This is a genomic window from Streptomyces sp. NPDC001781 (assembly GCF_053596035.1).
On the sequence record NZ_JBSFFI010000009.1, the window covers coordinates 56,593 to 163,793 of the forward strand.

125 protein-coding genes and 2 pseudogenes (2 of these 127 only partly in view) are annotated in these 107,201 nt (G+C 72.4%); 41 read left to right on the forward strand and 86 right to left on the reverse strand.

The genetic code is table 11. The features are described 5' to 3' along the window. The 3 genes from ACWCV3_RS11015 to ACWCV3_RS11025 all read left to right on the forward strand — a co-directional run. Positions 1-1,061: the 3' portion of a bifunctional transcriptional activator/DNA repair enzyme AdaA gene (locus ACWCV3_RS11015; RefSeq protein WP_451221656.1), read on the forward strand. The gene continues 331 nt to the left of window position 1, outside the view; only the last 1,061 of its 1,392 coding nucleotides appear in the window; its start codon lies beyond the left edge, outside the window; the stop codon is at positions 1,059-1,061. Further along, on the forward strand, positions 1,061-1,588 hold the full coding sequence (locus ACWCV3_RS11020; RefSeq protein WP_451221659.1) for a methylated-DNA--[protein]-cysteine S-methyltransferase: 528 nt from the start codon (positions 1,061-1,063) through the stop codon (positions 1,586-1,588). Before ACWCV3_RS11015 ends, ACWCV3_RS11020 begins: the two co-directional genes overlap by 1 nt. A 111-nt stretch (positions 1,589-1,699) precedes the next feature. Then, on the forward strand, positions 1,700-2,863 hold the full coding sequence (locus tag ACWCV3_RS11025; protein ID WP_451221662.1) for an SGNH/GDSL hydrolase family protein: 1,164 nt from the start codon (positions 1,700-1,702) through the stop codon (positions 2,861-2,863). Positions 2,864-2,875: 12 nt separating this feature from the next. Here ACWCV3_RS11025 and ACWCV3_RS11030 read toward each other — a convergent pair whose 3' ends face one another. After that, positions 2,876-3,358, reverse strand: coding sequence for a DUF456 domain-containing protein (locus ACWCV3_RS11030; protein ID WP_451221665.1), 483 nt, complete (start codon positions 3,356-3,358; stop codon positions 2,876-2,878). A 139-nt stretch (positions 3,359-3,497) separates the two neighbouring features. Here ACWCV3_RS11030 and ACWCV3_RS11035 point away from each other — a divergent pair, with 139 nt between their 5' ends. The 3 genes from ACWCV3_RS11035 (at position 3,498) to ACWCV3_RS11045 (ending at position 7,589) form a co-directional block, all read left to right on the forward strand. After that, entirely contained in the window at positions 3,498-5,003 is a 1,506-nt protein-coding gene (locus ACWCV3_RS11035) for a protein phosphatase 2C domain-containing protein (RefSeq protein ID WP_451221668.1), read from the forward strand. A 69-nt stretch (positions 5,004-5,072) separates the two neighbouring features. After that, positions 5,073-6,815, forward strand: a complete 1,743-nt coding sequence (locus ACWCV3_RS11040) for a pyruvate dehydrogenase (protein ID WP_451221672.1) — start codon at positions 5,073-5,075, stop codon at positions 6,813-6,815. 330 nt (positions 6,816-7,145) lie between these two features. After that, positions 7,146-7,589 carry an ATP-binding protein gene (locus ACWCV3_RS11045; protein WP_451221675.1) on the forward strand — a complete coding sequence of 148 codons (444 nt, stop codon included), beginning with the start codon at positions 7,146-7,148 and terminating at the stop codon, positions 7,587-7,589. Between the two features lie 106 nt (positions 7,590-7,695). On the opposite strand, the gene ACWCV3_RS11050 is transcribed toward ACWCV3_RS11045, so the two are convergent. Together ACWCV3_RS11050 and ACWCV3_RS11055 are read right to left on the reverse strand one after the other, a co-directional pair. Continuing rightward, complete coding sequence (locus tag ACWCV3_RS11050; protein ID WP_451221678.1) at positions 7,696-8,733, reverse strand: DUF2637 domain-containing protein; 1,038 nt, start codon at positions 8,731-8,733, stop codon at positions 7,696-7,698. Positions 8,734-8,930: 197 nt separating this feature from the next. Then, complete coding sequence (locus ACWCV3_RS11055; protein WP_451221681.1) at positions 8,931-9,773, reverse strand: (2Fe-2S)-binding protein; 843 nt, start codon at positions 9,771-9,773, stop codon at positions 8,931-8,933. Between the two features lie 173 nt (positions 9,774-9,946). Here ACWCV3_RS11055 and ACWCV3_RS11060 point away from each other — a divergent pair, with 173 nt between their 5' ends. Then, positions 9,947-10,720: a GntR family transcriptional regulator gene (locus tag ACWCV3_RS11060; RefSeq protein ID WP_451221684.1), complete on the forward strand. Its 774-nt coding sequence runs from the start codon at positions 9,947-9,949 to the stop codon at positions 10,718-10,720. Between the two features lie 26 nt (positions 10,721-10,746). On the opposite strand, the gene ACWCV3_RS11065 is transcribed toward ACWCV3_RS11060, so the two are convergent. Both ACWCV3_RS11065 and ACWCV3_RS11070 read right to left on the reverse strand, forming a co-directional pair. Then, a complete protein-coding gene (locus tag ACWCV3_RS11065; RefSeq protein WP_451222045.1) occupies positions 10,747-11,514 on the reverse strand; it encodes a hypothetical protein in 768 nt (255 codons plus the stop codon). 208 nt (positions 11,515-11,722) lie between these two features. After that, positions 11,723-13,396: a PucR family transcriptional regulator gene (locus tag ACWCV3_RS11070; protein ID WP_451221687.1), complete on the reverse strand. Its 1,674-nt coding sequence runs from the start codon at positions 13,394-13,396 to the stop codon at positions 11,723-11,725. Between the two features lie 282 nt (positions 13,397-13,678). Between ACWCV3_RS11070 and ACWCV3_RS11075 the strand changes: the two genes are divergently transcribed. Genes ACWCV3_RS11075 through ACWCV3_RS11095 form a run of 5 tightly spaced genes read left to right on the forward strand, consistent with a single transcriptional unit; the run spans position 13,679 to position 19,367 of the window. Further along, positions 13,679-14,572, forward strand: a complete 894-nt coding sequence (locus tag ACWCV3_RS11075; RefSeq protein ID WP_451221690.1) for an FAD binding domain-containing protein — start codon at positions 13,679-13,681, stop codon at positions 14,570-14,572. Then, on the forward strand, positions 14,572-15,123 hold the full coding sequence (locus ACWCV3_RS11080) for a (2Fe-2S)-binding protein (protein ID WP_451221693.1): 552 nt from the start codon (positions 14,572-14,574) through the stop codon (positions 15,121-15,123). The genes ACWCV3_RS11075 and ACWCV3_RS11080 overlap by 1 nt, the downstream gene beginning before the upstream one ends. A 1-nt stretch (position 15,124) precedes the next feature. After that, a complete protein-coding gene (gene pucD / locus ACWCV3_RS11085; RefSeq protein WP_451221696.1) occupies positions 15,125-17,509 on the forward strand; it encodes a xanthine dehydrogenase subunit D in 2,385 nt (794 codons plus the stop codon). A 25-nt stretch (positions 17,510-17,534) separates the two neighbouring features. Beyond that, entirely contained in the window at positions 17,535-18,674 is a 1,140-nt protein-coding gene (locus ACWCV3_RS11090) for an XdhC family protein (protein ID WP_451221699.1), read from the forward strand. Positions 18,675-18,728: 54 nt separating this feature from the next. Beyond that, positions 18,729-19,367: a LysE family translocator gene (locus ACWCV3_RS11095; RefSeq protein WP_451221702.1), complete on the forward strand. Its 639-nt coding sequence runs from the start codon at positions 18,729-18,731 to the stop codon at positions 19,365-19,367. A 9-nt stretch (positions 19,368-19,376) separates the two neighbouring features. On the opposite strand, the gene ACWCV3_RS11100 is transcribed toward ACWCV3_RS11095, so the two are convergent. From ACWCV3_RS11100 to ACWCV3_RS11115, 4 genes are all read right to left on the reverse strand, one after another. Continuing rightward, a complete protein-coding gene (locus tag ACWCV3_RS11100; RefSeq protein WP_451221705.1) occupies positions 19,377-19,817 on the reverse strand; it encodes an SRPBCC family protein in 441 nt (146 codons plus the stop codon). A gap of 229 nt (positions 19,818-20,046) precedes the next feature. After that, entirely contained in the window at positions 20,047-20,838 is a 792-nt protein-coding gene (locus ACWCV3_RS11105; protein WP_451221708.1) for a S1 family peptidase, read from the reverse strand. 238 nt (positions 20,839-21,076) lie between these two features. After that, on the reverse strand, positions 21,077-23,914 hold the full coding sequence (locus ACWCV3_RS11110) for an ATP-binding protein (protein ID WP_451221711.1): 2,838 nt from the start codon (positions 23,912-23,914) through the stop codon (positions 21,077-21,079). A 185-nt stretch (positions 23,915-24,099) separates the two neighbouring features. Beyond that, positions 24,100-24,924, reverse strand: a complete 825-nt coding sequence (locus ACWCV3_RS11115; protein ID WP_451221714.1) for a LuxR C-terminal-related transcriptional regulator — start codon at positions 24,922-24,924, stop codon at positions 24,100-24,102. A gap of 146 nt (positions 24,925-25,070) precedes the next feature. Between ACWCV3_RS11115 and ACWCV3_RS11120 the strand changes: the two genes are divergently transcribed. Together ACWCV3_RS11120 and ACWCV3_RS11125 are read left to right on the forward strand one after the other, a co-directional pair. Continuing rightward, positions 25,071-26,744 (forward strand): AMP-binding protein, encoded by a 1,674-nt coding sequence (locus ACWCV3_RS11120; protein WP_451221717.1) that lies wholly within the window; start codon positions 25,071-25,073, stop codon positions 26,742-26,744. Beyond that, complete coding sequence (locus ACWCV3_RS11125) at positions 26,741-28,345, forward strand: AMP-binding protein (protein ID WP_451221720.1); 1,605 nt, start codon at positions 26,741-26,743, stop codon at positions 28,343-28,345. Before ACWCV3_RS11120 ends, ACWCV3_RS11125 begins: the two co-directional genes overlap by 4 nt. A 212-nt stretch (positions 28,346-28,557) precedes the next feature. Here ACWCV3_RS11125 and ACWCV3_RS11130 read toward each other — a convergent pair whose 3' ends face one another. Then, positions 28,558-28,791: a hypothetical protein gene (locus ACWCV3_RS11130; RefSeq protein ID WP_451221723.1), complete on the reverse strand. Its 234-nt coding sequence runs from the start codon at positions 28,789-28,791 to the stop codon at positions 28,558-28,560. A gap of 115 nt (positions 28,792-28,906) precedes the next feature. Here ACWCV3_RS11130 and ACWCV3_RS11135 point away from each other — a divergent pair, with 115 nt between their 5' ends. The 6 genes from ACWCV3_RS11135 (at position 28,907) to ACWCV3_RS11160 (ending at position 32,802) form a co-directional block, all read left to right on the forward strand. After that, entirely contained in the window at positions 28,907-29,155 is a 249-nt protein-coding gene (locus ACWCV3_RS11135; protein WP_451221725.1) for a hypothetical protein, read from the forward strand. A gap of 51 nt (positions 29,156-29,206) precedes the next feature. Next, on the forward strand, positions 29,207-29,518 hold the full coding sequence (locus tag ACWCV3_RS11140) for a helix-turn-helix domain-containing protein (RefSeq protein WP_451222047.1): 312 nt from the start codon (positions 29,207-29,209) through the stop codon (positions 29,516-29,518). 118 nt (positions 29,519-29,636) lie between these two features. Further along, positions 29,637-30,140: a 2-oxo-4-hydroxy-4-carboxy-5-ureidoimidazoline decarboxylase gene (gene uraD / locus ACWCV3_RS11145; protein ID WP_451221728.1), complete on the forward strand. Its 504-nt coding sequence runs from the start codon at positions 29,637-29,639 to the stop codon at positions 30,138-30,140. A 14-nt stretch (positions 30,141-30,154) separates the two neighbouring features. Beyond that, on the forward strand, positions 30,155-30,499 hold the full coding sequence (gene uraH / locus ACWCV3_RS11150; protein ID WP_451221731.1) for a hydroxyisourate hydrolase: 345 nt from the start codon (positions 30,155-30,157) through the stop codon (positions 30,497-30,499). Positions 30,500-30,503: 4 nt separating this feature from the next. Then, positions 30,504-31,418: a factor-independent urate hydroxylase gene (pucL, locus tag ACWCV3_RS11155; protein WP_451221734.1), complete on the forward strand. Its 915-nt coding sequence runs from the start codon at positions 30,504-30,506 to the stop codon at positions 31,416-31,418. Between the two features lie 16 nt (positions 31,419-31,434). After that, positions 31,435-32,802, forward strand: coding sequence for an 8-oxoguanine deaminase (locus tag ACWCV3_RS11160; RefSeq protein WP_451221737.1), 1,368 nt, complete (start codon positions 31,435-31,437; stop codon positions 32,800-32,802). A gap of 6 nt (positions 32,803-32,808) precedes the next feature. On the opposite strand, the gene ACWCV3_RS11165 is transcribed toward ACWCV3_RS11160, so the two are convergent. The 3 genes and pseudogenes from ACWCV3_RS11165 to ACWCV3_RS11175 form a co-directional block, all read right to left on the reverse strand. Beyond that, positions 32,809-33,420, reverse strand: a complete 612-nt coding sequence (locus tag ACWCV3_RS11165) for a hypothetical protein (RefSeq protein WP_451221740.1) — start codon at positions 33,418-33,420, stop codon at positions 32,809-32,811. A gap of 70 nt (positions 33,421-33,490) precedes the next feature. Then, positions 33,491-34,297: pseudogene (locus tag ACWCV3_RS11170) on the reverse strand (aminotransferase class I/II-fold pyridoxal phosphate-dependent enzyme); the annotation flags it as partial. 7 nt (positions 34,298-34,304) lie between these two features. Beyond that, positions 34,305-34,526, reverse strand: a complete 222-nt coding sequence (locus tag ACWCV3_RS11175) for a hypothetical protein (protein WP_451221743.1) — start codon at positions 34,524-34,526, stop codon at positions 34,305-34,307. Between the two features lie 204 nt (positions 34,527-34,730). Here ACWCV3_RS11175 and ACWCV3_RS11180 point away from each other — a divergent pair, with 204 nt between their 5' ends. Beyond that, a complete protein-coding gene (locus ACWCV3_RS11180) occupies positions 34,731-34,967 on the forward strand; it encodes a helix-turn-helix domain-containing protein (protein WP_451221746.1) in 237 nt (78 codons plus the stop codon). 236 nt (positions 34,968-35,203) lie between these two features. On the opposite strand, the gene ACWCV3_RS11185 is transcribed toward ACWCV3_RS11180, so the two are convergent. Then, a complete protein-coding gene (locus ACWCV3_RS11185; RefSeq protein ID WP_451221749.1) occupies positions 35,204-35,584 on the reverse strand; it encodes a hypothetical protein in 381 nt (126 codons plus the stop codon). A 189-nt stretch (positions 35,585-35,773) separates the two neighbouring features. Between ACWCV3_RS11185 and ACWCV3_RS11190 the strand changes: the two genes are divergently transcribed. Beyond that, positions 35,774-36,964 carry a helix-turn-helix domain-containing protein gene (locus tag ACWCV3_RS11190; RefSeq protein ID WP_451221752.1) on the forward strand — a complete coding sequence of 397 codons (1,191 nt, stop codon included), beginning with the start codon at positions 35,774-35,776 and terminating at the stop codon, positions 36,962-36,964. Further along, positions 36,942-37,385 carry an N-acetyltransferase family protein gene (locus ACWCV3_RS11195; RefSeq protein WP_451221755.1) on the forward strand — a complete coding sequence of 148 codons (444 nt, stop codon included), beginning with the start codon at positions 36,942-36,944 and terminating at the stop codon, positions 37,383-37,385. Before ACWCV3_RS11190 ends, ACWCV3_RS11195 begins: the two co-directional genes overlap by 23 nt. Before the next feature lie 74 nt (positions 37,386-37,459). Here the strand turns inward: ACWCV3_RS11195 and ACWCV3_RS11200 are convergent, their stop codons facing one another. The 35 genes from ACWCV3_RS11200 to ACWCV3_RS11370 all read right to left on the reverse strand — a co-directional run bounded on the left by ACWCV3_RS11200 (position 37,460) and on the right by ACWCV3_RS11370 (position 67,514). Continuing rightward, positions 37,460-37,834 (reverse strand): hypothetical protein, encoded by a 375-nt coding sequence (locus tag ACWCV3_RS11200; protein WP_451221758.1) that lies wholly within the window; start codon positions 37,832-37,834, stop codon positions 37,460-37,462. Beyond that, on the reverse strand, positions 37,831-38,364 hold the full coding sequence (locus ACWCV3_RS11205) for a hypothetical protein (protein ID WP_451221761.1): 534 nt from the start codon (positions 38,362-38,364) through the stop codon (positions 37,831-37,833). The genes ACWCV3_RS11200 and ACWCV3_RS11205 overlap by 4 nt, the downstream gene beginning before the upstream one ends. Then, positions 38,328-38,555, reverse strand: coding sequence for a holin (locus ACWCV3_RS11210; RefSeq protein ID WP_451221764.1), 228 nt, complete (start codon positions 38,553-38,555; stop codon positions 38,328-38,330). Before ACWCV3_RS11210 ends, ACWCV3_RS11205 begins: the two co-directional genes overlap by 37 nt. Before the next feature lie 8 nt (positions 38,556-38,563). Beyond that, a complete protein-coding gene (locus ACWCV3_RS11215; RefSeq protein WP_451221767.1) occupies positions 38,564-39,277 on the reverse strand; it encodes a peptidoglycan recognition protein family protein in 714 nt (237 codons plus the stop codon). Beyond that, positions 39,277-39,813 (reverse strand): hypothetical protein, encoded by a 537-nt coding sequence (locus ACWCV3_RS11220; RefSeq protein WP_451221770.1) that lies wholly within the window; start codon positions 39,811-39,813, stop codon positions 39,277-39,279. The genes ACWCV3_RS11215 and ACWCV3_RS11220 overlap by 1 nt, the downstream gene beginning before the upstream one ends. A gap of 67 nt (positions 39,814-39,880) precedes the next feature. Further along, entirely contained in the window at positions 39,881-40,291 is a 411-nt protein-coding gene (locus ACWCV3_RS11225) for a hypothetical protein (protein WP_451221773.1), read from the reverse strand. Between the two features lie 9 nt (positions 40,292-40,300). Continuing rightward, a complete protein-coding gene (locus ACWCV3_RS11230) occupies positions 40,301-43,648 on the reverse strand; it encodes a hypothetical protein (protein ID WP_451221776.1) in 3,348 nt (1,115 codons plus the stop codon). Next, positions 43,648-46,995: a phage tail tape measure protein gene (locus tag ACWCV3_RS11235; protein WP_451221779.1), complete on the reverse strand. Its 3,348-nt coding sequence runs from the start codon at positions 46,993-46,995 to the stop codon at positions 43,648-43,650. The genes ACWCV3_RS11230 and ACWCV3_RS11235 overlap by 1 nt, the downstream gene beginning before the upstream one ends. 209 nt (positions 46,996-47,204) lie before the next feature. After that, positions 47,205-47,723 (reverse strand): DUF7426 family protein, encoded by a 519-nt coding sequence (locus tag ACWCV3_RS11240; RefSeq protein WP_451221782.1) that lies wholly within the window; start codon positions 47,721-47,723, stop codon positions 47,205-47,207. Next, complete coding sequence (locus tag ACWCV3_RS11245) at positions 47,723-48,196, reverse strand: phage tail tube protein (RefSeq protein WP_451221785.1); 474 nt, start codon at positions 48,194-48,196, stop codon at positions 47,723-47,725. Before ACWCV3_RS11245 ends, ACWCV3_RS11240 begins: the two co-directional genes overlap by 1 nt. Before the next feature lie 9 nt (positions 48,197-48,205). Then, on the reverse strand, positions 48,206-48,643 hold the full coding sequence (locus ACWCV3_RS11250) for a minor capsid protein (protein WP_451221788.1): 438 nt from the start codon (positions 48,641-48,643) through the stop codon (positions 48,206-48,208). Continuing rightward, on the reverse strand, positions 48,640-48,990 hold the full coding sequence (locus tag ACWCV3_RS11255) for a hypothetical protein (protein WP_451221790.1): 351 nt from the start codon (positions 48,988-48,990) through the stop codon (positions 48,640-48,642). The genes ACWCV3_RS11250 and ACWCV3_RS11255 overlap by 4 nt, the downstream gene beginning before the upstream one ends. Positions 48,991-49,002: 12 nt before the next feature. Further along, positions 49,003-49,323 (reverse strand): hypothetical protein, encoded by a 321-nt coding sequence (locus tag ACWCV3_RS11260; RefSeq protein ID WP_451221793.1) that lies wholly within the window; start codon positions 49,321-49,323, stop codon positions 49,003-49,005. Then, positions 49,323-49,994, reverse strand: coding sequence for a hypothetical protein (locus ACWCV3_RS11265; protein WP_451221795.1), 672 nt, complete (start codon positions 49,992-49,994; stop codon positions 49,323-49,325). The genes ACWCV3_RS11260 and ACWCV3_RS11265 overlap by 1 nt, the downstream gene beginning before the upstream one ends. 2 nt (positions 49,995-49,996) lie before the next feature. After that, positions 49,997-52,921, reverse strand: a complete 2,925-nt coding sequence (locus ACWCV3_RS11270; protein ID WP_451221798.1) for a hypothetical protein — start codon at positions 52,919-52,921, stop codon at positions 49,997-49,999. Between the two features lie 24 nt (positions 52,922-52,945). Further along, entirely contained in the window at positions 52,946-53,380 is a 435-nt protein-coding gene (locus ACWCV3_RS11275) for a hypothetical protein (protein ID WP_451221801.1), read from the reverse strand. 63 nt (positions 53,381-53,443) lie between these two features. Beyond that, the gene (locus tag ACWCV3_RS11280) at positions 53,444-53,959 is read right to left on the reverse strand and encodes a hypothetical protein (protein WP_451221804.1); all 516 of its coding nucleotides are present in this window, start codon (positions 53,957-53,959) and stop codon (positions 53,444-53,446) included. A gap of 14 nt (positions 53,960-53,973) precedes the next feature. Continuing rightward, on the reverse strand, positions 53,974-54,540 hold the full coding sequence (locus ACWCV3_RS11285) for a hypothetical protein (protein WP_451221807.1): 567 nt from the start codon (positions 54,538-54,540) through the stop codon (positions 53,974-53,976). Further along, on the reverse strand, positions 54,537-55,001 hold the full coding sequence (locus ACWCV3_RS11290) for a hypothetical protein (protein ID WP_451221810.1): 465 nt from the start codon (positions 54,999-55,001) through the stop codon (positions 54,537-54,539). The genes ACWCV3_RS11285 and ACWCV3_RS11290 overlap by 4 nt, the downstream gene beginning before the upstream one ends. 2 nt (positions 55,002-55,003) lie before the next feature. After that, on the reverse strand, positions 55,004-56,068 hold the full coding sequence (locus ACWCV3_RS11295; protein WP_451221813.1) for a major capsid protein: 1,065 nt from the start codon (positions 56,066-56,068) through the stop codon (positions 55,004-55,006). Positions 56,069-56,082: 14 nt separating this feature from the next. Beyond that, on the reverse strand, positions 56,083-56,862 hold the full coding sequence (locus ACWCV3_RS11300) for a hypothetical protein (protein WP_451221816.1): 780 nt from the start codon (positions 56,860-56,862) through the stop codon (positions 56,083-56,085). Between the two features lie 212 nt (positions 56,863-57,074). Then, on the reverse strand, positions 57,075-57,230 hold the full coding sequence (locus tag ACWCV3_RS11305) for an Rmf/CrpP fold protein (RefSeq protein WP_451221819.1): 156 nt from the start codon (positions 57,228-57,230) through the stop codon (positions 57,075-57,077). Between the two features lie 14 nt (positions 57,231-57,244). Continuing rightward, positions 57,245-59,464, reverse strand: a complete 2,220-nt coding sequence (locus ACWCV3_RS11310) for a phage minor capsid protein (RefSeq protein ID WP_451221822.1) — start codon at positions 59,462-59,464, stop codon at positions 57,245-57,247. 20 nt (positions 59,465-59,484) lie between these two features. Beyond that, positions 59,485-61,071 carry a phage portal protein gene (locus tag ACWCV3_RS11315; protein WP_451221825.1) on the reverse strand — a complete coding sequence of 529 codons (1,587 nt, stop codon included), beginning with the start codon at positions 61,069-61,071 and terminating at the stop codon, positions 59,485-59,487. After that, positions 61,055-61,261: a hypothetical protein gene (locus ACWCV3_RS11320; protein WP_451221828.1), complete on the reverse strand. Its 207-nt coding sequence runs from the start codon at positions 61,259-61,261 to the stop codon at positions 61,055-61,057. Before ACWCV3_RS11320 ends, ACWCV3_RS11315 begins: the two co-directional genes overlap by 17 nt. Continuing rightward, positions 61,261-62,556 (reverse strand): PBSX family phage terminase large subunit, encoded by a 1,296-nt coding sequence (locus tag ACWCV3_RS11325; RefSeq protein WP_451221831.1) that lies wholly within the window; start codon positions 62,554-62,556, stop codon positions 61,261-61,263. The genes ACWCV3_RS11320 and ACWCV3_RS11325 overlap by 1 nt, the downstream gene beginning before the upstream one ends. 10 nt (positions 62,557-62,566) lie before the next feature. Further along, complete coding sequence (locus ACWCV3_RS11330; protein ID WP_451221834.1) at positions 62,567-63,079, reverse strand: helix-turn-helix domain-containing protein; 513 nt, start codon at positions 63,077-63,079, stop codon at positions 62,567-62,569. Positions 63,080-63,147: 68 nt separating this feature from the next. Then, positions 63,148-63,630: a hypothetical protein gene (locus tag ACWCV3_RS11335; RefSeq protein ID WP_451221837.1), complete on the reverse strand. Its 483-nt coding sequence runs from the start codon at positions 63,628-63,630 to the stop codon at positions 63,148-63,150. A gap of 404 nt (positions 63,631-64,034) precedes the next feature. Beyond that, a complete protein-coding gene (locus tag ACWCV3_RS11340) occupies positions 64,035-64,283 on the reverse strand; it encodes a hypothetical protein (RefSeq protein ID WP_451221840.1) in 249 nt (82 codons plus the stop codon). 21 nt (positions 64,284-64,304) lie between these two features. Beyond that, on the reverse strand, positions 64,305-64,940 hold the full coding sequence (locus ACWCV3_RS11345) for a hypothetical protein (protein WP_451221843.1): 636 nt from the start codon (positions 64,938-64,940) through the stop codon (positions 64,305-64,307). Beyond that, positions 64,940-65,344 (reverse strand): hypothetical protein, encoded by a 405-nt coding sequence (locus tag ACWCV3_RS11350; RefSeq protein ID WP_451221846.1) that lies wholly within the window; start codon positions 65,342-65,344, stop codon positions 64,940-64,942. Before ACWCV3_RS11350 ends, ACWCV3_RS11345 begins: the two co-directional genes overlap by 1 nt. Before the next feature lie 11 nt (positions 65,345-65,355). After that, positions 65,356-66,048 carry a hypothetical protein gene (locus ACWCV3_RS11355; protein ID WP_451221849.1) on the reverse strand — a complete coding sequence of 231 codons (693 nt, stop codon included), beginning with the start codon at positions 66,046-66,048 and terminating at the stop codon, positions 65,356-65,358. Further along, positions 66,048-66,872 carry a protein transporter Sec31 gene (locus ACWCV3_RS11360; protein WP_451221852.1) on the reverse strand — a complete coding sequence of 275 codons (825 nt, stop codon included), beginning with the start codon at positions 66,870-66,872 and terminating at the stop codon, positions 66,048-66,050. Before ACWCV3_RS11360 ends, ACWCV3_RS11355 begins: the two co-directional genes overlap by 1 nt. Positions 66,873-67,026: 154 nt before the next feature. Continuing rightward, the gene (locus ACWCV3_RS11365; protein WP_451221855.1) at positions 67,027-67,221 is read right to left on the reverse strand and encodes a hypothetical protein; all 195 of its coding nucleotides are present in this window, start codon (positions 67,219-67,221) and stop codon (positions 67,027-67,029) included. Then, positions 67,218-67,514 carry a hypothetical protein gene (locus tag ACWCV3_RS11370; RefSeq protein ID WP_451221858.1) on the reverse strand — a complete coding sequence of 99 codons (297 nt, stop codon included), beginning with the start codon at positions 67,512-67,514 and terminating at the stop codon, positions 67,218-67,220. The genes ACWCV3_RS11365 and ACWCV3_RS11370 overlap by 4 nt, the downstream gene beginning before the upstream one ends. A 183-nt stretch (positions 67,515-67,697) precedes the next feature. Here ACWCV3_RS11370 and ACWCV3_RS11375 point away from each other — a divergent pair, with 183 nt between their 5' ends. The 3 genes from ACWCV3_RS11375 (at position 67,698) to ACWCV3_RS11385 (ending at position 68,593) form a co-directional block, all read left to right on the forward strand. Then, complete coding sequence (locus tag ACWCV3_RS11375) at positions 67,698-67,976, forward strand: helix-turn-helix domain-containing protein (RefSeq protein WP_451221860.1); 279 nt, start codon at positions 67,698-67,700, stop codon at positions 67,974-67,976. Between the two features lie 18 nt (positions 67,977-67,994). Further along, positions 67,995-68,273, forward strand: coding sequence for a hypothetical protein (locus tag ACWCV3_RS11380; RefSeq protein WP_451221862.1), 279 nt, complete (start codon positions 67,995-67,997; stop codon positions 68,271-68,273). A 74-nt stretch (positions 68,274-68,347) separates the two neighbouring features. Further along, positions 68,348-68,593, forward strand: coding sequence for a hypothetical protein (locus ACWCV3_RS11385; protein ID WP_451221864.1), 246 nt, complete (start codon positions 68,348-68,350; stop codon positions 68,591-68,593). A 19-nt stretch (positions 68,594-68,612) separates the two neighbouring features. Here the strand turns inward: ACWCV3_RS11385 and ACWCV3_RS11390 are convergent, their stop codons facing one another. From ACWCV3_RS11390 to ACWCV3_RS11530, 29 genes are all read right to left on the reverse strand, one after another. Further along, positions 68,613-68,792 (reverse strand): hypothetical protein, encoded by a 180-nt coding sequence (locus tag ACWCV3_RS11390; RefSeq protein WP_451221866.1) that lies wholly within the window; start codon positions 68,790-68,792, stop codon positions 68,613-68,615. 136 nt (positions 68,793-68,928) lie between these two features. Further along, positions 68,929-69,675, reverse strand: a complete 747-nt coding sequence (locus ACWCV3_RS11395) for a hypothetical protein (RefSeq protein ID WP_451221868.1) — start codon at positions 69,673-69,675, stop codon at positions 68,929-68,931. Positions 69,676-69,882: 207 nt separating this feature from the next. After that, the gene (locus tag ACWCV3_RS11400) at positions 69,883-70,230 is read right to left on the reverse strand and encodes a hypothetical protein (protein ID WP_451221870.1); all 348 of its coding nucleotides are present in this window, start codon (positions 70,228-70,230) and stop codon (positions 69,883-69,885) included. Continuing rightward, a complete protein-coding gene (locus tag ACWCV3_RS11405) occupies positions 70,227-70,877 on the reverse strand; it encodes a hypothetical protein (protein WP_451221872.1) in 651 nt (216 codons plus the stop codon). Before ACWCV3_RS11405 ends, ACWCV3_RS11400 begins: the two co-directional genes overlap by 4 nt. Before the next feature lie 2 nt (positions 70,878-70,879). Beyond that, a complete protein-coding gene (locus tag ACWCV3_RS11410; protein WP_451221874.1) occupies positions 70,880-71,218 on the reverse strand; it encodes a hypothetical protein in 339 nt (112 codons plus the stop codon). Positions 71,219-71,330: 112 nt separating this feature from the next. Continuing rightward, complete coding sequence (locus ACWCV3_RS11415; protein WP_451221876.1) at positions 71,331-71,534, reverse strand: hypothetical protein; 204 nt, start codon at positions 71,532-71,534, stop codon at positions 71,331-71,333. A gap of 79 nt (positions 71,535-71,613) precedes the next feature. Next, complete coding sequence (locus ACWCV3_RS11420) at positions 71,614-71,823, reverse strand: hypothetical protein (protein WP_451221878.1); 210 nt, start codon at positions 71,821-71,823, stop codon at positions 71,614-71,616. Between the two features lie 81 nt (positions 71,824-71,904). Further along, entirely contained in the window at positions 71,905-72,459 is a 555-nt protein-coding gene (locus ACWCV3_RS11425) for a hypothetical protein (protein ID WP_451221880.1), read from the reverse strand. Between the two features lie 81 nt (positions 72,460-72,540). Further along, positions 72,541-72,768 (reverse strand): hypothetical protein, encoded by a 228-nt coding sequence (locus ACWCV3_RS11430; protein WP_451221882.1) that lies wholly within the window; start codon positions 72,766-72,768, stop codon positions 72,541-72,543. Next, positions 72,765-74,588 carry an AAA family ATPase gene (locus ACWCV3_RS11435; protein WP_451221884.1) on the reverse strand — a complete coding sequence of 608 codons (1,824 nt, stop codon included), beginning with the start codon at positions 74,586-74,588 and terminating at the stop codon, positions 72,765-72,767. Before ACWCV3_RS11435 ends, ACWCV3_RS11430 begins: the two co-directional genes overlap by 4 nt. Positions 74,589-74,598: 10 nt before the next feature. Next, positions 74,599-74,904, reverse strand: coding sequence for a hypothetical protein (locus ACWCV3_RS11440; RefSeq protein WP_451221887.1), 306 nt, complete (start codon positions 74,902-74,904; stop codon positions 74,599-74,601). Beyond that, positions 74,904-75,707 (reverse strand): DUF2303 family protein, encoded by an 804-nt coding sequence (locus ACWCV3_RS11445; protein ID WP_451221890.1) that lies wholly within the window; start codon positions 75,705-75,707, stop codon positions 74,904-74,906. The genes ACWCV3_RS11440 and ACWCV3_RS11445 overlap by 1 nt, the downstream gene beginning before the upstream one ends. 2 nt (positions 75,708-75,709) lie before the next feature. Continuing rightward, on the reverse strand, positions 75,710-76,084 hold the full coding sequence (locus tag ACWCV3_RS11450; RefSeq protein ID WP_451221893.1) for a hypothetical protein: 375 nt from the start codon (positions 76,082-76,084) through the stop codon (positions 75,710-75,712). A gap of 96 nt (positions 76,085-76,180) precedes the next feature. Beyond that, complete coding sequence (locus tag ACWCV3_RS11455; protein WP_451221896.1) at positions 76,181-76,468, reverse strand: hypothetical protein; 288 nt, start codon at positions 76,466-76,468, stop codon at positions 76,181-76,183. Beyond that, the gene (locus tag ACWCV3_RS11460) at positions 76,465-76,731 is read right to left on the reverse strand and encodes a WhiB family transcriptional regulator (protein WP_451221899.1); all 267 of its coding nucleotides are present in this window, start codon (positions 76,729-76,731) and stop codon (positions 76,465-76,467) included. Before ACWCV3_RS11460 ends, ACWCV3_RS11455 begins: the two co-directional genes overlap by 4 nt. Further along, entirely contained in the window at positions 76,731-78,539 is a 1,809-nt protein-coding gene (locus ACWCV3_RS11465) for a DNA cytosine methyltransferase (RefSeq protein ID WP_451221902.1), read from the reverse strand. The genes ACWCV3_RS11460 and ACWCV3_RS11465 overlap by 1 nt, the downstream gene beginning before the upstream one ends. Next, a complete protein-coding gene (locus tag ACWCV3_RS11470) occupies positions 78,536-79,174 on the reverse strand; it encodes a hypothetical protein (protein ID WP_451221905.1) in 639 nt (212 codons plus the stop codon). Before ACWCV3_RS11470 ends, ACWCV3_RS11465 begins: the two co-directional genes overlap by 4 nt. Then, positions 79,171-79,467: a hypothetical protein gene (locus tag ACWCV3_RS11475; RefSeq protein ID WP_451221908.1), complete on the reverse strand. Its 297-nt coding sequence runs from the start codon at positions 79,465-79,467 to the stop codon at positions 79,171-79,173. The genes ACWCV3_RS11470 and ACWCV3_RS11475 overlap by 4 nt, the downstream gene beginning before the upstream one ends. After that, positions 79,467-80,216, reverse strand: a complete 750-nt coding sequence (locus ACWCV3_RS11480) for an exonuclease domain-containing protein (protein ID WP_451221911.1) — start codon at positions 80,214-80,216, stop codon at positions 79,467-79,469. Before ACWCV3_RS11480 ends, ACWCV3_RS11475 begins: the two co-directional genes overlap by 1 nt. Continuing rightward, positions 80,213-81,001 (reverse strand): ERF family protein, encoded by a 789-nt coding sequence (locus ACWCV3_RS11485; protein WP_451221914.1) that lies wholly within the window; start codon positions 80,999-81,001, stop codon positions 80,213-80,215. The genes ACWCV3_RS11480 and ACWCV3_RS11485 overlap by 4 nt, the downstream gene beginning before the upstream one ends. Then, positions 80,998-82,047: a YqaJ viral recombinase family nuclease gene (locus tag ACWCV3_RS11490; RefSeq protein ID WP_451221917.1), complete on the reverse strand. Its 1,050-nt coding sequence runs from the start codon at positions 82,045-82,047 to the stop codon at positions 80,998-81,000. The genes ACWCV3_RS11485 and ACWCV3_RS11490 overlap by 4 nt, the downstream gene beginning before the upstream one ends. Beyond that, on the reverse strand, positions 82,040-82,303 hold the full coding sequence (locus ACWCV3_RS11495; protein ID WP_451221920.1) for a hypothetical protein: 264 nt from the start codon (positions 82,301-82,303) through the stop codon (positions 82,040-82,042). The genes ACWCV3_RS11490 and ACWCV3_RS11495 overlap by 8 nt, the downstream gene beginning before the upstream one ends. Further along, positions 82,303-82,785: a hypothetical protein gene (locus ACWCV3_RS11500; protein ID WP_451221923.1), complete on the reverse strand. Its 483-nt coding sequence runs from the start codon at positions 82,783-82,785 to the stop codon at positions 82,303-82,305. Before ACWCV3_RS11500 ends, ACWCV3_RS11495 begins: the two co-directional genes overlap by 1 nt. Beyond that, the gene (locus ACWCV3_RS11505; protein WP_451221926.1) at positions 82,782-83,195 is read right to left on the reverse strand and encodes a hypothetical protein; all 414 of its coding nucleotides are present in this window, start codon (positions 83,193-83,195) and stop codon (positions 82,782-82,784) included. Before ACWCV3_RS11505 ends, ACWCV3_RS11500 begins: the two co-directional genes overlap by 4 nt. After that, entirely contained in the window at positions 83,192-83,371 is a 180-nt protein-coding gene (locus ACWCV3_RS11510) for a hypothetical protein (protein WP_451221929.1), read from the reverse strand. The genes ACWCV3_RS11505 and ACWCV3_RS11510 overlap by 4 nt, the downstream gene beginning before the upstream one ends. Before the next feature lie 82 nt (positions 83,372-83,453). Beyond that, the gene (locus ACWCV3_RS11515; RefSeq protein WP_451221932.1) at positions 83,454-84,104 is read right to left on the reverse strand and encodes a hypothetical protein; all 651 of its coding nucleotides are present in this window, start codon (positions 84,102-84,104) and stop codon (positions 83,454-83,456) included. Continuing rightward, positions 84,101-84,454: a hypothetical protein gene (locus tag ACWCV3_RS11520; RefSeq protein WP_451221935.1), complete on the reverse strand. Its 354-nt coding sequence runs from the start codon at positions 84,452-84,454 to the stop codon at positions 84,101-84,103. The genes ACWCV3_RS11515 and ACWCV3_RS11520 overlap by 4 nt, the downstream gene beginning before the upstream one ends. 94 nt (positions 84,455-84,548) lie before the next feature. Continuing rightward, complete coding sequence (locus ACWCV3_RS11525) at positions 84,549-84,710, reverse strand: hypothetical protein (protein WP_451221937.1); 162 nt, start codon at positions 84,708-84,710, stop codon at positions 84,549-84,551. Continuing rightward, on the reverse strand, positions 84,707-84,937 hold the full coding sequence (locus ACWCV3_RS11530) for a helix-turn-helix domain-containing protein (protein WP_451221940.1): 231 nt from the start codon (positions 84,935-84,937) through the stop codon (positions 84,707-84,709). The genes ACWCV3_RS11525 and ACWCV3_RS11530 overlap by 4 nt, the downstream gene beginning before the upstream one ends. A gap of 237 nt (positions 84,938-85,174) precedes the next feature. Between ACWCV3_RS11530 and ACWCV3_RS11535 the strand changes: the two genes are divergently transcribed. Both ACWCV3_RS11535 and ACWCV3_RS11540 read left to right on the forward strand, forming a co-directional pair. Next, positions 85,175-85,702, forward strand: coding sequence for a helix-turn-helix domain-containing protein (locus ACWCV3_RS11535; protein ID WP_451221943.1), 528 nt, complete (start codon positions 85,175-85,177; stop codon positions 85,700-85,702). Positions 85,703-85,717: 15 nt separating this feature from the next. Further along, positions 85,718-86,296, forward strand: a complete 579-nt coding sequence (locus ACWCV3_RS11540) for a hypothetical protein (RefSeq protein WP_451221946.1) — start codon at positions 85,718-85,720, stop codon at positions 86,294-86,296. Here the strand turns inward: ACWCV3_RS11540 and ACWCV3_RS11545 are convergent. Together ACWCV3_RS11545 and ACWCV3_RS11550 are read right to left on the reverse strand one after the other, a co-directional pair. Next, the gene (locus ACWCV3_RS11545) at positions 86,196-87,815 is read right to left on the reverse strand and encodes a recombinase family protein (protein WP_451221948.1); all 1,620 of its coding nucleotides are present in this window, start codon (positions 87,813-87,815) and stop codon (positions 86,196-86,198) included. The genes ACWCV3_RS11540 and ACWCV3_RS11545 overlap by 101 nt on opposite strands. Before the next feature lie 26 nt (positions 87,816-87,841). Continuing rightward, a pseudogene (locus ACWCV3_RS11550) lies at positions 87,842-88,273 on the reverse strand (aminotransferase class I/II-fold pyridoxal phosphate-dependent enzyme); the annotation flags it as partial. An 87-nt stretch (positions 88,274-88,360) separates the two neighbouring features. Between ACWCV3_RS11550 and ACWCV3_RS11555 the strand changes: the two are divergent. Then, complete coding sequence (locus ACWCV3_RS11555) at positions 88,361-88,996, forward strand: winged helix-turn-helix transcriptional regulator (RefSeq protein ID WP_451221950.1); 636 nt, start codon at positions 88,361-88,363, stop codon at positions 88,994-88,996. Positions 88,997-89,031: 35 nt separating this feature from the next. Here the strand turns inward: ACWCV3_RS11555 and ACWCV3_RS11560 are convergent, their stop codons facing one another. From ACWCV3_RS11560 to ACWCV3_RS11570, 3 genes are read right to left on the reverse strand one after another with little or no spacing between them, the layout of a single operon-like run. After that, entirely contained in the window at positions 89,032-89,832 is an 801-nt protein-coding gene (locus tag ACWCV3_RS11560; protein WP_451221952.1) for a hypothetical protein, read from the reverse strand. Continuing rightward, positions 89,832-91,097, reverse strand: a complete 1,266-nt coding sequence (locus ACWCV3_RS11565; protein ID WP_451221954.1) for a VWA domain-containing protein — start codon at positions 91,095-91,097, stop codon at positions 89,832-89,834. The genes ACWCV3_RS11560 and ACWCV3_RS11565 overlap by 1 nt, the downstream gene beginning before the upstream one ends. 9 nt (positions 91,098-91,106) lie before the next feature. Then, positions 91,107-92,624, reverse strand: coding sequence for an IucA/IucC family protein (locus tag ACWCV3_RS11570; protein ID WP_451221956.1), 1,518 nt, complete (start codon positions 92,622-92,624; stop codon positions 91,107-91,109). A gap of 104 nt (positions 92,625-92,728) precedes the next feature. Here ACWCV3_RS11570 and ACWCV3_RS11575 point away from each other — a divergent pair, with 104 nt between their 5' ends. The 3 genes from ACWCV3_RS11575 to ACWCV3_RS11585 are packed head-to-tail and all read left to right on the forward strand — an operon-like array spanning position 92,729 to position 95,504. Beyond that, complete coding sequence (locus ACWCV3_RS11575) at positions 92,729-94,237, forward strand: IucA/IucC family protein (protein WP_451221958.1); 1,509 nt, start codon at positions 92,729-92,731, stop codon at positions 94,235-94,237. Positions 94,238-94,291: 54 nt separating this feature from the next. Further along, positions 94,292-95,206: a HipA family kinase gene (locus tag ACWCV3_RS11580; protein ID WP_451221960.1), complete on the forward strand. Its 915-nt coding sequence runs from the start codon at positions 94,292-94,294 to the stop codon at positions 95,204-95,206. Between the two features lie 10 nt (positions 95,207-95,216). Continuing rightward, complete coding sequence (locus ACWCV3_RS11585; protein WP_451221962.1) at positions 95,217-95,504, forward strand: SelT/SelW/SelH family protein; 288 nt, start codon at positions 95,217-95,219, stop codon at positions 95,502-95,504. 6 nt (positions 95,505-95,510) lie between these two features. On the opposite strand, the gene aceB is transcribed toward ACWCV3_RS11585, so the two are convergent. Together aceB and ACWCV3_RS11595 are read right to left on the reverse strand one after the other, a co-directional pair. Next, complete coding sequence (gene aceB, locus ACWCV3_RS11590) at positions 95,511-97,133, reverse strand: malate synthase A (RefSeq protein ID WP_451221964.1); 1,623 nt, start codon at positions 97,131-97,133, stop codon at positions 95,511-95,513. A 64-nt stretch (positions 97,134-97,197) separates the two neighbouring features. Continuing rightward, a complete protein-coding gene (locus tag ACWCV3_RS11595; RefSeq protein WP_451221966.1) occupies positions 97,198-97,824 on the reverse strand; it encodes a nucleotidyltransferase family protein in 627 nt (208 codons plus the stop codon). Between the two features lie 262 nt (positions 97,825-98,086). On the opposite strand from ACWCV3_RS11595, the gene allB reads away from it, so the two are divergent. The 4 genes from allB (at position 98,087) to ACWCV3_RS11615 (ending at position 101,805) form a co-directional block, all read left to right on the forward strand. Then, positions 98,087-99,409: an allantoinase AllB gene (gene allB, locus ACWCV3_RS11600; protein WP_451221968.1), complete on the forward strand. Its 1,323-nt coding sequence runs from the start codon at positions 98,087-98,089 to the stop codon at positions 99,407-99,409. Between the two features lie 30 nt (positions 99,410-99,439). After that, on the forward strand, positions 99,440-100,576 hold the full coding sequence (alc, locus tag ACWCV3_RS11605) for an allantoicase (RefSeq protein ID WP_451222049.1): 1,137 nt from the start codon (positions 99,440-99,442) through the stop codon (positions 100,574-100,576). An 84-nt stretch (positions 100,577-100,660) separates the two neighbouring features. Further along, positions 100,661-101,269 (forward strand): dihydrofolate reductase family protein, encoded by a 609-nt coding sequence (locus tag ACWCV3_RS11610; protein WP_451221970.1) that lies wholly within the window; start codon positions 100,661-100,663, stop codon positions 101,267-101,269. A 140-nt stretch (positions 101,270-101,409) separates the two neighbouring features. After that, the gene (locus tag ACWCV3_RS11615) at positions 101,410-101,805 is read left to right on the forward strand and encodes a ribonuclease domain-containing protein (RefSeq protein WP_451221972.1); all 396 of its coding nucleotides are present in this window, start codon (positions 101,410-101,412) and stop codon (positions 101,803-101,805) included. Between the two features lie 75 nt (positions 101,806-101,880). Here the strand turns inward: ACWCV3_RS11615 and ACWCV3_RS11620 are convergent, their stop codons facing one another. Next, the gene (locus tag ACWCV3_RS11620) at positions 101,881-102,903 is read right to left on the reverse strand and encodes a Gfo/Idh/MocA family protein (RefSeq protein ID WP_451221974.1); all 1,023 of its coding nucleotides are present in this window, start codon (positions 102,901-102,903) and stop codon (positions 101,881-101,883) included. 119 nt (positions 102,904-103,022) lie between these two features. Between ACWCV3_RS11620 and ACWCV3_RS11625 the strand changes: the two genes are divergently transcribed. The 5 genes from ACWCV3_RS11625 to ACWCV3_RS11645 all read left to right on the forward strand — a co-directional run. Continuing rightward, positions 103,023-103,772 carry a GntR family transcriptional regulator gene (locus tag ACWCV3_RS11625; protein ID WP_451222051.1) on the forward strand — a complete coding sequence of 250 codons (750 nt, stop codon included), beginning with the start codon at positions 103,023-103,025 and terminating at the stop codon, positions 103,770-103,772. 130 nt (positions 103,773-103,902) lie between these two features. After that, positions 103,903-104,919, forward strand: coding sequence for a sugar ABC transporter substrate-binding protein (locus tag ACWCV3_RS11630; protein ID WP_451221977.1), 1,017 nt, complete (start codon positions 103,903-103,905; stop codon positions 104,917-104,919). Then, the gene (locus ACWCV3_RS11635) at positions 104,916-105,992 is read left to right on the forward strand and encodes an ABC transporter permease (protein WP_451221978.1); all 1,077 of its coding nucleotides are present in this window, start codon (positions 104,916-104,918) and stop codon (positions 105,990-105,992) included. Before ACWCV3_RS11630 ends, ACWCV3_RS11635 begins: the two co-directional genes overlap by 4 nt. Next, on the forward strand, positions 105,989-106,780 hold the full coding sequence (locus ACWCV3_RS11640; protein WP_135786199.1) for an ATP-binding cassette domain-containing protein: 792 nt from the start codon (positions 105,989-105,991) through the stop codon (positions 106,778-106,780). Before ACWCV3_RS11635 ends, ACWCV3_RS11640 begins: the two co-directional genes overlap by 4 nt. Positions 106,781-106,861: 81 nt before the next feature. Then, positions 106,862-107,201: the start of an ROK family glucokinase gene (locus tag ACWCV3_RS11645; protein WP_451221981.1), read on the forward strand. 806 nt of this gene lie beyond the right edge of the window; only the first 340 of its 1,146 coding nucleotides appear in the window; it begins with the start codon at positions 106,862-106,864; its stop codon lies off the right edge, out of view.

Below are 107,201 nucleotides of genomic sequence, written 5' to 3' on the forward strand. Positions count from 1 at the left end.
ACAGCGCCCGGCAGGTGCAGCGCCAGCTCACCGGCGAGGTCGGCGCCGGACCCGTCGCCCTCGCCCGTGCCCAGCGCGCCCACACCGCGCGCACCCTGCTGCGCACCACCGCGCTGCCGGTCACCGAGATCGCGTTCGCGGCCGGTTTCCGCAGCATCCGCCAGTTCAACGACACCATCCGCGAGGTCTACGCCCGCACCCCCACCGAGGTGCGCGACGCCGCCCCCCGCTCCCGCCGGAGCGCCCCCGGCACCGGCATCCCGCTGCGCCTCGCCCACCGGGGCCCCTACCAGGCCGGCGCCGTCTTCGACCTGCTCGCCCGCGAGGCCGTGCCCGGTGTCGAAGAGGTGACCGGCAGCCCCGGCGCCCGCGTCCACCGGCGCACGCTGCGGCTGCCGTACGGCACCGGCGTCGCCGTCGTCCACGAGCGCGCCCACACATCGGGACCGCGCGGCGGCACCCGGCCCGGCGGCTGGCTCGACGCCCGTCTGCTGCTCACCGACACCCGCGACCTGACCACCGCCGTGCACCGGCTGCGCCGGCTGTACGACCTGGACGCCGATCCCTACGCCGTCGACGCCCGCCTCGGGGCCGACCGCCGGCTCGCCCCGCTGGTCACCGCCCGCCCCGGCCTGCGCTCGCCCGGTGCCGTCGACCCGCTGGAGATCGCCGCCCGCGTCCTGACCGGGTCGTCCGACGAGGTCGCGCGGCTCGTGGTCCGGTACGGCAAGGCGGTCGACGCGCCCGCCGGCACCCTCACCCACCTCTTCCCCGAGCCCGCCGTGCTCGCCGACGGGGAGGCCGGCACCCCGCTCGGCGTACTCGCCGCCGCCCTCGCCGACGGCCGGCTGTGCCTCGGCCCCGGAACCGACCGGGACGGGGCCCGGCGCACCCTGGAGGGGCTGCCCGGCATCACCCCGGCCGCCGTCGCCGCCCTCAGGGCGCGTGTGCTCGGCGACCCGGACGTCACCCCACCCGGTACGGACCTGCCCGAAGCCTGGCGGCCCTGGCGGTCCTACGCCGTACACCACCTGCGGGTCGCCGAGGAGCTGACCGACTGATGGCGATCATGGACGACCCCTACTGGACCGAACTGGCCTCCCCGCTCGGCGCCCTGCTGCTCACCGCCGACGCCGACGGCGCGCTGACCTCGGTCTCCGTGCCCGGCCAGAAGGGCGGCCGGACCGTACAGGAGGGCCGGCGGCACGACGCCGGACCCTTCCGGGAGGCGACCGAGCAGCTCACCGCCTACTTCGCCGGAGACCTCGAGGACTTCGACCTGCCGGTCCGTGTCCGAGGCACCGAGTTCCGCGAGCGGGTGTGGGCCGCCCTGGACACCGTCCCCTACGGCGCCACCACCACATACGGCGCGATCGCGGCCCGGATCGGCGCTCCCCGCGCCGCGATCCGCGCGGTCGGCGGTGCGCTCGGCGCCAACCCCCTGCTGATCGTCCGCGCCTGCCACCGGGTCATCGGGGCCGACGGCACGATGACCGGATACGCGGGCGGACTTCAGCGGAAGACGTGGCTGCTGCGGCTGGAAGGAGTACTGGGCGACGCGCAGCCCCCGGTGGGGCCTCCGCGCTGAGCCGTGCGAGTGGGCCCCCGGCGCTGGCGCCCCCTTGGGGCCCCCCTTGTGTGACACCGTCGCCTCCGGCGGCCCGGACACCTGGACGGGCCCGGTGCGAAAGGGCGGACATTGGGCTACGTCGTACGGTTCCTCGCGGCCCTGCTGCTCGTCCTCACCCCGGCCCCCGCCTGGGCCGCCGAGGGACAGCAGCGCTGGACCGGCACCTGGGAGGCAGCCCCCTCCGGCACCGCCCCCGCCCTGCCCGGCGCGGCGATCCGCAACATCGTCCACCTCAGCGTCGGCGGCCACGAGTTGCGGGTACGCGTCACCAACCGGCTCGGCACCGCCCCGCTCCACCTCGGCGCGGTCACCGTCGCCCTCCGGCAGGGCCGGGGACCGAACGCCGTGCCCGGCACCCTGCGCACCGCCACCTTCCACCGCGCGGCCACCGCCACGGTCCCGCCCGGCCGGGACCTGTTCACCGACCCCGTCCGGCTCACCGTCCCGGCCGCCGCCGACCTCCTGGTCACCGTCCTCACCCCGGACGACTCCGGACCCGCCACCCAGCACGGCACCGCCCTCCAGACGAGCTGGGTCGCCCTGGTCGGCGCCGGGCACGCGGCCGACGAGGACGGGTCCGCCTACCGCACCCCCATCAGCAACTGGTACTACCTGGCCGGTGTCGACGTACGCGGCACCGCCACCGGCAGCGTCGTCGCCTTCGGGGACTCGCTCACCGACGGCCACGGCTCCACCCACGACGCCAACCACCGCTGGCCCGACCTGCTCGCCGCCCGCCACCGCCGCCTCGGCGTCCTCAACGCCGGCCTCGGCGGCAACCGCCTGCTGCGCGACGGCACCGGCCCCGGCGCCCTCGCCCGGTTCGACGCGGACGCGCTGGACCGGGCGGGGGCCCGCCTCCTCGTCGTCTTCGAGGGCGTCAACGACATCAACGGCACTCCCGCCGCCGACGACGTCAGCGCCTACGCCGACGCCTACCGCACCCTCGTCGCCCGCGCCCACGCCAGGCATCTGCGGGTCGTGGGGGTGACCCTCACGCCGTACGCCGGGTACCCCGCGCACACGGCGGCCCGCGAGAAGGTCAGGCAGGGGATCAACGACTTCATCCGCACCGGCCACGCATTCGACGCCGTCTGCGACGCGGACGCGGCGCTGCGCGATCCGGCCGATCCGACGCGGCTGCTGCCCGAGTACGACCCCGGCGACCACCTGCACTTCGACGACGACGGGATGCGGGCCGTCGCCGACTGCGTGAGCCGCGCCCTGGTGTGAGGCCGAGCGGAGTCAGCCCCACACCACCGCGCCCAGCCACGCGGCCGCGATCAGCAGGCAGGCGAAGAGTTCCGTGAACACGCTTGAGCCACCCGAACGCATCGCCGTGCGCAGCGCGGCCATCGCCTCACCGTGGCGGCCGAGCCGGAGCCGTTCGCCGAGGTAGATCCCGCCCATGAAGCCGGGCAGCGCGCCCACCACCGGCAGCAGCACGAAGCCGACGAGCGTGCCGGCACCCGCGTACACCGCCATCCGGGGCGTCGCGCCGGATGCCCGCAGCCGGCGCGCGGGAAGGGTCCAGCGGACGACCTGCGCCAGCAGCAGGACGACGGTGGCCCCCACCAGGAGCGCCCAGGCCAGGCCGGACGGGTTCGTCAGCGCCCACCACAGGACCCCGGCCCACACCAGCCACGAACCCGGCACCCCGGGCACCAGCACTCCGCACAGGCCGAGCGCGATCACCAGGCCGACCAGCAGGAGTTCCCACGCTCCCATCTGCCCAGCGTGCCCGAGCACGGACGGAACCGCAGATCTCGTACGGCCGTTCGCCCCGTCCCTCGAAGCGCCGGGCGGGGAGGAGCCGATTTCGCCGATGCCCCGTTTCCGGGCGTCCGGCGTGGTGACAATTACCGGCATGAGTCAGCAGGGGAGCGGGCCCACTCGCCAGGACGACGACTGGTGGCGGCAGCTCTACGACGACACGGCCGGCGACACGGGTCCGGCACCGGACCGGGACTCCCTGGACGACCGCTACGCCTCGGCGAAACGCACGACGGTGGCGGGCGGCACCGAGGACCGGGGTGAGCCCCGCAGGGACCCCCCGCCCATGCCGGCGCAGAGAACCGACGGCCCCGGTGCCGGAAACCCGGCCGGGCGGTGGCCCTCACCCGCCGCACCGCCGGCGCCTGCCGGGGCGGACGCGCGGCGGACGCCGCCCGGCGAACGGAAGGTCCCTCCGGTGCCGGAGGCCCCGGTACCACCGGCCGAGCCTCCCGCGCCGGACCCCGGACGCGCGGCACCGCCGGTACCCGCGGCACCCCCGGCCCCTCCCGCGCCGGCGCGAACGCCGGTACCGCCGATCGACGCGGGCCGGCCCCCCGCCGTACCGCCCATACCCGGCTGGCCCGCGCCCGCCGCGCAGCGGCCCCCCGAGCCGCCCGCCACCGGCGCCCCCCGAGGCCAGGTCGTCACCGGCACGGCCCACTTCACCCCCGCCGCGCCCCCCACCCCCGACTACGTCGGTTCCCGGCCGCCCACCTACGCGCCCGAGCCCACCGCTCTCCCCGCCGCCGACCCCGAGGAACTCGGCGACCTGGTGTCGGACACCGTGCTGGAGGGGGCGCGGTACGGGGCGTGCACCCTGCGGGCGGTGTCGTTGCGGGGGGACTCCGCGCGGTACCGGGGGGAGGCGCGCCGGGACGCGCTGCTCGTCGCACGGTTCGGAACGGGGGAGCAGGCGCTCGTGCTGGTGGCGACGGCCACCGGCGTGCGGGCCGCGCCCGGTGCGCACCGGGCGGCGGCGGAGGCGTGCCGGTGGATCGGCCAGGCGGTGGGACGCAGCCACGAACGCCTGGTCGAGGACCTGCGGGCGGGCCGGCGCGGCGACCTCAAGTCCGGGCTGAACCGCCTCACCGACCGCACCCTGGGCAAACTCCGCGCCGACTCCGGCGAACCCACCACGAGCCTGCGCTGTCTGCTGCTGCCCGCCGACCCCGACTGCCGCACCCGGGTGTTCTTCGGCGCCGGGGAGGGCGGCCTGTTCCGGCTGCGGGACGGCGAGTGGCGGTCCATCGAACCAGCCTCACCGGCCGTACCGGGGGAGGGAGAGGGCTTGCCGGACGGCGACCGCCGCACCATGGACCTCGGCATCCCGGTCCCGCCGAACCCGTACGAGGCCGCCGGGCCGGCGCAGCCGCCGTTCCGGTTCCGGGCCGCCATAGCCCGGCCGGGTGATGTGCTGATGATGTGCACCTCCGGCCTCGCCGACCCGCTGCGCGGTGAGGCGTCCCTGCGGGCGTTCCTGGGCCGCCGCTGGTCGCGCGCCGCGGCGCCCGGTCTCGCCGGGTTCCTGGCGGACGTCCAGACGAGGGTGAAGGGGTACGCCGACGACCGGACGGCCGCCGCCGTCTGGGAGGCGTGACCGGGGCCCCTGTGACTTGATGGAGGCGCAGGGGCGTATCCCGGGACCGCGAAGGGGCGGACGACCGTCATGGCCAGACAGAACGTCGCCGAGCAGTTCGTCGACATCCTCGCCCGCGCCGGTGTGCGCCGTCTGTACGGCGTCGTCGGCGACAGCCTCAACCCGGTCGTGGACGCCGTGCGCCGCAATGCCGCGATCGACTGGGTGCACGTGCGGCACGAGGAGGTCGCCGCCTTCGCGGCGGGCGCCGAGGCGCAGATCACCGGCAGGCTGACGGCGTGCGCGGGCTCCTGCGGCCCCGGCAACCTGCACCTGATCAACGGCCTCTACGACGCCCACCGCTCCATGGCGCCCGTGCTGGCGCTGGCCTCGCACATCCCGTCCAGCGAGATCGGCCTGTCCTACTTCCAGGAGACGCACCCGGAGCGGCTGTTCCAGGAGTGCAGCCACTACAGCGAGATGATCTCCAACCCCCGGCAGATGCCCCGGCTGCTCCAGACCGCGATCCAGCACGCCATCGGCCGGCGCGGCGTCAGCGTCGTCACGCTGCCCGGCGACGTCGCCGACCAGCCCGCGCCCGACCCGTCCTTCGAGAGCGCCCTGGTCACGTCCCGGCCCTCGATCCGTCCCGGCGACGCCGAGATCGACCGGCTGGTGGAGATGATCGACCAGGCCGACAAGGTCACCCTCTTCTGCGGCGCGGGCACGGCGGGCGCGCACGCCGAGGTCATGGAGTTCGCGGGCCGCGTCAAGTCCCCGGTGGGGCATGCCCTGCGCGGCAAGGAATGGATCCAGTACGACAACCCGTACGACGTCGGCATGAGCGGACTGCTCGGATACGGGGCGGCCTACGAGGCCACGCACGAGTGCGAGCTGCTGATCCTGGTCGGCACCGACTTCCCGTACAACGCGTTCCTGCCGGACGACGTGAGGATCGCGCAGATCGACGCACGGCCCGAGGTCATCGGACGCCGGTCGAGGCTGGACCTCGCGGTGTGGGGGGACGTCCGCGAGACGCTGCGGTGCCTGATCCCGCGGGTACGGGAGAAGACGGACCGCCGCTTCCTGGACAGGATGCTGAAAAAACACGCCGACGCGCTGGAGGGCGTGGTCAAGGCGTACACCCGCAAGGTGGACAAGCACGTCCCCGTCCATCCCGAGTACGTGGCGTCCGTGCTGGACGAGCTGGCCGACGACGACGCGGTCTTCACCGTCGACACCGGCATGAACAACGTCTGGGCCGCCCGCTACATCTCACCCAACGGCCGACGCAGGATCATCGGTTCGTTCTCGCACGGCTCGATGGCCAACGCGATGCCGATGGCCATCGGCGCCCAGCTCGTGGACCGCGACCGGCAGGTCGTCGCCATGGCCGGTGACGGCGGATTCACCATGCTGATGGGCGACTTCCTGACCCTGGTGCAGCAGGACCTGCCGGTGAAGATCGTGCTGTTCGACAACTCGGCCCTCGGCATGGTGGAGCTGGAGATGATGGTCGCGGGCCTGCCGTCGTACGGCACCACCCAAGTGAACCCCGACTTCGCCGAAGTCGCCCGTGCCTGCGGGGCGTTCGGGGTGCGGGTGGAGAAGCCCAAGCAGTTGGCCGGGGCGCTGAAGGACGCCTTCCGACACAAGGGCCCGGCGCTGGTGGACGTCGTCACCGACCCCAACGCCCTCTCGATCCCGCCGAAGATCAAGGCCGACATGCTCACCGGGTTCGCACTGTCCGCCTCGAAGATCGTGCTGGACGGCGGTGTCGGCCGGATGCTCCAGATGGCCCGCTCCAACCTGCGCAACGTTCCCCGTCCCTGAAATCGCCCCGGAAAGCGGTGGTTTCCGGTCAGTCTCACCCCGAGTGGCCGACCGGGGCGCACGGTACGCGCAGGGGTCCGCAGGAGCCCTCAGACGGCTCCTGCGGCGCCTTCCGGCCGCCTCGGCGCTGTCCGTACCCGTGTCCCGGCGGCCGGTGGACGGCCCCTACGGCCGCCGCGCGTGGCCGAACACCCGGCGGTCGGACCATGGCCATGACTGGCCGTTGGTCCACTGGGCAACCATCCGTCGTGGACGCGATCGACCAGGAGGGGGAGGGCCGGCGACGTGTGGGCGGGGGTCATGACGCAGCGGGCACGAGGGGGCGGTCCCATGACGATGGGGGCCACTCCGGCGGACACGGGAGACGGCGAGACCGGCGGCACACGTGAGGCGCACCGGCTCAGACGCGAGCTGGCGCGGGCCGACCTCGCGGCGGTGCCCGCGGCGCGGCGTGAACTGCGCGCCCTGCTGCGGCACTGGGACCGGCCCGACCGGTCCGACGTGGCGGAACTGCTCACCAGCGAACTCGTCACCAACGCCCTGGTGCACACCGACGACGACGCGGTCCTCACCGCCGTCGTCTCCCCGCGCGGACTGCGTGTGGAGGTGCGGGACTTCACGGCCCGAGGGCCCCTGATGCGCGACCCCGCCCCGGACGAGGACACCAACGGCCGGGGCCTGGTCCTGGTGCGGTCCCTGGCGGACGCCTGGGGGATTCGGCCGCACGCGGTGGGCAAGTCGGTCTGGTTCGAGCTGGGTTCCGCGGCCGCCTAGGGCCTTTCGTCCGGATCAGGCGTGATCCGGACGAAAGACGCCGGACGACGGCGGGGTGGGAACGCGCTCCTGACGAACCGCGTTCCCACCCCGCCGCCGCTCAGTCTCAACCGAACTGCTGCTCCAGGTCCTTCAGCTTGCGCTCCAGTGAGTCCAGCCGGGGCAGCGCCATCGTGTCGTCCTCCGCGGTGAGGTCCACGGTGACCGGCTCGGTGCCCTTGCGCACCGACTGCAGAGGAGGCCGTGAGCGGGCGGTCAGCCTCTCCGCCGCTATGGCGGGCTCCCCGGTCGCCGGGGCGGGGGCGCGGTCCATCTGCACCTCCACCGTCCGCGCGGGGGTCCGGCTCACGGCGTTCCGGGCGCCTCGGCTCAGCGCCTTCAACTGAGCCCGCTCCACGCGTTGCTGGTCGCGCCGGCGCTGACGGGCCTCGCTCTTCTCCCGCTTGTCGTCGCGCACCTCCTCGACCGCCTCGTCCAGGCTGCGCACACCCTCCAGGAGCATGAGCGACCAGGCTCCGAAGGTCTCGCGCGGTGCCCGCAGCCAGCGGACGATACGGATCTGGGGCAACGGTCGCGGCACCAGGCCCTGTTCGCGCAGGGCCGCCCGGCGGGTCTGCTTCAGCGCCCGGTCGAACAGCACCGCCGCCGACAGGGACATGCCGGAGAAGAACTGCGGCGCCCCGTCGTGGCCGGTTCCCCGGGGCGCGTGCACCCAGTTGAACCAGGCCGCGGCGGCGGCGAACATCCACACCAGCATCCGGGAGCCCAGCGCGGCGTCACCGTGGCTGGCCTCGCGCACGGCGAGCACCGAGCAGAACATGGCCGCCCCGTCCAGGCCGAACGGCACGAGGTACTGCCAGCCGTCGGTGAGGCCGAGGTTCTGCTCGCCGAAGCCGACCAGGCCGTGGAAGGAGAGGGCCGCCGCCACCGCGGCGCAGCAGAACAACAGGACGTAGGACGCGGTGCCGTAGACCGCCTCCTTGCGCCTGCGGCGCTCCTCGCTGCGTTCCCAGGAGTCGTCCGCACCCGCCTTCTCCCCGGAGGAGCGCTTGCCGCGCGCGAGCACCGCGATCGCCGCCAGCATGCCCAGGAGCAGCACGGCGCCCGGAAGCAGCCAGTTCAGCGATATGTCGGTCATTCGCATCAGGGGTCCCTTACCTTGGGATAGGGCGTATCGCCCGCCATACTGACCCATTCCCGGCGCCTTGCCGGGCATTTCGCGGCAACGGTCCTTCAAAGGGGAGCGAGAGCGGCGTGTTGTCCTCGTTCTGCTCGAACTGCGCCCTGAGGAACGGAAGTTGAGTTCGAATCCGGTCGCTCGAACGAGTGGTTCCGGCTCGTTCAGGCCGCCGCGGCCGCAGTCAGTGCGGCGACGCGGTCGGTGTCGCAGGTGCGGGGGCAGGTGGCGCAGGTGTCCTCGGGGCGCAGCGTGTAGAACATGCAGCAGGTCACCCGGTCGCGGGTGGTCAGCGGGGCGCCGTCAGGGCCGGTCAGCTCGCGGAACGCGGCCGAGCCCGCGTACGGGCGGGTGGTGCCCGGCAGCAGCATCTCCAGCTCCCGCACCGCGCGGCGCTCCTCGCTCTCGCCGAACAGGGAGGCGAAGTACCACAGGCTCTCCACGATCTCGTCCGTCGCCATGCCCCACAGGGCACGGCCGCGCCGCCGCATACGGGGGCCGAAGCCGCCCAGCACGGGGCCGAGGTGCTCGGCGACGGCCGCGCGCACCTCGGCGCGCAGCGCCTCCTCGTCCGCCACCACGACCGCCTCCGGCAGCCCGGCCGCGGGGTCCTCCGGCAGGCAGGCGAAGGTGCCCGGGCGAACGGTCATCCGGCCCTCGGTGCGGTGGTAGGCGACATGGGACGCGGGCAGGCGGGGGACCCGGCGGTGCAGGAACCAGGGGACGGTGATCAGGAGGCAGGCGGGCCAGGCGTAGCGGTGCAGGCCGAAGCCGGCGATGACGTCGGGCCGGGCGTGCCGTCCGTAGTCCCGCAGCACCTGCGCGTCGTCCCAGGCGAGGAAGGAGTCGAGTTGGGCGCCGCCCGCGGCGAGTCCGTCGGCGGTGACCCAGCCGTCGCCCGCGGGCAGGGGCTGTGCCGGGTCCTGCGCGACCGTCACGCTCAGTCCGGGGCAGACCTCGCCGAGCCGGGCGTACGCTGCGGTGAGCGGCGAGGCCGTAGCGAGCATGGCGGGACCACCGATCCTTCGAACGCGGGAGCGTATAGGTAAGGCTAACCTTACCCATCTTTCCGGGAATTTGAAGAGCCGCCTCCTGCGCCTAAGGTGCTTGACGGACATGTGACGGTCCGTCGTCCGTGTCCGGGCCGGGCCCCGGCCGCCGAACAGCCCGAGGAGGACCCGTGGAGCAGGGCCTGCACGACGTCTCCGGCCAAGGGCTGCCCCGGCCCGCCGCGCGCACACCGGCCCGGCCCCGCGAGCGCGCCGAGGGTGCCTCGGTGGTGCTCGGTGAGCGCACGCACGTCGAGCCGACGCCGCCCCGGCGGCGTGCGGGTGTGCAGCGGGCCTCGGTGCGGGGGCAGATCCTCGACGCGCTGCGCTCCGCGCTGACGACCGGGGAACTGTGCCCCGGTGAGGTCTACTCGGCGCCGGTTCTCGGTGAGCGCTTCGGGGTCTCGGCCACGCCGGTCCGCGAGGCCATGCAGCAGCTCGCGCTGGAGGGCGCCGTCGAGGTCGTGCTCAACCGGGGGTTCCGGGTGGTGCGGCGCGGGGCCCGTGAGCTGGCCGAGCTGGCGGAGGTGCGGGCGCTGCTCGAGGTCCCCGTCCTGCTGCGGCTGGCCGGCACCGTCGCGGCCGCCCGCTTCGCCGAGCTGCGCCCGCTCGCCGAGGACACCGCCCGGGCGGCAGCCGCGGGCTGCCCGGCCCGCTACGCCGAGGCCGACCGCGCCTTCCACCGCGCCCTCCTCGCCCTCGCGGGCAACGAACAGCTCGTGCGCATCGCCGAAGACCTTCACCGCCGCGCCCAGTGGCCCCTCGCCACCACCCCGCTCCGCCAGCACCGCGCGGCCCTGCTGCGCGACGCCGCCCAGCACACCGCCCTCCTGGACGCGTTGGCCTCCGGCGACGTGGACCTGGTGGGCGACCTGCTGGCGGAGCACTTCGCGCAGCGCGACTGAGGGGGGCCGTCCCCGGGCGGCCCGGCTCAGGCCGTGGCGGCCCCCGGCGCCGGCGGGATCAGGTGTTCCGCCAGCCAGGTCGGCAGGCCGCCCAGCAGACGGAACAGGCGACCGGCCTCCTCGCGGAGCCGGGTCGCTTCGGGCTCGGGTTCCGTCTCCGCGAGGGAGACCAGGGCGGGGGCGGTGCCGATGAGGTAGCCGAGGTCCTCCCGGAGGCGGAGGGATTCGGCGAAGCCGTGCCGGGCCTCGGCCAGTTCGCCCTCGCGGAGGGCCAGCTGGGCGAGGTGGCGCCAGGTGCAGGAGAGCAGGAGCGGGTCGGACTGGGCGGTGGCGCCCGCATGGGCCCGGCGGTAGGCGGCGCGCGCGGCCTGCGGGGAGCAGGTCAGGTTCTCGGCGAGCAGACCCCGGCGGAAGTCCAGCAGGGCGCGTCCCGGAGCCCCCGGCGGGATCAGCGCGGCGGCCCTGCCCAGCGCGGCCCGCGCCTCGTCTGCCCGGTCCCGTACCCGGTGGAGCGTGGAGGTGTAGGCCAGCCGGCCCCGTTCGCAGGCGGCCGCCCCGCGCTCCTCGTCGCTGTGGGCCCGCGCCTCGGCGGTGCGCAGCGCGTCCTCGGCCGCCTCCCAGCCCCGCTCGGTGTAGAGGCACCGCTCCACCAGCAGAGCGGCCCGCTGGAGCGTCGCCCGGGGGGTGTCCGTGGGCAGGAGGGCCGCCGCATCGGCCCAGCAGGCCCGGGAGCGCAGCCGCCACACCGCGGTCTGGAGCGGATCGTCATCGGCGGTCGTTCCGTCACCAGACATGGCGGGATGCGCCACGTTGCCCTCCCCGAGCACGCCGTCGAGCTGTTGAGTGCGTGCATTCCAGCACTGATCACCGGGCCGGGCCAAGGGGGCGGGTGAAACTTTTCACAAAGTTGCGGACCGGGGGCCGGACGGCCGTCCGGTGGCGCCGGAAGATCGAATTCGCAGTCCGGCGCCGACCGCGCTGATCACGCCCGTGCGGCGGTACTCAGCTCATCCGCAGCGCGAGGAAGAAGTCCAGCTTGTCCTCCAGCCGGGACAGGTCCCGGCCCGTCAACTGCTCGATGCGCCCCACCCGGTACCGCAGGGTGTTGACGTGCAGATGCAGCCGGTTCGCGCACCGCGTCCAGGAGCCGTCGCTGTCGAGGAACGCCTCCAGCGTGGGGATCAGCTCGGCCCGGTGCCGCCGGTCGTACTCGGTCAGCGGGTCCAGCAGCCGCGCGGTGAAGGCGCGCCGTACGTCGTCCGGGACGAACGGCAGCAGCAGGACGTGCGAGGCCAGCTCCTGGTGCCCCGCCGCGCACACGCGGCCGGGCCGGGCCGCGGCGACCCGGCGGGCGTGCCGGGCCTCCTCCAGTGCCCCGCGCAGCCCCTCCGCCGAGTGCACGGCGGCGGACACGCCGAGGGTGAGCCGTCCGTCGCCCTCCAGCCCCGCCGAGAGCGACTCGCGCACCGAGCGCAGCAGCGCGTCGGCCTGCAGCCCCGCCTCGGAGCCGTCGTGCTCGGCGGAGACCGCGGGCAGCGGGACCAGTGCCACGGCCTGGTCCCCGGTGTGCGCGACGGCGACCCGGTCGGCCGGCTCCGGGCCGGTGGCCTGCGGGTCGACGAGGACCTCCTCCAGCAGCGACTGGGCGACCGCTCCGCCCGCGACCGCGCCGTCCTCCCACTCGAGCCTGGCCACGACCACCTGCCAGTGCGGTGCCGCCCCGAGCCCCGGCAGCAGGACCGGCGCGGCGACCCGGAGGCGCGCCGCGATCTCGGCGGGCGCGGCCCCGCCCTGCACCAGCTCCAGCACCTCCTGGGCGAGCCGGCGCCGCACCGTGCGGGCGGCGTCGCGCCGGTCCCGCTCGACGGCGATGAGCTGGGTGACGCCCCGGAGCAGGTCGAGCCGCTCCTCGGGCCAGTCGGCGGCGTCCGCCTCGACAGCCAGCAGCCAGTCCGACAGCACGGCCTCCCGTACGTCCGGCACCGCCTCCCGTGCGCGGCCGGAGGAGCGCACGGGGAACAGGGAGTACGTGATGCCGTCGAGCTGCACCCGGTGCGGCCCGCGCCGACCGGTGCGTACGGCGGTCAGGTGCTCGGCCGCGAGCCGGGCGCAGGTCTCCGGCGGCAGCGCCGGGCCCGCCTCCTTGGAGCCGGCGATCAGCCGGCCGGTGGGGGAGAGCACCCAGGCGCGCAGGTCGAGGTCGCTGCCGAGCAGATCGAGGACCACGTCGGGTCCGCCACCCGCCGGGCCGGAGGTCATCATGCGCCGGTGCCGGTCGACGACGGCGGCGAGGTCACCGGCGCGCTCGCCGGAGACCTGGCGCACCACGTGCTCGGTGATGGTGGCGAAGGCCACCGACTCGTCCACCGCCAGCAGCGGCATCCGGTGCCGGGCACAGGCCAGCACCAGGTCCTCGGGCACGTCCCCCAGCTCGGCCTCCCCGGCGGCCAGGGCGGTGACCCCGGCCTGCACCAGGAGGCGGACGAACGGCTCGGAGTCACCGGCGTCCCGGCGCCAGGCCAGACCGGTGAGGACCAGCTCGCCTCCGGAGAGGTACCGGCTCGGGTCGCGCAGGTCGGTCGTCATGACCCCGCGGACCGTGCGGTCCAGTTCCTCCTCGCCGCCGAGCAGCCGCAGGCCCAGCGCATCGGTCTCCAGCAGTGCGCGCAGCCGCATCTCGTCGCCGCCGTTCTGTGTCGAAACTCTTCGTGATCTGGATGGGTGACGGAGGCGGAGCCGGTGCGGGGCGCGCGGGCGGTGCCCCGCACCTGCGGTGTCTCCTGTGTTTCCGGAGGAAAACGGAGGGGTTGCCGTGGGCCTTCGTTCATACGAATCTACAAGATGACCACCGTGGCCAGCCAACTCCTTCGGGTTTTCGGTGACTGACACCGTTGGAAGAAGGACCGGTGTACTGACATGAGACCCCCGTGCCATGAGACGGAAGAAGAGAGCCGGGCCATGGAATTCCTCCGCCCCGCAAGCTGGCAGGAGGCGCTCGCCGCGAAGGCCGAGCACCCCACCGCCGTGCCGATCGCCGGGGGCACCGATGTGATGGTGGAGATCAACTTCGACCACCGCCGCCCCACCCACCTCCTCGACCTCACCCGCATCGGCGAGCTGGCCGAATGGGAGACCGGCGCCGGCTCCGTGCGCCTGGGCGCCTCCGTCCCGTACGCCCGGATCATGCGCCATCTGCGTGCCGAGCTGCCCGGTCTCGCGCTCGCCGCGCACACCGTCGCCTCCCCCCAGATCCGCAACCGGGGCGGTGTCGGCGGCAACCTCGGCACCGCCTCGCCCGCCGGTGACGCCCACCCGGCGCTGCTGGCCGCCGGGGCCGAGGTCGAGGTGGAGTCGGCGGCGCGCGGCACCCGGCTCATCCCCGTCGACGCCTTCTACACCGGCGTCAAGCGCAACGCCCTCGAGCCCGACGAGCTGATCCGCGCCGTCCGCATCGCCAGGGCGGACGGCCCCCAGCAGTACTCCAAGGTCGGCACCCGCAACGCCATGGTCATCGCGGTGTGCGCCTTCGGACTCGCCCTGCACCCCGGCACCCGTACCGTGCGCACCGGCATCGGCTCCGCCGCACCCACCCCGATCCGGGCCGAGGCGGCCGAGCAGTTCCTCGACTCGGCCCTGGAGGAGGGCGGGTTCTGGGAGAGCGGGCACGTCATCGCGCCCTCGGCCGTGAAGCAGTTCGCCGCCCTGTGCGCCGCCGCCTGCAATCCCATCGACGACGTGCGCGGCACCGCCGACTACCGGCGCCACGCGATCGGCGTGCTGGCCCGCCGCACGCTGATGTGGGCCTGGGAGTCCTACCGGGGCGGGCGCCGGGCCACCGAAGGAGCCGCGTGATGCGCGTCAGTCTGACCGTCAACGGACGCCCGCAGCAGGCCGACGACGTCTGGGAGGGCGAGTCGCTGCTCTACGTGCTGCGCGAACGGCTCGGCCTGCCCGGTGCCAAGAACGCATGCGAACAGGGAGAGTGCGGCTCCTGCACCGTCCGCCTGGACGGCGAGCTGGTCTGCTCCTGCCTGGTCGCGGCGGGCCAGGCCGAGGGGCGCGAGGTCGTCACCGTCGAGGGCCTGGCCGACCACGCCGAACGGCGCCGGACCACCGCGCCCGGTGTCGGCCCGGACGAGGCCCGGAGCCGGCAGCCGCTGCCGGGAGAGGGCATCAGACTGGCCCCGATCCAGCAGGCGTTCGTCGACGCCGGCGCGGTCCAGTGCGGCTTCTGCACCCCCGGCCTGCTGGTCGCGGCCGACGAACTCCTGGAGCAGAACCCGCAGCCGTCCGACGCCGACATCCGTGAGGCGCTCTCCGGCAACCTGTGCCGCTGCACCGGCTACGAGAAGATCATGGACGCGGTCCGCCTGGCGGCCGCCCGGCAGGCCGAGGAGGTCTGACATGTCCGTACCCGGACCGGCCGGCGTCCCCACCAGGATCACCCAAGGCGCCCCGACGGCGGGCGGCATCGGCGAGTCCACGCTCCGCCCGGACGGCGTCCTCAAGGTCACCGGGGAGTTCGCCTACTCCTCCGACCTGTGGCACGAGGACATGCTCTGGGGCCATCTGCTGCGCTCCACCGTCGCCCACGCCGAGATCGTGAGCATCGACGTCTCCGAGGCCCTCGCACTGCCCGGTGTGCACGCCGTCCTGACCTACGACGACCTGCCCTCCGACGTGCGCACCTACGGCCTGGAGATCCAGGACACCCCGGTGCTCGCCCACGGCAAGGTCCGCCACCACGGCGAACCCGTCGCCGCGGTCGCCGCCGACCACCCCGAGACCGCCCGCCGGGCGGCCGCCAGGATCCGCGTCGAGTACCGCGAACTCCCCGTCATCACCGACGAGTCGTCCGCCACCGCCCCCGGCGCCGTCCTGGTCCACGAGGGCCGCACCGACCACCACGCGCCCCACCCCAACATCCTGCACCGCCAGCCCATCGTGCGCGGTGACGCGGCCGCGGCCGCCGGGCGGGCCGACGTGATCGTGCGCGGGGAGTACACCTTCGGCATGCAGGACCAGGCGTTCCTCGGCCCCGAGTCAGGGCTGGCGGTGCCCGAGGAGGACGGGGGGGTCCACCTCTACATCGCCACCCAGTGGCTCCACTCCGACCTGCGCCAGATCGCACCCGTCCTGGGCCTGCCCGAGGACAAGGTCCGCATGACGCTGGCCGGGGTCGGCGGCGCGTTCGGCGGCCGCGAGGACCTGTCGATGCAGATCCACGCCTGCCTCCTGGCGCTGCGCACCGGCCGTCCGGTGAAGATCGTCTATGACCGGTTCGAGTCCTTCTTCGGCCACGTCCACCGCCACCCGGCCAAGCTGACCTACGAGCACGGCGCCACCAGGGACGGCCTGCTCACGCACGTGAAGTGCCGGATCGTCCTGGACGGCGGCGCCTACGCCTCCGCCTCCCCGGCCGTCGTCGGCAACGCCGCCTCCCTCGGCATCGGCCCGTACGACGTCGGCGACGTCGACATCGAAGCCGTCGCGCTCTACACCAACAACCCGCCCTGCGGGGCGATGCGCGGCTTCGGGGCGGTCCAGGCGTGCTTCGCCTACGAGGCCCAGATGGACAAGCTCGCCAGGGAACTCGGGCTGGACCCGGTGGAGTTCAGACAGCGAAACGCCATGGAGCAGGGCAGCACACTGCCCACCGGGCAGGTGGTGGACTCACCCGCGCCGGTCGCCGAGCTCCTGCGCCGCGTCAAGGCGATGCCCATGCCGCCCGAGCGCCAGTGGGAGTCCAGCGAGGGCGCCGACGTCCGGCAGTTGCCCGGCGGACTCTCCAACACCACTCACGGCGAAGGGGTGGTGCGCGGGGTCGGGTACGCGGTCGGCATCAAGAACGTCGGTTTCTCCGAGGGGTTCGACGACTACTCCACCGCCAGGGTCCGCATGGAGGTCGTCGCGGGAGAGCCGGTCGCCGTCGTGCACACCGCGATGGCGGAGGTCGGCCAGGGCGGCGTCACCGTGCACGCGCAGATCGCCCGCACCGAACTCGGCGTGGAGCAGGTCACCATCCAGCCCGCCGACACCCGCGTGGGCAGCGCGGGTTCCACCTCCGCCTCCCGGCAGACCTACGTCACCGGCGGCGCCGTCCGCAACGCCTGCGCGCTGGTGCGGGAGCGGGTGCTGCAGATCGGGCGCCGCAAGTTCGGTACGTACCACCCCGCCTGGGCCACCGCCGAACTCCTGCTGGAGCGGGGCAAGGTGGTCACCGACGGGGGTGAGGTGCTCGCCGACCTCGCCGACGTGCTGGAGGGGGAGAGCGTCGAGATCGAGCGGGAGTGGCGGCACCGGCCGACCCAGCCCTTCGACCGGCACACCGGCCAGGGCGACGGACACGTGCAGTACTCCTTCGCCGCCCACCGCGCGGTGGTCGAGGTCGACACCGAGCTGGGCCTGGTCAAGGTGGTCGAGCTGGCCTGCGCCCAGGACGTCGGCAAGGCACTCAACCCGCTCTCCGTCCTCGGACAGATCCAGGGCGGCACCGTGCAGGGGCTCGGGGTGGCGGTGATGGAGGAGATCCTCGTGGACCCGGTGACGGCGAAGGTGCGCAACCCGTCCTTCACCGACTACCTGATCCCGACCATCCTCGACACCCCGACGATCCCGGTCGACGTCCTCGAACTCGCCGACCACCACGCCCCCTACGGGCTGCGGGGCGTGGGCGAGGCTCCCACCCTGTCCTCCACCCCGGCGGTGCTCGCCGCCATCCGGGCCGCGACCGGGCTCGAACTGAACCGCACCCCGGTCCGGCCCGAGCACCTCACCGGCACGGCATGAGAGCGACGCGTCAGGAGGCCGCCGGATGCTGGACATCGCCGAGGAACTGACCGCGTGGGCCGCCGAGGGCCGGGACTTCGCCGTCGCCACCGTGGTCGCCGTCGGCGGCAGCGCCCCGCGCAGCCCCGGCGCTGCCCTCGCTGTCGACGCCGGGGGCAGCGCCGTCGGCTCGGTCTCCGGCGGGTGCGTGGAGGGCGCGGTGTACGAGCTGTGCCGACAGGCGCTGACGGACGGCCGGCCCGTACTCGAGCGCTTCGGGTACGACGGCGAGGACGGCCTGGGAGTCGGACTGACCTGCGGCGGAACCGTCGACGTGCTGGTGGTGCCGGTCCGTGCCGACAGCCCTCAGCGGCAGGTGCTCGCCACCGCGCTGGACGCCGCCGCCGGCGGCCGGGCCGTCGCGCTCGCCCGGATCGCGGCGGGGCCGCCCGAACTGCTCGGCGACGCCCTGCTCGTCCGCGGCGACGGCACCCGGCACGGCGGCTTCGGCGGCCACCTCGACCTCGACCGCACGATCGCCGCCGAGGCCGCCGCCTTCCTGGACACCGGCCGCACCGGCACCCTGGAGGTGGGCGCGCGGGGCGCGCGCTGCGGGACGCCGGTCACCGTGCTGATCGAGTCCGCCGTCCCCCCGCCCCGCATGATCGTGTTCGGCGCCGTGGACTTCGCGGCCGCGCTGGTCCGGGTCGGCAAGTTCCTCGGCCACCACGTCACGGTGTGCGACGCCCGGCCCGTGTTCACCACCCGGGCCCGGTTCCCCGAGGCCGACGAGGTGGTCGTCGACTGGCCGCACCGCTATCTGGAGCGCACCGGGACCGACGCCCGCACGGTGCTGTGCGTCCTCACCCACGACCCCAAGTTCGACGTGCCGCTGCTCCGGCTGGCCCTCGGTCTGCCGGTCGCCTACGTCGGTGCGATGGGCTCCCGGCGCACCCACCTCGACCGGCTGGAGCGGCTGCGTGAGGCGGGTGTCACGGACCGCCGGCTGGCCCGGCTCCGTTCCCCGATCGGACTCGACCTCGGCGCCCGCACCCCGGAGGAGACGGCGCTGTCCATCGCGGCGGAGATCGTCGCCGCCCGGCGCGGCGGCACCGGGACCCCGCTGACCGGCGCGTACGTCCCGATCCACCACGACCTGCCCCTCGGGTCGGGCTCGCCCGCCTGAGCGGGGGCGGAAAACCGGTTACGGTCACCGCGGCGGGCGTGCTTGCATGGCGCAATGCCTCCCGCCGACCGTCTCCTCGCCTTCGCCGCGCTGTCCCTGCTGCTGATCGTGGTGCCGGGTCCGAGCGTGCTGTTCGTCGTCGGCCGGGCGCTCGCCCACGGCCGCCGGGCGGCCCTCACCACCGTCCTCGGCAACACGCTGGGCGCCTATGTGCTCGTCGCGGCCGTGGCGCTCGGCGTGGGGTCGGTGGTGGAGCGCTCGGTCCTCGCCTTCACCGTGCTCAGGCTCGCGGGCGCCGCCTACCTGGTGTACCTCGGGCTCACGGCATGGCGGCGGCGCGGCTCGCTGCGGGCCGCGTTCGGCAGAGAGGCCCCGGCGCAGAGCGGACCGCGCACGCTGTGGGACGGGTTCGCCGTCGGGGTGGCCAACCCCAAGACGATCGTGTTCTTCGCCGCCGTCCTGCCCCAGTTCACCGACCCCGCCCGGGGACGGGTGCCCCTCCAGATGCTGCTTCTCGGGCTGGTGTTCAACGCCGTCGCACTCGTCTGCGACAGCGTCTGGGGGCTGGCCGCCTCCGCCGCGCGGGACTGGTTCGCCCGCTCGCCGCGCCGGCTGGCGGCGGTCGGCGGCGCGGGCGGACTCGCCATGGTCGGGCTCGGGGTGACGGTCGCGGTCACCGGCCGTACGGACTGAGACCGAGGCTCACTCGCGCCTGAGCAGCCCGTTCAGCACGCGCCCGAACATCCACTGGGCGGAACTCGTCACCACGCCGTCGGCGGCGCGCGGCAGGAAGGACACGCGCAACTCCTCCCGCCAGACCGCGCGGGCCCGCCCGCCGGGTCCCGGCAGCACCTCGATCTCAGCCCAGCCGAGCACCACCCGGCCGCGCTTCTCCAGCCGGCAGAACCCCGGTTCGCCGTCCAGCGGAGGCCGCCACACGGTGATGTCCATCGGGTCGTCGAACTGCAGCGGACCGACACCCGTACGGGCGAGGATGCGGGTGCCCACCCGGGTCGGCGGGGGCGGCACCACCGTCATCCGGGTGAGCGGCACCAGATCCCCGTGCCGGGGCCAGTCGGTGATCCGGCGCCAGGCCTCGTCGAGCGGAAGGGGGACGGTGCGTTCGAGCGTGAAGAGAGACACGCCTCATCGTAGAGAATCGCCGTACGCCACCTGGGGGTTCACCCCGGCGGGTCACCTGCCCGGCGGATGGACCGGAGTGACACCGGCGCATGCGGGGCCGTGCGCGCCCACCGGCACGCCCCCGGTCGTGCCCCCGCACACAGTGGATAGGGAGGCGCTGCGGGCCGCTCGTGGTGGCTCGCAGCGCCCCCCTGTCATGCACCCGAGCAGGCTCGGGAAATCCTCCGGGTCAGGAGTTGACCTGTGCGGTCACCAGGCTGGAGAAGGTGGTCAGCCGGGTGTAGACCCCCGGGTAACCGGCCTCCGCGCAGCCCTCCCCCCAGGAAGTGATCCCTGCCAGGACGCCCCCGATGATCAGGGGACCGCCGCTGTCGCCCTGGCAGGTGTCGACGCCACCGGAGCTGAGTCCGGCGCAGACCATGTCGGACTGGACGAAGTCCGAACCGTAGGAACTGAGGCAACTGGAGTCGGACACGGTCGGCACCGTCGCGGTCCGAAGCTGGTTGGAGGAGCCGCCGTTCTCCGAGGTGGTGCCCCAGCCGAGGATGCGGGCCGTGGTGCCGGCCGCGTACACGCCGGTCTGGGAGGAGGAGACGTAGGACACCGGGGTGTACGGCATCGACGTCGACAGGGTCAGCACGGCCACGTCGTCGCCGCGGGTGGCGTCCGTGTAGTCCGGGTTGATCCAGATCTTGCCGACGCGGCTCACCGTGCCGTTGGTGCCGTTCAGGTAGGTGCGGCCACCGACCACACGGACGCTGCTCGTGGACTCGCCGACCATGCAGTGGGCCGCCGTGACCACCTTCCTGGCGGACACCAGGGTGCCGCCGCAGAACTGGCTGCCGGACGCGTCCGTGATCTGCATGACGTACGGGTACGCCGTCGTGGTGGTGGTCGTGCCGCCCACGATCGGCTGGGGCGCGGCGCTCGCCGCGGGGGCGGCCACGAGAGCGGACGCCGCGGCGGCGGCCGTCGCCAGCACGGTCACGGCGGTCTCTCTGGCACGTCTGAGCCCGAACATGAGTCTCCTCAGTGGGGGTTGCCGGTGGGGGTCGCACGGGTGTGGGGGGTGGTGCACGGGGACGGGGCACCCCCGGCTCCGGTGGAGCGGAGAGGGGTGGGATTCCGAACCCGTGTGCCCGGCGATCGGCACGTCCCTCACGCTAGGACCCGGAACTCCCGCCTCCCAATGAGGGAACCCCCTAGGGGGGCCGGGGGAGGGAAAACCCTCGGTCCGGCTCAGTTAACCGGGGGCGCCGTCACTTCGCGCGGCGACCTGCGGCCAATCGGACGATGTCGACGCGAGAGCGGATGCCCAGTTTCCGGTAGACCCGGGTCAGGGTCGCCTCCACCGTCTTCACACTCACGAACAGCCGTGCGGCTATCTCCCGGTTGGTGGCCCCCTCCATCACCAGCGCGGCGACCTGACGCTCCATCGCGGCCAGCCCCGCCAGCGCGTCCAGGGTCTCCGGGGCGTCCGGCACCGGCTCCGGCGGCGCAGGCTCCGGCGTGCTGCGGGCCTCGTCCACCCGGGCCAGCCACGGCAGCGCCCGGCAGCGCCGGAACAGCCGGGTCGCCTCGTCGTACACCGTGCCCCTGCGGCGGGCCCCCTCGGGGGAGCGGGCGCGGAGCCCGGCCAGGGCGAACGCGGCACGCGCCGCCTCCAGCCCGTAGCCGAGCTCGGTGAGCCGGTCCTGAGCGGACGTCAGCCGCGTCAGCGCGCCCTCCCGGTCGCCGCGGGCCGCCCGCACCAGGGCCTCCGCCCGGTCCAGGACCGCGAGCACGCTCGCCCGGCCGAGACGCTCGGCGTGCTCCCGGCTGGAGTCGATGAGGTCCTGCGCCTCGGCTGGTTCACCGATGCGGACCAGCGCCTCCGCGAGGTCTCCCTGCCAGCGGCCGCGGGCCGGGTCGGTGATGCCGAGGTCCTGCTCCAGACGGCGTACCCGGCGCAGCGCGCGCACCGTCCCCGCCGCGTCCCCGGCAACCAGCTGGGCGTAGCCGAGGGCGGCGAGCGCCCGGGAGAGGTACATCTGGTCGCCGTCCTGCTCGGCGTGCCGCACCGCCTCGTGGGCCAGCGACAGCGCCCGCCCCACATCCCCGCCGGACGCCTCGGCCAGCGAGGTCAGCATGGCGGAGGCGGTCTCCCCGATCCCCGAGTCCCGTGCCAGCCGGAGCGCCTCGCGGGCCAGCTCCAGGGCGCGCCCGCAGTTTCCGGCGTGCAGCTCGGTCTCCGCGAGCCCGCGCAGGAAGTGCACCTCGCTCTCCACCGAGCCCCGCCGCCGCACCTCCCCCAGCAGCGCGGTCACCGTGCGGCGCGCCTCGGCCAGCCGGTCGCCCATGACCAGCCAGCGGAACCGCGCGCTGCCCGCCCCGTTGTGGTGGGACGCCACCGAGGCGACCTGCGGCTCGCGCAGCGCCCGCTTGATCGTGCGGGGCGCCTCCGGATGGCCCATCAGGGTCTCCGTCTGCGCCTGGAAGGCGAGTGCCAGCAGCTCGGTGCGCCGGTCCCCGCCGTGCTCGGCCAGCGCGGCCGCGTGCGCGGCGGCGGTGCGGGCCTCCGTGAAGTCGCCCTGCACGATCAGCGCCCGCCAGGCGAGCTGGTAGTTGACCAGGGCCAGCAGCCGGGGGTCCTGCCCGGCGTCGGCGAGCGCCTGCGGGAAGACGGCGTCGACCTCGGCCATGGTGTGCCCGGCGGTGTCGATGACGACGATCCAGGCCCGCACCCGTTCGGCGGCCACGGCGGTACGGCTGAGCACCTCGCGGGCGATGTCCCGGGCGAGGTCGACCTCGCCGGCCGTGATCGCGTCCTCGGCCGCGGTGAGCCGCCGCTCCTCGGCACCCGGCACGCAGCCGGCCGGGGTGCGGCGCGCGGCCAGCAGGCCGAGCTGTGCGGCGACGGAGGGCGCGCCCCGGTCGCGGGCGAGGGTCGCGGCCCCGGCGAGCCTCGCCGCCACCTCCGGGTCGGTGCCGGTGGTGGCCAGCGCCAGGTGCCGGGCGCGCTCGATCGGGTCGGAGGCCGCGGTGGACAGCGCCGCGTGCGCGGCCCGCCGCTCGGGCGCGGGCGCCTCGGCGTACAGGGCGGCGGAGATCAGGGGGTGCGCGAACCGGACGGCCGGAGCCTCCGGCTCGGTGGCGAGCAGGCCGAGTTCGGCTGCCTGGGCGCACTCCGCCTCGGCGTTCTCCCGGCCGGCCGCGTGCAGCAGGGCCGGGGTGGGGCGGGCGCCCGCGCTGGCCACCAGCAGGGTGCGGCGGGCCTCCACCGAGAGCATGTCCAGCCGGCTGAGCACCAGGGCGCGCAGCGAGGTCGGCACCGGCAGCGGCTCGCCCGGCCGGGGCGGGGTGGGGCTGTCGGCGAGCGCCCGGCTCAGCTCCAGTGCGAACAGCGGGTTGCCGCCGCTGGTGCGGTGGATCTCGCGGACCGTGGAGCGGGGGAGCGCCCCATGGCCCCGGTGGTCGAGCAGCCGGGCCACCTGGGTCCGGTTCAGGGGGCCGAGCCGGACGGCGGCGGTGTCCGGGGGGCAGGCGCGCAGATGACGGTCGTACTCCTGGCTCTCCGGGCCCTCGGTGCGTACCGCGCACAGCAGTTGCACCGGGGTGCCGCCCAGGCGGCGGGCGGCGAAGCCGAGCAGTTCGGCGCTGGCCGGGTCGAGCCACTGGAGGTCGTCGGCGACCAGCAGCACCGGTCCGCGTGCGGCGAGGGCACGCAGGGTGGAGAGCACCGCCAGACGCAGGGCGAGGCCGTCGCGCTGGAGGCTGGACTCGCCCCGGCCGGTGAGCGCCGACTCCAGTGCGGTCAGCTGGGCTGCCGGGACGTGCGGCGCGATCTCGTCCAGGACCAGCCCGAGGAGGTCGGCCAGGGCGAGGAAGGGCAGATGCGATTCGGACTCGGTGGCCGAGCAGCGCAACACGGTGTGCGCGGTGGCGCCGTATTCCTCGGCCAATGCCCGCAGGAAGGTCGATTTACCTATTCCGGCCGGGCCGTGCACCAGCACACTGCCGCCCGAGGCGAGCTGTTCCTTCGCGCCGGCGAACAGCTCTTCGCGGCCGATGAGCAGGTCGGGGCGGCATCGGGCAGGCTCCTGGAAGTCCCGTCGCACGGTTCGCCCGCTCCCCTCGTGTGTCGTGTCCGGGCCGAATTCTAGGCAACGGAGCCCGGAATTCGGAGAGAAGTCGTGGTGAGGGAAATAACAGCCCGTCAAGCATCACGCAATTCGAAGCGGTCCTATGTGAATGGCATGTTTCGCCGGTGGTCGCCGAGGACCGGAGTGTCCGGTTCCGGCCCCTAGGGGAGGACCCCGGCCCGGCGAGCCGCCGTCACCGCCTCCCCCCGGGTGTGCGCGCCCAGTTTGCGCATCGCCGCGCGCAGGTACCCCTTCACCGTCTCCGGACGCAGGCCCAGCCGGTCGGCGACGGCCGCGTTGGTGGCGCCGGTCGCCACCCAGGTCAGCACGTCCAGTTCGCGCGGGGCCAGCGCCCCGGTCCCCTGCGGCGCCGACGCGGTCAGCAGGTCGCAGGCGGCCAGCAGTTCGGCCCGCAGCTCCGGGTCCGCGATCCGCGGGGCCAGCGCCCGCAGCGCCGCGTGCGCCTCCCGTACGTGTTCCAGGCGGGCCCCCGGCTCCGGCACCGCGGGCCGGAGCGCGGCCAGCAGCCCCCGCGCCTCGTCCCGTGCCGCGAGCGCCCTCTCCACCTCCCGCGCCGCCGCCACGGCCCCGCCCAGTACCCGGTCGCCCAGGGGCTGGGCGGTGCGCAGCGCGCCGTACAGCACCCCGCGCACCCGGTGCCTTACCACCAGCGGCACCGCGAGCACCGAGCGCAGGCCCTCGGCGGCCACCGGGGCGTCGTACTCGTGGCTGATCCGGCGGGAGCCGGCGTAGTCCGGCACCGCGCAGGCCCGGCCCAGCGCCAACGCCCGGCCGCCCAGTCCGGTGCCGGAGGTCACCACCAGCGAACGCAGCGCGGCCGTGGCGGTGCCGCTCAGCTCGCTGATCCGGATCTGCGCCGCGCCGGGCCCGACCGCTCCGCCGAAGGCGACCGGCAGCCCCGTCGCGCGCCGCAGCCCGGCCAGTGCACCCCGAATCTCCGCCGTCGCCACGGCATCTGCTGTCACCTTCTCGCTCCTTCGTGCCACCACCCCCGTTCGGGGGTGGTGAGACCCGCATCACGGATTAGACGATGGGGGAGAGCCGCCCGGCAATGGTCCGGGACGCGGGAGTGCGCCGGCGGTGGACGGCCGCGGCAGCGAGGAGGACACGGATGACGACCCCGACGGAGCTGTTCCGCAGCGCCCGCGATTTCCTGCTGGAGCACCGGGAGGACTACCGGGGTGCCTACGACGGCTTCCGCTGGCCCGACTTGGAGCACTTCAACTGGGCGCTGGACTGGTTCGACGTGATCGCGGAGGGCAACGACCGCACCGCCCTGCACATCGTCGAGGAGGACGGCGGCGAGACCAGGCTCTCCTTCGCCGAGCTGTCCGACCGCTCCGACCGGGTGGCCAACCATCTGAAGGCGCTGGGCGTCGGCGCCGGGGACCGGGTGCTCGTCATGCTCGGCAACCAGGCCGAGCTGTGGGAGACCATGCTCGCCGCGATGAAGCTGCGCGCCGTGGTCATCCCGGCCACCCCGCTGCTCGGCCCCGCCGACCTGCGCGACAGGGTCGACCGGGGAGAGGTCGCGCACGTCATCGCGCGCGCCGAGGACACCGCGAAGTTCGACGAGGTACCCGGCACCTACACCCGGATCTCGGTCGGCGGACTGCCCGTGGAGGCGTGGGAGCCGTACGAGGACGCCTACGCGGCGCCCGCCGGGTTCCTGCCCGACGGGCCGACCCTCGCCGACGACCCGCTGATGCTGTACTTCACCTCCGGGACCACCGCCCGCCCCAAGCTGGTCGAGCACACCCACACCTCGTACCCGGTTGGCCACCTCGCCACCCTCTACTGGATCGGGCTCCGCCCCGGCGACGTGCACCTCAACATCTCCTCGCCCGGCTGGGCCAAGCACGCCTGGTCCAACCTCTTCGCGCCCTGGAACGCCGAGGCGACCGTCTTCGTCGTCAACTACTCCCGCTTCGACGCCGGCCGGCTGATGGCCGAGATGGACCGGGCCGGGGTCACCACCTTCTGCGCGCCGCCCACCGTGTGGCGGATGCTGATCCAGGCCGACCTGACCCAGCTCGCCACCCCGCCCCGCGAGGCCGTGGCCGCCGGGGAGCCGCTCAACCCCGAGGTGGTCGAACAGGTCCGCCGGGCCTGGGGCGTCACCGTACGGGACGGCTTCGGGCAGACCGAGACGGCCGTGCAGATCTCCAACAGCCCCGGTCAGGAGCTGCGTCCGGGCTCCATGGGCCGGCCGGGCCCCGGCTACCGCGTCGAACTCCTCGACCCGGTCACCGGGGCGCCCGGTGCCACCGAGGGCGAGATCGCGCTCGACCTGTCCGCACGGCCCCTCGGGCTGATGACCGGCTACCACGGCGACCCCGGGCGCACCGCCGAGGCGATGGCCGACGGCTACTACCGCACCGGCGACATCGGCTCCCGCGACGCGGACGGGTACGTCTACTACACGGGCCGCGGCGACGACGTCTTCAAGGCCAGCGACTACAAGATCAGCCCCTTCGAGCTGGAGAGCGCGCTGCTGGAGCACGAGGCGGTGGCCGAGGCGGCGGTGGTGCCCGCGCCCGACGACCTCCGGCTCGCGGTGCCGAAGGCGTACGTGGTGCTCGCCGAGGGCTGGGAGCCCGGCCCCGGCACCGCGAAGGCGCTCTTCGAGCACTCCCGTGAAGTGCTCGCGCCCTACAAGCGGCTGCGCAGGCTGGAGTTCGGGCCGCTGCCCAAGACCGTTTCCGGCAAGATCCGCCGCATCGAGCTGCGCGAGGCCACGGCCGCGGGCTCGGCGGACGAGTACCGCGAGGAGGACTTCCGGTGAACCTCTCCTACACGCACGGCACCGGCGACACCGCCCTGCTCGGTGACACCATCGGCGTCAACCTCGCTCGTACGGCGGCCACCTGGCCGGACCGGGAGGCCCTGGTCGACGTCCCCGCCGGACGCCGCTGGACCTACGCCGAGTTCGCCGCCGACGTCGAGCGGCTGGCGTGCGCGCTGCTCGCCTCCGGGGTCGCCAAGGGCGACCGGGTGGGCGTCTGGGCCGTGAACCGGGCGGAGTGGGTCCTCGTCCAGTACGCCACCGCGCGGGTCGGCGCGATCATGGTCAACGTCAACCCGGCCTACCGCACCCACGAGGTCGAGTACGTCCTCGGGCAGGCCGGTGTCTCCCTGCTGTTCGCCTCCACCCGGCACAAGGGCAGCGACTACCGGGCGATGGTGGACGAAGTCCGCCCGAGGCTCCCGGAGCTGCGGCGGACGGTGTACTTCGGCGACCCGGGCTGGGACGAGTTCACCGCGCTCGGTGCCGGTTTCCCCGAGGAGCGACTGCGCGCCCGGGAAGCCGAGTTGTCCTGTGACGACCCGATCAACATCCAGTACACCTCCGGCACCACCGGCTTCCCGAAGGGCGCCACCCTCTCCCACCACAACATCCTCAACAACGGCTTCTTCGTCGGGGAGTCGGTCGCCTACACCGAGCAGGACCGGATCTGCGTACCCGTCCCCTTCTACCACTGCTTCGGCATGGTGATGGGCAACCTCGCGGCCACCTCCCACGGCGCCTGCATCGTCATCCCGGCCCCCTCCTTCGAGCCCGCGGCCACCCTGGAGGCGGTCCAGCGGGAACGGTGCACCTCGCTGTACGGGGTGCCCACGATGTTCATCGCCGAGCTGAACCTCCCCGAGTTCGCGGACTACGACCTCTCCACCCTGCGCACCGGCATCATGGCGGGCTCGCCCTGCCCGGTGGAGGTCATGAAACGCGTGGTCGCCGAGATGCACATGGCCGAGGTGTCCATCTGCTACGGAATGACCGAGACCTCCCCGGTCTCCCTCCAGACCCGCGTCGACGACGACCTGGAGCACCGCACCGGCACCGTCGGCCGCGTGCTGCCGCATCTGGAGGTCAAGGTGGTCGACCCGGCCACCGGCACCACCCTGCCCCGCGGCGCGGCCGGCGAGCTGTGCACCCGCGGCTACAGCGTGATGCTCGGCTACTGGCAGGAACCCGGGAAGACCGCCGAGGCCGTCGACAGCGGCCGCTGGATGCACACCGGCGACCTCGCCGTGATGCGCGAGGACGGCTATGTGGAGATCGTCGGCCGCATCAAGGACATGATCATCCGGGGCGGCGAGAACATCTACCCGCGCGAGATCGAGGAGTTCCTCTACGCCCACCCCAAGATCCGGGACGTCCAGGTGGTCGGCGTACCGCACGAGCGCTACGGCGAGGAGGTGCTCGCCTGCGTCATCCCGCTCGATGCGGCCGACCCGCTCACACTGGACGAACTGCGCGCCTTCTGCCGTGACCGGCTGGCCCACTACAAGATCCCGAGCCGGCTCCAGCTCCTCGACGCCTTCCCGATGACGGTGTCGGGCAAGGTGCGCAAGGTCGAGCTGCGTCGCGCGCACGGCTCCTGACGCGCTTGCGGGGCGCGGTCGCCCCCGTGGCCCTCCGCCAGGGACCGCGCCCCGCCGGACCCCGGACGCAGGTCCCGCCACCCCCGTCCCGGCGGGACCTCACACCCTCGACCCGCCCCTGTTCCGAGGGCGGTCGAAGCCGCGCGGTCTTCAGAGGCCGATCCGAGGTCCGCCCGGACGCCCGGAACCCACGGCTCGTGGCGTCCGCTGCCTCACAGTTCGTGTTCCGACAGTCCCGGCCAGTCGTCCGGGCCGCCGCCCAGCCAGTCGATCAGGTCGCTCTCCTCCACCTCGACGCGGTCGAGGTCGGCCAGGCGGAGGATCTCTATCACGTCGTCCAGGTGCGAGGCGAGACCGAGGGTGACCTCACCCTCGGTGACCCGGCGGGAGCCGTCCAGCGCCGGGGGGTGCACCACGATGTGCGGATACCGCGTCGGATCGGCCATGGGTTCAGCGTCCTGCGGATCGGGCGGCGCCGCTACTCGACGGTGGTCCCCGCGCCGGGGCCGCTTCCCCGGCGGGTCCACTAAGGTCGTACGACCTGGAGCCGGGGAGGAAGAGTTGAGACTGCGAGTGGAGTTCACCACCGAACCCTTCGACCTGGACGTCCCGCCCGCGCACGCCGTGGCGGCACGCGAGGTCGTCGAGGGCGGCGGTCTGGACACCGTGGACGTGGGCCCGTTCGGCACGATGGCCGAGGGCGGTGCGGAGGAGGTGCTCAGGGCCGTGGACGCGCTGCTGCGGCGTGGCCTGGAGGCCGGGGCGACCCGGATATCCCTGCAGGTGAACGTGGTCGGGGAGGGGCGGTAGGTGACCGCCGGGGAGCCCTTCCTGGCCGCCCTGCGGCCCCTCGTGGACGCCATGGGCGGCGAACTCCTTCCGCCGGGCGAGGCGGGCCCGGACGACGTGGTGCTGGCCTGGGAGGGCGCCGACGTGGTGGCCGTGCGGCTGCCGCAGCTCGGGGAGTCCCTCGACCACATCCTCGCCGCGCTGGAGCGCCGGGAGGGGCGGCCGCTGGCCGAGCTGGACCGCAAGGCCAAGCAGGAGATCGTCCGGACGCTGGAGGCCCGCGGCGCGTTCGCCGTGCGGCACGGTGTGGAGACGGTGGCGGGGGCACTGGGCGTCAGCCGCTTCACCATCTACAACTACCTCAACCGGGAGAAGGGGCGCTGAGTCCGTCCGGGGCAGTTGACCCGGAATTTTCAACAAAGTGTTGACGCGCCGTCGCGCCGAGGCGTTAGCTGACGGCACCCCGTCCGGCACGACGGCCCTCGCGGCCACGGAGGCGCCCGTGACATCGCCCGCCACCCCCCTGGGCCTGGCCCGGTTCAACGCACTCGGGGACGAGGCCGCGCTCGCCTCCCTGCACGAGGTGTGCGCCTCCACCGCCTGGGGCCGCCTGCTCCTCGTCGCCCGCCCCTACGCCACCGCGGACGACCTGTACCTGGCCGCCGACGCGGCCCTCGCCCGACTCGGCGCCGACGACCTGGCCGAGGCGATGGCGGGCCACCCCCCGATCGGCCGCCCCGAGCCCGGCGACCCCGCCTCCACGCGGGAGCAGCGCGGCATGGCGGACGCCTCCGACGAGCTGCGCGCCGAGATGCTCGAACTGAACCTCGCCTACCAGGACCGCTTCGGCCATGTCTTCCTGATCTGCGCCACCGGCCTGACCGGCGAGCGGATGCGGGACGCGCTCAGGGAGCGGCTCGGCAACACGCCGGAGCGGGAACGGGAGACCGCCCGCGCCGAACTGGGCAGGATCAACCGCATCCGCCTGGCCCGACTCGTCGCCTGAAGGGCGCCCGCACCATGACCACCACCGCCTCCGTGTCCACCCACATCCTGGACACCTCGCTCGGCCGCCCCGCGCGGGACGTCACCGTCCGCCTCTCGGCCCGCACCGGTCCCGGTGCCGGCTGGCGGCCGCTCGGCGAGGGGACCACCGACGCCGACGGCCGCTGCCGGGACCTGCCGGTCCCGCCCGGCGACACCGCACAGGTACGGCTCGACTTCGCCGTGGAGGCGTACCTGGGCGACAGGGAGGACGCGTTCTTCCCGGAGGTGACCGTCACCTTCGCCGTACGGGCCGGGGAGCACTACCACGTCCCGCTGCTGCTCAGCCCGTTCGGCTACTCCGTATACCGAGGGAGCTAGCTTCATGGCAGAAACGTCCCGCCCGGCCGGGCCCGCGATCCTGGCGCAGAACCAGTACGGCAAGGCCGAGAACCGGGTCGTCCGGATCACGCGCGACGGCGCCACCCACCACATCAAGGACCTCAACGTCTCGGTCACCCTCAGCGGCGACATGGACGACGTCCACTACTCCGGCTCCAACGCCCACGTCCTGCCGACCGACACCACGAAGAACACGGTGTACGCCTTCGCCAAGCGGTACGGCATCGAGTCCGCCGAGCAGTTCGGCATCCACCTCGCCCGGCACTTCGTCACCTCCCAGGAGGCGATCCGCACGGCCCGTGTCCGGATCGAGGAGTACGCCTGGGACCGGATCGGCGCGCAGGACACCGGGCACTCGTTCGTCCGCAGGGGCCAGGAGGTCCGGCTCACCCAGGTCTTCCACGACGGCACCGCCTGGCAGGTGGTCTCCGGCCTGGGGGGCCTGGTGGTGCTGAACTCCACCGACTCCGAGTTCTGGGGCTACGCCAAGGACGAGTACACCACCCTGCCCGAGGCGCACGACCGGGTGCTGGCCACCGAGGTCAACGCCCGCTGGCGGTACGGCTGGACCGGTGAGGGCGACGCGCCCGACTGGGACGCCTCCTACGCGGGGACCCGGCGCCACCTGCTGGAGGCGTTCGCCGGGACCTATTCGTACTCCCTCCAGCAGACCCTGTACGAGATGGGGGCGCGGGTGATCGGGGAGCGTGCCGAGATCGACGAGATCCGGCTCTCCCTGCCGAACAAGCACCACTTTCTCGCCGACCTCACGCCCTTCGGGCTGGCCAACGACAACGAGGTGTACCTCGCCGCCGACCGGCCCTACGGCCTGATCGAGGCGACCGTGCTCCGCGAGGGCCGCGAGGCGGCGATCCCGGTGGACCTCACCAACCTCTGAGAGCGAAGGACGAACCGTGGCACCAGCCGAGCGCATCGTCATCGAGAACTGCGCGATCGCCACCGTGGACGCCGACGACACCGAGTACGCCACGGGGCACCTCGTCCTCGCGGACGACCGGATCGAGTCGGTCGGCGCGGGCCCGGCCCCGGAGGGGCTCACCGGGGTGGCCCGCCGGATCGACGCCACCGGGCACCTGGCCACGCCCGGCCTGGTCAACACCCACCATCACTTCTACCAGTGGCTCACCCGGGGCCTGGCCACCGACCACAACCTCTTCGACTGGCTGACCGCCCTCTACCCGACCTGGGCGCGGATCGACGAGGACATGGTCTCGGCGGGCGCGCGGGGCTCGCTGGCGATGATGGCCCGCGGCGGGGTCACCACCGCGATGGACCACCACTACGTCCACCCGCGAGGCACCGGTGACCTGTCCGGCGCCATCGTGCGCGCCGCCCGCGACACCGGCGTCCGCTTCACCCTGGCCCGCGGCTCGATGGACCGGGGCGAGTCGGACGGCGGGCTGCCGCCGGACTTCGCGGTGGAGGGCCTGGACGAGGCGCTGGCCGCCACCGAGGCCACCGTCCGCGCACACCACGACCCCTCCTTCGGCGCGCTGACCCAGGTCGCGGTCGCGCCCTGCTCGCCCTTCTCGGTCTCCACCGAACTGATGAAGCAGGGCGCGGAGCTGGCACGACGGCTGGGGGTACGGCTGCACACCCACGGCTCGGAGACCGTGGAGGAGGAGAAGTTCTGCCACGAGATGTTCGGGATGGGCCCGACCGAGTACTTCGAGTCCACCGGCTGGCTGGGCGAGGACGTGTGGATGGCGCACTGCGTCCACATGAACGACTCCGACATCGCCGCCTTCGCCCGCACCGGCACCGGCGTCGCGCACTGCCCGTCCTCCAACGCCCGGCTGGCGGCGGGGATCGCGCGGGTGCCGGACCTGCTGGCGGCGGGTGTGCCGGTCGGGCTGGGCGTGGACGGCACCGCCTCCAACGAGTCCGGCGAACTCCACACCGAGCTGCGCAACGCCCTCCTGGTGAACCGTCTCGGCCCCCACCGGCAAGCCGCGCTCACCACCCGCCAGGCCCTCCGCCTCGGCACCCACGGCGGCGCCCGAGTCCTCGGCCGGGCCGCCGAGATCGGTTCCCTGGAGGCCGGCAAGCTCGCCGACCTGGTGCTCTGGCGCATGGACACCCTGGCCCACGCCTCCATCGCCGACCCGGTGGCGGCCCTGGTGCTCGGCGCTCCGGCCCCGGTCACGGCCTCCTTCGTGGGCGGCCGGCAGATCGTGGCGGACGGGGTGCTGCTGCACGTGGACGAGGACGCGATCGCCCGGACCACCCGCGAGCAGGCCCGGCGGCTCGCGCGGAGCTGAGCGGGGTCAGATGCGGCGCGGGGACGCCAGGAGGTGGCGGGTTCGGGTGCGGGCCTCGGTGTACTCGCCGCACTGCCAGCCCGCCGCCTCCAGCGTGACCGCGTACGGCCCAAGTGCCGGGCCGTACACCGCGACCGCCTCCGGCTGCGGGGTCGCGCGGACGCGGTAGCCCGGCGTGCCGGCGTGTTCCGGCGGGTGGCCCGCCGCCTCCAGGGCGAGGGCGGCGGCGCGGACCAGGTGGGTGCGTTCCCAGCCGCAGGGCCGGCCGGTGGCGCCGTCGGGGTTGGTCATGCGGCGCAGTTCCAGGAGCCCCTGCCAGGCGTCGCGCACCTCGCGCGTCCGGGCGGGGCCGGACGGCGCCTCCTCCGCGCCGCCGACCCGCGCGGCGAAGACACCGGCCGGTTCGGAGGCGGTGGGTGCGGCGGGCTCCGGCGCGGGCTCGCGCAGGCGGTGCCCGGCCGGGGTCAGGAAGTGGTCGTGGGGCGGGCGGGGGTGCCGGAAGGCGAAGCCGAGCCGGACCAGGGCCGCGAGCTGGGCGTCCGTGCCCCGCAGCCGTCCGGTGCCGGGGTCGGCGTCCTCGACGACGCGCCGCTGGGCGGGGGTGGGCGGTCGTGCCACGGCGGTGCTCCCTCAAGTCCGCTGCTGGTCCTCGAAGCGTACGGCCGGGCACTGACAGCCCCCTGCGGAGCTACTGCCGGTACCCGCTCAGGAAGCGGCCGATCCGGCCGATGGCCGCCTCCAGGTCGTCCGCGTGGGGAAGGGTGAGGATGCGGAAGTGGTCGGGGGCCGGCCAGTTGAAGCCGGTGCCCTGGACGACCTGGATCTTCTCGCGGAGCAGCAGGTCCAGGACGAACTTCTCGTCGTCGTGGATCTTGTGCACCTTGGGGTCCAGGCGCGGGAAGGCGTACAGCGCGCCCTTGGGGCGGACGCAGGAGACGCCGGGGATCTCGTTCAGCTTCTCCCAGGCCACGTTCCGCTGCTCGTACAGCCTGCCGCCCGGCGCGGTGAGTTCGTGGATGGACTGGCGGCCGCCGAGCGCGGCCTGGATGGCGTACTGAGCGGGCGCGTTGGGGCACAGCCGCATGGACGCCAGCATGGTCAGGCCCTCCAGGTAGCTCCTGGCGTGCTGCTTGGGGCCGGTGATCACCAGCCAGCCGGAGCGGAACCCCGCCACCCGGTAGGTCTTGGAAAGCCCGCAGAAGGTGAGGACGACCAGATCGGGCGCGAGGGCGGCGGCCGAGTGGTGGACGGCGTCGTCGTAGAGGATCTGGTCGTAGATCTCGTCCGCGAAGACCATCAGCCCGTGGCGCCGGGCCAGGTCGAGGATGCCCTCGACGATCTCCTTCGGGTACACCGCGCCGGTCGGGTTGTTGGGGTTGATGATGACGACGGCCTTGGTGCGGTCGGTGATCTTCGACGCCATGTCGGCCAGGTCGGGCGCCCAGTCGGACTGCTCGTCGCACAGGTAGTGCACCGCCTTGCCGCCCGCCAAGGTTGCTCGGCTACCCACTTTTCTTGATGGGTGCGGCGATCTCGGAGACCAGGGCCAGGGTGTCATCGAGACGCCGGCGGAGGGTCTCGATGATGAGGATCAGTCCGGCCGGTTCGATCTGGGAGAGGTCTTCGGTGCGCGTGTAGTCGAGGTCGCGGCGGGCGTAGTCGACGCGGGCGTGCTGGAGATCGGTGAGGGGGGTGAGGGGCGGCTGGGGGAGGCCGTCGGTCATGGGGTGCCACCTGTGAGTCGCGCTGGTGCATGCATCGTGCACCGATCGTTACGGGGGTGTGGGGCTGGAGGCAATGCGTTTCGGCAGAGCGTCACTCGAACGAGTGTTTTATTTACGTGACGGTTGCGGCACCCACACACCGTGATCAAAGAATGTACGCTCGACGATACAGACATTCGATCATGGTCGGGTCACCGTTGGCGAGTGCCATCCGCCTCGCCGCCCGACGACTGGGTCATCACCCGCCGCCGGGAAATCGGGGCGCACATTCGGCGCCACCGGCTTCACGCCAACCTCACGCAGGAGCGCCTGGCGGAGGCGGCAGGGCTGGACAGACAGTCCATCAACCGGATCGAGCAAGGTCGTCAGGCTGCGATCATCGACAACCTGATCCGCATCGCGCGCGCCCTCGACGTGCCCCTCGCAGACCTCGTCCAGTGACGGCTGCCGCCGACCGGTCCCACGCCGGCGGCAGCCTGTGCGGGACACCCCCCATGTGCCGTGGGTGTCCCGCGCCCGGCCCTGACCGGCCGGGAGTCAGTAGGTGCGCGGCCGCGTGTGCCGGGGCGGCGTGCAAGGGGCCGGGCAGACGGTGATGGAGGCGGCGCCGCTCCCGGTTTCGATGGGGATCTCCTGGGGCTTGCCCTTGATGGGCCGCCCGCACCGGTCACACAGCATCAGCAGTTCCCCCTCGCCAGTCGGCCGGCGTCGCGGTGAAGGTGGTACAGGCCGCCGCCGATCGGGCAGCTCTTCCAGTCCTCGCCGTGGCAGGGGCCACAGCCCATGGAGTGTTCGGCCAGCGCGTCGAAGGCGTGCGCGGCAATGCACTGCCCGCAGGACTGCGGGAAGGCGGCCACTCCCTCGCGGATCTCCTCGCCGAGGTCGACGGCGGCGGCGAGCGGGATCGGCCGCCCGCCCCAGACGCAGGCGCGTCCGGCGCGCTGGTCAGCGCCGAGCTCGTCCAGGTCGGGGACGCCGAGGTAGGGCAGCAGCTCGGCCGGGAAATCGGCGGGCGGGCGCCCTGCCGGTACCGATCGTGCGGCGGTACGGTGGCTCACGTCGACTCCTCAGCAGTCGTCCACACCCGGGGCCGTGACAGCGGCCGCCGGGGTTGTCCGCTTCGATTTCGCTGACGTAGATCAGCGCTCCCCCGTAGCGTTTCCTGTGCCAGCCATCCGGCACAGCACCTGCGCGTCCACAGCCGTCCACCCCCGTGTGGACACCGTGGACAGCGCCTGGGAGATCCCATGCACGAGACGTTCGCTCAGGCCCTCCGTCGCCACCGGGGCACCCGCTCCCTCCGCGACGTCGCCCAACTCGCCGCCTGCGCAAAGTCGCTGGTGTCGTACCTAGAGCACGGCCAGCGACGGCCCACCGCCGAGATCGCTGCCGCCCTGGACCACGCTCTCCACGCTGGCGGCGAGCTGATCGCCCTCGCCGAAGCCGACGCCCGGCCAGGCGTCCTCGAGCAAGTGGACGCCCTGCAACAGGGACTCACGGAGTCGTTCGCCGCCGGGCCGATGACCGACGCGGGCCTGGCCGAATGGGAGCACACCGTGGCCCGGCATGGCCGCGCCACCCGCTACCGCCCCGAAGCCGACCTCCTCCCGGAGCTCCTCGGCGACTTCGCGGATCTGCGTCTCGTGCTCGCGCACCGGCATGCACCCGCCGCCCACCGGCGGCTCACCGTCGCCGCCGCACAGATGGCCGGCCTCATGGCGCTCACGCTCCTGAAGCTCGGCGACAGTCGGGCCCGCTCCTGGTGGCGTACGGGGCGGACCGCGGCCGCAGCAGCCGACGACCGGGCCACCCTCTCCTGGATCTACGCGCAGGAGGCGTACCAGCTGTACTACGGCGGCGACTTACACGGCGCCGTCGAGTGCGCGGTCCGCGCGCAGCAACTCGCCGGCGGACTGCCCTGCATCGGGCCAGCGCTCGCAGCACCGCTGGAGGCCCGTGCGCACGCCCAGCTCGGTATGCGTGAGGCCGCGGGGACAGCGCTGCGGGCGGCGGAGACCGCGCTCGGCCGGCTGGCCGAAGCGGACCGGGCCGCGAGCGCCTTCGGCTACAGCGAGAGCCAGCTCCGCTTCCACGCCGGGAACGCATGGACCCACCTCGGGGACACTGACCGCGCTGCCGACGAGCAGGCCCGGGCCCTTGAGCTGTATCCCGCCTCTGACCGCATGGATATCGCGCTGGTCCGCCTCGATCAGGCGATGTGTACCGCCGTCGACGGCGACCCGGCCGCCGCAGCGACTCTCGTGACCCAGACGATTACGGACCTGCCGGTGGAGCACCGGTCGGCGCTGATCACCTTCCGGGCCCGTCAGGTCGCGCGTAGGGTGCCCGAGACACGTGAGCTGCGGGTATTGCGTGAGGTGTTGGCGCTGCCCGCTGGTGAGAGGGGCGACGAGGATGCAGATCAGCGAGGCGACTGAGGCGGACGCGGGCGTGATCGCCGATGTGCTGGGCGAGATCGAGGCGTACTACGGCGGCCCCGACACGGCCCCGCCGGTCGAGGATGTACGCACCGCGCTGTTCGGGAGCCTGCCTGCCGCGACGGTCCTTCTCGCCCGGGACGGCGATGAGGTCCTGGGGCTGGCGTCGTACTCGTTCCTCTGGCCTGCTGCGGGTGCCGATACCAGCCTGTATCTGAAGGAGCTGTTCGTCCGCGAGCAGTACCGGCGCGGCGGAGTGGCCGGGGCGCTGATGGATGCCGTGGCAGAGATCGGTCGCGCCGCAGGGTGTTCGCGGCTGGAGTGGACCGCCGACGCCGATAACCCGGCCGCGCTGGCGTTCTACGAGGCGCGCGGCGCGAAGGAGAACCCGGGCAAGGTGGCGTACCGGCAGTCCCTGTAGACCGGCAGTCCCTGTAGCCGGACATGACGAAATGGCCCCCACCACCCCGCGCAGGGGTGATGGGGGCCAAGTGGTCAGCCGTGGATGAGTTCCTTGTCGCCGTTCTCCGGCTCGGGTACGGGTGTGCCGGATCGGGTGAGGGCTCCCTCGAGGAGCAGGATGTAGCGGCGGAGCGCCGCGATCACCCGGTCCTGGAGGAGGCTGTGCTCGCGGGCTTGGGCCACCTGCTCCTCCAGGTGGCCGATGCGGGTCTCCTGCCGCACGAGCACCGAGGCGAGGCCCGGCACCGTGCTGAGATCGGCGCCCGCGAGCGGCGATTCCCGCTCCTTCTTCTCCAGCGACACCGGTGGGGGCGGTGGCGCGGGTGCGGGCCGGCTGATCCGGGCGACGATGATCGAGACGATCCCGCCGAGGACGATGGACAGGAGCCCGTACAGGCCGTCGCTCATGCCTGGCCTGCCTCTCTGCTGTGGGCGGCGGCGAGCCGCAGGGTGTCCACCTCCCGCCGCAGTCGGATGTTCTCCCGGAGCTCCTGTACGAGCCGCGCGGTGGCGGCGGCGAGGAGCGCGGCGAGGCTCGGCGAGACGAGCCACGTGAGCCCGCTGTTAAGGCCTTGCGGGAACTGGCCGAGCGCGCGGGCGAAGGTGTAAGCGGCCGCCCACACCACCGGCATGGCGACGGCCGCCGCCCAGCCCCACCAGTCCTGCCGGGAGGGCATGACCGACGCTGCGCAGCAGATCGCCCCGGAAGCGATCCACACCCAGCCCCACATGGCGATGCTGGTGTGGGGGATCGCGGTGAGCGCGGCCGCGCCCCGGACCGCGCCGTAGCGTGGGTCGGCTACGAGGCCGATGCCCCAGTTGATCCAGCCCATGCCGCAGGCGAGGAGGCCGAGGCCGCGGTAGCCGAGGCGGCGTCCGGCCCGGCCCGCGAGCCCCCGCATCAGACGTCCGAGCGCGGTGTGTGCGGTGCGGCCCATCCGGCGACCGCTGAGCCCGCTGCGGGGATCAGGGCGAGGACGAACGGCTCCAGCGCGTCCGGCATGCTGCTGATCAGGGACGGGTCGTTGGTGACCGCGCCGAGGATGGCGAGGGCCGCGACGCTGATCAGGTAGGTCAGCGCGGTGCTGGCCTTGACCTTCTTCTCGATGGGTGCGGACGACGATGCCATGATGGGCCTCACTTCTTCTCCAGCGCGGTGACGCGCTTTTCCAGGGCGGTGAGCCGCTGCTCGGTGGTGCGCGGCTGAGTGGGGGGCTTCGGTGTGCTGGGCGACCAGGACGCCGGGTGCTTCAGTCGCTCGGCCACCCGGGCGCGGACGTCCGGCATGGTGATGCCGGGGCCCTTGGGGTCGACCTTGCCGGGCTGCCACTCCTTGTGGCCGATGACCGAGGTGTCGCCGTCCTTGCCCCAGGCGTGCGCGCGGCAGAGTGCGGCGGCTGTGCGGACGATGGCGTCGAGCTGCTCGTCCGGCCAGGGGTCGGTGCCGTCGCCGAGGTTCTCGCACTCGAAGCCGTAGAACCGGGCGTTGCCGTCGGTGTTCGCCTCGTTCACGGGTGGCAACGGCGCCTCGTCGATGACCGCCTGGAGGACGTCGCCGTCGCCGAGGCCGGCGTGGTTCGCGCGCCCGTAGCCGATCAGGTGGACGATGCCGTCCTTGGCGATGACTCCGTGGCAGAGCGGGCCGGGGAGGTCCTGGTAGCCCTTGGTGCAGATCGACACCGTGTTGGCGGTGCCCTTGGTGACGGTGTGGTGCACCATCACGCCATGTACGGGGCCCCAGTTGCCGTGTCCTTCGCGGTTGTGGTTGCGCCAGTCTCCGTGTTCCTGGACCTTGACGCCCTCGGCGCGCAGGACGGTGAGGAACGCTGCGGCGGACAGGGGGGTAGCCATCAGGCACCTGCCTTCCGGGACCACTTGCCCGCCTCGTCGCCTTCGGCGCGCGAGGTGGCCCAGTAGACGTCTGTGCCGTCGAGCAGGACCTGGAGGTTGCACGTGACCGTGGACTCGTTCCACACGCGGACGACGACGGCCGGGAAGGTGTCGCCCTCCTCGACGCGGTTGCCGAAGTGGCCGACGAAACCCGTCCGTTCGCTGGCACTGCCGCTGGTGTGGAAGTCCTGCCGGCGCTTGTTCACCGCGTCCGCGTCGGCGGCGCTGAGCCGGTAGTGGACGAACTCGCCGGGTGTCGGCAGCGCGGTGGGGGCCGTGCCCTCGAGGGCCGCCGTGGACGCGGCGACGACGGCCCAGTTCTTCGCGGACCAGAGGTCGTCGAGGGCCTTCGTCACCTCCGGCCCCGAGAGCGTCTCGGCGAGCTGGTGCGCGAGGTCGTGGAACGGCTTGCTCACCTCCTGGAGGTGCTCGGGTAGGTGGTCGTATCGGAAGTTCTTGAGCATTCGCTCGACGGCGGGATGGAGCTCGGCTGGCATGAGTGCCTCCAGATATGAGGAAGGCCCCGGCCGGGACGGCGCGGGGCTTACGGGCGAGCGGAGTTGGTCAGGTCGGGAGCGTCCCGGTGGCGGACTTGATGTCGAAGTCGTCCAGACGCATCGTGGCGATGCCCGCCGCCTGGCCGGTGAGGCCCCAGTTCCCGGCGGTGCTGAGGAAGACTCGGAAGGGGCTGGTGGACCCGGAGCCGGCCGCTCCCCAGTTCCGCTCGTAGTTCTGCTGGTAGGCGGCCGTGAAGGTGAAGAAGGTGTACGAGGACGTCGTCACGCCGGAGAAATTTACGACGCCCTTGAACATGCGGATCACCTCGTCGCGGACGTACAGGTCGCGGACCATCGGCTGCACGCTGCCGTCCGAGGCGCCGTTCTGGTATGAGCCGACCGCCGTCAGTGGAATCCACGGCGTGCCGTCCTGCTGGCGGCTGGCGGTGATCACCATGCCGGGCTGCCACAGGGTCATCAGGTCCTCCTAGAGCGCGACTCGGGCTGGGTAGGCGAGCCGCAGGTCAGCGCCCGCGTTCTGGGGCTTGACGATGCCGTTGACGCTGCGGGCCACGGTGAAGCGTTGCGGGTTGAGCAGCGCGAAATCGTCGTACGAGGCGGTCACCGGGAGGGTGTTGGTGTTGGCCGAGTCGAGGATCGACCGGACCCCGATCGACCCGGCCGCCGTCAGCGATGTGTCCGTGGCGACCACATGCCACGTGCTGGCCGGCTCCGGGTCGGACGCCCGCCACGCGCGCGCCCGCAGTGTCGAGCCCTGCACCTGGAACCTCACGCGGTACAGCGTGCTGGCCGCGTGGGTGATCCCGAGCGTTGCTGACGCGAGGTCGGTCTGGAGGGCCGTGATGCGCTTCTGTAGCACCAGTTTGATGCTCTGGTCAGTGCCGAACGCGAGCCGGGCGTAGTACAGGTTGCTGGAGTCGGCGGAGCGGGCGATGAGCCCGACGTAGTGCGGGCCGCCCGTTGCGAGTGCGCTGGTGGACACACTCACCACCAGGTCGACGTCTGCGGTGGGGGCGGGCAGCGTGATGTACCGGCCGGTGTTGATGTTGCTCTGCGACATCCTGCCCACGCCGCTGGCGACGCTGTAGTCGCTGGCGCTGCCGCCCGCCGTCGACCACGAGCTTCCGCCGGTGTCGGGGCTCCCCCACCCGCCGCTCACAGTGCGGCCGAAGCTGTCCACGATGGCCGGGGCGATGCCGGAGACAGTCACCACCTCGCCCCCGACCCGCGCGTCGAACGACTGCTCCCACTTCCACTCGGGGCCGGCCGTCGACTGCACCAGCAGCGTGGTGTCAGCCGCCGTGGCGGCGGTGACGAGCTGCGAGCCGTCGGTGTCGACCATCCCGAGGACGGGATCGTCGGTCACCGCGAGCCGGTACGGGCCCGCGGGCGCGCACACCAGGGTGATCTCCCACGTGCGTACGCCGATCTCCTCGGAGTAGCCCTGCACCATCAGGTCGATGGGGCCGGGCGGCAGGTGGGACGGGAGATCGGTGATGCGGATGACGTCGCCCTCGGCCAGGTCGAGGATCGCGGGGATCAGGTCGGGGCGCCGGTGCAGGCGGATCGTGATCGAGGGGTAGCGGGCCTCGTCCCACGTGCCGAGGGACAGCAGCCACCACGCCATGGGTTCGGTCTGGTCGTCCCGGTAGAGGTTCAGTGTGACGCTGTCGTCGTAGCGGCCGATCCCGATCGGAGGGTCCTCCGTCGACATGGGCCCGTCGATTTGCTCGGCCCGTCCGCTGGAGCCGCCGGTGCGCGTGACCGTGATGTCGTTGCGGATGTCCTTCGCGTCGGGCACCGGCTCCAGGCCGCTCAGGCCCCGTGAGGCGTACGGCAGGGTGAGTACCGGCTGCTGGTTGTAGAGGCTGGTGCGGGTCCGGTACTTCAGTCCGGCCCGCTCCCGGTCCTCCACCAGGAATCCCGCGTCGGCGTCCGCGCACTGGTCCAGGACCTCCAGCAGCGTGGCCGGGCGTTGCGGTCCCATGCGGGCGGTGGCCGAGCCGTCCCCGGCGATGGTGATCGGTAGCGACTCCTCGGTCGACAGGCGTCCCAGCCGCGCGGCCGCGGTCTCCCGGGCGAACCCGTCGTCGGCGGCCTCGTAGATCGTGACGCCGGGTGCGGTCGAAGGGGTGATCGTGCCGCCGATGTCCCACGCGGCCAGGTGGCCGATGCTCATGCCCTGGAAGCTGTTGCCCCACAGGCCCTTGACGCCGACCAGTCGGCCGGGCGTGCCGGTCCAGGTGGTCCTTGCGTAGTTCCAGGCCGAGTTGACGACGTTCAGCCATGCGGCGGCGACGTAGGCCGACGAGCCGTTGGTGGCGGAGAAGATTTGCAGCCGGTTCCAGGCCCCGGTGAAGTTGGAGATGGCCGTGGCGTCCGAGTACAGGAAGAAGACGACCACGTTGCCGTCGCCGTCCAGGGCCTGAATGCGGATGCCTGCCGTGGAGATCCGGCACACGATCTGGGTGACACCGCCGGTGCCTGGCACCAGGTTGAGGGTGAACATGGTCTGCTCGGTGGCGGGCATCGCGTTCAGCTTGTAGACCATCTCCACATGCCAGCCGCCGGCCTGGGCGCCAGAGATACGGCCGTCCAGCGTGGAGACCGATCCGAGAACCGGCAGGGGGCCGGAGCCGGACGGGCTGTCGTCGCCGCCGAAAGCGAACCCGGTGACCCGAAGTGGCTGCCCGCCGCTGAGCGCGGAGGCTGCCTGGGTGGACGCGTCGCCGTCCTCCATCGGCCAGTAGGCCAGCGGGGCGGCCGAGGGGATGCGGCGGCGCAGCGTGGACGGCAGCGCCTTCTTGCCCTGGGAGAGCCGCTGGAGGATGCCCGCGCCGTCCCCCTCCACCCGGATCAAGTCCCCGCTGCCCGACCACGTGGCCGGCCAGTCGGAGTACTCCCCGACGAAGCGGAACCGCCTGTTGGTGATCTCCGCGCCGCCGAGGAGGGACCAGGTGCGGCCCGCCGTGTCCGTGAAGGACGTGGTGCCGGGCGCCTGCGCGGTGAAGTCGGGGTTGGCGACCACGGTGCCGCCGATGCCGTTGCGGACCTCGGCCCTGTGGATGCGGCCTACGGGGTCGACGTAGGCGATGGTGCCGACGGCCCCGAAGTCCAGGGACGCGGTCGTGGCGAACAGCGCGGTGGTGCCCGCCTGGATGACGGGGTCCCCGAGCTGCGTCCACGGGCCCGCGAGGGACGGCGCCGTGTAGAACGTCACCGTCCGGCCCGAAGCCCCATTGTCGACATCAAGGGTCACGCGCACGGCCAGGCGCCCGCTCGCCGGAACGACGAGCGGGGCCGTCGACAGGGCGGACGGCGACGCGCTGTTGTCGGGCGACCAGAAGATCCTGATCCGCCCGCCGGTCAGCGTGACCAGCCAGCCCTTCGACGCGCTGGTCCACCTCCCGCACAGCTCGGTCTCGGCGGCCGGGGCCCAGTCGACGAGCGATGCTTCCACCCGCACGTCCAGGTCGCCGGCGATGGCGATCGGGGCTGTGGCCGGGGTCGTGGCCCGCGTGGTTCCTCCGGGCAGGAGGAGCGCAGAGGCCCCAGCCCGGACGCTGACTCGCATCGGTGTGTTCCGGCCGATCAGCCCGTAGTACGGCGACCGGGGGTTGCGCGGCGCGAAGAGCCCGTCGGGCGACTTCAGGGTGAGGGAGCAGGAGGCCGGGTCGACCGCCTGCCCCTCACCCGTGCGCCCACGGGTGTGAGTGATCACGTTCCCGAGCTGGCCGTAGCTGGTGACGTCCGTCCATGTCCCGCCGAGCTGGAGTTCAATCCGCGTGCCGAGCGGGTCCTCGGGGAACGCCATCAGCTTGCCCTCTTTCCGTTGCCCAGTACGAAGCCGACGTCGCCGCCGCCCTTCTTTCGGATGCCGCGCCGCATCCGCTCGATCAGGTAGTCGTCCTCGCCGCGGCCGGAGGAGCGCAGCTCCAGGACGACCTTCTGCGAGGCGGTGGCGCGGGCGCGCGCGGACGCCATGTCCCACGAGCCCGGCGCCGGCGTCTCCACCAGGGAGGCCATCGACCGGTTGACCGCGGACCGCTGGCCCTCGACACCCTGGATCAGGCCCTGCGCGGTGTACTGGCCGACCAGCGCCATCACCCGGCTGGGGCTCTTGATCCCGAGCGCCTTCCGGATCGCCTTGGACATGGACTGGGCAATCTTCAGCATCTGCTTGTCGATCGCTGCCTGCTGGGACTGGAGTCCCCGGATCAGGCCGCGCGCGGAGTCGATCCCGGCTCCGTACATGGCGTTTCCGGCGACCGTGCCTGCGTTCCCTGCGGCGGAGACGAGCTTGGCCTGCTCCTTGTTGATCTGTTTGATCTGGCCGGAGTTGGCGTTCGCCAGTGCGGCGGCCGCCGAGGAGCCCTGCTCGACGCCGGCCTGAGCGATCTGCGCGATCAGGTCGGCCCTCACGCCCTTTTTCCGGAGCGTGGCGAGCGACTTGGCGAACCGCTCGGCGGCCGCGCGGTCCTGCTTCAGGTTGTCGAGGATCGAGTTGGCAGTGACCGGGAGGCCGTCGTTGCCCTGGGTGGTGATGTTGGCGCTGTCCAGCACTCCCTTCTTCACGTCGGCCGCGAGCTTGTTCCGGCTGTTGGTGAGGTCGGTGAGCTTCTTCTGCGCGGCCTTGAGCCGGGTCGCCACCCGCTCCCGCTGGGAGGCCAGCTTGAGCAGCCGCTTGCTGTCGCTGCTGATCCGCTTCAGCGCGCCGGAGCGACGAGAGCCGCGCCGCATCGAGTCGGCCACGATGTCCGCGAGCCGCGTGGCCGCCGCCCGGACCTGCTTCGACGACCCGGTGAGGCCCTCGATCAGACCGCGGGCGATCCAACGACCCTGCGTAGCCGTCACCTTGGACGGGCTGTGAATGCCGAGGGCCTTGGCGATCGGGCCGGGGATGACCGACCTGGCCCAGCCCATGATCCGGCCGCGCAGCCAGCCACCCATGCCGGAGATGCCGTTCCAGAGGCCCTGGACTACGTTGCGGCCCTTCTGGACCAGGAGGCCACCCATAGAGCCGACCGCGGCCGAAGTCCGGCCCGGCAGACCGCGCACCCAGCCGAGGAACTGAGCGCCCTTAGCGACCGACGCCGACTGGAACCGCGCCCAGCCCCGGGAAGCCGCGCCCGAGAGGCTGTTACCCAGCCCGTTGAGCGCGCCCGACGCACGGCCGGGCAGCCGGTTCACCGAGCCGATGAAGCTGTTCCAGGCCCTGCCGACCGGGCCGGACACGTACCGCGACCACAGGCCGGAGAACCAGCCGCCGATCGACGACCCGAGCGTATTCATCACGCCTGGCGCTGCGGCCGCCTTCGCCGACACCCATCCAGCGAACTGCCCCCACCAGCGGTCCAGGTGCGAGCTGGCAGACGACTGCATCGAGGAGATGAAGCCGTACATCATCGTGCCCGCGGCAGCCGCGAGCGCGGCCGCGACGAGCCCTGGCAGGGCGAGGAAGCCTACGACGATGGCCCCGGCGATAGCGCCGATCTTGAGGACGGCCATGGGGTTCGCGGCGATGAACTCGGCGGCCTTGGTGCCCATGTCCGAGAGCATCTGCACGACCTTCGGGGCGAGCTCCCTACCCTTGTCGAGGAGTCGCTGGCCCACGAGTTGAGCGAACGCGACCACTCGGTCCGCGCCCTCGGCCCCGCCCTTGCCGGCGTTGTCCCACAGGTGCCCGAGAAAGTCCCTGAAGCGGCCGAGCTGAACCAGACCGCCGCCGAGCATGGTGACGAGGCCCTGCTGAAGACTCCGCTTGGCCTGCTCCAGCTTGGTGCCCGCGTTGTCACGCAGGCTGTCGCCCATCGCGTCTGCGGCGCCGCCGACCTTGCCGAGGGCATCGACAGCACTGGATGGGTCCAACGCCATCAGCGCCTTCTGGGTGTCCTCGGACTTGGTGCCGAAGAGGGTCAGCGCCGTGGCGTTGCGGTCCGTGCCCTTCTTCATGTGCCGCAAGCCGTCGAAGACCCGGTCCAGCGCCTTTCGAGCCTTCGGCCCGCCCTCGACGAACGCCTGCTGCATGGCCTTGCCGGAGAGCCCGATCTTGGCGAAGGCGGCGTCGACGTCCTTCCCACCGCCCTGGGTGATCAGGACGAACTCCTTCAGCGAGTCCGCGACGACGTCCGTGTCCCTGGCGCCGGCCTTCATGCCCTGAGACAGGAGACCCGTCGCCTGGGTAGCGTCAACGCCCAACTGCCGGAAGATCGTGGAGTACTCGTTGAAGGTGTCGGCGATGTCGTCCGCGCGAGGGCCCATCTTCTGGAGCCCGCGGGTGAGCGCGTCGACAGCTGCGGTGCCGTCCTTCGCCAGGCCGGTTTTGATCATCTGGCCGACCGCGTTCGCCGTCTGGCCGAGGTCCAGTTCGAAGGTGCCGGCCAGATCGGAGACCTGGGTGGCGAGGTGCTGGATCTGAGCGTCCGTCGCCCCGGTGGGCATGATCCCGGCGCGCATGACCGTACTGATCGCATCGGCCGCGCCCTGGAAGTCCTCGGTGACAGCCGACGCGTACATCTGGCCAGCGATATGCCCGTACCGCTCGGCCTCCGCCGGGGTGGCCCCGAGCTGCGCGCCGAGACGGCCGGTGATCTGACCCTGCTCCAGAGCCGACCCGATGCCCTCGATCAGCGTGGCGCCGATCAGGGCACCGGCGGCGGCCGGACCGAACCCACCGATCAGCTCCTCCTTAAGGCTGCCGCCGAGCTCGCCCATGCCGCCGGACGCGCTGCTGCCCAGACGGGACATGAAGCCCTCGCCAGAGTCGGAGCCAGCCCGTTCGGCCTCCCCTTCGGCGTCGTCCCCGCCCCGGCGCACCGCGGTCGCCAGGTCGTCGCCGCCCTGGCGGGCCCCGGCGCCCAGCCCGTCACCGAACTGCCCGCCCGCACGCCGGCCCGCCTCGTGAGCCTCCCGCTCGGCCTCGGCGGCCGCCGCGGTGACCGCGTCCGCCAACTCGCCGCGGAGGTTGCGCCACTGGCCGTCGGCGCCCCGGACCAGGCCGCCGCCGAGGAGCTGCCCAGCCTGCTGACCGGACCGGTCCGCGTCCTGCCCCATCTGCTGCCCGGCCTGCCGCATGGCCTGCTCGGCACGGCGGAGGGCCGGAGACACGCCCCGGTCGTCCACGGACACGATCGCGTTGAGCTCGCCGACGGTCAGGGCCACGGCTCACCTCCTACGGGGCTGGGGCGGGTCAGGAGGTGGCGGCATGAGCTTCCGGGCGAGCCGGGACTCTGCCGAGAACAGGCCGAGGATGCGGGCCTGGAGCCAGCGCCAGGTGCGGCGCTGGAGGATGCCGTCGCCGACGTCGATGCCGTACTCGGAGTGGAGGTCGGCCTCGATGAGTGGCCAGTGGCGGAGCAGTGCGTCCCAGCTCAGGTCTGGGGTCGCGCCTTCTTTCGGCGCTTGGAGCCCGCCTTCGTACCACTCGTGGAGGCCGGTGACCGGGTCGTATTCGCCGCAGCCGACGCCGAGGAGCCGCGCGACGCCCGTCGACGGGCTTCCCTGTTCGGGGCTTTTCCCTGGTTGCCGGTCTTCCAGAATTCGACGGCCGCTTCCTTGCCGACGGTGATCCAGTACATCGCCACCAGGGAGCAGTGCTTGAACGCCTCCCAGCCGAGCTCACGCATCATCGGCTCGTAGGCGTCGCCCAGGCACATGCGGTAGAGGTTGAGCTCCTCCTCGTCGTCGAGGACGGTGGTGTCGCCCGCCTTCCCGCCGGCGGCGAGTCGGGCTGCGAGGGTGGTGATCTTCTCGATCTTCAGGCCGTCCTCGGCGGACGGGTCCTCGATCCGGTACGTGCGGAGCTTGCCGTCGCGGCCTCGTACGGGCAGCTCCAGGTAGGGCTCGAGGAAGTCGTCGAGCGCCTCGAAGTCGGTGTTCTTCTCGCTCATCAGGCCACCGGGTTCGTGATGAGGAGCAGCGGGCCGTCGCCGGTGAGGGTCATCTCCACCTGGTCCAGGGCGGTGTACTCGCCGCCGGACGGCTTCCAGGTGACGAGGGCGGTGCCCTCGTATGCCTCGGGGAGGCCGTCGCGGTCGTAGTAGCGGAGGTGGACCTGCGAGTTGGAGCCGAAGCCGAAGCTGGCGGCGCGCAGTGCCTCGTGGGTGGGGTGGTAGACCTTGACCTGGTCATTGACCTTGCGGTTGATCGTGACGCCGAGCTCCCACGCCTGGCCCGTCTTGGTGTTGCCCGCCCAGCCGCCGCTGTCGTAGTCCGAGGAGTCCTCGATGTTGGGTTCGGCGGACGGCTCGAAGCCGGTGACGCCGGGCACGAGCTGCCAGTCGCTGCCGTCCTTGGCGGCGGACATGTCGAGCTCCAGCCGCCACCGTCGGGCGAGGGCGGTGATCGGGGTGGGTGTGGACATGCGGTCCTCCTAGTCGATCAGGTGAGTGCCGGACCGCACGGTCCGGAAGTAGTAATTGCTGGTCAGCTCCATGCGGCCCCGGCTGTCCTGGCCGATCCACGCCTGGGATTCCCGCCAGGACAGGGCCACGTGGACGCCGCCGAGCTCGTAGTGCTGGCGGTTGTGCAGCACGTCGAAGACCGCGTCGGCCATGTCGTCGATCGCGTCGACGTCGTCCGGGCCCGCGCGCATGCGCACCTGGACGCCGGTGATGGCGTCGGTGGTGTCGTCGTCGCCGACCGGGTACGCCGTCAGCGCCAGGGCCCGGTCGGGGGTGTCCGGCATGGTTGCGCGGAAGATCCCGGTCTCGCCGTCCTGGAGCACGCCGTCCGGCCGCCAGACGCCGACGCCGGCCTCCGCGAGGAGACCGGCGATCCCGTCCAGGAGGCTGCTGGTGTAGCCGCTCACCGCAGTGCGCGCCGGAGTTGGGCGGCGATGATCTGCGCGACCTCGGGCTGCGCGGCGTTGAGGCTGTTCTCCAGGTACTTCGCCGTACGCCCAGGGGCGTGACGCCAGGTCAGCTCCTCGTGCTGCCTCACCGCGTACGGGCCGTCGAAGCTGACCATGCCGTTGAGCGCGGACTCGTCCACGCTTGCGGTGCCGGTGGATTGGAGGTAGCCCTCGTCGAGCGGGACCCGGGTGAGGGCCAGGCCGAGGACGTGCTCGGCGGAGAGGTACAGGCCGCGTGCTGCGCCCGCTCGGAGCTCCCGGGCTGCGGCTGTCCCGTTGAAGGTGAGTCGGAAGCTCTGCGGCATGAGGACCTCCGGCTATTCGAGTTGGATCTCGGTGTGGTTGGGGGTGCCGAGCCGTCCGCCGTCGCGCCGTTTCGTGAGGATCACCGTGGTGATCCGGCCGGATGGCAGCGTGACGCGGGACAGCGGCGGCGCCGACTGCTCCTCCAGGCCCGCGTACGCGGTCGTCGTCGAGGTGACCTGCTCGCCGCCCGGCGTACGGACGGCGCGGGTCTGCTCGTCGACCAGGCATCGCACCTGGCGCGCGGCCCCGTACTTCGGGCCCTTGCTGGTCTGGCCGAGGTAGTCCTCGACGGTGACCGTGTGAATCAGGAAGCGGCGCGGGATCGAGGCCATCACCAGCCGCCCGTGGAAGCGGTGAAGCGAAGCCTGTCCGCCGGGATGGACTCCAGCGCGCGGACCAGGCGCGGCGCGTAGTAGCTGGGGCCGGAGCGGTTGTCGCCCGCGCCGTACTGGAGCTGCACCGACCCGATAGAGACGCCCTGGAGGGGGCCGGACACGTCCGTCTCCTCGCCGACCTCACCCCAGAACGCGACCTGCGCGCACACCGCCTCAGCGAACGCAGCGAGGACCAGGGCGTCGGTGGGCATGCCCAGGGGGTCGACGTCGTAGACGGCCGACCGTAGGAAGTCCGAATCGAGGAGCCGTGAGGCTTCCGCCAGTAGCCGGGCCGCATCGAGCGGTGGCGCCGCCCCGAGGTACATGGCGAGCTGCGTGGTCGTCGCGTACACCCGCGCGCCCACAGGCACGACGCCCGGCGCCGGGGCCACCGACACGAGCTGGTGCTCAACAGAGGCGCCGGTGCCGGTCACAGTCCACGACAGCCGCCACACCCCGGCGAGGGTGTACGTCACCGGTGCCGTCCACGTCGCGCCGCCGTCCGTATTGCTGACGACCGGGACCAGGGTGGTCCCGTCGGGCCGGGTCACCAGCAGCGTGGCCGCCGTGGTCCCGTCGTGCGGGTCCACGGCCAGGGTCGCGGTGACGAAATCGCCCACGTCGGGCATGGTCAGCCTCCTCTCGTGGTGGCCCGCAGGCTCGGTCCGCTGATCGACGCCCCCGGCGCCCGCTCGCGGACACCCGCGCGCAGGGCCGGGCCTGCTGCCGTAGCCGCCACGGCCGGGGCGAACTGGCCGGGGGTGAGGGTGTCGGCCGGCCGCTGCCGTGCGCCCGCGAGGGCAAGCGCCTGGTCGTGGCCGGCCGCAGCGGTGAGCCGGATCTGCGGGCCGATCAGGGCCCGGGTCTCCTCGTACGCGATGTCGAGGGCCTGGGCGGTGGTAGGTCCGAGGTGCCGGGCCACGCTGACGGTGTGCGCGGCGCCGAGCGTGAGCCGCCCGGAGCCCGCGAGGACGCGGCTGGTCGCCGTCTCGGCCGCGAAACCGAGGAGCTGGCGCTTCCTGCCGGTGGCGGGTAGGGCTGCGGACGACTCCGCGCCCGGGCCCGCCGTACGTCGCCTGCCGCCGATGAGCGGCCGCGCCACGCTGGTCTCGCCAGCCGGGAGGACCCGTTCGGAAATCACCAGCGGTCGGGCCTGCACGTCCTCGCCCGCGAGCCGGAGGAGGATGCGCTTCGTCCGGACGGGCGGGGTGGCCGTCGTGCTGTCGGATGCCGGGGCGAGCCGGGCCGTCGTCCGGCCGGTGACCGGCTGGGCTGTGTCGGTGCCGATGGCCGGCGCTCCGAGAGGGCGCGTCTTGCGGCCCGCGAGAGGCCGGGCGACCGCCGTCTCCTGTGCGGGGCCGAGCGGCTGTGTCCCTGTCTGGGCGAGCGTTCCGGCTGTCGCCGTCTCGGCTGCCGGGCCGAGCGCTTGCCGTTTGGCCGTGGTGGGGAGTCCTGCCGTCCAGGACTCCCCACCCGGCGGGAGGGCCTGCCGCGTGCTGCCCGGCAGCGGCTGGCCTGCCGTGGACTCTGCCGCCCGCGCGAGTCCACGGTGTCGGGCCCGGCCGAGCGGCTGGGCCCCGTCTGTCGCGCCCGCGGTTCCGAGCGGGCTGGTCTTGGTTCGGCCCATGGGGCGGGCCGTGGTGGTGTCCGTCGCGCCGGTGAGCCGGGTGGCCGGGACGAGCTGGCGCCCGGTGTCGGTGCTCACCGCCGGGCCCAGCGCCAGCCGCTTCGTCCCGGTGAGGGGGCGGGCGGTGTCGGTGCTGGCGGCGGGCTGGAGCGTGCGGCCGGGTGCGAGCGGGCGTGCGGTCGCGGTGTCGGCGGCAGGTGCGAGCGCGCGGGCCCGCGCGGTACCTAGCGGGCGCGCCGCACTGGCCTCGCCCGCAGGAACAGTCGGCCGCGCCTTGATACGGCCGACCGCCTGCGCAGTCTCAACGGCCGAACTCGGCCCGGCGGGACGCGTCTTCCGGCGGCCGAGGGCCTGCCCGGTCACAGCCTCCGTGGCCGGGAAGGTCGGCAGCCGCTTGGCCCGGGCCACAGCGGGAGCCGTGCTGGTCTCGCCCACGACGCCGAGAGGCCGCTGCCGCCGGCCAGGCGCCGCCAGCCCGGTACTGGTCTCCTGCGCGAGCCCGCCCGTACGCCGCTTCGTCCGTGCGACCGGCTGACTGCCCGCCGCTTCGGCTGCTGGGCCTGCGCTGCTGCGCTTGCTGCGGGCCAGCGGCTGCCCGGCGGCGGTCTCGACGGCGACGCCGAGCTGCTGCATGGTGCGGCGGGCCAGGGCCTGCGCGGCCCCGGTTTCCGAACCGGCCCCGGCCGCAGATGCTTTGCTGCGTGCGAGGGCCTGGGCCGTGTGGGAGTGGGTGGCGACGCCGAGGGCCTGCGAGGTGCCGGTCGGCGCGGGCACGAACTCGACGAGCGCCCACAGGTTGGACACCCTGCGAGCGACGGCCTGCGAGACGTTGACCCGGTAGCCGATCTGCATCGAGTCAAGACTCGACGGCGTCCACGCCGCACCGGACTGCGGGTTGGTGTAGGCAGTGAGCTGGTACGGACGCGGTGACGTGCCGGAGTGCACCGACCACGTGGTGCTCGCCACCGAGACGGAGCCCGACTCCAGCACGGTGCCGGCCGCCTGCCCCTTGACGCGGTAGACGATGTTGGCCCCGGTCGTCGTCGAGGAGGCGACGCGGCCGCCGACCTGGACGAGGGTGACGGTGTCACTCGCGCCGATCCCCACGGTGCTGCTGTTCTCGACGTTGAAGTCGTCGGCCGCGGTGGTGCCGGTGCTCGTGAACTGGTTGTAGCTGGTGACGTCGTCTGGCGGGCGTTCGTTGACGCGGGTGAAGTTATTCGCCACGCCTGCGGTGCCGCCGACGGCCGTGGTCCAGCCGCTGGTGTCGCCTGCGGCGTTGGGCCGGAGGTGCACGACCGAGCCGGGCCCCGGGAGGCCGGTCTGCGCGGTGCCGGCGGTGTCGTTGACGGCGACGTCGTCGATGTAGATGTCGGTCGTCGCCGCGAGCTGCACGCCCATCCGCACGCGCGAGAAGCCCGTGATGTTGCTGCACATCGTGTCGGCGAACAGGGTGCCGTTCAGGTAGCCCTTGAAGGGGGCGATCCCGGAGGCGAGGACTCCGCCGTTGCTGACGTCGGTGTAGTCCAGCTCGATCCGGTGCCACACGCCGAGCGCGAGCGCCGGGGAGGTGCCCGTGAGGGTGGTCTCGGTCCAGCCGTCCCGCAGGACGAGCGTGCCGTCCGGCTGGAGCCGCAGCAGCGCCGGGAAGTACCCGGTCTGCCCGATGCCGTACAGGTTGGTGGCGGTGTCGGGCAGGGTGTCGACGCGCAGGTACAGGCGGTGGAAGGTGCGCCCGACCACGCCGGACGTCATCTGGTGCTCGACGAACGCGGTAGCCGCCGCCGTGTTGCAGCGGAGGGCGGCGGTGCCCGCGCGGTGGACGGCGGTGGAGATGGCCGGGGAGCCGGTGACGATTGAGCCGGAGTTCAGGCCGAACTCGGCCGTGGTGCTTTGCAGCTCGAAGCCGCACGTCCACAGACGGGCCATGCACGCCTCCCCTGCCGGTCAGCGCTACGAGGACCGCGCGAAATCGGAGATCGTGAGCGTGAAGTCCGACCCGTCCGGGGTCATGCTGACGTCGTGCTTGGTCAGCGGGACGATGTCCGCGTCCGTACCCGCCGTGGTGTCGCCGTCGTAGCAGATCACCACCGCGCCGATCGCGGCCCCGGCCGTCGCATTCCAGGTCACGTCCGCGCAGTCGATGTTGACGCGGTCGTTCGCGTTGTCGACGGTGACCGTGACGCCCGTCAGCGTCTTACGGCCGAGCGTGGTCTGCTCCGTCGCGTTGGCCTTGACGGCCGTCAGCGTCGCGCAGTCCATCAGGGTCCCGTCGGTGCCCAGCCCGGCGGCCGCGAGCGGCACCATGATCAGAGCGTCGTTGGTGAGGGGCAGGTCCGCGTACGCCGCAAGCCTGCCCTTGGCGATGTTGAAGACGATGTTCGCCATCGTGGAGGTCCTCCAGGCGTGCGGAAGGGGGCCCCGAAGAGCCCCCTCACCGCAGATGGTCGGCTACGCGGACGCGCCGATGATGTGGATGTCGTACGTCACCGAGCTGCCCGAGCCGCCGTTGGTGATGCGCAGCAGGTCGCCGGTCGACGCGGTGACCGCGTAGCCGGTCGTGTCCGTCTGCCCGGTGCCCACGGCCACGAAGCCACCCGGCCTGACCGTCAGCGTTCCCGTCGAGCCGAGGAGCGTTGCCCACGGGTTCGTCGCGGCCGCGCCGATCACCAGGTTGTTGGTGTTCGCGGCGGCCGCAGCGACGATGATCCCCTTGACCCGGGCGAAGGTGATGACGGCGCCGTAAGCGTCGAGCAGGACCCCGGCGAGGTCGAGGTCGTCGCTGGAAGACGCGGTGATCGTGCGCCGGGCTGACCAGACTCGGTCCGCCTTGCCCGCGCCGGTGCCGTTGCTCAGCTGCATCTGCCGGGACAGGGACTGCGGCGCCCGGGACGTGCCCAGGTTGGCCGCCGTAACGTTCTGCTCCGCGAAGGCAGCCACGGCCAGCATCGCGCTGGAGAGAGGCATGTCCAGAACCCCCTTCAGCTCGCCACGACGAGCGGCACGTGCCGCTTGAAGGTGGGCGAGGCGATCGTGGCCGGCGCCGTGGCGCCGATGCCGGAGCCGGACGTCTGCGCGAGGTTGGCCTCGCCGGTGAGGACGGGCTTCGCGCCGACCGAACCGACCAGCGTGGGCACCGTGCCCGCGGCCACGGCGAGCGCCGCGTAGTACACGCCAGACCGGGTGATCCGGACCGGCGAGGAGAGCGCGAAGCTCTTCGCCGTATCGGCCGCCCACGCCTCGCTGGTCTTGTCCGCGGACTGGCCGAGCAGCGCGCCGGCGCCGGAGTACAGCGCGGCGATCTGGTTGGTCGGCGTGCCCGCCGCGGTGGCGCCGCTGATGAACGTCAGCGTGCTGATGGTGTCGCCGTCCTGGAGATACAGGGCGACGGAGCACATCACGCCGGACGCGGCGGCCGGAACGTCGTCCAGGCCCACGCGCGGCAGGTTCGCCCGGTGGAAGGCGACGTCCGGGTCCGGGCGGCCGGCCGAGTTGAAGTAGCCGATGTCGTTGCGGTAGTTCCCCTTGAACGTGCCGAGGAGCGTCACTGCCCGGCTCCCTTCTGCTGGTCACCGACCGGGGTGGTCTTCCGCTCGTAGGCGGCGATCTGCTTGCGGTCCCGGCCTGCGGACTCAGCGGCCTTGACCTTCTGGACCTCGTCGTCGCTGGCCGCGTCGAGGTAGGCGAGGACCTCGTCCTGGGAGTGCTTGGACGGGTCGTATTCGACCGGGGTGACGGGCGTGGTCTGGACGCCCATGCCGAACCCGACCGAGGGCGCGGAGCCGTGGCCGAGGTTGGTCAGCGCGTCGGCAGGCGAGGCGACCTCGGTGGTCTCCTCGGTCGCCTCGTCGGCGGGGAAGACGCCGTAGTTCTGGCGGCGGAAATACTCGATCGCCGCGCGGCCTTCCTTGGTGGAGTCGTCCGCGTAGCCGGTGCCCTTGGTGAAGGTGACGCCGACGGACTCGCCGCTGTAGCTGCGGACGGGGGCTTCGATCCGGAACTTGTTCATGGTCACCGCACCTTCACGTTGCGCAGGACGCCGCACGACTTCGTGTTGCGGAGGACAGCGGCGACCGGGCCCATCTCGACCTCGCCGCTCTTGACCGCACCCGGCTGGGTGAAGTCGGGCAGGAACGTCTCGACCAGCGGGGTGCCGGCCATGCTCGCCCCGTGGAACGCGTCCAGGCCCAGCGACACCGCGTAGATGTCGGTGAGGCCCGTGATGACGCCACCGGCACCCGCGCCGTCGGTGTCCGCCGAGCGGATCGGGATGATCGGGCCGGAGCCGTCGGCTCGGTCGCCGAGGTCGACGAGGACCCAGTCGCCGTACTTCTCGATCAGCATGCCCAGCGCGTCACGGTTGGACGTGAACTGCGCGGCCCTGCGGGCCAGGGACTTGATCCGAGAGATCGACTTGGTGTTGCCGAGGATGGCCTTGACGCCGGCCGGGATCGAGCCGTCCGCGCCGGTGTCACCGGAGCCGGTCTGCGAGCCCATGATCCGAGAGAGGAAGTCGTCGAACGCGTCGAACGCCGACATGGCGAGGTCCTCGGTGTTCACCGTGGCCGGGGACCAGTCGAGGTATCCGCTGGTGACGCCCTCGGCGAGGGGCAGGTACTCGGTGGACTGGCCCACCAGGGCCTTGTCCAGGCCGTCGAAGCCCGCGTCGTCCACGGCGGTGTCGCCGTTGATGAGTTCCTGCTGGAAGCGGGTGCGCACCGAGGTGAGCTTCTGCGCGAGCTGGAAGCTGATCTCGTTCGAGGCGGCCGGGCCGAGGCGGGCCAGCTTGCGGTCGACGGTGAACGCGCCACCCAGCGGGTGGAGTTCCACGGTCTTCCGCTCGCGGGTCGCCTGGTTGGGGACGTACTCCTCGTTGAACCGGCGGAACGCCGCGCTCGACGGGGCGAGGAGCCGGGTGTAGCCGTAGGTGAGGGAGCCGCCGCCGGTGCCCGGGGAGACCGTGTTGTCCCACACGAAGTTGTTCAGCAGCCACGAGTTGCGGCGGAGGTTGTCGATGACGGCGAAGTCGATGTCCGCCTGGGTGTTGAGCTGCGCCTGAGCGAGCGTCACGGGCATGGGTTACTCCTGGGTCAGGTTCCGTAGTGGTTCGAGATGGCTCCCGCGAGCGACCCGCCGCGCTTGGCGGAGCCTTCTCGGGTGCCGCCGGAGAGGTCGCCGCCGCTCTTACCGGCGGGCGGGACGCTGGCGAACGCCTTGTTGTCGTCGACCGCGTCCTTGATGGCCTTGTCGAGGGCGGCGGGGAAGCCCTTGTCGGAGGGGTCGAGTTCGCTGATCGCGGCGACGAACGACCGGGAGTCGAGGAGTGCACCCGCGCGGGCCTTGAGCTTGTCCGCCCGAGACCAGACGGCCAGCTCGACGTCCTTCGCGCGAAGGGCCGCATCCTTCTGCGAGATCGTGGTGTCCTTCTGCGCGATGGCGTCAGCCAGGGCCTTCGGGTCCGGCGGGGTGTCGTCCTTGACGAACCCGAGCGCCTTGCCGAGCTGCTGGGTGAGCGCCTTGACCGCGTCGTCCGCGGCCTGCTTCTTCGCGTCGGTGCGGGCCTTGCCGGCGTCCTTGCGGGCGTCGGCGAGTTCCTTCTCCAGCCGCTTGACGGTGGCCGTGAGGTCGTCGCCCTTGTCGTCCTTGCCCTGGCCGGAGTTGGCGCCGCCACCGGAGTTGCCGCCGCTGGCTGATCCGCTTCCGTCTGCATCGTCGGAGCCGTCACCGCCTGCGTCGCCGCTGCCGGAGTCGGAGCCGTCGCCGTCCCCTCCGTCGGCGTACAGGAACGGGGCGAAAGGGCCGTGACCGTACGGGTGCGCCCAGCCGCCTCCAGTGAGGAGGTGGTGTCGGGGCAGGGTCTTCCTCTGCATGCGCCCTCCAGGGCTGTGTCGCCCGCGCCTGGCGGGCATCAGGGGTGGGTCCGCGCCTGGCGGTCCCGCGATATGCGAACGGCCCGCACCTGGCGGGCCATCAGGGGTGACCCGCGCCCGGCGGATCGGTGCTCGGCCAGCCGTCTGGCGGCCGAAGTCTGGGCATGAAGCAGGGCCCGCACGAGGCGGGCCCTGAAGTGGCTGGCGAAGGGTCAGCCGGTGGGGAGAGACCGATTCTTCGCGTACCCGCGCACCCACGCGGTGCGGCGCAGGTCTCCAGCGGGGTATGGGCAGGCGGTCACGGGCGCGCGGTCGCGTCCGGCAGCGGCGCCCTCGCCGAGCGCTCGAACCAGTGCCTCACGTCCCATGACAGCCCCTCACGTCAGAGTCTGTTCTGCTGGTCGCTCTGTGCCTTCCGCGCGGTCGCTGCTGCGTCGCTGGCTTGGCCGGTGACCATCTCTGTGTACTCGGCCAGGGTAGTACGTGGGTTGTCTGCCCACCAGCGTTTCAGCTCTTCGGACGCACGTGCGTAGGCCACGTGGGACGGGCCCGTGAACAACGCCAGCGGGTCGACACCGTTCACGCCACGCTTGAAGAGGTAGCCGTTCGTGGCGTCCTCGGCCGCGAGGAGCTGCGCGTAGACGTACTCGGTGTACATCTCCCGGATCTGCGCGCGGGTGTACACGCCGCGGGACGCCTGCTGTTCGGCCTCCCGCTCCGCGATCCACCGCTCCGTCGACGTCATCCCGGCGTACGGATCTGGCAGGTCGTCCACCAGGTGCGCCCAGTCGTCGACGTCGCCGAGCGGGCCGAGGGCCTCCTCCAGTGCGGCCCGGTCGGCGAGCTGCCCCTCCACCGTGAAGGCGCCAGCCGCCGCAGGCTGCGGCGCGGGCGGATAGCGGCGGTCCATCTCGGCCGCGATCCGGACCGCGCTGGGCTCGTCGGCGTAGCGCATCGCCCAACCGAGGACGTCGTCCCCGACCGTGGACAGGTCCGATGCCAGGCTGCCGCCGGGGAAGATCTCGGCGAGCAGCTGGCGGCGGTCGGCCTCCGCGGCGACCGCAGCCAGGTCCTCGCCGGTGACGTGCGCGGCCCGTGCCCCCAGCTGCTCGTCGGACATGCCGACCAGGGCGCGGTCGATGCTGGGCAGCGCGGCGTCCAGGTCCCGGCGGTCCATCTCCGCGGCGACGCGCAGGGCGTCGGCGGGCTGGAGGTCGCGCAGCGCGCGGCCCAGCTCGTCGTCCGAGAACCCGGACAGATCGCGGCTGAGCTGCCCGCCGGGCCGGACACGGTCCATCAGGTCGACGTGCTCGCGGCGGTCGGCCTCGGCCTGGACGCGGGCGAAGTCCCGCGCGTCGAGGTGACCGGAGCGCATCGCTGCGCCGAGTTGCTCGTCGCTCATCTCCGAAGGGGTGCGCGCGTCGCCCGCCCGCAGCCGTGCGGCCTCGATCGAGTCTGGTGCCGGCCGCGTGCCGGTGGGGAGGTTGCTTGCTCCGGGCTGCTCGCGGTGCCGCTTGCGCTGCAACTCCGGGTGCGCCTTCAGGTGGTCCCGCATGGCCCCCTGCCAGCCGCGTACGCGCGCCTCCGCGGCACGCTTCGCCGCCGGGTCCACGGCTGACGCGGCGCGGAGCTTGTACTTGCGGATGTGCCGCTCGATCTCCCGCTGCCGCTGTGTCGCCTCGTAGCCCTTCGGGTCCCGGGCTGCGTTCGTCGGTGTCTGGGTCAGGCCCGGCAGATAGGCGCTCACGGTGTGCTTGCAGTTCGGGTGCTGGAGACCAGCGGCCCGGGCCTCGTCGAGGGTGCCGGCCACCTCGACGCGGACCATGCGGCCGTCCTCGGTGGCGTGCTCGGCCTCGATCGTCCGCTTCCCGTTCGGACCGGAGAGCGCGAGGACCTTCCCCTCCCAAGGCCGGCACGTCGGGCATTCGTGAGGGCTGTTGGACACGATGACGAGGTCGATACCCGCCGCGGTGAGCTGGTCGGCGTGCGCCTCAACAGCCGCCCTACCGACCGCGGTCCGGACAGCCATCTCCGCATAGGTGGGCATCGACCAGGCGCGCCCGCCCCGGTCCATGAAGCTGGTGATACCGCGGTCGGCGAACCGCTGGACGGCGGTCTGGGTCGCCTGGCGGCGCGTCTCCACGCCGATCAGCGGGGTCGCCATGGCCTGGGCGATGACCCGCCGGTAGGTGTCCTCGACGCCGCGCAGGATGCCGCGGTGGGAGTCGGTGACGACCTGCACGGCCTCCATCGCCAGCCGGTCGGCGCGCCGGGTGCCAGGAGTCTGCTCGGCGATCCGGGCCACGGTGGCGTCGTCGAGGACGCCGAGCTCTACCAGGCCCGCGCGGGCGCCGACGTTGTACGCCTCCGCGACCGCGTCGTGGATCTCCAGCGAGGTTGCCTTGCCCAGCTCCTCGACGACCGCCTGAGCGGCACGGCGCAGGGCCTGGACGTCGGCGAGCTTGGCCTCCATCCAGCGCGGAGCGTCGATGCCGTCGGCCAGGCGCCGGGCGATCATCCCGAGGAGCCGCTCCTCGGCGTCCGCGTACAGGTCCCGGACGCCGGCGGAGAGGTCCTCGGCCATCCACGGGGAGACGGGCACAGCCGGTCACCCCCCGGTGGTCAGTCCTCGCCTGCGGCCTGCTCGTTCGGGTCGGCGGCCGCGGACGGCTGCCCGCCGGGGAGGGGCCGGTCCGCGCCGATGGTGGCCGGGTCCTCGACGAGCTTCCCCGTCTCCTTCAGGACCCGGTCGACCTCTTCGCGCTGCTCCGTCTCGGACCAGTCCGGGTGCAGCATCGCCACCTTCGTCGCGGTCGACGCAGCCTCCGCCTGCTGAAGCAGCGATGCCGTCTCGGCGAGGGTCTTGATGTCGTCCTGGACGGAGTCCTGGAACTCGACGTCGGGCCGCTCCACCGCGACGTCGCGCACGCCGGGGAACATCCCGGACGCGAGCAGCATCAGGTAGGACTCGGTGATGTCCGCGAGGCCGGGGACGCTGAGCTCGGCCTTGCGTGCGCGGGTGCTCATGCTGCGCGCGGTGCGGGCCTTGATCTCCGTCGCGGTGGCGGCCGGCCCGGAGGAGTCGTCGCCGAACGTGCCGGAGCTGTAGCCGCCGTTACGGATCACCTTGCCGACAAGCTCCTCGATCGTGGCGCGGTGCTGCTCGTGCCGGATCTCGAACTGGTTGAGGGTGATCGGCTGATCGGCGTTGGGGGGCACGTTCATCGGGGCGTAGACCTCGCGGTCCTCCCACACCGAGCCCTGCCCGGGCCCGAGGTTGAGGAGGTAGCCGGAGGGCACGATGATCCGAGACCGGGCCAGACGGATGTCCCGCATCCAACTGGTGTAGGTCTCGTCGATCGCGCTGAGGAAGGTCTCCGCACCCTGGTAGTCCGACGTTCCGAGGCCGCCGGCGCCGGGGAGGTCCCGCCAATCCGGTGCCACCATCGTGTTCGGCAGGTAGGTGACGAGGAGTCGCTGCTCCATGCCCTGCGGCAGCAGACGTTCGGGCAGGTAGCCCTTCGTCTCCTCGAAGGCGCCCAGCGGGACAGGCTTGCCGAGGTTGTCCTCCGTGCCGTCGTACACGCCGTGCAGCACGCGGCCGGGCTCGTGCCGCTCCAGGTGGCGCACGACCCGCTGTCCGTCGCACGCGATGACGGACCAGAACGTGACGGCCTTGAGTCGGCCGTGGACGAACTCCGGGGCGGCGTCGTCGGCGTGGACCAGGGTGATCCACGGCCGGTCGCTGATCTCGTCGTCCCAGACGATCCGGAGGTAGGCGCCGCCGAGGGCTGCGCTGGTCTCTCCGGCAGCGATCAGGGTCCGGATCAGCCCGGTGTTGAGGAGCTGCTCAAGGGCCTCCTGCGCGCCCTTGTTGTCCACTTTGAGCGTGGGCGGCTCGGAGTAGAGCAGGTCGCTGCTGGTGCGGGCGATGTCGCGGGCGAGCGGCATGTGCAGTGCCGCGCGCTTCTCGCCGAGCGGGGTGGGCTCACCCCAGAACCAGCGGGAGACACGGCCGACCATGCCGCCGCGGTACTGCGACGGGCGGTTCAGCGGGGCTCCGAAGCGGGAGTTGTCCCGGTGCCGGTTCAGGTACCGGTAGGCGAGCCGGTCCGGGTTCGCGGAGAACCACGCGGACCAGTCGGCCATGTCGGCCTGGATCGCCGGGTGGGTCGGCGGCCAGCGGACGCCCTTATCGGGGAGCGGCATCGTCCACCCCCTCATCGTGTTCGGCCGGGCGCTCCAGCTGCTCGACAGCTGCGCGGAAGAAGGCGGCGGTCTCTCGCCGGATCGTGTCCTCGGTGAGCGGGCCGTCCCCCACGGGGAAGGTGATTACGCCCCACTGGGCTTCGGTCTCGCCGACGCGGACCACGATCGGCAGGACGATCTCAGCAGCCATCAGGCAGCCACCTCCAATGCGGTCGCGGGCAGCAGATGCCGCCACTCGTTCACCGAGCTGTGCAGCCCGTACCGGAGGCCGTCCACGCTGTGATCGTCGATTTTGAGCGGCTGGTCCACGCCCTTGGCAGCGGCCTTCGGGTCCCACACGTATGACGGGAGCTCCTCCAGGAGGCCGGCGCATGAGCGGTGGATGGACAGGATGTTCTCGCCGAGCGCCATGCCCACGCTGCGCAGTCCGTCCTTCACGTCGTTGTCGGCCTTCGAGACGCCCACCACGCCGTCGCTCCAGAGCTGGGTCATGAAGCTCGCCGCGCTGGGGTCCACGAACAGCCACGACGGCTGCACGCCCTTCTGTCCGCGGTGCTCGTACTGGCTCAGCCAGCGCCGCACGCCGACGCTGTACTGCGCGTCGGTCATCTGGCGGTGCGCGGTCCGGGAGTCGTGCCGGTACTCGGAGGCGACGTACAGCCGGTTGTCCGCGCCGATCCCGATGAGCAGCGCGGCGAACGGGTTGACCGTGCCGTAGTCGATGCCGACCGCCATCCACCGGGAGACCTCGGGGATCAGGTCCACCACGTGCTTTGCCTCGTCGAACGCGTCGAAGATGACGCCCTCGGCCAGGCACCATTCGCCGAGGATGTACCGCTTGAAGAACAGTCCCTGGTGCGATCGTTTCAGTGAGTCGACGTAGGCGGCCGGCAGTGACGGGTTGTCGTCGAGGACGAAGCTGAAGCGGTGCACGTCGAGTGCGTCCGGGTCCTGCGTCTCAACAAGGGTGCCGTCCCGGCGCAGGTGCAGCCGGGCCCGGTCGAGGATCTGCTTCTTCAGCCAGTGGTTGGGGCCTTCGGGGTTGGTCGTGGCGAACCACTGCGCGCCCTCGACGCTAAGCCGGGTCTCCAGCATCTGGAAGAACGACTCCGGGTACGTCGTCACCTCGTCGAGGTACGCGCCCGCCAGGGTGAGCCCCTTGATCTTGTCCGCCGCGCGCTCGTCGTTCGCGCCCGCCACGTAGATCGTGCGACCGAAGATGACGACCTCGCCCGCGCCCGCCCGGTAGTCGCACCGCTTCGGGCCGATCATCTGGACGATGACGTCGATGATGTTCCGCTTCAGCGTCCGCTCGGTCTTCCCGACCATCAGGAGCGCGCCGGGCGGGCCGGTGCGGATGTACCGCAGCCACACCATGATGCTGCCGATGGTCTTGCCCGAGCGGACCGCGCCCTCCCAGAGATTGCCGCGAGCGGCGGCGAGCTGGGTAGCGCGTAGGGCCTTGCCGGCAAGTGGAGTGAACATCGCTGCCCCCTCACTCGCCGCCGGGCATCATCCCCCTCAGCCACTGGTCGACTGCGGCCAGGCCCTCCAGGTCCTCGCGCTCCGGCGGAACCAACTTCAGGCTCTTCTCGATGGCGATGCCGGCCGCGGCCATCAGGTCCTTCTTCGCGTCGGAGGGCGGCTCGTCGACCTGGCGCTCGACGTACTTGTTGGCGGCCCCGCCGATCTTGAAGACCTTGGCCGGCTGCCAGAGCTGGTCGGTGAGCCGCTCGGCGTCGTCCTGGAGGGCCTCGGCGAGCATGGCGCGCCGCTCGGCGAGCTGGGCGACTCGGTGGCGGGTGGCGTCCTCGGTCATGGTGACGTCGAAGACGAGGCCCAGGTTCTGCGCGATGACGCTGACGGTGCGTTGCGCGCGGCCGATGCGGCGGCCGATCTCGTTGCGGCCGAGTCCCTGCGCGTGCAGCTCGGCAACGAGCCGGTAGTCCTCTTCGTCGACGGCGCGCTGGCTGTGGCGGAGGCCGTTCTTGCGGGGCTGGTTGGTCACGGCCACCTCCGAACGTGCGAGGGCCCGGCCGTCACGGGGGTACGGCCGGGCCCTCAGTCTGTGACGCGTCAGGACTCGTTGGCGGTTGCCTTCTTCAGCGCGGCCACCAGCTCGGCGCGGCGTTCGTCCGACGTGAAACTCTGATCGCGCGCCGACCACCCCAGCGCGAACCGGCCGACCTGTCGCCAGTCGTTGCCGACCTTCTTCATGGTGGAGACCCACCGCTTCGAGACGGCCGGCGTGCCGAACTCGTAGATCGAGACGGTGTCGGTGGTGATGAGCTGACGGCAGTTGTAGGCGGCGTCCTTGCCCTTGGCGTCGCTGCAACCGTCGGTGTTGTCCGTCGGGTTCCCAAGGGTGGTGACGCCGGTCGCGTCCGCGAGCTTGGCGGCGGCCTGCTTCGCGGTGAGGCCGGCGGGCTTGGCCGGGGCGCTGCTGCGGGCGGGCTTCGCCTTGGACTGCGTGTCGGCGCTGGTGTCGGTGCCTTCGCAGGCGGTGAGCGTGAGCGCGGCGGCCGCGAGGAGCGCGGCGGTGGCGGTGCGGGTGTTCATGGTCCCCCCATGGCGTGGTGCGTGAGGGGTCATGATGCCTGATGTGAGGGCGATGTGAAGAATCGTCATCCGTTTTGTTTCCGGGCATGCCGGAACTGGCGCTAAGTGTGCGGCATGATCGGCTCGAACGTCAACCAAGGTTGAGGTGTGGTTCCCGTGGCCTACGCGGCCCGAGACGCAGCAAGGCCCCCCACCGTGAGAATCGGTAGGGGGCCTCTTCGTGTCTACGCGGCAGCCGTGCGGGGGAGACCAGGTTGCAATCCAACCCGCGCCCGGTGATGGGCCACGCGGCTGCCGCTGGCCAGGACGCTATGCCCTCGGGGGCGAGACTGTCACTACCGCGTGCGCGATCAGACTCCCTGCTTCGTGACATCGGTGAGCTCCCCAGGTGAGCGGAGCTGGGATCAGCGGCCCCAGCAGTTCGCCAGCACGGCGAACACCAGGAACGCCATGAAGAGGAACGAGCCCGACGGCAGGCAGCCGTCACCACGCGCCTCGTCGTGCACCGGCTGGACCCCGTCGCCAGATGCCGGCGCCAGTCCTCCGTGCGCGGCACGCCGGTGCTCGACCAGCTCGTCCTCGGCGTCCGCGCTGCGCGCGTGCTGCGCCGGGGAGACGGCCTCGCACTGGCGGCACCAGTAGACGTACGGCATTGCAGGGTCCTTCCGGGTGGGTCAGTCGGCGGGCGCAGCAGGCGTAGCTACGTCCGTAGGAGCAGTTGCTACATCGCAGGTCGCAGCCGTAGTAGCGGGGTCGCTACACGCTTTGGAGAGGGGCACGGCAGCAGCCGGGGAGTGGGTCTCCAGCCAGGCCGCAAGGTCGGCTCGGTGCACCCCCCGGTTGACCCGGCCGCCGGCATCCCGGACGGAGGCCCGGATGGGGATGCCCCGGCGCTCCAATCCGGCGGTCACGTCGGCGGCCGTGCACACCTCGTCGAGGCCGGTCTCGTGGAGCCACTCGACGACCCGCTTGATGTGCACGCCGGGGGCGTCGCCGATGAGGTCCCAGACCATGCCCGGGAAGGGGTCGTTGGGGGCTTTGACCGGAGGCTGCTCCCCTGCTTCCTGGTCGTCTTCCTCGGTCTCGCTGTCAGGGGCGTGCATCCATGCGGCGACGCCCCATGCGAGGAGCAGCCAGACGAGCGCTACCTGGTACCGGAAGACGGCGTACACGGCCACGGCCGCGACACCGCCTACGGTCTTCCATCCGAACCGGCTGATCAGGCGTGTCAGCAGCACGTGGGAGCCCGCGCCGAGCGGCCCCAGCAGGGACAGCACGGCGCGGACCAGGTCGGCGATGCGGCGCACCATCAGGACACCTGCTGGCCGAGGTTGGCGATGGACTGGGAGAGGGTGCCCCACACGCCTCCGGCGCCGGATGCGGCGTACCAGAAGACGATGCCGAGGATGGCGACCTGCTTGGTGTCGAGCCTCTTGAAGAGGATGACGATCGCCAGAGTGAGGGCGACCGCGGGCATGGTGACGCCGGGCACGATGCCCTGGGCAGCGCCGAGCAGGGAGCTGACGAGATCCGGGACGATCTTGAAGAGGCCGCCGGCCGCCGCATACGCCGACCCGGCGAGCATGCCGAGGACCAGGCAGGGCCACCAGCCGAGCGGCTTGACCTTGCCGCCGCCCTTGATGCCGACGAGCAGGAGCACGGTCAGGGCGACGGCCAATCCGACGATGCCGAGGTTGCCGAACACGCTGGACACGATGGGGTTCCTTACTGGGCGGGGGCGTACAGGAGCACGCCGACGAAGACGGAAGAGACGGGGATAGCGGCGGCCCATGCGGCGGGCCACGCCCAGGTGCGGGCGCGGCGGTAGAGGGCGAGCGAGCACAGGCCGAGCCCGTACAGGACCCACGCCGATGGGGCGGTCCAGTTGCCGGCCGCGTACCAGGCTGCGGTGTCGCTGGCCCAGTGGACGAGGCCGATTGGCCAGCCGGCCGCGGCGGCGGTGGCGTGGTGGATGAGCCAGCGGGTGCGGGGGCGGATGCCGTCCCAGGCGTCGAGGAGGGACTGCCTGCGGCTGTTGCGGCGCACCGTCTCGGGGCGGGCGGGGTGCTGTTGCGGCTGCTCGGCGGGGGCCGGTGCGGGCTCCGGATCGCTGTCCGGACGGGTGGATCGGGTATCCGTCGGGGTGTCCGCCACCTGCTCGGTGTCCGGCTCGGGGAGCTGCTCGGGCTTCTTCTCCCACCAGTGCGGCAGCCGCGGCGACGGGCGGCGCTCCCCCTCCGGGGCGGGCGGCTCCTCCTCGGGGTACAGCTCGGCCCACCACGCATCGGACGAGTCGACGGCGGGCGGTAGTTCGGGCTCGAAGGCGGGGGCGCTCACCGGCGCGGCGTCCGGCCCGACACCCATGCGGACGAGGATGTTGCGGATGCGGCGCTCGTCGGCGTCCGGCTGCGCGCCCATCAGCCGGCCAGCCGGATGTAGCGGCTGACGGTATCCGCCTTCGCGTTGGCGTCGGCGACCTTGCGGACGTAGGCCAGAACGCGATCCGGCTCACGAATCCCGGAGTCCAGCGCGGTCCGGACCGCGTCCTTGATGGTCATGGGCCCGGCGACGGGCGGCTCCGGATCGGCGGCCGGATCGTCCATGGACTGTCCGGACTGGTCCGGATCGGCGTCCGGGGAGGCGATGGCGGCGCGCTCAGCGTGGACCTGGGCCTCGGCCCGCTGGAGCTGGCGGCGCACCGGGATCAGCGCGAGGCTGGCTCCGACGTCGGCCAGCTCGCCCTGAATCCAGGCGCGGGTGCGTGCGTCGAGCGGCGGGGTCTGGTGGCGCAGGACCACGGTCCACAGGCCCTTGGCGAGAGCGGAGACCAGGGCGCCGACGATGCCGATCTCCCAGTAGCCGGTGATCTTCCCGTGCGCGCCGATGGCGAGCATGGCGACGAGGAGGGCAACGTTCCCGGCCTTGCGGGGCAGCGCGGCGCGGTCGTCGTCGTAGCGGGCGAGCCACTCGACGGCCATGCATGCGATCCAGGCGAGGTCGAAGACGATCGCGGCGCCGTACGCGGCGGGCTCGATGACGGCGCGGTTGAGGAGGTCGCCGATGCTGGCGGTCGACCAGACGACGGACGCGGCGAGGACGACGGCGGCGATGACGGTGACGCCACGGAGGACGAGGTGGTCCCAGTCGCGCGGGGGTGCGGGGGTCTCCACGGGGAGGGGGATCATGCGGGTCTTGCCGTCGACGGTGTGCGGGACGAAGCGCTCGGTGGTGCGGGTCTTCACGGTGCTCTCCTGGGAGCGTGGGCCCGGCCCCCGCTGGCGTAGGTGGGTGCGGGGGCCGGGCGGTCTGGAGGGTTCAGCGGACGACGGACCAGAGGGCGACGACGCCGATCGTGATGCCGACCCAGGCGGCGAAGAGGTAGCGGAAGGGCACGGGTCAGTCCTCCCAGCGGGTGAGCCGGGTGCCGCCCTTGCGGTCGCGGGCGCGGTCGGCGTCCTCCCATGCCTGGCCCTTGCGGGCGGCCTTGGTGGCGTTGCGGCTGCGCTGGACGCGCTGCTGGGCGGTGAGGTCCTCGGCGAGCTGCTGGTCGTTGCCCGGCTTGAGGCTGCGGGCGAAGTCGCGGAGCTTCATCGGGCCTGCACCGCCTCGGCGGCGGCCGCCCAGAGGTGGGCGTCGTCGCGCCGGTGATGTGCGCGCCGGTCGGTGGCGGACTCGTAGTCGGTCCGGCAGGCGGCGTGCAGCTCGGCGAGGCGGGCCTTGGCGGTCTGGTCGATGGTGGCGCGGGTGCGGAGGGTCCCGGTGACGCCGGCCGTGGTGGTGCGCACGGTGAGGGTGCGGGTGCCGAGGTGGACGCGGAAGCCGCTGGCGATGAGGCGGCGGGTGGGGCTGGGCTGGGGGGTGGGCTGGTCGATACCGTGTCCCATGGGCCTGCCTTTTCGTGATGGTTGAGGTGGGCCTGGCCCCGGCCATGTGGAGGTGCGAACTCCGGCCGGGGCCGTTCTGCGTAGTAGCGCGGGCTACTTCCTGAGACTGTACGGGGCCCCGTACACTCAGGGCAAGCGGCCCGCCCGAAGAGAAGAGGCCGGGTGACCGAGGAGGCTCGACGCGTGATCGACGCGATGAATGCGGTGGAGGCGATGCCTGACCCGCTGGAGCGCGCCAAAGCGATCGGCGAAGTGATGGCCGATCAGGCGGAGCGCGGGAAGAGGTGGCGGGAGATGCGCCGGCAGGTGGTTCTCGACATGCGCGCGCAGGTCCCTCCCGTCTCGTATCGGAAGATCGCTTCCGCGCTCGGGGTGGGGCTGGCGACGGTGCAGGACATCGAGCGTGGCTACACGGGGTCTGGGCGGAACCGGCCTCGGGCGACGGAGGCGCAGGATGGATGACCGTGGGGGGTGGCGGCCGTGAGGCTCTGGCCGCGTCGCCGTCCGGCGCCCGCCTCGCCGCGCGCGAACCCGACGAAGATCGCCGTGCTGGAGCATGACCTCCTCGGCATCCTGCCCCAGCCCGGTACGTCGGCCGCGGCCGTCATCGCGCTGCGCCGGGTCGGTACCTGCCTCACCCACCAGCCGGTCGACACGACCACTCTGGGCAGTCCGCAGTCGGTCGGCGTGTGCGGGCGCTGCGGTGCGGCCATGGTGCTGGGCGACGACGGCGGATGGACGGTGGCCGACCCGTCCTAGCCGCCGCGTACTGAAGCCCCCGCCGTCATGTCGAGGTGGGGGCTCTGTGCTGCCCGAACGTAGGATCGGTGAACGTGGCAGACCTCCCCGACACCCTGATCGCGCTCCAGCGCACCGCCGAGACCGCCCGCGCTCGCCTGGCCGGCCTCACCGGAGACGAGTACGACGAGCAGTGGCGGGCGTGGAGGGCGGCGGCCGCCGAGTTCCAGGCCGCGGTCACGGACTACGCCGGGCGTGAGGACGTCACCGAGTCGCGGTACGACGTTGAGCAGGCGGTAAAGACGGCCGTTCGGCACGCCGAGGAAGGCCCGGCGGAGTAGCCCCAGACGCGCTGGGCGCTTAGCTTCCGGCGCGGAAGGGAGAGGCGTCGCACCGAAGGTTCGTGCAGCCCACCTTCTCCACGTTGTCCTCTGGATCGGTGTACGTGCGCAGGCTCCAGGTGCCGCAGGTGGGACAGGCGCGCTGCGGGTCCGGGGCGGGCCTTGTGGTCTTGAGGAACTCGCTGAATGACTGATCCATCGCGCCATGATGCGCGCCTGCTGTGGTCGTGTCGAGGGGTTCCACTGCATGCCGTTGCGGCGTAGCGTCGGCCGCGCATCACAGGGGGGCGCCCCCACTGGCCCGCCACACCTCTCCGTGGCGGGCCGCGTGATGCTCAGGCCGCAACGGCTCCGCCCTCGGTCCACACCGTGCCGCAGCCGGTGCAGTGCGCGAGCGGCGGCCGGCCCTCACCACCGTGCACGTCGATCAGGCCCCCGCACTCGCACGCCCGGTCCAGCGTCCGCTGCTGCGCCGCGATGTCGAGCGCCCGCTCCAGGCTGTCGGCTGTACGGGCCGCGACCGTGCCGATCTTCCGCTCCTCGGGCTCGGTGAGTCGCCGGCACGGGCCGGGCGCCCGCTCGATCCGGGCGAGGAGCCACAGCGCGGCGCGGGGTGCGGTGCGCTGCCCGGTGTACCGCCAGCGACGCGGGTCGTCCTGGTCGGTGCGGGCCAGGGCGGTGCGGCGGGCTCGGTCGGCGGCGGCGATGTCGGCTTCCCGCTGGGTGACGTAGGGGTGGGTGGCGGTACGCCGGGCGGACGGTTCGGGGACCGGGCTGCGCTGCGCGGTGTGGGCGATGTCGTCGGCGCAGGCGATCAGCGCGGCCTCGACGGTGCGCATGGTCTCCAGGATGTGCAGCCGGAGCGGGATGGGGCGGATGCCGGGGGCGTCGGCGCGGCTGTCGGCGCGCTCGGCGATCCGGTCTTGGAGGGCGAGGGCGAGGTCGAGTTCGTCGAGGGCGGCGAGGTGTCCGCGGAGGCCGATGCCGAAGCCGTTGTGGATGGCGGGGGCGCCGAGTGCGTCGGTGAGGTCGCCCCAGTGGATGGCGAGGGTGCGGAGGTGGGTGGTGGTGGTGGTGGTCATCGTGCGCTCCATGTGGCGTGCGGGGCGGTACGGTTGGGCCACCGGTGGGGGCGTGCCTGGCCTGGGGAGGTCGTGGAGGCGCGCCCCTTCGTCATGCTCAGCGGGAATTGCTGACTAGGACGATGAGCCAGCAGGTGGTGTTCAGCCCCCACAGAGCGAGGTTGATGGCGATCCACCAGCGCGGGATGGTGATGAGATCGAACATGGTCAGCGGCTCCTTCGGGCGGGTCCGTACGGGGACTGCCAGGCGGGCCGGTCCGGGCGGCGGATGGGGTCGCCGTCCTGGCCGATGAAGCGGGCGTCGCGGAGGGCGCGCGCGGCCGCGGCCAGATGCCGAGACGCCTCCTCCATGACGGGGCGGGCCATCGCCATGTAGGCGCGGATCAGGGCTGCGTGCTGCTCGCGGACGTAGGCAACCGTGAGCCGTTGCTGTTCCGCGAAGGCGGCCCAGGGCTCGGTGTCGTCGGGCTGCTCCTCGTCGAACTCGACGGAGGCGATGCCGGGGACCTCGTGCCACTCGCCGTCCTCGCCGAGGATCTCCAGACGGACGGTCATCGGTTCCTCGCGGTCTCGCAGCGCCCGGTCTCGGTTTGCTGCTCGGCGCAGGCCGGGCCGCAGCGCTGCGCCAGCTCGGCCGTCCACTCTGCGATCCACGTGTATTTCGCTTCGGTGGTGTGGCCGTCCCAGCGGGCGCGCGGGTCGGCGATGTCGACGCGCTCGACGTGGGTGAACAGCTCGGCGTCCCGGGGCGCGATGTGCCACGACGCCTGCCGGCCGCCGAGGGTGAGGTAGACGATCTGCCAGCCGGGTTCGTCGACGTCGGTGGCGTAGGCGATGACGGCGTGGTCGGTGAGGGCGGCCAGCAGGGCGACGAGGTGGGCACGTTCGCGGTAGCCGGCGTCAACGGTCTCGGCGAGCTGCTCGCGGGTCGGCTTCTCGTACGGCTCCCACCCATCGGGCGGGTCAACCACGAGCGGCGTGCGGCGGAACACCCTGGCGGGGCCTGTGCCGCGGTCGTTGAGGAGGATCGCGCCTCGCTCGTCGCGGACAAACGCTTCGTAGAGGATGACGCGGCCCTGCTCGGTCGTCTCGATGGTGAGGTCACCATTGGCTGGGATGTTCCTGGGGTGGATGCCGTTGGCGGTGAGCCAGGTGAGGAGGGCCGCGCGGCGGTCTTCGGTGAGGTCGGGGTTTGTGGCCATGGTCAGTGCTCCTTCGGTCGTTCCGGACGGTGGGTCAGGTCCAGCAGGCTGGCGAGCTGGCCGAACACGGCTTCCTCGTAGGCGTCGAGCGGCCGGCCGTTCCGCTGCCGCTGGCGCGCCTGCTCGTCGCGGTGGTCGCGGTCGAGGAGCGCGGCGACGAGGCGGCGCTCGTGGGCGAGGACGGACTCGCGGGTGACGGCGATGCCGCAGAGCAGGCTTCCCGCGGCCATGCCGGCGGTTGCCCATGCGGGCGCGGCGCCCCAGGTGCGGGCGGTGCAGTAGGCGAGCCAGAGCGCGGTGAGGGTGTTGAGGGCGGCCAGGGTGTGGCCGGTGCGGGTCATCTGCTGCTCCTGGTGGTGCGGTTGCGGGCGGCGCGCCCTGCTCGGTGGAGGCCGAGCAGGGCTGCGCTGATGAACGGGGCGAGGAGGATGCCGACGGCGAGGGCGTGGCCGATCACGCCGCTTCTCCGTAGTCGTCGCGGGCTCGGGTGCGGTGGACGAGTCGGGCGGCGTGCCGCTTGAGGGTGCTGATGGTCCAGCCGATGACGGCCACGGTGGTGAGGAGGATCAGGGTGCCGAGGGCGGAGAGGACGATGATCCAGGCGAGGAGGGCCCAGCCGAGTTCGATGAACGCTTCCGCGGCTTCGATGATGATCACGGGCGGGGCTCCTCGGTGCCGTCGAGGGCGGCGATCGTGGGGCAGGGCGAGGGGGCTGAGTAGTCGGGGTTGGGCTGGCTCATCGCTGCGCCCCCGGGTCGATCAGGTCGGCGGCCATGTTGCAGTCGCTCATGTGGTCGTCGGTCGCGTCACGCAGCTGCTCCGAGTTGCGGATCTCCTCGGCGAGCTGGTGGGCGTGCTCGTCCAGCACGGCCTGGAGCATGGCGAGGTCGTACTCGCCGGTGATGCCGTACTCGCGGGCGAAGCGGTCGCGGATGGGTGTGCTCATGCGCGGTGGGTCCTTCCGGAAGGCGGGTAGGGTCGGGGTGCCGGCCGCCCCTGATAACCGCAGGGGCGGCCGGTCCTGTGGTCAGGCACAGATGACGCACCGGTGGTCGGCGATCTCCGTGTCGCGGCAGCGGTTGATGCAGCGGCGGCAGTACGGCGTCTGCTGGTGGCGGCCGTGGCCGTCGAACCGGGTGTCGGCGGGGTCGAAAGCGCGGCGGCACTTCCCGCACGCCTCGGCGGCCTCCTTGGCCGGGCTGGCCTCGTCGGCCATGAGGCGCAACTGCCGGGCGGCGTACGCCGTGTTGGGGTCGGTGTCCATCTCGGCCACGGCTTCGGCGGCCTCGCGCAGGATGGTGGCCCGGTAGGCGGGCGCGGCCAGCTCGGCGCGCAGGCGGCGGACTTCATCGACGAGGGCCGGCACGTCCTCACGAGCGTGCGCGGTGAACCTGCCGTCCGCCTCGGTCGCCCACTCGGCGTTCCACAGAGGGCTGAGCGTGCCGTCCTCCTGGACGACGTAGACGACGGGCGAGGCGAGCTCCAGCTCCCCCTTCCACGGGCCGCGGGTGGCGGCGTTGGCGCGGGCCTCGATGGCGTCGAGGTCGAGCTGCGGGCTGGTGAGCGGGTCGGGCTGGGTCATGGTGGCCTTTCTGGGCTGGAGGATCGCGCGGGGGACGGTGGAACCGGATTGGCGCGGTGGGCCGGTTGGCGGTGGTGCTGGTCAGGCGGTGGTGTCGGTCCTGCGGCATGCGAGGTGGGCGGCGAGCCGTTCGTGGGCGGCGGCCGTGGCCTCGTTGGTGGCGCGCAGCTCCCTGACGGCCTGGCGTAGGCGGCGGATCGTGCGCTCTCTGCGGGCGTCGAGGAGGTCGAGGAGGCTCTCGGAGTCGTGGTTGGCGATCGCCTGCCTCAGTCGCTCTGCTGCGGTCAGGTCATTGGTGGGCGCGGTCATGCGCTGTGCCTTTTCTGGTCGGTGTCGGGGTGCTGGGGGCGGTCGGGGTGGCTGCCGGTTTCGGGGTCGCAGCCGAGGCAGGTGTCGTATCCGCGGTCGAGGCGGTAGCCGTGGAGGGGGTGTTCGCAGACGGTGCAGAGGGGGGTCTGAGGGCTCTGGGATTCCTGCGTTCCCACCCCCGTCCCTCCCTTAGAGGGAGGGCCGGGGGGAACGGGGGGCGTTCCCGGCGTTTCCCGAACGTTTCCGGGAAACGTTTGACCTGCGGCGTTACCGTCCTGTGATGCGTTCCGGGAAACGTTTCCGGGAAACGTCTGCTGGAACGCCTCCGGGAAACGTTCCGGGGAAACGTCGAAACCGGGCTTTTCGGACCTGGCTTTGCGGAGCCGGACAGCGTCCGCGATCTTGCCGCTCCCGGCCTGGATCTGGAGCTCGGCGAGGGTGGCGCGGGCGACCCGGTTCCCGGCGTCGTTCGGGACGCCGGCGCGGTCCAGGGCGGCCACGATGTGCTCCACCGTGCCGGGGATCGCGGCCATCCCGGTGTCCGCGCCGGGCTCGGCCGCATGCGTCATGAGGACGTGCCGGGTGCCGCCGGGCTGGTAGTGGTCGCCGTCGCGGCGGGCCTGGCGGAGGAGGGAGAACTGCTCGGGGCCGATGCCGGTGCGGGTGTGGGTGCGCTTGAGGTGGAGCTGGCCGCCGCCCTGGGCGCGCAACTCCCAGACGTGGTCGACGTCCTGGGTCTTCGCGGACGAGCCGCGGGCGCCGCGCTCGCTGTCCTTGCCGAGGTGGTCCAGGCGGACGGAGGCGAGTCCGGCCCGCTTGAGGGGGAGCAGGGTGTGCCGGTACAGGTTCAGCCAGGTGTCCGCCTCGTTCTCCGGGCCGGAGATGAACCGGGACACGGTGTCGAGGCAGACGAGCTGGGCTTCGGACTCCTTGACCATGGCCATCAGGTCCGCGCCGCCGCCCGCGGTGTCCAGGGGGCGGATCGGCGGGAAGGAGGCGTAGGTCATGAGGCCCATGCGGCCGGGGCCGGCGCCGAAGGACAGGAAGCGTTCCTGGATGTCCTGGTGGCCGTTCTCGGCGTCCACGTACAGCAGGGGGATCGGGTCGGCCGCCGGGTCGCCGAGGAAGTCCCGGCCGGACGCCATGCGCCACAGCCACTCCTGCACGAACAGGGACTTGCCCGCCTTGCCGTCGCCGACGATGGTGATCTGCTGGCCGGGGGCGAGGAGCCGGCCGGGCAGGAGTTTGATGGCGCCGAAGTCGGTGGCGAAGAACGGGTCCCAGTCCACGAAGGAGTTCGTGAGGTGGGAGGGGCCGTGGCCGGTGGTGGCGCGGCGCTCTTCGAGGTGGCGGTGCTCGGTGTTGAGCTTGTCGAGGTCGTCGCCGGTGGCGCCGCGCAGGATCTCGGCCTTGACCCGGTTGGCGTGCTCGTCGTGGCGGCGGACGCGGGCCTTCTCCGCGATCCGCTCGGCGAATGCCTGCGCCATGACGCCGGGGATGGTGTCGCTGCCGAGCTTCAGCAGGAGGGCGCCGCCGCCGACCTCGCCGAGCCGCTTGAGCTTCTCGATCTCGGCCTTGACGGTGATGGGGTGGAGCTGCTTGTTCTCGGCGACCATGCCGCCGACGACGTCCCAGATGAGCCGGACGGCGGGCAGGTAGATGTCGTCGCGGTCGAGGACCTGGGCGCACTCGAGGTAGGCGGTGCGGTCGTGCATGATGACGCCGGCCATCCAGTGCTCGGCCTCGGCGTCGTGGGGGCTGCTGTAGCTGAGGCCGTCCTGGTCCGCCTGTTCGCGCGGCATGTGGCGGACGTTGTCCACGGGCGGTCTCCTAGAAGAGCGTGTTGGGCTCGGTGGTGCAGCGGTGGGTGAGCAGGTGCTGGTGGGGGCAGTCCGGCGGGTGCCGGGCGTGGGTCCAGCGGAGCCGGAGGGGGCCGTGGCGGGGGCGGGGCAGGCACCACACGAGGTCGTGGGGTGTGCTCGCCGCCCGCGCGGGCCCGTACGGCAGGGGTTCGTCCGGTGGGGGGAGGTCGACGCGGGCCTGGAGGGCTGCGGTGCGGCCCACCCACTGGACGAGGAGGGGGTGGCCGCAGGCGGGGCAGCGGGAGTCGGCGCCGCCCCGCCCACGGCCGGCCATCAGGCTGCGGTCCCGTTCATGACCGGCTGCTCGATCTGCTCGCCGATCGCCTTCACGACGTCACCGAAGGCGGTGCGCCGGATCTCGTCGGGGCGGTCCAGCTTGTAGCCGAGCTGGAGGCCGCTCGCCCCGATCCGGTAGCGAAGGCGTGCGGTGAGCTTGTAGCCCTCGCTGCCCTCGAACGGAATCAGGCCGATCGTGAAGGACTCCGGGACGGCCAACTGGCCCTTCTGCCCCGCTTTCGTGGTGCCGGTCTCGACGTACTGGAACTGCCGCTGTCCGCTGGTGAGGCGCTGCGCGGACTGGAACTCGACCTTGCTCGTCGCCTGGAACGACTGCGCGATCTCCAGCATGTCGGCGGCCGAGGGCTCCAGGAGTTCGGGGAGGTGGTCCTCGATGAACTCAGCGAACGTCTCCTGGTCCATCAGCCTGCCGTCGCGGCCGGTCCACTGCTTCCACGTCTCGGTCTCGCGGAGCGCGAGGTGGAGGCGGTGGCCGGACCAGCGGGCGGCGGCGTCGGTGTGGGCGTCGAGGACCGCGGTGACGGTGAGCTGGTCGGCGTCGGCGTAAACCTCGCTGTCGGCGTCGGCGTGCTTGGTGAAGTAGGCGTGGAAGCTGACGGCGTCCCGGACGGTCGTGGTGCCGGTCTTCCTCGGCGGGATGCCGGTGTGCTCAGGGCCGGTGAGGTCGACGGTCTTGACGCCGGCCGCGGTGTGGAAGGCGTGGATCTTGCCGACTTCCAGGGTGGCGGGCGGTGCGGCGCGGAGGGCGGTGTCGACGATGGTCTGGGCGTTCTCGGTCATGGTCAGGCGTCCTTGAAGGTCTTGGCGGTGGGGGCGTTGCGGAACTCGATGGCCATCTGGCGGGGGTCCTCACGGACGGGCAGGCCGTCGTCGTCGAGGAAGTACAGGGACTTGACGGGGGTGGGCTTGGGGGCCTTCACCGCGGACTCGACGCCGATCGGCAGGGGCGCGCTGTCGACGCCGTTGGCCGGGGGCTCGACGACGATGGTGATCGTCATGGAGCCCTTCTTGCCGTGGGTGCGGACGGCGTCGAGGAGGGCGTGGAACTCGTTGCTGAGCTCTTCCTCGGTGCGGCCGGCGAGGTGGCTGGCGAGGAAGGCGGCGACGGGGGCCTTCTCGGTGATCTCGCCGGTGTCGGGGTCGACGTGGGTGGTCATCTGGGTGGTGCCTTTCTCTGGTTGAGGTGGTGGGCCCGCCCCGGTGGTGTGGGGGTGGGGCGGGCCCGTGGCGGCCGAGGGGGGAAGGGCCGCCGGTCAGTTGGTCTTGTGGTCGACCGCGGCCTGCGCGGCCCGGTAGGCGGCGGGGTTGGACCGCCGCTTACCGGAGGCGATGGCCCTGGCGTCGTGGACTCGGCTGTCGCTGAGGGGCGACGGGGTGGTCCAGGCGCCGGCGGGGATGCCGGGCCCGGGCGGCACCTCGGGCAGGCCGCGTAGGGCGCGCGGGGTGTGGGCCGGGCAGCAGGGGCCGGTGAGGTACTCGCGTACGGCATCGGTGGTGGCGCAGTGCCGCTGCTCGGTGCCGATCCAGTGGCCGCACTTCACGCCGTCACCCGCTTGCGTTGCCGGGCCAGGGAGCCGCGTTCCTTCGCGGTGAGCCCGCCGTAGATGCCGTAGCGGCTGGTGCCCTCGGCGCGCAGGGCCTCGTCGAGGCAGTCCATGCGGACGGGGCAGAAGGCGCAGATGCGCTTGGCGTGCGCGATGCCGCGGTCGGACTCGGTGAAGAAGTCGCCGAGGTCTAGGCCCTGGCAGGCCGCTTCCCGGGCCCAGGCGACGGCACTGTCGACGGAGGGGAGGTAACTGCCCATCAGGCCGCCACCTCCAGTTCCGGGGTGGTGTGCCGGTCCATGTCCTCGCCGGTGATGGCTTCGACCAGGGCGGCCACGATGACCTCGGCACAGTTCGGGGTGACCGCGTTGCCGTACTGGCGGACGCGCTCGCGCTTGGAACCGAGGACGATGTACTGGTCGGCGAAGCTCATGGCCCGGCCGATCTCGTGGGGTTCGAGCATCCGGAAGAGGACGTCCTCGATGTCGACGCTGCCCTGCACCAAGGCGTAGCGGTCCCGGGTGGAGAGCGTGCCCACCGGCTCCCGGACCGTCTTCGCGCTGCCGTTCCCGTAGTAGGGGACGAGGAGGTGTTCCCAGGTGATCAGAGACTGGTGGCCGGCCGTCGTCATGGTGCGCAGGTACTCGGCGGCGCTGGTGCAGTGCTCGCCGCCGGTGCCGGTGCTGCCGTTGTTCCGCATCACGAAGGCGGGCATGGCCGGGGTGACCAGGCCGTGGTGGTTGCCGTTCGCGGACACGGTGCCTACGGGGTCGCCGATGGAGCGCCCACGGAGCTGGTCGCCGCCGCCGCGCATGGTGACCATGAACGGCAGCCAGGCGAGGCCGGTCTCGTTGCGGGCGGTCTGCGTGCGGAGCGGTGCGTGGGCGGAGGCGGGTTCCTTGCCGTCGCGTCCTTCGACGGGGACGAGGAGCGGCGGGATCGCCAGGCCGTCGTTCTCCCGGGTGGTGCGGCAGGCCATCGGGTCCAGGACGCTCGACGGATCGTTGCGCCAGGTTCCTCCCGCCGGGACCATGAACGGCTCATAGGCGACGGCCTTGGTGGGCGTGGTCGTCTGCGTGGTGAGCGGCGCGTCGACGGGCCAGGTGCGGACGCCGGGGCGCCGTTCGAAGGTGTTGCCCGCGGCTTCGAGGGTGATCGGCCGGGCGAACTTGTCGAGGCCGGCCTGGATTCGGGCGAGCGTCTTGTCCGCGAGCGGCTTGGCCCGGTCACCGATCCGCTGGCCCGGGATCGTCCAGTCGATGGCGACGGCGGCCGGCAGCGTCTCCGGCTCGACGACCTGGTTGCGGCAGGTGGTGTTCGGGCAGCGGTAGACGTACTGCTGGCGGTAGCGGCCCATGTCGCGGCCGGGCTGCTTGAACCGCTGCACGGCCTGCACCCACTGGTCGCAGGTGCAGCACCAGGCCCGCGGGCGGAGCCACTTGTCCCAGTCCGGTGTCCGGCCGAGGCTCGTGTGCCAGTAGGCAACATAGAGGCGGTCCCTGCTCTGCGGGGCCTTGTGGACGGTGCGCGGGTCGGCGTGCATCGAGTTCAGGGCGATGACCCGGGTCGCGTAGCCGAGCTTGTGGAGCTCGCCAATCCACCGGTCCCACTGGTCCCAGGCGCGGACGTCGACGACGTTCTCGACGACGCCTGCCTTTACCAGCCCGCCGCGCTCCTGCACGCCACGCAGGTACAGCGGCACCTCCTCCATGAGGGCGCGGGACCGCTCGACTTCCTCAGACGGTCCGAAGCCGTCGAACAGGTCGCCCTGGAGGGAGGCGTCGAAGTCACGCTTCTTACCTCGGGCGTTGGACCACTGCGGGCACTCGGGCGAGGCCCAGAAGATGTCCGTGACGGGCCACCTGTCGACGGGGGCCTCGCGGATGTCGCCGCGGTAGTGGTCGACGTCGGGGAAGTTCGCGCTGTGGCTCTCAATGGCGCGCTCCCAGTGGTTCGCGGCGCGGGCCATGCGGACTCCGGGGAGGGAGTGCATGCCCTGGCTGGAGCCGCCGGCGCCGCAGAACCAGTCCATGACGGTCAGTGCGTCGTTGTCGTGTCGGGAGCTCATCGGCCGGTCACCGCCGCACGGTCGGGCCAGCGGACGGAGTCCAGGGCGCGGCGCCGGTCGTCGCCGACGACGGCCAGGGGGTGGCCGAGCCAGTGCAGGGCCATCGCCATGAGGATGTAGGCGTCGGCCTCGTCGTACCGGGCCGGGCCCTCGGTGGTGATGCCGTAGGTGTCGGCGACGGCCTGCCTCACCACGGCCTTGAGCGGGATGCCCTTCAGCCGGAGCCCGGTGTCGGGGGCCTTCGGCGCGGCGGTGCCGACCGCGTACATGATCCGGTGGTCCGGGTTCACGACGGCGTACGGGATGCGGCGCTTCCACAGGTCGTGGCGGACCATCCACCGCATCGCACTGAGCGCGTCGGCTCCGTTGTTGTTCTTGGAGAAGGCGGGGCCCTCGATGACCACGAAGTCGGCGTGCCGGACGTGGTCCGCGATCCCGGCCAGCTGTTGCTCGAACCGGGAGTGCTGGCTGGAGCCCTTGGCCTTGACGTAGTCGGTCCAGCCCTCTCCGGCGATCCCGGTGATACCCATGGCGACGTCGAGGCCGATGACGCGGGGAATGCCGGTGGCGGGGCGGGGCCGGGGCCCGGCCGCCGCGGTGGCGGCCGGGACCTCGGTGTCGAACAGGGTGCTCACAGCGAGCCCTCCTGGAACTCGGTGGGGTCGGTGCTGGGGTTGCGGCAGTCCATGCAGATCAACTGCCGGGTGATCCGGGTCCGGGCATGGATGGTGACGCGGCGCTCCGTCGAGCACAGGGCGGCCGTGGTCTCCATGGCCTCGACGGGCCGCAGCAGTAGCGCGGGCTGCCGGGGCATCGCCCGGTGCCGGCCGCTGGTACGGAGCGGGCGCACCCACCAGCGGGCGACGCCGGTGGCGAGGAGCAGCGCCCCCATGAGGGAAGCGGCGCCGACAGTGGTCTGGGTGTCCATCAGGCGTCACCGGCCCGGGGTGCGGGGATCAGCGGCCACGAGCCGTCGATCACCTTGTTCGGGTTGCCGCCCTGCTCCGGGCCAGCCTTCGTCCGGAACCAGGTCTGGAGGCTGGCCTGCTGCTCGGAGCGCCACGTCTGCTGCGCGGCGAACAGCTGCTGCGGGCCCATGTCGTTCAGGCGCGGGTGCCGGGCGAACTGGGCCTCGGTGATGAGGAGCGCGGCGAGGGCGTCGGCCTCGGCGGTGTGCCAGTCGGTGAGTTCGACGTCGTACCGCTCGGCGGTCGGCTTCAGCTTCCGCATGCCGCTGCCCTTGACGAAGCGGTTGACCTGCTTGTCGATGACGTGCGGGTCCAGCAGGGGCAGCGGGTTGAGCCCAGCGCGCTCCTCGACGGTCGGGAGGCCGTTCCGCACCAGGTCGTGGTGCAGGATCGTCCAGTCGAACGACTGGTTGAACGCGATGATCGGCATGCCCCACTCGATGGCGCGCACCAGGTTGGTGGCGATCTCGTCGAGGGCGGTCTTCGGGTCCTGCCCGTCGGCCTGGGCCATGGCGTCGGTGATGCCGTGGACGGCCGTGGCCTCCTCCGGGATCGGGACGCCGGGGTTGATCAGCCAGGAGAAGATGCGGTCCGGGCGGTCGCCGCCGCGGACGATGAACGCCGCGGTGACGATGCGGTCTTCGAGCGGGTTCGGGCCCGTCGTCTCGGTGTCCCATGCCGCCTTGCGGACGTCGGCGAAGGCGCTCACTCGCCACCGCCGGTGCGCTCGCGGTAGATCCGCTGACCGAGCTGGTCGAGGGTCTCCCACTCGCCGGTCTCGTTCTGCACCCGGGAGTTGAGCATCCGGGCGTTGGAAACCTCGTAGCCGATCTGCTGGATACGGCCGGGCGACGTCTTCGGGTCGAGCAGCTCGTCGCGGTACGACTCGGCCGAGCGGGCCGGCGCCTCGATGCCGCGCTCGATGCGGTCGGCGTCCGGGTCACGGTCGCCGGTGGGGATAAGTCCAGCGGTCAGCAGCAGCGTCCGCAGGGCCACCGTCTGTGCCTTGGTGGTGGACTTGTCGGAGGTATCGAGGGCCTCGCCTGCCGTCTGCAAGGTGAGGGTGTCACCGCGCGGGCCCATGATCTGCCACGTGACGGTCACGGTGCACTCGCGCATCATGCTGCCGCTCTTGGTCTGCTTGCCGCCGTACGACGTGGCGACGTTGACCGGCAGGACGTGCACGCCGTGCTTGAGGGTGACGGGCCCGAAGTGCTGGACGACGAGGTCGGCGCCGCGGAAGTTGTACTTGGTGCGGCCTTCCTCGTACTTCTGGCCCTTGGCGATGGAGCGGATCTCGCGGCGCACCCGCAGCCAGGCGATGTTCACCGGGACCATGTCCGGGTCGTCGTCGCCGGGCTCGTAGTCGGCCATCGGGTCCGGCAGCGGGGCGGTCTCCTCGGGTGCCCGCTCGGCGGTCATCTCGTCGAGGAGTTCGTCGGTCTTCAGGGTGCGGCCGGCGGCAGCCGCGGCCCGCTCAGCGATCGTGGTCATGCGTTGTGCTCCTCACGGACAGAGCGGGGAATGGTGAGCTGCCGGTTCACGCGGTCCTCGACGCAGTCGGCGTACGCCTCGGGCCAGCGCTCGGCGAGCCGCTTGGTGTCGCAGTACTCGCGGCGCCGCTCGTCGAGGCTCACGAAGGTGCGGTCCAGGACAGTCGCGGCCTCGGCGCCGCCGAGCCCCGCGAGGATGCGGGCCTTCGCGGCCTTCTTCCGCTTCTCGGCGGCGGTGACGTCGTTGTGCGCGTCGAGGTAGTCACCGATCGCGTCCTGCGTGTCGACGTCGCGGGTGATGTCGACCGCGCCCTCGCGCTCGGGGTGGAGCCGCTCGTACAGGTCGAGGAGGACGTCCGGGTCGGCGTCGTCGGCGAGGACGGGCGGGCGCCGGTCGGTGATCTGCTGCCAGGCCCGCTCGCCTGCGGCCCGGAGGTCGGCGACGAGATCGGTGTGGTCGGCGACGCGGATCACGTACTGCCGGTAGTCGTTGCCGCCGATGAGGACGGCGGCGTGGATGTGGTCGAAGCCGCAGACGATGGCCTGCCACAGGGTCTGCACGAGGACGTCGTCGGCGACGCCCCGGCGGAACTGTCCGGCCTTCATCTTGTCGCGGCACTTGATCTCGACGGCGCACTTCTCGCGGCCGTCGGCGAGGGGGCATTCGAGGACGCGGCGGTCCAGGGTGCACATCTCGTGGGGGCGGTCGATGTTGGCGACGAGGCCGACGCGGCGGATGACGCTGCGGTTGCGGCGGGCCCACTCGCGGGCGACGGTCTCTTCGAACGCGCGGCCCCAGAGGGCGGGTTCGCTGTCGTCGCCGTCGAGGGGGAGGCCGCCGGTCTTGTCGTGCCAGACGGACAACGCGTTGCCGTAGCGGCTGATGCCGAGGATGGCGGCGATGTCGCTGGAGCCGATGCCGGAGCGTCGGGCGGTGAGCCAGTCGGCTCGGTCGGCGTCGGCGGGGAGGATGAGGCGGCCGGTGGGGGTGACCTTCCGGCCGGCGGCCGGGGCGGTGGTCACCCCGGCCTGCACGGTGTCAGTCAAGGTCATCGCCCTTCGGGGTCTTGGCGATCACGGCGTCCCACTCGGTGACGCGGGTGTCGCCGAGGTCGTGGGCGAAGGCGAGGACGCTGGCATTCAGGGCGGTCGCGGCGGCCTTGGCGAGATCGGCGTGGACCTGCGCCAGCCCGAGGTGGTGGGCGGCGGCGACCGGGTCGGTAGGCAGTCCGTCCGGCTCGCGGAGGTAGGAGGCTGCGGACAGGTGCCGCTCGGCCTCGCGGTAGTGCTGGGGGCCGGTCATCAGCGGCCGTCCTTTCCGATGGTCTGGGGGAGGTAGATCCGGCGGTCGCCCGCGTCCATGGCGGTCAGCAACCCGCGCTCGGCCAGCGACTTGAGGTCCTTCCGGCAGGTGTTGCGGCCCGCGCTCGGCCACGGCGACCCGCACATCAGCCGCTCGGCGAGCTGCACCGTCACCGGCCGCCCGTACACCTCCAGCAGCGCGAGGAGGTAGCTGCGGCGGGTCCCGACGAACCGGGCGACGACGCGGGTGCCGTCCTCGGTGAGCTCCGTGCGGGCCTCGAACGACCCGGCCGGCGCGTACGAGGACGAGCCGCGCCCGGAGTTGGGGTTCTGGTAGGCCGTGCGGATGGTGCGGGCGGCGGCCTTCGCGCTCTCGCTGGAGCGGTACTCGCCGACCGGCAGCCACATGCCGGGCTGGGCGCGGAGGGCGGCGGCGATCTGCCTGTGGTCGATCTGGCGCCGGCGGATGGTGAGAGGGCTCATCGGGTTCCTCCGCGAACGGTGTAGTAGCGGACGCCCTGCTCGTCGTGCCGGGCGAGGTGGCCCTGGTCGCAGAGGACCGCGAGGTCGAACTGGGCGGAGCGTTTGCCGTGGCCGTAGCCGAGCTGGCGGTAGGCGGCGATGACGGTGCCGCTCTTCCAGCGGCCGCCCTGGTCCCGCATGAGGGTGAGGAGTTGGTGTCGGCGGCGGGGGCCTTCGGGAGTGGCTTCGGCCGCCGGGCGGCTGCTCTGCTCCTCGGCCTCGTCCTTGCCAGCCATGCGCCGCAGCCGGTCGGCCAGCCCCTCCATGGCGCCCGCGATGGCGGAACCCCAGTCGGTGTCCTGCGGGAAGAGAGCGATGGTGGACTCCGCCTCGCTCGCAGCTTCGAGCAGAGCGTCGGATCGGGCGCTCACGCGGGCCGCCTGTTCTGCTGCACGGGCAGCGGGTTGGCCGCGAAGTGGCGGCGGGTGGCGGCGTGCGACGGGTGCTTGATCGCTCGCGCGGCCCACGGGCGGCCCGTGTCCTCGTAGGCGACCTGGTCCGGGATGTCCATGTCCTCGGGCTCGTCGTCGTGCATGCGCGGGGTCATCGCTCGCACCCCCGGACCACGGCGATGCCGCCGAGGAGGTACAGGGCGAGCGTGGCGAGGGTGATGGCGAGGGCGATCTCGCTCATGCGGGCTCACCCGCCTTGACGGTCAAGACATCGCGGCCGCACGTGTAGAAGGCGCCGCGCCGGTAGGTGCAGATACCGCCGTCGGGCAGGTCCTCGGACGTGACCGGCATCAGCTCGTTCCACGCGTAGCCGTGCTCGCGGCACAACAGGACGTCCGGGCTGTCGGGGTTGCGGTAGGCGACGACGCCCTCGCCGTGCACGGTGATCCCGCGCTCGGTACGGAACTCGGCGATGGCCCGGTCGCAGCAGACCGGCTCACCCTCGACGGACTGCACGTCCAGCCGGTGCGTCGAGTCGGCCGCCTGCTCGGCGGTCAGTGCCTCCCACACGCCACCGCAGTGCGAGCACGTGTGCGTCTCGGTGCACTTGACCTCGACCTCGTCGACCTGCGGGCGCTGCCGCAGCTCGGCGGCGATCTCCTCGCAGCGGCGCCGGTAGTCGCCCTCGACGTCGCGGCTCGCCATGCGGTCGCTCATCGAGATGAACCCGAACGCGCCGAGCCGGCGGGGCAGCACGGCCACGGTGATCGGGCCGGACGGGGCGACGAACTCGGCGAGGCTGTCGAGCCCGGTCAACCCGAGGTCGGCGGGCTTACGAGGCTTGATGGTGACCATCACGCGCCACTCGTCGCGGGTCGTGTTCCTCATGCCGCCACCTGCTCGACGTCCACCGGGCGCGGGGCCACGTGCGGAACCTCGTGGCAGGTCAGGTGAACCTGCACCTGGAACCGCGAGGCCGTCTGGTTCAACTGGAGCCACGACGAGTCCTTGGTGTGCACCAGCTCGGTGCGCTCCGAGTCGAACTCAAGGGCCTCGCGCCACATCTCGAACGCGGCCTGCGAGGAGGTCTGGATGCCGAGCTCCGTGTGGGACCGGTGGGCGAGCACCGTCACGTAGGCCGCGGGCAGCTCGGGGAAGTGGATCGAGTACCAGCGGACCAGGTCCAGGGCGAACCGCATCTGCCCGGTGGTCGGCTGGTCGGTAAGGTGAGTGGTCACGGTGACCTCTTCTTTCTCTGGTTGATAGGGGCGCCGAGTCGTGGGGTCGCCGGGCCGGGAAGTCGGGCGGCCCTTCGGCGCGTTCAGGGGGAGATCAGGCGGCGTCGGCCTCGGCGGTGCGTCCGGTCGGCCGGGTGAGAATCCGGCGGAGGGACTCGACGACTTCGAGCGTCGGCTCGGGGGCCTCGGCGACGCGGGCGTGGATCGCGGCGATGACCTCGTCACCGAGGAGCGCGCGGCGCCTCTCGGGGGTCACGCGGTCGCCCGGACGGGCTTGTCGGTCTCGTCCATGACGTCGCGGAGGTCGAAGTCGTAGACCACGGCCAGTCGGAGCGCCGTAATCAGGTCAGGTTGTGCGGCGCCGCGAAGGATTCGGTAGACGGCCGAGTCGCTGATGCCGGTGCGCTTCTGGATCGCGTAGCCGCTTTCGTCGCCCTGCTCGCGGGCCTTGTCGCGCAACTTGCGGATGTTGAGCTGGTACACGGGGATTCGCCTCCTTCCGCTGGTAGCGGGTGGGTTCTGCCTCACGAGGAAGACTTTGGCACAGAGAATGCCTGCCTCGCAAGGCAGGTATCGCACGAGGCAGGGTTTTTTTTCAGGCGAACACACGTTCGAGTACCTGCGTGACCAGTGTTAACGCAGGTCAGTGGCCGAATGGCCAACCTTCCTCACGAGGCAGGGTGTGGTTACTGCCTACCTAGGCAGGTACTCTCAGGGGACATGACGGACTCCCCCCAGGACCGCAGAGCCGAGTTTCTTGCGGCCATCACCCCCCGCCTCCGGGCGGCAGGGCTCAACCCCAGCGAAGACTTCGGATCGAAGTCGTTCTTCGCGGTCGTCCTGCCGCTCCTCGAAGAGGCCGGCTATGTCAGCTACGGTCGACAACAACGACTAAGCGAGGCAACGGGGATGTCCCCAGGTACCGCGAGCCGTCTCTTCCGAGGGCAGACAGTTCCGGACATCCAAACCTTCCCGGCGCTAGCCGAAATTGTCGGACTGACCCCCCTTGAGCTGCTCGTTCTAGCGGGCCACTTCCCCAAGAGCGCTCTTGAGTCACAGCAGCCACTGTCCGAATCCGACCAGTCACAGGTAGGCTCCGACAGGATCACTCCGGAGAGTGCTGCTGACAGTCTCGGTTTCAACGACGACGTGCGTCGGGCGATTTTCGTCGGCTTCGTCGAGTCGCTGAGGAAGACGGAGCCTGAGGCGGGCTCCGACGGCTCCGGAGGTGCGGCAGCTGAGATGTGATACGGGGGTGCGGCGATGAGCCTCACGAGCAGTGGGCGGGTTCCGGCGGTGGTTGGCCCGGTGTTGCTGGCGATCGGCCTAGGGGCCAGTGGCTACGGCTCCGTCAGAGACGACCTGGCGATGTCCCTGGGCGGACTGTCCGCCGTATTCGCGGCCATGTCGCTGATCGCTCTCATCCGTGTGCGCGCCTGGATCATCAACACCAGCCGAGAGCGCGCCGAGCTGGCCTCGGCGCGTCAGGCGGCCGAGCGGGAACAGCGCCGCTACTTCGCGCTTCAGGCGGCCCTCGAGGGCGAGCAGTCCCGGCTCACCAAGGACGTGGCGGCCGAGCGGGCCGCCAACACGGCCCGACTCGCCGCCGAACGGGAGGCGATGGAGGCGGAGTTCGAGGAGCGCCGCCTCCAGGTTCAGAAGGATGCCTTCCGGTGTGGCGTCGAGATGGAGCGGTCGGGCGCGCTCAAGCCGGAGCCCACGGCGCCCGCCGCCGCCAACCTCATTCCGTTCCCGAAGCAGCCGCTTCCGGGGCCGCAGCTTGGCCGGGAACTGAGTCGAGAGCACGACGCGGTTGAACCTCGAACCCCGGTTCGCCGGTGAACGACATCCGAATCCGTCCGGGCTCCAGCGTGCGCACCCCCCGCTGTGTGGCCTTGTAGACCCGGATCGTGACGATCTGCCGGATCACGGCCCGCTTCTGCTCCAGCGTCAGCCCGGTCCCGGACGGCTCACCGGACTCCGTCAGCGGGCCGTCCCAGACCAGCTGCGGGTCCGCGGCCGCCAGCAGCTCCTGCATCACCGGCGACAACCCGGTGGCCGCCTCCAGCACCTTCTCTGCGGCCTCGATCTTCGGCAGGAGCTCGCGCTCAATGCCGGACAGCGAGAGCACCGACAGCAGCGGCCGGCCGTTCTCGAACTTCCGGGACAGGCTGCGGGCTTCCTCAAGCTGGGCCCGGTACCCGGCCAGCTCTTCCTGCGTAGCCGCGCTCGCTGACGCGGTCTCCGCCTCGTCCGGGATCAGGGCGGCCCGCGCCCGTGGCTTGTCGCGCAACCAGGCGAGGATGGCCTCCTCGACGTAGGCGTCGAGGCGGTCCTCGTCCATGCCCGTGTCGAACGCGGTCTTGCACTTGTAGTAGCGCTTGCCCTTGACGCGGTGGGTGGAGGCCAGGATGGCGTGGTCGCCGCATTCCCCGCACAGGGCGATGCAGGACAGCAGATGCTTGACGCGTGAGTCGCGTTGCGTGCGCCGCTCGGGCGCCGTCAGGGTCGCCTTCACCCGGTTGAACAGGGCCCGGCCGTCCGGGCCTGCGAGGCCGGGGAGGGGGCGCCAGACCGCCTGGCGGATCACCTTGCCCTGGTAGACCCGCTCGCCGAGGTTCGTCGGGTTGAGGAGCACATCCTTCACGGCCTTGTCCGTCCACGGGCGGCCGTCCGGGCGCGCGGCTTCCGGCGTGTCGCGCAGCCACTTGACGACGCTGTAAAGGGATTCACCGGAGTCGATGCGCTCCATGGCCTCGCGTACGAGCGGGGCCTGAACGGGGTGGGGGTACTGCTCGATGAGATCGCCGGTGTCCGGGTCGTAGCGGCGCGCGTAGCCGTACGGGAGGCGGCCGTGCGGGCGCCCGGCTTCCGCCGTGAGCCGGACGGTGCGCACGTTCCGGTCGCGGATGCTCTCCGCCTCGTCCTCGGCGTCGATGGCGTCCCGCGCCGTGATCTTACGGTCGGACCGCTTAGAGAGATCGAAGACCTGGCCGTCGTAGCAGAGCAGTACGCCGGCCTCAAGGCAGGCGTTGCGGAGCCGGATGTATGCCTCAAGGTCGCGGTAGTAGCGGGACGCCTCGAAGGCGACGACGATACGGCCGGCGCCAGCCATGATGGCGTCCAGCAGGGCCTCGAACTGGTCGCGCTCCTGCCGGGCGTGGCGGGAGGCTGAGAGCCCGGTGTCCTTGAAGACCTTGGCTACCGGCCAGTTGTAGCGGTCGCAGAGGGCGTGCCCGACGGCGAGCTGGTCCTCGACGGAGCGGCCCTTCTTCTTCGGGTCGCGGGAGTTGCGGCCATAGAGCAGCGCGGGGAAGGGGCCCTCGTAGACGAGGTGCAGGTACTCCGGGTCGATCGGCATGGCTGAACTCTATGGCTGGACATGGGTTGTTCGCAGACCTTCGCGCCGGCCAGTGTGGTGACCGCCGTCCACAGCGGGAAGTCCGGGGCCGGGACGAGCACTTCGTCGCCGTCCTCCACCAGCGCCTGTACGGCCATGGAGACCAGCTCGGAGACGCCGTTGCCCAGGAAGACGTCGTCGACGTCCACCTCCAGGCCGAGGGTCTGGTAGCGCTGGGCCACCGCCCGGCGGGCCGAGAGGACGCCGCGCGAGTCGGTGTAGCCGTGGGCATGGGGGAGCATCCGGATCATGTCCTGGGTGATCTCCTCCGGCGCCTCGAAGCCGAAGAGGGCGGGGTTGCCGGTGTTCAGGCGCAGCACGCTGTGCCCCGCCTCCTCCAGCGCGTCCGCGTGCGCGATCACCGGGCCGCGGATCTCGTAGCAGACCTCGCTGAGCTTGTTCGACTGCCGGAACTCCATGCGCCGCAACCCCTCCGGTAACTGGTGTTGCTTGGTTTTACCAAGCAGGAGCTTGGAAAGTCCAACAACATGTCTAGACTGCGTCGCATGCCACCTCGCCGACGCTACGACCAGTACTGCTCCGCGGCCCGCGCCCTCGACCTCGTCGGGGACCGCTGGACCCTGCTGATCGTCCGGGAGTTGCTGGCCGGACCCCGCCGCTACACCGACCTGCACGCGGACCTCCCCGGCGTGAGTACGGACGTCCTCGCCTCCCGGCTGAAGGACATGGAGCGCGACGGACTCACCGCCCGGCGGAAGCTGCCCCCGCCCGGCGCCGCCTACGTGTACGAACTCACCCCGCGCGGCCGGGACCTGCTGCCCGTGCTGCACGCACTGGGGGAGTGGGGAAGCCCCGAGCTGGCCGAGCCGCGCCCCACCGACGCGGTACGCGCCCACTGGTCGGCACTGCCGCTGCTGGCTGTGCTGAGCGCGGCGGAAGTCGGGGCCGGGGTTGCCGAAGTCGCCACGGAGGACGGCGAGTTCCATCTGTACGTCGGCGCGCAGGACGGCCCGGTGTACGGGCACGGACCGGCGCCGGTGTCCGCCGATGCCCGGCTGGTGACGGACGCGGCGACCTGCGCGCGGGTGTGCCGGGGCGAGGTGGGGATCGCGGAGGCGGTGCGGGCGGGGCTGGTCACGGTGACCGGCGACGGGGCGCTCGCCAAGGCGCTGCTGGAATGACGAAGGCCCGCCGAAAGGGCGGGCCTTCGTCCGGGTCAGGCGCCCGGTGGGACGTACGCGGGCCGGCCCCGGCCCCGGGTCAGCGCGTAACCGCCGATGCCCGCGAGCGCGGCCAGCACGCCGCCGACGGCGGTCCACACCCAGCGGCTGGACCACCAGTGCGAGGACCAGCCGTCGTCCGGCTCGATCGCGGAGAGCACGGCCGGCTTCGAACCGTCCTTCTGTGCTTCGGACTTGACCGCGATGCCGGGGACGAGCGGCTTGCCCAGCGAGCCGTCCACGGCCGCCGCGCCGCCGATGTCCTCGGAGTCCGCGCGGACTTCGGCTCGCACCGGCAGGCCGAGGTCGGCGGAGCCGAGGTTCAGCACCGTCAGCCGGACGTAGTAGGTGCCGGGCAGCGGGTCGTTGGCCCACGGCTCGGACCAGGCCCGCACCGTGCGCAGCACGCAGGCCAGTTCGACCGTGGCCGTGCCCTGCGCGGCGGTGCGGGTGGCGGCGCCGTACTGGCAGGACTGGTGGCGGCGCAGGCCGTCGTAGACGTCGAGCTGCCAGGTCTGCGCGGCGTGCGTGTCCGGCAGTTTCACCGTCGCCCTGACCGTCGGGCGCTGCCCGGTGTCGGCCGGGAACGACCAGTACAGGTAGTCACCGGTGGACGCGGAGGCGGTGGCCGTCCGCCCCTGGTCCATCTCGGCCGCCGTGCGGAACGACGTGCCCGCCTGGGTGGGGGCCCTGCCGTCCGCGGAAGCGCTCGGGGAGGGGGAGGAGTCGGCCGCGGCAGGGGCGGCGGCCAGGCCCAGCGTCAGCAGGGCCGCGCTCAGCACACGTGTCGCACGCATCAGTTCGTCCTCCAGACCGCGACCCGCCAGCGGGACAGCCAGCCCCACAGCAGACCCGCGAGGAAACCGGTCAGCACCAGAGCGGCCAGCAGCCACCAGCCGCGGCCGAGGCCGAAGGCGGCCACGTCGGAGGAGGCGGAGGGGCCGTCCACCACGTCGACCGTCAGCTCCAGCGGCATGCCCGGCGTGGTCTTCACCCCGGCCGCGGCCGAGAAGGAGTTGGTGACCTGGAGGCACACCGTCTCCGGGGACGCGTCGTCCTCGTCGGACTCGGGCCTGGGGTAGCGCAGGCCCGTGGAGATCGCGTCGGTACGGCCGGTGCCGGCGCCCTCACCGCGCACGATCTCGCGGCCCTGCCGGCTCACCGCCCGCAGCAGCACGCCGTAGTCGGGGTTCGTCACGCGGTCGTCGGCGACGCTCACCGAGGCGCGCAGCTCCTGGCCGGGCCGGACGTCGACCTTGTACCAGCGCTGCTTGCCGAACTCCTCGCGGTCCGTGTAAAGACCGGACTTGAGCGTGGGGGCCCCGGCGCAGGCGTCGGCGCCCTCGGTGGCCACCGGCGTCACCACCGGATCGGCGGCCCGCTCGACCAGCTGGCCGACCCGGTCCGTCAGTTCCTCCTTGTGCTGCACCGAGGTGTACGTGCCGCCGGTGGCGTCCGCGATGCAGCTCAACTGGTCACGGGTCTTGGCGTCCGGCACCAGGCCCAGGGTGTCGATGGTCAGGCCGATGCCCTTGGCGGCTATCTCGCGGGCCACCTCGCACGGGTCGAGCGGCCGGCAGGTGTCCTCGCCGTCGCTGATCAGGACGATCCGGCGGGTGCCGTCACCGCTCCCGAAGTCTCCGGCCGCCTTCAGCAGCGCCGGGCCGATCGGGGTCCAGCCGGTCGGCGCGAGAGTGGCCACGGCCGTCTTCGCCTCGGTGCGGTCCAGCGGCCCCACCGGATAGAGCTGCTCGGTGTCCTTGCAGCCCTCCTGACGGTCGTTGCCGCGATAGTTGGCGCCCAGGGTGCGGATGCCCAGCTCCACCTCCTCCGGCGTCGCGTCGAGCACCTCGTTGAACGCCTGCTTGGCCGCCGCCATCCGGGTACCGCCGTCGATGTCCCGCGTGCGCATGGAACCGCTGACATCCAGGACGAGTTCGACCTTCGGAGCGGGCTGCGGCTCGGTCTCGTCCGCTGCGGCCCCGCCGGGACACGCGATCCCGGCCGCCAGGGCGGCGAGCAGGGCACAGACGCCCGCCGCCAGCCGTTGTCTTCTGATCATCGGCGGATCTTATTGATCGTAGCTGTCGGGCTCCAAAACGAACGGGTTGGGAAGCTCCGTCCACAGGTCGCCGGGGGTCTGCGGGGACAGCCTCATCAGGGTCAACGCCTTGGCCGGCAGCGGACTTTCACACAGGGCCACCAGGTCGGGCGTACGGGGCAGATCCGGCAGTGCGGCCCGCAGCGCGGCACCCAGCGCCGGACCCGATCCGGCGGTCGCCGCGAGCGCGCCACCGACCAGTGAGCCGAACAGCTTGCGCCGCAGGGCGAGTTCGTCGTCCGTGACCAGACGCCCCGTCAGACCGGCCGCCGACAGGCCGTGCCGGGCCAGCCGGACGGGGCACACCCGGATGTCGGCGAGGTCGCGGTAGACCAGCCGCAGCGGGGCGCCGTCCGGTGCGAGCACCACCAGCAGGTTCTGGCCGTGCGCCTCCAGCGCCACGCCGAGGTCCAGCAGCCGCAGGCCCGCCGTGAGCGCGAGCCGGGTGAAGGCGGCCAGCCAGCCCGGCGACGCGGGCAGTGCCGTGGTCGTCAGCGCGGCCACCGGCAGCACCCGCTCGCCCGGCGCCAGGTACGCCTCGGGTGACTCGCGCAGCAGCACCGCCAGATCCGGCGAGCCGGCCGTGGCGGCGCCGATCGTGTGCGTGACCTCCAGCAGTCCGTCCATCCGCCCGACCAGCTCCGCCGCCAGCACCGACAGTGCGGCCGACACCCGTACGGAGTAGGCGGAGATGTCCCGCACCGAGGAGGTCAGCCGCGCGCTCAGCGCGGTCTTCACGTGCGGCCCGCCGGGCAGCGCCAGGGTGCGCAGCGACATCAGCGGATGCGCGGGACGCCACGGCTGGGCCGTCCGCTTGAGCACATGTGCCGCCTGCCAGGGATGCACCGGCAGCAACAGGTCTTCCCCGGAGCGGAGTTCGGCCGGCCACTCGCCCGACACCAGGCACTCGGCCGCCGGGACGGCCACCGTGCCCAGCTCCACCACCGGCCGGTGCTCCGGCCCGTACCCCAGCTGGTCGGCCACCGAGAAACCGGGCCGGGAACGGCAGTTGGGGTGGAACGGGTGCCCGTCCACCACCCGCTGCTCCCATTCCCAGTCCCGCTCCGGCCACCCGGCACCCGGCTCCGCCGCGCCGGCCCGGGACAGTGCCAGCGACGCCACACTGTTCGCCAGCTCGGCGGCGAACGCCGTCGCGTGCGGCACCGCGAGGTCCGTCATCAGCCTCGCGGGGTCCGCGTACCGCTCCCCGACGAGGCGCACCCCGGTGACACGGTCACCGGTCGCGTACGGGTCCGGGTGCGGACCGTGCAGCGCGCGGCCGTCCGCCAGCCGTACCGTCAGGCCCTGTGTCCCCGGTGTCCGGGACACGGCCCACGGCAGCGGCTCGTGCGCCAGGGCCCGCCACAGCCGCGTCAGCACCGCCGCCCGTGCTCCCGGCAACGCGGCCGCGTAGCGGTCGCGCAGGGCGGGCCGTACGGCGGCCAGCTCCTCGGCGACCTCGGCCTCGGCGGCGGGGAAGTGGTACACGGTCGGCTCCTCGGGGAATCGCAGCTCAGGGCACGATTGTCGGATACCGCAGACCTGCCGGGCACGGTCGGGCCCCCGGACCGGCCACGGCACGACGAGAACGAGTGGAACGCGTGGACCTCAAGCCCCCGACCGACGCCGACCGGCGTGCCGACGCCTACGCCTCGGCGCCGCTGCTGAACTGCCTGCTGCGCGAGGTGGCCCGGCCGGTCCCGGACAGCGGGGACCGGCCCGTGTACCGGCTGCCCGGAACCGGCGTGCGGCTCCGGGTGCGCCCCGGCCGCCGCCCGGCCGAGCCCGAAGTGCGCGCGGACGGCGCCTGGCACCCGCTGACCCACGCCGAGCTGGTCGAGCTGGTCACCGCGGAACTGCGCGCCCGCACCGGGCTGCCGGGCGACGACCTGCCCGCCGAGATGCTGGACAGCCGCGACACCGTCGCCGCCCTGCTCGCGGCCCGCGCCCGCACCGTCGCCCCCGACGACCCGTATCTGCGCTCCGAGCAGTCGCTGATCACCGGCCACCCGCACCATCCGGCGCCCAAGGCACGCGGCGGTGGCCCGGTCGCGGCCTGGCTGCCCTACGCCCCCGAGGCGCACGCCCGGTTCCCGCTGACGCTGCTCGGCGTGCGCGAGGACCAGGTCGCCGAAGAGGGCGACACCGGCGCCCTGGACGCCCTCGGCACCGCCCCTCCCGGCTACCGGCTGCTGCCCGCCCACCCCTGGCAGCTCGACCTCCTCGCCCGTGACCTCGCCCCCGCCTTCGCCGACCGGCGCCTGGTCCGGATCGGCACCACGGAGTCCGCGGTCCGGCCGACGGCGGCGGTGCGCACGGTGTACGAGCCCGGCCGCGACCTGTTCCTCAAGTTCAGCCTGGACGTCCGGATCACCAACGACATCCGGCGGCTGTGGCGCCACGACCTGGAGAAGCTCGGCCGCACCGACACCGCGGCCCGTGCCGCCTTCGCCGCCATGGAGCCGCCGGCGGCCTGGCTGAGCGACCGGGGCTACCGCACGGCGGCCTTCGCGTTCGAGGGACTCGCCGTCCTGGTGCGCGACGGCCTGCGCGGCCACCTCCTGCCCGGCGCCACACCGCTGCTCGCGGCCGGGCTCGTGGAGGGCTTCGACGGCAGCCCGCTCGCCGCCGCCCCCGACCCGGACGCCTGGTGGGCGGCGTACCTGCGCCAGGTCGTCCCGCCCGTGCTCCGCGCCTTCGGCGAGCACGGGGTGGTCGTGGAGGCGCACCTCCAGAACACCCTGGTCGCCGTCGACGCCGCCGGAACGCCCGTGCAGGCGCTGTTCCGGGACGCCGAGGGCGCCAAGCTGCTGACCGACGTGAGCCGCGAGGCCGGGTGGGAGCGGCTGGTGTACTGCCTGCTCGTCAACCACCTCGGGGAGATCGCGGCCGCCCTCGCCGAGGCCCACCCCGGCCTCGACCCCTGGCCGGCCGTCCGTGCCGAACTCCGCCGCCACCCCCTCCCGGAGATACCGGCCCTGCTCGCCGCGCCCGCGCTGCCCGGCAAGACCAACCTGCTGCTCCGCTGGACCGGCGCGGACGGGGCGGACGCCCGCTACCTGCCGCTGCCGAACCCGCTGCGCGCGGGCGACGCCGGCTGACGGGGGCCTTTTCCGGGCCGGGAGCGGGCTGTCGCGATCGCATAACCTGGGTGGATGCTGACCGAGGTCACCGCAACCCGCTACATCGAGCCCCTGCGCTCCGGCGGCTCCGTACCCGCCGTCGTCGAGGCCGACGACCTGGGGACCTACGTCGTGAAGTTCACCGGCTCCGCGCAGGGCCGTAAAGCGCTTGTCGCCGAGGTGATCGTCGGCGAGCTGGCCCGTGCCCTGGGCCTGCGCTTCCCCGAACTGGTCCTGGTGCACTTCGACCCCGCCGTGGCCGCAGGCGAGCCGCACCAGGAGGTCCGCGACCTGCACGACGCCAGCGCGGGCGTCAACCTGGGCATGGACTACCTGCCGGGCGCCCGGGACCTCACCCCCGAGGTCGCCCGGCACTTCCCCGTGGACCCGCTGGAGGCGGGGCGGATCATCTGGCTGGACGCGCTCACGGCCAACGTGGACCGCACCGTCCACAGCTCCAACCTCATGGTCTGGCCCACCTTCGGCACCGCGCCGCCCCGGCTGTGGCTCATCGACCACGGCGCCGCCCTCGTGTTCCACCACCGGTGGGACACCACGAACCCCGGTCGGACGTACGACTTCCGTCACCACGCGCTCGGCCAGTACGGCCCCGACGTGCGTGCCGCCGACGCCGAGCTGGCGCCCAAGGTCACCGAGGAGCTCCTGCGCGGCATCCTCGCCGAGGTGCCCGACGCCTGGCTCGCCGACGACCCGGCCTTCGCCGGCCCGGAAGCGGCCCGCGCCGCCTACGTCGACCACCTGCTGGCGCGCCTCCGGCTCTCCGCCGAGTGGCTGCCCACCGACTTCCCCGACCGCGCGGAACTCGCCGCCGAGGAGACCGCCCGCGCCGAGCGGTCCCAGCGGGGGCGCCCGGACTGGCTCAAGCGCGTCCCCGACCTGCACGGGCGCCCGGCGGCGGAACAGGACTGGTCGGCACACCTGGGATGAAGGGAACTGCGTGAGTCACCGAGTCGAGATCGAGTACTGCACCCAGTGCCGCTGGCTGCCCCGCGCGGCCTGGCTCGCGCAGGAGCTGCTCACCACCTTCGAGACCGAGCTGGAGACCCTCGCGCTCAAGCCCGGCACCGGTGGCGTCTTCGTCGTACGGGTGGACGGCGAGCCGGTCTGGGACCGCCGTGAGCAGGGCTTCCCCGAGCCCACGGCGGTCAAGCGGCTGGTACGCGACCGGGTCGCGCCGGAGCGGTCCCTCGGGCACTCCGAAAAGCTGGGGCACTCCGAGAAGTGAGCGCGCTCACCCGGTAAGGCGGCGGTAGGCCGGAAGCGTCAGGAAGTCGGCGTACTCCTCGTCCAGGGCCACCGTCAGCAGCAGGTCGTGCGCCTCCTGCCAGTGCCCAGCCGCGAACGCCTCGTCGCCGATCTCCGCCCGCACCGCCTCCAGCTCGGCCGCCGCCAGCCGGCGGGCCAGCTCGGGGGTGGCACGCTCGCCGTTCTCGAACTCGACGCCCGCGTGGATCCACTGCCAGATCTGCGAGCGGGAGATCTCGGCGGTGGCCGCGTCCTCCATCAGGTTGAAGATGGCCACCGCGCCGAGGCCGCGCAGCCACGCCTCGATGTAACGGATGCCGACCTGCACCGCGTTGACCAGCCCGGCGTAGGTCGGCTTCGCGTCCAGAGAGGCGATGTCGATGAGGTCGGCGGCCTTCACCTGGACGTCCTCGCGCAGCCGGTCCTTCTGGTGCGGGCGGTCGCCGAGCACCTTGTCGAAGGACTCCATGGCGATCGGCACCAGGTCCGGGTGGGCCACCCAGGAGCCGTCGAAGCCGTCGGCCGCCTCACGGTCCTTGTCCGCCCGCACCTTCTCGAACGCCACCTTGTTGACCTCGGCGTCCTTGCGGGACGGGATGAACGCCGCCATCCCGCCGATCGCGTGCGCGCCCCGCTTGTGGCAGGTGCGGACGAGGAGTTCGGTGTACGCGCGCATGAACGGCGCCGTCATCGTGACCAGGTTGCGGTCCGGCAGCACGAACTCCGGCCCGCCGTCACGGAAGTTCTTCACGATGGAGAACAGGTAGTCCCAGCGGCCCGCGTTCAGCCCGGAGGCGTGGTCGCGCAGTTCGTAGAGGATCTCCTCCATCTCGTACGCGGCCGTGATCGTCTCGATGAGTACGGTGGCGCGTACGGAGCCCTGAGGGATGCCGAGATGGTCCTGCGCGAAGACGAACACGTCGTTCCACAGCCGGGCTTCGAGGTGGGACTCGGTCTTCGGCAGGTAGAAGTACGGGCCCTTGCCCAGCTCCAGCAGGCGGGCGGCGTTGTGGAAGAAGTACAGACCGAAGTCCACCAGGGCGCCCGGCACCGGCTCCCCGTCGGCCCCCTTCAGGTGCCGCTCGTCCAGATGCCAGCCCCGCGGCCGCATCACGACCGTCGCCAGCTCCTCCTGCGGGCGCAGTGCGTACGGCTTGCCGGTGCGGGCGTCGGTGAAGTCGACGCGCCCGGCGTAGGCGTCCGTCAGGTTGAGCTGGCCCAGGATCACGTTCTCCCAGGTGGGGGAGGAGGCGTCCTCGAAGTCGGCGAGCCAGACCCGGGCGCCGGAGTTGAGCGCGTTGACCGTCATCTTGCGGTCGGCCGGGCCGGTGATCTCCACCCGGCGGTCCTGCAGCGCGGGCGGGGCGGGGGCCACCCGCCAGGAGTCGTCGGCGCGGATGTCCGCCGTGCCGGGCAGGAAGTCCAGCGTGCCGGTGCGGGCGATCTCGGCGCGGCGCTCGGCCCGGCGGGCCAGGAGCTCGTCGCGGCGCGGGGTGAACCGGCGGTGCAGCTCCGCGAGGAAGTCCAGCGCCGGTCCGGTGAGGACCTCCTCCTGCCGGGGGAGCGGCTCGGCGTCGACGACGACCGGCGGGGACGCGGGTGCGGACATGAGCGGTCACTCCTCCGTGGCGGGCTGGTCGGACTGGGCAGCGTAATTTCCTGATCGCCGAACCTCAATGGGCCCCGCCGGGGCGCAGCCTGCCGAGGTCGGCGGCGGTGTCGATGTCGTACGGGTCGGCCACGTCCCCGCACTCGACGAGGCGGATCTCGGCGGAGTGCCGCTTCAGGTAGGCGCGGGCGCCCTGATCGCCCCGGGCGGCCTCGACCACCCCCGGCCAGTGGGCGGCGCCGAGGAGCACCGGGTGGCCGCGCCTGCCGTCGTACGCCGCCGACACGAGGGAGGTCTCCTCAGTGAAGCCTTCCAGCACCCGCGCGTACGCCTCGCGTCCGATACCCGGCTGATCGACGAGGCTCACGAGAGCGGCGCGCGCGTCCGTCCCGGCGAGAGAGCGAAGCCCGGCCCGCAGCGACGATCCCATCCCCTCGCCCCAGCCGGGGCTGTCCACGAGCACACATCCGCTGAACTCGGCTTCTGCGCGCACCTCTTCGGCCCCCGCCCCGAGCACCACATGCACCCGGCCGCACCCGGCCTCCCACAGAGCACGCGCCGCCCGCTCGACGAGCAGCACCCCGTCATGCCGCAGCAGAGCTTTCGGCCGCCCACCGAGCCTCCGCCCACCTCCGGCGGCGAGCAGGAGCCCGGCGACTTGAGGGTGACGGGGGGCTTCGTCGGGTGTCATGGGACCAGGATGCCGGGATGTGGGCAGGTGCGGGGGTATCTGGCGACCCTCGGCGTCCGTCGACCCGCCCCTATGGCGTGCGGCGACACCGCCGATCGGAGCCCCTGAACACCCCCTCGTCCGCTAAGGCACCGCGGCCCCGGCGGCTGGCACCCTTGACTCGTGGTGGAGCAGCCCGCGAGACTCCTTCAACAGAACGTTGAAGTCCGTTACATGGGTGTTAATACCGTTTCCCGGGTGTGAACGGCGGAGAGGGGTTCGGGTGTCCGAGGGCGTCGAGCTGGCGCTGCGGTCCAGGCGGGTCGTCACCCCGGAGGGGGTGCGGCCCGCGACGGTGACCGTCGCCGACGGGACGATCACGGGCGTGCTGCCGTACGAGGCGGGGGTCCCGGCCGTCGAGCTGGGGGACGACGCGCTGCTGCCCGGTCTGGTCGACACGCACGTGCACGTCAACGACCCCGGGCGGGCCGAGTGGGAGGGGTTCTGGACGGCGACCCGGGCCGCGGCGGCCGGAGGGATCACCACCCTCGTCGACATGCCGCTGAACTCCCTGCCGCCGACCACCACGGTGGACCATCTGCGGATCAAGAAGGAGGCGGCGCAGGGCCGGACCCACGTCGACGTCGGCTTCTGGGGCGGCGCGCTGCCCGGCAACGTCAAGGCTCTGCGCCCGCTGCACGAGGCCGGGGTGTTCGGCTTCAAGGCGTTCCTCTCGCCGTCCGGCGTAGACGAGTTCCCGCATCTGGACCAGGCCCGACTGGGCGCCTCCCTGGGCGAGATCGCCGAGTTCGACGGGCTGCTGATCGTGCACGCCGAGGACCCGGCCCACCTCGCGGAAGCCCCCGCCGGCCCGGCGTACGCGGGCTTCCTCGCCTCCCGCCCGCACGCGGCCGAGACCGGTGCCATCGCCCAACTTCTCCAGCAGGCGCGCAGGTTGAACGCCCGCGTCCACATCCTGCACCTCTCCTCCGCCGCCGCCCTCCCGCTCGTCGCCGCAGCCCGCGCCGACGGAGTCCGCGTGACCGTGGAGACCTGTCCGCACTACCTCACCCTGAGCGCCGAGGAAGTCCCAGACGGAGCCAGCGAGTTCAAGTGCTGCCCGCCCATCCGTGAGGCCGCCAACCGGGACCTGCTCTGGCAGGCGCTCGCGGACGGCACCATCGACTGCGTCGTCACCGACCACTCGCCCTCCACCGCCGACCTCAAGACGCCGGACTTCGCGACCGCCTGGGGAGGCATCTCCGGCCTCCAGCTCAGCCTCCCCGCGATCTGGACCGAGGCGCGCGCACGCGGGCACCGGCTCACCGACGTGGTGCGCTGGATGTCCGCCCGCACCGCCGCCCTCGCCGGCCTCGACCGCAAGGGCGCCGTCGCACCGGGCCGCGACGCCGACTTCACCGTCCTCGCCCCGGAGGACACCTTCACCGTCGACCCGGCCCGCCTCCACCACCGCAACCCGGTCACCGCCTACGCCGGCAGGACCCTGCACGGCGTGGTGAAGTCCACCTGGCTGCGTGGCCGACGGATCTACGACGAGGGCGCGTTCACCGAGCCGAGGGGCCGTCTGCTCACCCGTGACGGCTGACCCCCGTACCCCTCCCCGGAAGGAACCCCGATCACCGTGACGGCGCAGCAACCCTCCACCCCGCCCCGCTTCACCGGCGACGCGGCTCCCTACGGCGGTGGCGACCCCTACGCGGACTACCGCACCGCCGACTTCCCCTTCACCCACCACCCCGACCTCGCCGACCGGCGCCTGGGGGCGGGGGTGATCGCCGCTAACGACGAGTTCTTCGCCGAGCGGGAGAACCTGCTGCTGCCGCAGCGCGCCGAGTTCGAGCCCGGCCGCTTCGGCCACAAGGGCAAGATCATGGACGGCTGGGAGACCCGGCGCCGTCGCGGCCCGAGCGCCGAGGACCCCTGGCCGGGCGCCGGCGACCACGACTGGGCGCTGATCCGCCTCGGCACGCCCGGGGTGATCCGGGGGATCGTCGTCGACACCGCGCACTTCCGGGGCAACCACCCGCAGGCCGTGTCCGTCGAGGCCACGGCGGCCCCCGGCAACCCGTCACCCGAGGACCTGCTCGGCGACGACGTGAAGTGGACGACGCTCGTCCCGGTCACCCCGGTCGGCGGCCACGCGGCCAACGGCTTCCTCGTCTCCGCGCCCCAGCGCTTCACCCACCTCCGTCTCAACCAGCATCCGGACGGCGGTGTCGCCCGCCTGCGCGCGTACGGCGACATCGTCCCGGACCCGGAGTGGCTGGGCACGCTCGGCACCTTCGACGTGGCCGCGCTGGAGAACGGCGGCCGGGCCGAGGACGCCTCCGACCGCTTCTACTCCCCGGCCGCCAACACCGTCCGGCCGGGCCGCTCCCAGCGGATGGACGACGGCTGGGAGACCCGGCGCCGCCGGGACCGGGGCCACGACTGGATCACGTACCGGCTGACCGAACAGGCGCTGGTGCGCGCGGTGGAGATCGACACGGCGTATCTGAAGGGGAACAGCGCGGGCTGGGCGGCGGTGTCGGTGCGGGACGGCGAGAGCGGGGAGTGGACCGAGGTCCTGCCGCGCACCCGGCTCCAGCCGGACACCAACCACCGCTTCCCGCTCCCGGCGCCGGCCGTCGGCACGTACGCGCGCGTGGACATTCATCCGGACGGGGGGATCTCCCGGCTGCGCCTCTTCGGCTCTCTCACCGACGCGGGGGCGAGCCGCCTTGCCGCACGGTTCCGGGAACTGGACGGCTGAAGCGGGCCGGGGACCGATGAGTCGCGGTCCCGCGCGGGGTCTGCATCGTCGACAGCAGGACCCGGCACCGGAAGAAGGCACCTCATGGGCAAGCTCGTCTCCACCGTCTTCGTCTCCCTCGACGGCGTCTACCAGGCCCCCGGCGGCCCCGAGGAGGACACCAGCGGCGGCTTCGGCCAGGGTGGCTGGACCTTCCCCTACGCCGACGAGGGCTTCGGCGGCTTCGTCGACGAGAGCTTCGGCCGGGCCGGCGCCTTCCTCCTCGGCCGCCACACCTACGGCATCTTCGCGGGCTACTGGCCCAAGGTGACCGACCCCGGCAACCCGGTCGCGGCCAAGCTGAACGCGCTGCCGAAGTACGTCGTCTCCGCGACCGTCGAGCACCCCGGGTGGGCCGGGACGACCGTGCTCCGCGGCGACCTCGACAAGGAGGTCCGGGCACTGAAGGAGCGCACCGAGGGCGAGGTCCAGATCCACGGCAGCGGGGCGCTGGTCCGTTCGCTGGTGAACCTCGGTCTGATCGACACCCTGCACCTGCTGACCTTCCCCGTCGTGCTCGGCGAGGGGCGCCGGCTGTTCGTGGAGGGCGCCGTCCCCACCCGCTTCCGGCACGCGGGCGGCACGGTCACCGGCAAGGGCGTCTCCATCCAGTCCTACGACCTCGACGGCCGCCCCGAGTACGGGTCCTTCTGAGCAATCCGACCACGCGCCGACGGGGGCCCGAACGGTTCCTGCCGGCGCGGGTGAACTCCGCGACAACTCATCGGACCTGCCGGGAAACTCCACATCTCCCTCATTGACATGAACGCGTCTACGCGCGTCATCATGAACCCATGAGATTCCCCCCACGCACCACTCGCATCGGCGCTGCGGCGGCCCTCCTCTCCGCCCTCCTCGTCGGCGGCACCGTCTCCGCCACCACCGCGGACGCGGCCACCGCCTCGGTCGGCAGCATCTGCTACGGCGCCCTGCCGTCGCAGGCGCACGACACCCTCGACCTCATCGCCCAGGGCGGCCCGTACCCGTACTCCCAGGACGGCGTCGTCTTCCAGAACCGTGAGGGCGTCCTCCCCGGCCAGTCCTCGGGGTACTACCACGAGTACACGGTCATCACCCCCGGCGATTCCACCCGCGGCGCCCGCCGCATCGTCACCGGGCAGCAGACCCAGGAGGACTACTACACCTCCGACCACTACGCCACGTTCGACCTCGTCGACTACGGCTGCTGACCACGCCGTTCACCCCCGTCCCGCGACTCCTCCCCCCACGTCGGGGTCGCGGGGCGGGGCCGTGTCCGGGACGGCTCAGACGTGGGAGGACCGCACCCGGTCCGGAACCTCCGCCAGCGCCACCGCTCTCCGCTCGCGCCGCGAGATCTCGCACGCCTCCGCGATGCGCAGGGCCTGCAGGGCCTGCCACCCGTCGCAGGGGTTGGCGTGTTCGCCGCGGACCACGTCGACGAAGGTGCAGAGTTCCGCCCCGTAGGCGGTGCCGAAGCGTTCGAGGAAACCGGGCCAGGGCCGGTCGGCCGGGGGAGGGCCCGTGGGTTCGGTGGAGGCGATCGGGGTGCGGTCGTCCAGCCCCACCACCACCGTGTCGAGTTCGCCGGACAGCTCCATGCGGACGTCGTAACCGGCTCCGTTGAGCCGGGTCGCGGTGGCCGTGGCGAGGGTGCCGTCGTCCAGGGTGAGCAGGGCCGCGCCGGTGTCGACGTCGCCGGCCTCGCGGAACATCGGTGGACCGGCGTCGGAACCGGTGGCGTACACGTCCACGACCTCGCGGCCGGTGACCCAGCGCAGGATGTCGAAGTCGTGGATCAGGGTGTCCCTGAACAGGCCGCCCGACAGGGGCAGCCACTCACGCGGGGGCGGGGACTGGTCGGAAGTCAGGGCGCGCACGGTGTGCAGCCGGCCGAGCCGGCCCGAGCGCACCGCCTCCCGGGCGCCGGCGTACCCCGCGTCGAAGCGCCGCTGGAACCCCATCTGGAGCACGGTCCCCGCCGCCGCGACCTCGGCGAGGGCGTGCAGCGTACCGGGCAGGTCGAGCGCTATCGGCTTCTCGCAGAACACCGGCAGCCCCGATCGTGCCGCGCGGCCGATCAGCTCCGCGTGCGCCGCCGTCGCGGTGGTGATCACCACCGCGTCCACACCCCACTGGAAGACCTCGTCCACGCCGGGCGCCGCCGTCTCGCCGAGCCGGTGCGCGAGCTCCTGCGCCCGTAACGGATCGGAGTCCGTCAGGATCAGCGATCCGACCTCCCGGTGGCGGCTCAGCGTGTTGGCGTGGATGGCCCCGATGCGGCCCGTCCCGATGACCCCGATGCGCATGAGGACACATTGAGGGGCAACAACGTGCACCTGTCAATCGGAATGTCAGGACAACCTGACTTCACGACTTCCCGTCATCCGGGCACCGGACTACCCTCGAGCCCGTGCCGAAACCAGATGTGGACCCGACCGCGCCGCTCGGTCTCCGCGTGGACCGAAGTTCCCCGGTGCCTTTGTACTTCCAGCTCGCCCAGCAGTTGGAAGCCGCCATCGAGCGCGGCGCCCTCCCCCCCGGCAGTCTGCTCGGCAACGAGATCGAGCTGGCCGCGCGGCTCGGACTCTCCCGGCCCACCGTCCGCCAGGCCATCCAGTCCCTCGTCGACAAGGGGCTGCTGGTGCGCCGCCGGGGAGTGGGCACCCAGGTCGTGCACAGCCAGGTCAAGCGCCCGCTGGAACTGAGCAGCCTCTACGACGACCTGGAGGCGTCCGGACAGCGGCCCGCCACCAAGGTCCTGGTCAACACCGTCGTCCCCGCCGGTGCCGAGATCGCCGCCGCGCTCGGCCTCACCGAGGGCCACGACGTGCACCGCGTCGAGCGGCTGCGGCTGGCGCACGGCGAGCCGATGGCCTACCTGGTCAACCACCTGCCGCTCGGCCTGCTGGACCTCGACACCGCCCGGCTGGAGGCCACCGGCCTGTACCGGCTGATGCGTGCGGCCGGCATCACCCTGCACAGCGCCCGCCAGTCCATCGGCGCCCGCGGCGCCACCTCCGCCGAGGCCGACCGGCTCGCCGAGACCGAGGGCGCCCCGCTGCTCACCATGAAGCGCGTCACGTTCGACGACACCGGCCGCGCGGTCGAGCAGGGCGACCACACCTACCGCCCGGCCCGGTACTCCTTCGAATTCCAGCTCCTCGTACGTCCCTGAGACGCCCGTGACCGCGTCACGTTGTCCGGACAAACGACCAGCCAGGTGTGCCCCGGCACGGAAACGGGTCCTCCACGTGTTCGATACTGAAGTGTTTGCGTCAGAACACGGCATGAAGGGGCAAGGCCTCGTGGCACGGTTTCAGAACCGGGTGGGCATGACGGTGGCAGGAGCGTTCGCTCTGCTCGCCTGCGTCTCGCTGACCGCCTGCAGCAGCACCGGCGGCAAGAAGGCCGAGGACGCCCGCAAGGCCGCCACGGCCCAGGGCAGGGCAGCGGTGACCACCCCCCGCTGGACCATCGCGATGATCACCCACTCCGGAGACGGTGACACCTTCTGGGACATCGTGCAGAGCGGTGCCAAGCAGGCGGCGGTCAAGGACAACATCAACTTCCTGTACTCGCACGACGACGAGGCCCAGCAGCAGGCGCAGCTCGTGGACGCGGCGATCGACAAGAAGGTCGACGGGATCATCGTCAGCCTGGCCAAGCCCGACGCCCTCAAGGCGGCCGTGGCCCGCGCCCGCAAGGCCGGCATCCCGGTGGTCACGGTCAACTCCGGCTCGGCGCAGTCCAAGGCGTTCGGCGCGCTCAGCCACATCGGCCAGGACGAGACCATCGCCGGTGAGGCCGTCGGCGAGGAACTGAACAAGCGCGGACGCAAGAACGCCCTGTGCGTCCTGCACGAGCAGGGCAACGTCGGCCACGAGCAGCGTTGCGACGGTGTGCAGAAGACCTTCCACGGCAAGGTCCGCAAGCTCTACGTCAACGGCACCAACATGCCCGACGTCCAGTCCGCCGTCGGCGCCAAGCTCCAGGCCGACCGGGACGTGGACGCCGTCGTCACCCTCGGCGCACCCTACGCCGACACCGTGGTGAAGGCCAGGGAGGACGCCGGCAGCAAGGCCGAGGTCGACACCTTCGACCTGAACGCCAGGGTCGCCGCCGAGCTGAGGGACGGCACCCTCGGCTTCGCCGTCGACCAGCAGCCCTACCTCCAGGGCTACGAGGCGGTCGACCTGCTGTGGCTGTACAAGTACAACGGCGACGTCCTCGGCGGCGGAAAGCCCGTCCTGACCGGCCCCCAGATCATCACCAAGGACCAGGCGGGGGCGCTCGCGGCGTACACCGATCGGGGCACCCGATGAGCACATCCACCGACACCCGGCCCACTCCGGGCCCGGCGCCGGGCGGCGAGCCCTCCCGCGACGAGCGGCTGCTGCGCACCTCCCCGCTGCGGGGGCTCCTGTCCCGGCCGGAACTCGGCTCGGTCGTGGGCGCTCTCGCGGTCCTGGTCTTCTTCGCGGTCGCCGCCGACGGCTTCCTGCGCCCCTCCAGCATCAGCACCGTGCTGTACGCCTCCTCGACCATCGGCATCATGGCCGTACCCGTGGCCCTGCTGATGATCGGCGGCGAGTTCGATCTCAGCGCGGGCGTCATGGTCACGTCCTCCGCGCTGATCTCCTCGATGTTCAGCTACCAGATGACGGCGAACATCTGGGTCGGCGCGGGCGTGTCCCTGCTGGTGGCACTGGCGATCGGTGCCTTCAACGGCTTCATGCTCACCCGCACCAAGCTGCCCAGCTTCATCGTCACGCTGGGCACCTTCCTGATGCTCACCGGCATGAACCTGGGCTTCACCAAACTGGTCGACGGCACGGTCTCCACCAAGTCCATCGGTGACATGGAGGGCTTCCCGAGCGCCCACGCCGTGTTCGCCTCCACGCTCAGCCTCGGCGGGGTCGACCTCAAGATCACCGTGTTGTGGTGGTTCGGCCTGGTCGCCCTCGCCTCCTGGGTGCTACTGCGCACCCGCGCCGGCAACTGGATCTTCGCCGTCGGCGGCAACGAGGACGCGGCCCGCGCGGTCGGCGTCCCCGTCGCCAAGACCAAGATCGGCCTCTACATGGGCGTCGCCTTCGGCGCCTGGGTGTCCGGCCAGCACCTGCTGTTCTCCTTCGACACCGTCCAGTCCGGCGAGGGAGTCGGCAACGAGCTGATCTACATCATCGCGGCCGTCATCGGCGGCTGCCTGATCACCGGCGGCTACGGCAGCGCCGTCGGCTCGGCGGTCGGCGCGCTGCTCTTCGGCATGACCAGCAAGGGCATCGTCTTCGCCGAGTGGAACCCGGACTGGTTCAAGTTCTTCCTCGGAGCCATGCTCCTCCTGGCGACCCTGCTCAACACCTGGGTCCGCAAGCGCGCGGAGGCCACGAAATGACCGTCACCGAAGAGCGCGTGCCCCTGGTCGAGCTGACCGACGTCAGCAAGCACTACGGCAACGTCCGTGCCCTGGAGGGGGTCTCCCTCCAGGTGCACGCGGGGGAGATCACCTGCGTCCTCGGCGACAACGGCGCGGGCAAGTCCACCCTGATCAAGACCATCGCGGGACTCCACCAGCACGACGGCGGCACCCTCAGCATCGAGGGCGAGGAGACCCGGCTCGCCTCCCCGCGCGACGCCCTGGACCGGGGCATCGCCACGGTCTACCAGGACCTGGCCGTGGTCTCCCTGATGCCGGTCTGGCGCAACTTCTTCCTCGGCTCCGAGCCCCGCAAGGGCAAGGGCCCCTTCGCGCGCCTGGACACCGACCTCATGCGCCGCACCACCCGCGAGGAACTGCTGCGCATGGGCATCGACCTGCGCGACGTCGACCAGCCCATCGGCACCCTCTCCGGCGGCGAGCGCCAGTGCGTGGCGATCGCGCGTGCCGTGCACTTCGGCGCCAAGGTGCTCGTCCTGGACGAGCCCACCGCGGCACTGGGCGTCAAGCAGTCCGGTGTGGTCCTCAAATATGTGGCCGCGGCACGTGATGCGGGCCTGGGTGTCGTACTGATCACCCACAACCCGCACCACGCGCATCTCGTCGGCGACCGCTTCGTGCTGCTGCGTCGCGGCGCGATGGTGGGCAACCACACACGCGACGAGATCACCCTGGACGAACTGACCAAGCAGATGGCGGGCGGGGCGGACCTGGACGCTCTGCACCACGAGCTGAAGCGCGGCTGACGGGCGCGGAGCCGCGGCGATTCGCGGCTCCGCCCCCGACAGCGCCGCGCCCGGCGTGAGCGTGAGGCACAATCGAGCCCGATGAGCACCTACCGCGACCTCCCCGCCCCCATCGGCTCCCGCCGCGCCCCCGCCCTGCGCACGGTGGGCACCCGGGAGCGCCGCTCCCACCTGACCGCGCCCCGCGTGCCCACGGTCGGGATCGACATCGGCGGCACCAAGGTCATGGCGGGCGTCGTGGACGCCGACGGCAACATCCTGGAGAAGCTCCGCGCGGAGACCCCGGACAAGTCCAAGAGCCCCCAGGTCGTCGAGGACACCATCGCCGAACTCGTGCTGGACCTCTCCGACCGGCACGACGTGCACGCCGTGGGGATCGGCGCGGCGGGCTGGGTCGACGCCGACCGCAACCGCGTGCTGT

Excerpts from the sequence above, each read along its gene's own strand:
- ACWCV3_RS11020 (WP_451221659.1), top strand. The coding sequence starts at position 1,061 with ATGGCGATCATGGACGACCCCTACTGGACCGAACTGGCCTCCCCGCTC.
- ACWCV3_RS11030 (WP_451221665.1), bottom strand. The coding sequence starts at position 3,358 with ATGGGAGCGTGGGAACTCCTGCTGGTCGGCCTGGTGATCGCGCTCGGC.
- ACWCV3_RS11035 (WP_451221668.1), top strand. The coding sequence starts at position 3,498 with ATGAGTCAGCAGGGGAGCGGGCCCACTCGCCAGGACGACGACTGGTGG.
- ACWCV3_RS11040 (WP_451221672.1), top strand. The coding sequence starts at position 5,073 with ATGGCCAGACAGAACGTCGCCGAGCAGTTCGTCGACATCCTCGCCCGC.
- ACWCV3_RS11045 (WP_451221675.1), top strand. The coding sequence starts at position 7,146 with ATGACGATGGGGGCCACTCCGGCGGACACGGGAGACGGCGAGACCGGC.
- ACWCV3_RS11050 (WP_451221678.1), bottom strand. The coding sequence starts at position 8,733 with ATGCGAATGACCGACATATCGCTGAACTGGCTGCTTCCGGGCGCCGTG.
- ACWCV3_RS11055 (WP_451221681.1), bottom strand. The coding sequence starts at position 9,773 with ATGCTCGCTACGGCCTCGCCGCTCACCGCAGCGTACGCCCGGCTCGGC.
- ACWCV3_RS11065 (WP_451222045.1), bottom strand. The coding sequence starts at position 11,514 with ATGTCTGGTGACGGAACGACCGCCGATGACGATCCGCTCCAGACCGCG.
- ACWCV3_RS11070 (WP_451221687.1), bottom strand. The coding sequence starts at position 13,396 with ATGCGGCTGCGCGCACTGCTGGAGACCGATGCGCTGGGCCTGCGGCTG.
- ACWCV3_RS11075 (WP_451221690.1), top strand. The coding sequence starts at position 13,679 with ATGGAATTCCTCCGCCCCGCAAGCTGGCAGGAGGCGCTCGCCGCGAAG.
- ACWCV3_RS11080 (WP_451221693.1), top strand. The coding sequence starts at position 14,572 with ATGCGCGTCAGTCTGACCGTCAACGGACGCCCGCAGCAGGCCGACGAC.
- pucD (WP_451221696.1), top strand. The coding sequence starts at position 15,125 with ATGTCCGTACCCGGACCGGCCGGCGTCCCCACCAGGATCACCCAAGGC.
- ACWCV3_RS11090 (WP_451221699.1), top strand. The coding sequence starts at position 17,535 with ATGCTGGACATCGCCGAGGAACTGACCGCGTGGGCCGCCGAGGGCCGG.
- ACWCV3_RS11095 (WP_451221702.1), top strand. The coding sequence starts at position 18,729 with ATGCCTCCCGCCGACCGTCTCCTCGCCTTCGCCGCGCTGTCCCTGCTG.
- ACWCV3_RS11105 (WP_451221708.1), bottom strand. The coding sequence starts at position 20,838 with ATGTTCGGGCTCAGACGTGCCAGAGAGACCGCCGTGACCGTGCTGGCG.
- ACWCV3_RS11120 (WP_451221717.1), top strand. The coding sequence starts at position 25,071 with ATGACGACCCCGACGGAGCTGTTCCGCAGCGCCCGCGATTTCCTGCTG.
- ACWCV3_RS11130 (WP_451221723.1), bottom strand. The coding sequence starts at position 28,791 with ATGGCCGATCCGACGCGGTATCCGCACATCGTGGTGCACCCCCCGGCG.
- ACWCV3_RS11140 (WP_451222047.1), top strand. The coding sequence starts at position 29,207 with ATGGGCGGCGAACTCCTTCCGCCGGGCGAGGCGGGCCCGGACGACGTG.
- uraH (WP_451221731.1), top strand. The coding sequence starts at position 30,155 with ATGACCACCACCGCCTCCGTGTCCACCCACATCCTGGACACCTCGCTC.
- pucL (WP_451221734.1), top strand. The coding sequence starts at position 30,504 with ATGGCAGAAACGTCCCGCCCGGCCGGGCCCGCGATCCTGGCGCAGAAC.
- ACWCV3_RS11175 (WP_451221743.1), bottom strand. The coding sequence starts at position 34,526 with ATGACCGACGGCCTCCCCCAGCCGCCCCTCACCCCCCTCACCGATCTC.
- ACWCV3_RS11190 (WP_451221752.1), top strand. The coding sequence starts at position 35,774 with ATGCACGAGACGTTCGCTCAGGCCCTCCGTCGCCACCGGGGCACCCGC.
- ACWCV3_RS11195 (WP_451221755.1), top strand. The coding sequence starts at position 36,942 with ATGCAGATCAGCGAGGCGACTGAGGCGGACGCGGGCGTGATCGCCGAT.
- ACWCV3_RS11200 (WP_451221758.1), bottom strand. The coding sequence starts at position 37,834 with ATGAGCGACGGCCTGTACGGGCTCCTGTCCATCGTCCTCGGCGGGATC.
- ACWCV3_RS11205 (WP_451221761.1), bottom strand. The coding sequence starts at position 38,364 with ATGGGCCGCACCGCACACACCGCGCTCGGACGTCTGATGCGGGGGCTC.
- ACWCV3_RS11210 (WP_451221764.1), bottom strand. The coding sequence starts at position 38,555 with ATGGCATCGTCGTCCGCACCCATCGAGAAGAAGGTCAAGGCCAGCACC.
- ACWCV3_RS11215 (WP_451221767.1), bottom strand. The coding sequence starts at position 39,277 with ATGGCTACCCCCCTGTCCGCCGCAGCGTTCCTCACCGTCCTGCGCGCC.
- ACWCV3_RS11220 (WP_451221770.1), bottom strand. The coding sequence starts at position 39,813 with ATGCCAGCCGAGCTCCATCCCGCCGTCGAGCGAATGCTCAAGAACTTC.
- ACWCV3_RS11225 (WP_451221773.1), bottom strand. The coding sequence starts at position 40,291 with ATGACCCTGTGGCAGCCCGGCATGGTGATCACCGCCAGCCGCCAGCAG.
- ACWCV3_RS11230 (WP_451221776.1), bottom strand. The coding sequence starts at position 43,648 with ATGGCGTTCCCCGAGGACCCGCTCGGCACGCGGATTGAACTCCAGCTC.
- ACWCV3_RS11240 (WP_451221782.1), bottom strand. The coding sequence starts at position 47,723 with ATGAGCGAGAAGAACACCGACTTCGAGGCGCTCGACGACTTCCTCGAG.
- ACWCV3_RS11245 (WP_451221785.1), bottom strand. The coding sequence starts at position 48,196 with ATGTCCACACCCACCCCGATCACCGCCCTCGCCCGACGGTGGCGGCTG.
- ACWCV3_RS11255 (WP_451221790.1), bottom strand. The coding sequence starts at position 48,990 with ATGCCGCAGAGCTTCCGACTCACCTTCAACGGGACAGCCGCAGCCCGG.
- ACWCV3_RS11260 (WP_451221793.1), bottom strand. The coding sequence starts at position 49,323 with ATGGCCTCGATCCCGCGCCGCTTCCTGATTCACACGGTCACCGTCGAG.
- ACWCV3_RS11265 (WP_451221795.1), bottom strand. The coding sequence starts at position 49,994 with ATGCCCGACGTGGGCGATTTCGTCACCGCGACCCTGGCCGTGGACCCG.
- ACWCV3_RS11270 (WP_451221798.1), bottom strand. The coding sequence starts at position 52,921 with ATGGCCCGTCTGTGGACGTGCGGCTTCGAGCTGCAAAGCACCACGGCC.
- ACWCV3_RS11275 (WP_451221801.1), bottom strand. The coding sequence starts at position 53,380 with ATGGCGAACATCGTCTTCAACATCGCCAAGGGCAGGCTTGCGGCGTAC.
- ACWCV3_RS11280 (WP_451221804.1), bottom strand. The coding sequence starts at position 53,959 with ATGCCTCTCTCCAGCGCGATGCTGGCCGTGGCTGCCTTCGCGGAGCAG.
- ACWCV3_RS11290 (WP_451221810.1), bottom strand. The coding sequence starts at position 55,001 with ATGAACAAGTTCCGGATCGAAGCCCCCGTCCGCAGCTACAGCGGCGAG.
- ACWCV3_RS11295 (WP_451221813.1), bottom strand. The coding sequence starts at position 56,068 with ATGCCCGTGACGCTCGCTCAGGCGCAGCTCAACACCCAGGCGGACATC.
- ACWCV3_RS11300 (WP_451221816.1), bottom strand. The coding sequence starts at position 56,862 with ATGCAGAGGAAGACCCTGCCCCGACACCACCTCCTCACTGGAGGCGGC.
- ACWCV3_RS11305 (WP_451221819.1), bottom strand. The coding sequence starts at position 57,230 with ATGGGACGTGAGGCACTGGTTCGAGCGCTCGGCGAGGGCGCCGCTGCC.
- ACWCV3_RS11315 (WP_451221825.1), bottom strand. The coding sequence starts at position 61,071 with ATGCCGCTCCCCGATAAGGGCGTCCGCTGGCCGCCGACCCACCCGGCG.
- ACWCV3_RS11320 (WP_451221828.1), bottom strand. The coding sequence starts at position 61,261 with ATGGCTGCTGAGATCGTCCTGCCGATCGTGGTCCGCGTCGGCGAGACC.
- ACWCV3_RS11325 (WP_451221831.1), bottom strand. The coding sequence starts at position 62,556 with ATGTTCACTCCACTTGCCGGCAAGGCCCTACGCGCTACCCAGCTCGCC.
- ACWCV3_RS11335 (WP_451221837.1), bottom strand. The coding sequence starts at position 63,630 with ATGAACACCCGCACCGCCACCGCCGCGCTCCTCGCGGCCGCCGCGCTC.
- ACWCV3_RS11340 (WP_451221840.1), bottom strand. The coding sequence starts at position 64,283 with ATGCCGTACGTCTACTGGTGCCGCCAGTGCGAGGCCGTCTCCCCGGCG.
- ACWCV3_RS11345 (WP_451221843.1), bottom strand. The coding sequence starts at position 64,940 with ATGGTGCGCCGCATCGCCGACCTGGTCCGCGCCGTGCTGTCCCTGCTG.
- ACWCV3_RS11355 (WP_451221849.1), bottom strand. The coding sequence starts at position 66,048 with ATGGGCGCGCAGCCGGACGCCGACGAGCGCCGCATCCGCAACATCCTC.
- ACWCV3_RS11365 (WP_451221855.1), bottom strand. The coding sequence starts at position 67,221 with ATGAAGCTCCGCGACTTCGCCCGCAGCCTCAAGCCGGGCAACGACCAG.
- ACWCV3_RS11370 (WP_451221858.1), bottom strand. The coding sequence starts at position 67,514 with ATGGGACACGGTATCGACCAGCCCACCCCCCAGCCCAGCCCCACCCGC.
- ACWCV3_RS11390 (WP_451221866.1), bottom strand. The coding sequence starts at position 68,792 with ATGGATCAGTCATTCAGCGAGTTCCTCAAGACCACAAGGCCCGCCCCG.
- ACWCV3_RS11395 (WP_451221868.1), bottom strand. The coding sequence starts at position 69,675 with ATGACCACCACCACCACCACCCACCTCCGCACCCTCGCCATCCACTGG.
- ACWCV3_RS11400 (WP_451221870.1), bottom strand. The coding sequence starts at position 70,230 with ATGACCGTCCGTCTGGAGATCCTCGGCGAGGACGGCGAGTGGCACGAG.
- ACWCV3_RS11405 (WP_451221872.1), bottom strand. The coding sequence starts at position 70,877 with ATGGCCACAAACCCCGACCTCACCGAAGACCGCCGCGCGGCCCTCCTC.
- ACWCV3_RS11410 (WP_451221874.1), bottom strand. The coding sequence starts at position 71,218 with ATGACCCGCACCGGCCACACCCTGGCCGCCCTCAACACCCTCACCGCG.
- ACWCV3_RS11420 (WP_451221878.1), bottom strand. The coding sequence starts at position 71,823 with ATGAGCACACCCATCCGCGACCGCTTCGCCCGCGAGTACGGCATCACC.
- ACWCV3_RS11425 (WP_451221880.1), bottom strand. The coding sequence starts at position 72,459 with ATGACCCAGCCCGACCCGCTCACCAGCCCGCAGCTCGACCTCGACGCC.
- ACWCV3_RS11430 (WP_451221882.1), bottom strand. The coding sequence starts at position 72,768 with ATGACCGCGCCCACCAATGACCTGACCGCAGCAGAGCGACTGAGGCAG.
- ACWCV3_RS11440 (WP_451221887.1), bottom strand. The coding sequence starts at position 74,904 with ATGGCCGGCCGTGGGCGGGGCGGCGCCGACTCCCGCTGCCCCGCCTGC.
- ACWCV3_RS11445 (WP_451221890.1), bottom strand. The coding sequence starts at position 75,707 with ATGACCGAGAACGCCCAGACCATCGTCGACACCGCCCTCCGCGCCGCA.
- ACWCV3_RS11450 (WP_451221893.1), bottom strand. The coding sequence starts at position 76,084 with ATGACCACCCACGTCGACCCCGACACCGGCGAGATCACCGAGAAGGCC.
- ACWCV3_RS11460 (WP_451221899.1), bottom strand. The coding sequence starts at position 76,731 with ATGGGCAGTTACCTCCCCTCCGTCGACAGTGCCGTCGCCTGGGCCCGG.
- ACWCV3_RS11465 (WP_451221902.1), bottom strand. The coding sequence starts at position 78,539 with ATGAGCTCCCGACACGACAACGACGCACTGACCGTCATGGACTGGTTC.
- ACWCV3_RS11475 (WP_451221908.1), bottom strand. The coding sequence starts at position 79,467 with ATGGACACCCAGACCACTGTCGGCGCCGCTTCCCTCATGGGGGCGCTG.
- ACWCV3_RS11485 (WP_451221914.1), bottom strand. The coding sequence starts at position 81,001 with ATGACCACGATCGCTGAGCGGGCCGCGGCTGCCGCCGGCCGCACCCTG.
- ACWCV3_RS11495 (WP_451221920.1), bottom strand. The coding sequence starts at position 82,303 with ATGACCGGCCCCCAGCACTACCGCGAGGCCGAGCGGCACCTGTCCGCA.
- ACWCV3_RS11500 (WP_451221923.1), bottom strand. The coding sequence starts at position 82,785 with ATGAGCCCTCTCACCATCCGCCGGCGCCAGATCGACCACAGGCAGATC.
- ACWCV3_RS11510 (WP_451221929.1), bottom strand. The coding sequence starts at position 83,371 with ATGACCCCGCGCATGCACGACGACGAGCCCGAGGACATGGACATCCCG.
- ACWCV3_RS11515 (WP_451221932.1), bottom strand. The coding sequence starts at position 84,104 with ATGAGGAACACGACCCGCGACGAGTGGCGCGTGATGGTCACCATCAAG.
- ACWCV3_RS11535 (WP_451221943.1), top strand. The coding sequence starts at position 85,175 with ATGACGGACTCCCCCCAGGACCGCAGAGCCGAGTTTCTTGCGGCCATC.
- ACWCV3_RS11540 (WP_451221946.1), top strand. The coding sequence starts at position 85,718 with ATGAGCCTCACGAGCAGTGGGCGGGTTCCGGCGGTGGTTGGCCCGGTG.
- ACWCV3_RS11545 (WP_451221948.1), bottom strand. The coding sequence starts at position 87,815 with ATGCCGATCGACCCGGAGTACCTGCACCTCGTCTACGAGGGCCCCTTC.
- ACWCV3_RS11555 (WP_451221950.1), top strand. The coding sequence starts at position 88,361 with ATGCCACCTCGCCGACGCTACGACCAGTACTGCTCCGCGGCCCGCGCC.
- ACWCV3_RS11560 (WP_451221952.1), bottom strand. The coding sequence starts at position 89,832 with ATGCGTGCGACACGTGTGCTGAGCGCGGCCCTGCTGACGCTGGGCCTG.
- ACWCV3_RS11565 (WP_451221954.1), bottom strand. The coding sequence starts at position 91,097 with ATGATCAGAAGACAACGGCTGGCGGCGGGCGTCTGTGCCCTGCTCGCC.
- ACWCV3_RS11580 (WP_451221960.1), top strand. The coding sequence starts at position 94,292 with ATGCTGACCGAGGTCACCGCAACCCGCTACATCGAGCCCCTGCGCTCC.
- aceB (WP_451221964.1), bottom strand. The coding sequence starts at position 97,133 with ATGTCCGCACCCGCGTCCCCGCCGGTCGTCGTCGACGCCGAGCCGCTC.
- ACWCV3_RS11595 (WP_451221966.1), bottom strand. The coding sequence starts at position 97,824 with ATGACACCCGACGAAGCCCCCCGTCACCCTCAAGTCGCCGGGCTCCTG.
- ACWCV3_RS11610 (WP_451221970.1), top strand. The coding sequence starts at position 100,661 with ATGGGCAAGCTCGTCTCCACCGTCTTCGTCTCCCTCGACGGCGTCTAC.
- ACWCV3_RS11615 (WP_451221972.1), top strand. The coding sequence starts at position 101,410 with ATGAGATTCCCCCCACGCACCACTCGCATCGGCGCTGCGGCGGCCCTC.
- ACWCV3_RS11620 (WP_451221974.1), bottom strand. The coding sequence starts at position 102,903 with ATGCGCATCGGGGTCATCGGGACGGGCCGCATCGGGGCCATCCACGCC.
- ACWCV3_RS11635 (WP_451221978.1), top strand. The coding sequence starts at position 104,916 with ATGAGCACATCCACCGACACCCGGCCCACTCCGGGCCCGGCGCCGGGC.
- ACWCV3_RS11640 (WP_135786199.1), top strand. The coding sequence starts at position 105,989 with ATGACCGTCACCGAAGAGCGCGTGCCCCTGGTCGAGCTGACCGACGTC.